This is a genomic window from Arthrobacter sp. lap29 (assembly GCF_032458965.1).
GTDB classification, from domain to species: domain Bacteria; phylum Actinomycetota; class Actinomycetes; order Actinomycetales; family Micrococcaceae; genus Specibacter; species Specibacter psychrochitiniphilus.
Map to the genome: position 1 here is coordinate 403,700 of NZ_JAUCEK010000001.1, position 115,343 is coordinate 519,042.

The 115,343-nt window shown below is 60.8% G+C and carries 104 protein-coding genes and 5 tRNA genes (2 of these 109 running past the window's edge); 71 read left to right on the forward strand and 38 right to left on the reverse strand.

Features of this window, described 5'->3' with window-relative positions; genetic code table 11:
* From atpB to RY113_RS01845, 11 genes are all read left to right on the forward strand, one after another.
* On the forward strand, positions 1-80 hold the final stretch of the coding sequence (gene atpB, locus RY113_RS01795) for a F0F1 ATP synthase subunit A (protein ID WP_170120969.1). 733 nt of this gene lie to the left of the window's left edge; 80 of the gene's 813 nt are visible here — the last part of the coding sequence; its start codon lies off the left edge, out of view; its stop codon occupies positions 78-80.
* A gap of 95 nt (positions 81-175) precedes the next feature.
* The gene (locus RY113_RS01800; RefSeq protein ID WP_233911837.1) at positions 176-385 is read left to right on the forward strand and encodes an ATP synthase F0 subunit C; all 210 of its coding nucleotides are present in this window, start codon (positions 176-178) and stop codon (positions 383-385) included.
* A gap of 76 nt (positions 386-461) precedes the next feature.
* Positions 462-1,013, forward strand: coding sequence for a F0F1 ATP synthase subunit B (locus tag RY113_RS01805; protein WP_110106635.1), 552 nt, complete (start codon positions 462-464; stop codon positions 1,011-1,013).
* Complete coding sequence (locus tag RY113_RS01810; RefSeq protein ID WP_110106636.1) at positions 1,013-1,828, forward strand: F0F1 ATP synthase subunit delta; 816 nt, start codon at positions 1,013-1,015, stop codon at positions 1,826-1,828. Before RY113_RS01805 ends, RY113_RS01810 begins: the two co-directional genes overlap by 1 nt.
* Before the next feature lie 114 nt (positions 1,829-1,942).
* Positions 1,943-3,580, forward strand: a complete 1,638-nt coding sequence (gene atpA, locus RY113_RS01815) for a F0F1 ATP synthase subunit alpha (protein ID WP_315913104.1) — start codon at positions 1,943-1,945, stop codon at positions 3,578-3,580.
* Between the two features lie 70 nt (positions 3,581-3,650).
* Positions 3,651-4,544, forward strand: coding sequence for a F0F1 ATP synthase subunit gamma (locus RY113_RS01820; RefSeq protein ID WP_110106638.1), 894 nt, complete (start codon positions 3,651-3,653; stop codon positions 4,542-4,544).
* A gap of 51 nt (positions 4,545-4,595) precedes the next feature.
* Positions 4,596-6,053: a F0F1 ATP synthase subunit beta gene (gene atpD, locus RY113_RS01825; RefSeq protein ID WP_110106639.1), complete on the forward strand. Its 1,458-nt coding sequence runs from the start codon at positions 4,596-4,598 to the stop codon at positions 6,051-6,053.
* Between the two features lie 2 nt (positions 6,054-6,055).
* On the forward strand, positions 6,056-6,346 hold the full coding sequence (locus tag RY113_RS01830; protein WP_110106640.1) for a F0F1 ATP synthase subunit epsilon: 291 nt from the start codon (positions 6,056-6,058) through the stop codon (positions 6,344-6,346).
* A gap of 25 nt (positions 6,347-6,371) precedes the next feature.
* A complete protein-coding gene (locus tag RY113_RS01835) occupies positions 6,372-6,788 on the forward strand; it encodes a DUF2550 domain-containing protein (RefSeq protein WP_315913355.1) in 417 nt (138 codons plus the stop codon).
* A gap of 87 nt (positions 6,789-6,875) precedes the next feature.
* Positions 6,876-8,261 (forward strand): alpha/beta hydrolase-fold protein, encoded by a 1,386-nt coding sequence (locus RY113_RS01840; protein WP_315913105.1) that lies wholly within the window; start codon positions 6,876-6,878, stop codon positions 8,259-8,261.
* A gap of 41 nt (positions 8,262-8,302) precedes the next feature.
* Entirely contained in the window at positions 8,303-10,888 is a 2,586-nt protein-coding gene (locus RY113_RS01845) for a DUF2156 domain-containing protein (protein WP_315913106.1), read from the forward strand.
* 114 nt (positions 10,889-11,002) lie between these two features.
* Here RY113_RS01845 and RY113_RS01850 read toward each other — a convergent pair whose 3' ends face one another.
* The 3 genes from RY113_RS01850 to nucS form a co-directional block, all read right to left on the reverse strand.
* The gene (locus RY113_RS01850; RefSeq protein ID WP_110106644.1) at positions 11,003-11,206 is read right to left on the reverse strand and encodes a cold-shock protein; all 204 of its coding nucleotides are present in this window, start codon (positions 11,204-11,206) and stop codon (positions 11,003-11,005) included.
* 144 nt (positions 11,207-11,350) lie between these two features.
* Positions 11,351-12,595 carry an N-acetylglucosamine-6-phosphate deacetylase gene (locus tag RY113_RS01855; protein WP_315913107.1) on the reverse strand — a complete coding sequence of 415 codons (1,245 nt, stop codon included), beginning with the start codon at positions 12,593-12,595 and terminating at the stop codon, positions 11,351-11,353.
* 36 nt (positions 12,596-12,631) lie between these two features.
* Positions 12,632-13,327 (reverse strand): endonuclease NucS, encoded by a 696-nt coding sequence (gene nucS / locus RY113_RS01860; RefSeq protein ID WP_315913108.1) that lies wholly within the window; start codon positions 13,325-13,327, stop codon positions 12,632-12,634.
* A gap of 69 nt (positions 13,328-13,396) precedes the next feature.
* On the opposite strand from nucS, the gene RY113_RS01865 reads away from it, so the two are divergent.
* On the forward strand, positions 13,397-13,765 hold the full coding sequence (locus RY113_RS01865; protein WP_110106646.1) for an ATP/GTP-binding protein: 369 nt from the start codon (positions 13,397-13,399) through the stop codon (positions 13,763-13,765).
* Positions 13,766-13,775: 10 nt separating this feature from the next.
* Positions 13,776-14,567, forward strand: coding sequence for an alpha/beta hydrolase (locus tag RY113_RS01870; RefSeq protein WP_315913109.1), 792 nt, complete (start codon positions 13,776-13,778; stop codon positions 14,565-14,567).
* Between the two features lie 107 nt (positions 14,568-14,674).
* Here the strand turns inward: RY113_RS01870 and RY113_RS01875 are convergent, their stop codons facing one another.
* Entirely contained in the window at positions 14,675-15,910 is a 1,236-nt protein-coding gene (locus tag RY113_RS01875; protein WP_396334196.1) for an AI-2E family transporter, read from the reverse strand.
* A gap of 318 nt (positions 15,911-16,228) precedes the next feature.
* On the opposite strand from RY113_RS01875, the gene RY113_RS01880 reads away from it, so the two are divergent.
* From RY113_RS01880 to RY113_RS01910, 7 genes are all read left to right on the forward strand, one after another.
* The gene (locus RY113_RS01880) at positions 16,229-18,490 is read left to right on the forward strand and encodes a hypothetical protein (RefSeq protein WP_315913110.1); all 2,262 of its coding nucleotides are present in this window, start codon (positions 16,229-16,231) and stop codon (positions 18,488-18,490) included.
* Positions 18,491-18,604: 114 nt separating this feature from the next.
* The gene (locus tag RY113_RS01885; protein WP_315913111.1) at positions 18,605-19,549 is read left to right on the forward strand and encodes a tetratricopeptide repeat protein; all 945 of its coding nucleotides are present in this window, start codon (positions 18,605-18,607) and stop codon (positions 19,547-19,549) included.
* Between the two features lie 140 nt (positions 19,550-19,689).
* Positions 19,690-20,475, forward strand: coding sequence for an ABC transporter ATP-binding protein (locus tag RY113_RS01890; protein ID WP_315913112.1), 786 nt, complete (start codon positions 19,690-19,692; stop codon positions 20,473-20,475).
* Entirely contained in the window at positions 20,457-22,040 is a 1,584-nt protein-coding gene (locus RY113_RS01895) for a transporter (RefSeq protein ID WP_315913113.1), read from the forward strand. The genes RY113_RS01890 and RY113_RS01895 overlap by 19 nt, the downstream gene beginning before the upstream one ends.
* Before the next feature lie 161 nt (positions 22,041-22,201).
* Entirely contained in the window at positions 22,202-22,984 is a 783-nt protein-coding gene (gene nagB, locus RY113_RS01900; RefSeq protein WP_315913114.1) for a glucosamine-6-phosphate deaminase, read from the forward strand.
* A gap of 195 nt (positions 22,985-23,179) precedes the next feature.
* Positions 23,180-23,506 (forward strand): DUF3039 domain-containing protein, encoded by a 327-nt coding sequence (locus tag RY113_RS01905; protein WP_110106653.1) that lies wholly within the window; start codon positions 23,180-23,182, stop codon positions 23,504-23,506.
* Between the two features lie 106 nt (positions 23,507-23,612).
* Complete coding sequence (locus RY113_RS01910; RefSeq protein ID WP_315913115.1) at positions 23,613-25,379, forward strand: DEAD/DEAH box helicase; 1,767 nt, start codon at positions 23,613-23,615, stop codon at positions 25,377-25,379.
* A gap of 21 nt (positions 25,380-25,400) precedes the next feature.
* On the opposite strand, the gene RY113_RS01915 is transcribed toward RY113_RS01910, so the two are convergent.
* Together RY113_RS01915 and RY113_RS01920 are read right to left on the reverse strand one after the other, a co-directional pair.
* The gene (locus RY113_RS01915; protein WP_315913116.1) at positions 25,401-26,018 is read right to left on the reverse strand and encodes an isochorismatase family protein; all 618 of its coding nucleotides are present in this window, start codon (positions 26,016-26,018) and stop codon (positions 25,401-25,403) included.
* A 10-nt stretch (positions 26,019-26,028) separates the two neighbouring features.
* Positions 26,029-27,342 (reverse strand): nicotinate phosphoribosyltransferase, encoded by a 1,314-nt coding sequence (locus tag RY113_RS01920; protein ID WP_315913360.1) that lies wholly within the window; start codon positions 27,340-27,342, stop codon positions 26,029-26,031.
* A 76-nt stretch (positions 27,343-27,418) separates the two neighbouring features.
* Between RY113_RS01920 and clpS the strand changes: the two genes are divergently transcribed.
* The 6 genes from clpS (at position 27,419) to rdgB (ending at position 31,639) form a co-directional block, all read left to right on the forward strand.
* Positions 27,419-27,724 carry an ATP-dependent Clp protease adapter ClpS gene (gene clpS, locus RY113_RS01925; RefSeq protein ID WP_110106656.1) on the forward strand — a complete coding sequence of 102 codons (306 nt, stop codon included), beginning with the start codon at positions 27,419-27,421 and terminating at the stop codon, positions 27,722-27,724.
* The gene (locus RY113_RS01930) at positions 27,717-28,283 is read left to right on the forward strand and encodes a DUF2017 domain-containing protein (protein ID WP_110106657.1); all 567 of its coding nucleotides are present in this window, start codon (positions 27,717-27,719) and stop codon (positions 28,281-28,283) included. The genes clpS and RY113_RS01930 overlap by 8 nt, the downstream gene beginning before the upstream one ends.
* A gap of 61 nt (positions 28,284-28,344) precedes the next feature.
* Positions 28,345-29,367: a glutamate racemase gene (gene murI / locus RY113_RS01935; RefSeq protein WP_315913117.1), complete on the forward strand. Its 1,023-nt coding sequence runs from the start codon at positions 28,345-28,347 to the stop codon at positions 29,365-29,367.
* A gap of 2 nt (positions 29,368-29,369) precedes the next feature.
* On the forward strand, positions 29,370-30,167 hold the full coding sequence (locus RY113_RS01940) for an MBL fold metallo-hydrolase (protein WP_110106658.1): 798 nt from the start codon (positions 29,370-29,372) through the stop codon (positions 30,165-30,167).
* A gap of 111 nt (positions 30,168-30,278) precedes the next feature.
* Entirely contained in the window at positions 30,279-31,019 is a 741-nt protein-coding gene (gene rph, locus RY113_RS01945) for a ribonuclease PH (protein WP_110106659.1), read from the forward strand.
* On the forward strand, positions 31,019-31,639 hold the full coding sequence (rdgB, locus tag RY113_RS01950) for an RdgB/HAM1 family non-canonical purine NTP pyrophosphatase (RefSeq protein WP_315913118.1): 621 nt from the start codon (positions 31,019-31,021) through the stop codon (positions 31,637-31,639). The genes rph and rdgB overlap by 1 nt, the downstream gene beginning before the upstream one ends.
* A 131-nt stretch (positions 31,640-31,770) precedes the next feature.
* On the opposite strand, the gene RY113_RS01955 is transcribed toward rdgB, so the two are convergent.
* Positions 31,771-32,475 carry a DedA family protein gene (locus RY113_RS01955; protein WP_245932231.1) on the reverse strand — a complete coding sequence of 235 codons (705 nt, stop codon included), beginning with the start codon at positions 32,473-32,475 and terminating at the stop codon, positions 31,771-31,773.
* A gap of 171 nt (positions 32,476-32,646) precedes the next feature.
* Here RY113_RS01955 and RY113_RS01960 point away from each other — a divergent pair, with 171 nt between their 5' ends.
* The 5 genes from RY113_RS01960 to RY113_RS01980 all read left to right on the forward strand — a co-directional run bounded on the left by RY113_RS01960 (position 32,647) and on the right by RY113_RS01980 (position 36,052).
* Entirely contained in the window at positions 32,647-33,078 is a 432-nt protein-coding gene (locus tag RY113_RS01960; RefSeq protein ID WP_179442450.1) for a GntR family transcriptional regulator, read from the forward strand.
* Positions 33,075-34,028 (forward strand): ABC transporter ATP-binding protein, encoded by a 954-nt coding sequence (locus RY113_RS01965; protein ID WP_110106661.1) that lies wholly within the window; start codon positions 33,075-33,077, stop codon positions 34,026-34,028. The genes RY113_RS01960 and RY113_RS01965 overlap by 4 nt, the downstream gene beginning before the upstream one ends.
* Complete coding sequence (locus RY113_RS01970; RefSeq protein WP_315913119.1) at positions 34,025-34,714, forward strand: hypothetical protein; 690 nt, start codon at positions 34,025-34,027, stop codon at positions 34,712-34,714. The genes RY113_RS01965 and RY113_RS01970 overlap by 4 nt, the downstream gene beginning before the upstream one ends.
* A 137-nt stretch (positions 34,715-34,851) precedes the next feature.
* A complete protein-coding gene (locus RY113_RS01975; RefSeq protein ID WP_110106662.1) occupies positions 34,852-35,850 on the forward strand; it encodes an exonuclease domain-containing protein in 999 nt (332 codons plus the stop codon).
* A 76-nt stretch (positions 35,851-35,926) separates the two neighbouring features.
* Positions 35,927-36,052 (forward strand): hypothetical protein, encoded by a 126-nt coding sequence (locus RY113_RS01980; protein ID WP_315913120.1) that lies wholly within the window; start codon positions 35,927-35,929, stop codon positions 36,050-36,052.
* Positions 36,053-36,065: 13 nt separating this feature from the next.
* On the opposite strand, the gene RY113_RS01985 is transcribed toward RY113_RS01980, so the two are convergent.
* Positions 36,066-37,151, reverse strand: a complete 1,086-nt coding sequence (locus RY113_RS01985; RefSeq protein WP_315913121.1) for an ADP-ribosylglycohydrolase family protein — start codon at positions 37,149-37,151, stop codon at positions 36,066-36,068.
* A gap of 142 nt (positions 37,152-37,293) precedes the next feature.
* Here RY113_RS01985 and RY113_RS01990 point away from each other — a divergent pair, with 142 nt between their 5' ends.
* The 7 genes from RY113_RS01990 to RY113_RS02020 all read left to right on the forward strand — a co-directional run bounded on the left by RY113_RS01990 (position 37,294) and on the right by RY113_RS02020 (position 45,330).
* The gene (locus RY113_RS01990) at positions 37,294-37,650 is read left to right on the forward strand and encodes a YidH family protein (protein ID WP_110106665.1); all 357 of its coding nucleotides are present in this window, start codon (positions 37,294-37,296) and stop codon (positions 37,648-37,650) included.
* Between the two features lies 1 nt (position 37,651).
* Positions 37,652-38,068 (forward strand): DUF202 domain-containing protein, encoded by a 417-nt coding sequence (locus RY113_RS01995; RefSeq protein ID WP_315913122.1) that lies wholly within the window; start codon positions 37,652-37,654, stop codon positions 38,066-38,068.
* Between the two features lie 128 nt (positions 38,069-38,196).
* Positions 38,197-39,120 (forward strand): aquaporin, encoded by a 924-nt coding sequence (locus tag RY113_RS02000; RefSeq protein WP_315913123.1) that lies wholly within the window; start codon positions 38,197-38,199, stop codon positions 39,118-39,120.
* Between the two features lie 100 nt (positions 39,121-39,220).
* A complete protein-coding gene (locus tag RY113_RS02005; protein WP_315913124.1) occupies positions 39,221-39,583 on the forward strand; it encodes an SdpI family protein in 363 nt (120 codons plus the stop codon).
* Between the two features lie 105 nt (positions 39,584-39,688).
* Positions 39,689-40,852, forward strand: coding sequence for an exonuclease SbcCD subunit D C-terminal domain-containing protein (locus tag RY113_RS02010; RefSeq protein WP_315913125.1), 1,164 nt, complete (start codon positions 39,689-39,691; stop codon positions 40,850-40,852).
* Complete coding sequence (locus RY113_RS02015) at positions 40,849-43,923, forward strand: SMC family ATPase (RefSeq protein ID WP_315913126.1); 3,075 nt, start codon at positions 40,849-40,851, stop codon at positions 43,921-43,923. Before RY113_RS02010 ends, RY113_RS02015 begins: the two co-directional genes overlap by 4 nt.
* 99 nt (positions 43,924-44,022) lie before the next feature.
* On the forward strand, positions 44,023-45,330 hold the full coding sequence (locus RY113_RS02020) for an MFS transporter (RefSeq protein ID WP_315913127.1): 1,308 nt from the start codon (positions 44,023-44,025) through the stop codon (positions 45,328-45,330).
* A 3-nt stretch (positions 45,331-45,333) separates the two neighbouring features.
* On the opposite strand, the gene RY113_RS02025 is transcribed toward RY113_RS02020, so the two are convergent.
* Together RY113_RS02025 and RY113_RS02030 are read right to left on the reverse strand one after the other, a co-directional pair.
* Complete coding sequence (locus tag RY113_RS02025; protein WP_245932222.1) at positions 45,334-46,170, reverse strand: alpha/beta fold hydrolase; 837 nt, start codon at positions 46,168-46,170, stop codon at positions 45,334-45,336.
* Positions 46,171-46,291: 121 nt separating this feature from the next.
* On the reverse strand, positions 46,292-47,689 hold the full coding sequence (locus tag RY113_RS02030; protein ID WP_315913128.1) for an amino acid permease: 1,398 nt from the start codon (positions 47,687-47,689) through the stop codon (positions 46,292-46,294).
* Positions 47,690-48,031: 342 nt separating this feature from the next.
* On the opposite strand from RY113_RS02030, the gene RY113_RS02035 reads away from it, so the two are divergent.
* From RY113_RS02035 to RY113_RS02055, 5 genes are all read left to right on the forward strand, one after another.
* A complete protein-coding gene (locus RY113_RS02035; RefSeq protein ID WP_110106672.1) occupies positions 48,032-48,805 on the forward strand; it encodes an NrtR DNA-binding winged helix domain-containing protein in 774 nt (257 codons plus the stop codon).
* 120 nt (positions 48,806-48,925) lie between these two features.
* Positions 48,926-50,269 carry a quinolinate synthase NadA gene (gene nadA, locus RY113_RS02040; protein WP_110106673.1) on the forward strand — a complete coding sequence of 448 codons (1,344 nt, stop codon included), beginning with the start codon at positions 48,926-48,928 and terminating at the stop codon, positions 50,267-50,269.
* Complete coding sequence (gene nadB / locus RY113_RS02045; RefSeq protein ID WP_315913129.1) at positions 50,266-52,086, forward strand: L-aspartate oxidase; 1,821 nt, start codon at positions 50,266-50,268, stop codon at positions 52,084-52,086. Before nadA ends, nadB begins: the two co-directional genes overlap by 4 nt.
* Entirely contained in the window at positions 52,083-53,003 is a 921-nt protein-coding gene (gene nadC, locus RY113_RS02050) for a carboxylating nicotinate-nucleotide diphosphorylase (protein WP_315913130.1), read from the forward strand. The genes nadB and nadC overlap by 4 nt, the downstream gene beginning before the upstream one ends.
* Positions 53,000-54,163: a cysteine desulfurase family protein gene (locus RY113_RS02055; RefSeq protein ID WP_315913131.1), complete on the forward strand. Its 1,164-nt coding sequence runs from the start codon at positions 53,000-53,002 to the stop codon at positions 54,161-54,163. Before nadC ends, RY113_RS02055 begins: the two co-directional genes overlap by 4 nt.
* Before the next feature lie 10 nt (positions 54,164-54,173).
* Here the strand turns inward: RY113_RS02055 and RY113_RS02060 are convergent, their stop codons facing one another.
* From RY113_RS02060 to RY113_RS02090, 7 genes are all read right to left on the reverse strand, one after another.
* A complete protein-coding gene (locus RY113_RS02060; RefSeq protein WP_110106677.1) occupies positions 54,174-54,962 on the reverse strand; it encodes a polyphosphate polymerase domain-containing protein in 789 nt (262 codons plus the stop codon).
* The gene (locus RY113_RS02065; RefSeq protein WP_315913132.1) at positions 54,959-55,672 is read right to left on the reverse strand and encodes a DUF4956 domain-containing protein; all 714 of its coding nucleotides are present in this window, start codon (positions 55,670-55,672) and stop codon (positions 54,959-54,961) included. The genes RY113_RS02060 and RY113_RS02065 overlap by 4 nt, the downstream gene beginning before the upstream one ends.
* Before the next feature lie 101 nt (positions 55,673-55,773).
* Positions 55,774-56,436, reverse strand: coding sequence for a response regulator transcription factor (locus RY113_RS02070; RefSeq protein ID WP_110106679.1), 663 nt, complete (start codon positions 56,434-56,436; stop codon positions 55,774-55,776).
* On the reverse strand, positions 56,437-58,002 hold the full coding sequence (locus RY113_RS02075) for a cell wall metabolism sensor histidine kinase WalK (RefSeq protein WP_211315132.1): 1,566 nt from the start codon (positions 58,000-58,002) through the stop codon (positions 56,437-56,439).
* Positions 57,983-58,447: a hypothetical protein gene (locus tag RY113_RS02080; protein ID WP_315913133.1), complete on the reverse strand. Its 465-nt coding sequence runs from the start codon at positions 58,445-58,447 to the stop codon at positions 57,983-57,985. Before RY113_RS02080 ends, RY113_RS02075 begins: the two co-directional genes overlap by 20 nt.
* Positions 58,448-58,592: 145 nt before the next feature.
* A complete protein-coding gene (locus RY113_RS02085; RefSeq protein WP_315913134.1) occupies positions 58,593-59,099 on the reverse strand; it encodes a GtrA family protein in 507 nt (168 codons plus the stop codon).
* Between the two features lie 103 nt (positions 59,100-59,202).
* The gene (locus RY113_RS02090; protein ID WP_110106683.1) at positions 59,203-60,066 is read right to left on the reverse strand and encodes a fumarylacetoacetate hydrolase family protein; all 864 of its coding nucleotides are present in this window, start codon (positions 60,064-60,066) and stop codon (positions 59,203-59,205) included.
* A 61-nt stretch (positions 60,067-60,127) separates the two neighbouring features.
* On the opposite strand from RY113_RS02090, the gene RY113_RS02095 reads away from it, so the two are divergent.
* On the forward strand, positions 60,128-61,654 hold the full coding sequence (locus RY113_RS02095; protein WP_315913135.1) for a M20/M25/M40 family metallo-hydrolase: 1,527 nt from the start codon (positions 60,128-60,130) through the stop codon (positions 61,652-61,654).
* Here the strand turns inward: RY113_RS02095 and RY113_RS02100 are convergent.
* Positions 61,651-62,103 carry a MarR family winged helix-turn-helix transcriptional regulator gene (locus tag RY113_RS02100; protein ID WP_110106685.1) on the reverse strand — a complete coding sequence of 151 codons (453 nt, stop codon included), beginning with the start codon at positions 62,101-62,103 and terminating at the stop codon, positions 61,651-61,653. The two genes, RY113_RS02095 and RY113_RS02100, sit on opposite strands and share 4 nt — an antisense overlap.
* 2 nt (positions 62,104-62,105) lie before the next feature.
* A complete protein-coding gene (locus tag RY113_RS02105) occupies positions 62,106-63,233 on the reverse strand; it encodes an LLM class flavin-dependent oxidoreductase (protein ID WP_315913136.1) in 1,128 nt (375 codons plus the stop codon).
* A 229-nt stretch (positions 63,234-63,462) separates the two neighbouring features.
* Between RY113_RS02105 and RY113_RS02110 the strand changes: the two genes are divergently transcribed.
* Positions 63,463-64,938: an MFS transporter gene (locus RY113_RS02110; RefSeq protein WP_315913137.1), complete on the forward strand. Its 1,476-nt coding sequence runs from the start codon at positions 63,463-63,465 to the stop codon at positions 64,936-64,938.
* Positions 64,939-65,062: 124 nt separating this feature from the next.
* Positions 65,063-66,016: a hypothetical protein gene (locus RY113_RS02115; protein ID WP_315913138.1), complete on the forward strand. Its 954-nt coding sequence runs from the start codon at positions 65,063-65,065 to the stop codon at positions 66,014-66,016.
* A 120-nt stretch (positions 66,017-66,136) separates the two neighbouring features.
* Here the strand turns inward: RY113_RS02115 and RY113_RS02120 are convergent, their stop codons facing one another.
* The 3 genes from RY113_RS02120 to RY113_RS02130 form a co-directional block, all read right to left on the reverse strand.
* Positions 66,137-69,415 carry an efflux RND transporter permease subunit gene (locus RY113_RS02120; protein ID WP_315913139.1) on the reverse strand — a complete coding sequence of 1,093 codons (3,279 nt, stop codon included), beginning with the start codon at positions 69,413-69,415 and terminating at the stop codon, positions 66,137-66,139.
* A gap of 67 nt (positions 69,416-69,482) precedes the next feature.
* Complete coding sequence (locus tag RY113_RS02125; protein WP_315913140.1) at positions 69,483-70,970, reverse strand: malate:quinone oxidoreductase; 1,488 nt, start codon at positions 70,968-70,970, stop codon at positions 69,483-69,485.
* 160 nt (positions 70,971-71,130) lie between these two features.
* Positions 71,131-72,798 (reverse strand): ABC transporter substrate-binding protein, encoded by a 1,668-nt coding sequence (locus tag RY113_RS02130; protein ID WP_315913141.1) that lies wholly within the window; start codon positions 72,796-72,798, stop codon positions 71,131-71,133.
* Positions 72,799-72,977: 179 nt separating this feature from the next.
* Here RY113_RS02130 and RY113_RS02135 point away from each other — a divergent pair.
* Positions 72,978-73,059: transfer RNA gene (locus RY113_RS02135), tRNA-Leu, on the forward strand.
* Between the two features lie 80 nt (positions 73,060-73,139).
* Here the strand turns inward: RY113_RS02135 and bcp are convergent.
* The 3 genes from bcp to RY113_RS02150 all read right to left on the reverse strand — a co-directional run bounded on the left by bcp (position 73,140) and on the right by RY113_RS02150 (position 74,089).
* On the reverse strand, positions 73,140-73,616 hold the full coding sequence (bcp, locus tag RY113_RS02140) for a thioredoxin-dependent thiol peroxidase (protein ID WP_110106690.1): 477 nt from the start codon (positions 73,614-73,616) through the stop codon (positions 73,140-73,142).
* Between the two features lie 257 nt (positions 73,617-73,873).
* Positions 73,874-73,946: transfer RNA gene (locus RY113_RS02145), tRNA-Lys, on the reverse strand.
* 70 nt (positions 73,947-74,016) lie between these two features.
* Positions 74,017-74,089, reverse strand: a tRNA-Lys gene (locus RY113_RS02150).
* Positions 74,090-74,439: 350 nt separating this feature from the next.
* Here RY113_RS02150 and ilvD point away from each other — a divergent pair.
* From ilvD to metG, 6 genes are all read left to right on the forward strand, one after another.
* Positions 74,440-76,188 carry a dihydroxy-acid dehydratase gene (gene ilvD, locus RY113_RS02155; RefSeq protein WP_315913142.1) on the forward strand — a complete coding sequence of 583 codons (1,749 nt, stop codon included), beginning with the start codon at positions 74,440-74,442 and terminating at the stop codon, positions 76,186-76,188.
* A gap of 392 nt (positions 76,189-76,580) precedes the next feature.
* Positions 76,581-78,470 carry an acetolactate synthase large subunit gene (locus RY113_RS02160; RefSeq protein ID WP_315913143.1) on the forward strand — a complete coding sequence of 630 codons (1,890 nt, stop codon included), beginning with the start codon at positions 76,581-76,583 and terminating at the stop codon, positions 78,468-78,470.
* 3 nt (positions 78,471-78,473) lie between these two features.
* A complete protein-coding gene (gene ilvN, locus RY113_RS02165) occupies positions 78,474-78,986 on the forward strand; it encodes an acetolactate synthase small subunit (RefSeq protein ID WP_110106693.1) in 513 nt (170 codons plus the stop codon).
* An 88-nt stretch (positions 78,987-79,074) separates the two neighbouring features.
* Positions 79,075-80,103, forward strand: a complete 1,029-nt coding sequence (gene ilvC / locus RY113_RS02170) for a ketol-acid reductoisomerase (protein WP_110106694.1) — start codon at positions 79,075-79,077, stop codon at positions 80,101-80,103.
* A 286-nt stretch (positions 80,104-80,389) separates the two neighbouring features.
* Positions 80,390-81,985 carry a phosphoglycerate dehydrogenase gene (serA, locus tag RY113_RS02175; protein WP_315913144.1) on the forward strand — a complete coding sequence of 532 codons (1,596 nt, stop codon included), beginning with the start codon at positions 80,390-80,392 and terminating at the stop codon, positions 81,983-81,985.
* A 218-nt stretch (positions 81,986-82,203) separates the two neighbouring features.
* On the forward strand, positions 82,204-83,784 hold the full coding sequence (gene metG, locus RY113_RS02180) for a methionine--tRNA ligase (protein ID WP_315913145.1): 1,581 nt from the start codon (positions 82,204-82,206) through the stop codon (positions 83,782-83,784).
* Positions 83,785-83,881: 97 nt separating this feature from the next.
* Here metG and RY113_RS02185 read toward each other — a convergent pair whose 3' ends face one another.
* The 3 genes from RY113_RS02185 to RY113_RS02195 form a co-directional block, all read right to left on the reverse strand.
* Positions 83,882-84,886, reverse strand: a complete 1,005-nt coding sequence (locus tag RY113_RS02185) for a type IV toxin-antitoxin system AbiEi family antitoxin domain-containing protein (protein ID WP_315913146.1) — start codon at positions 84,884-84,886, stop codon at positions 83,882-83,884.
* Positions 84,887-85,083: 197 nt separating this feature from the next.
* Positions 85,084-87,561 carry an ABC transporter permease gene (locus tag RY113_RS02190; RefSeq protein ID WP_315913147.1) on the reverse strand — a complete coding sequence of 826 codons (2,478 nt, stop codon included), beginning with the start codon at positions 87,559-87,561 and terminating at the stop codon, positions 85,084-85,086.
* A gap of 3 nt (positions 87,562-87,564) precedes the next feature.
* On the reverse strand, positions 87,565-88,317 hold the full coding sequence (locus tag RY113_RS02195; RefSeq protein WP_315913148.1) for an ABC transporter ATP-binding protein: 753 nt from the start codon (positions 88,315-88,317) through the stop codon (positions 87,565-87,567).
* A 248-nt stretch (positions 88,318-88,565) separates the two neighbouring features.
* Here RY113_RS02195 and RY113_RS02200 point away from each other — a divergent pair, with 248 nt between their 5' ends.
* A complete protein-coding gene (locus tag RY113_RS02200) occupies positions 88,566-89,099 on the forward strand; it encodes a hypothetical protein (RefSeq protein WP_315913149.1) in 534 nt (177 codons plus the stop codon).
* Positions 89,100-89,137: 38 nt separating this feature from the next.
* Here the strand turns inward: RY113_RS02200 and RY113_RS02205 are convergent, their stop codons facing one another.
* The 3 genes from RY113_RS02205 to RY113_RS02215 all read right to left on the reverse strand — a co-directional run bounded on the left by RY113_RS02205 (position 89,138) and on the right by RY113_RS02215 (position 91,416).
* Positions 89,138-89,314: a hypothetical protein gene (locus tag RY113_RS02205; RefSeq protein ID WP_170120973.1), complete on the reverse strand. Its 177-nt coding sequence runs from the start codon at positions 89,312-89,314 to the stop codon at positions 89,138-89,140.
* A 168-nt stretch (positions 89,315-89,482) separates the two neighbouring features.
* Positions 89,483-90,187 carry a response regulator transcription factor gene (locus RY113_RS02210; RefSeq protein WP_315913150.1) on the reverse strand — a complete coding sequence of 235 codons (705 nt, stop codon included), beginning with the start codon at positions 90,185-90,187 and terminating at the stop codon, positions 89,483-89,485.
* 5 nt (positions 90,188-90,192) lie between these two features.
* Entirely contained in the window at positions 90,193-91,416 is a 1,224-nt protein-coding gene (locus RY113_RS02215) for a sensor histidine kinase (protein ID WP_396334197.1), read from the reverse strand.
* A gap of 126 nt (positions 91,417-91,542) precedes the next feature.
* Between RY113_RS02215 and RY113_RS02220 the strand changes: the two genes are divergently transcribed.
* Together RY113_RS02220 and RY113_RS02225 are read left to right on the forward strand one after the other, a co-directional pair.
* Positions 91,543-92,610, forward strand: a complete 1,068-nt coding sequence (locus tag RY113_RS02220; protein WP_110106703.1) for a 3-isopropylmalate dehydrogenase — start codon at positions 91,543-91,545, stop codon at positions 92,608-92,610.
* A gap of 193 nt (positions 92,611-92,803) precedes the next feature.
* Positions 92,804-93,916, forward strand: coding sequence for a branched-chain amino acid aminotransferase (locus tag RY113_RS02225; protein ID WP_315913151.1), 1,113 nt, complete (start codon positions 92,804-92,806; stop codon positions 93,914-93,916).
* Positions 93,917-94,028: 112 nt separating this feature from the next.
* On the opposite strand, the gene RY113_RS02230 is transcribed toward RY113_RS02225, so the two are convergent.
* Positions 94,029-95,123, reverse strand: coding sequence for a mechanosensitive ion channel family protein (locus RY113_RS02230; protein ID WP_110106705.1), 1,095 nt, complete (start codon positions 95,121-95,123; stop codon positions 94,029-94,031).
* 236 nt (positions 95,124-95,359) lie between these two features.
* Here RY113_RS02230 and RY113_RS02235 point away from each other — a divergent pair, with 236 nt between their 5' ends.
* The 6 genes from RY113_RS02235 to RY113_RS02260 all read left to right on the forward strand — a co-directional run bounded on the left by RY113_RS02235 (position 95,360) and on the right by RY113_RS02260 (position 100,921).
* Positions 95,360-96,193: a formate/nitrite transporter family protein gene (locus RY113_RS02235; protein ID WP_315913152.1), complete on the forward strand. Its 834-nt coding sequence runs from the start codon at positions 95,360-95,362 to the stop codon at positions 96,191-96,193.
* 44 nt (positions 96,194-96,237) lie between these two features.
* Entirely contained in the window at positions 96,238-97,014 is a 777-nt protein-coding gene (locus tag RY113_RS02240) for a fumarylacetoacetate hydrolase family protein (protein WP_110106707.1), read from the forward strand.
* A gap of 42 nt (positions 97,015-97,056) precedes the next feature.
* On the forward strand, positions 97,057-97,233 hold the full coding sequence (locus tag RY113_RS02245) for a hypothetical protein (RefSeq protein WP_315913153.1): 177 nt from the start codon (positions 97,057-97,059) through the stop codon (positions 97,231-97,233).
* Positions 97,234-97,310: 77 nt separating this feature from the next.
* The gene (locus RY113_RS02250; protein WP_315913154.1) at positions 97,311-98,603 is read left to right on the forward strand and encodes a histidine kinase; all 1,293 of its coding nucleotides are present in this window, start codon (positions 97,311-97,313) and stop codon (positions 98,601-98,603) included.
* A complete protein-coding gene (locus RY113_RS02255; RefSeq protein ID WP_315913155.1) occupies positions 98,600-99,256 on the forward strand; it encodes a response regulator transcription factor in 657 nt (218 codons plus the stop codon). Before RY113_RS02250 ends, RY113_RS02255 begins: the two co-directional genes overlap by 4 nt.
* A 300-nt stretch (positions 99,257-99,556) precedes the next feature.
* The gene (locus RY113_RS02260) at positions 99,557-100,921 is read left to right on the forward strand and encodes an amino acid permease (RefSeq protein ID WP_315913365.1); all 1,365 of its coding nucleotides are present in this window, start codon (positions 99,557-99,559) and stop codon (positions 100,919-100,921) included.
* 34 nt (positions 100,922-100,955) lie between these two features.
* On the opposite strand, the gene RY113_RS02265 is transcribed toward RY113_RS02260, so the two are convergent.
* Together RY113_RS02265 and RY113_RS02270 are read right to left on the reverse strand one after the other, a co-directional pair.
* A complete protein-coding gene (locus tag RY113_RS02265) occupies positions 100,956-101,441 on the reverse strand; it encodes an SRPBCC domain-containing protein (protein WP_315913156.1) in 486 nt (161 codons plus the stop codon).
* Complete coding sequence (locus RY113_RS02270) at positions 101,438-101,803, reverse strand: helix-turn-helix domain-containing protein (RefSeq protein WP_315913367.1); 366 nt, start codon at positions 101,801-101,803, stop codon at positions 101,438-101,440. Before RY113_RS02270 ends, RY113_RS02265 begins: the two co-directional genes overlap by 4 nt.
* 138 nt (positions 101,804-101,941) lie before the next feature.
* Here RY113_RS02270 and gltX point away from each other — a divergent pair, with 138 nt between their 5' ends.
* From gltX to RY113_RS02290, 4 genes are all read left to right on the forward strand, one after another.
* Positions 101,942-103,441, forward strand: a complete 1,500-nt coding sequence (gene gltX, locus RY113_RS02275; RefSeq protein WP_315913157.1) for a glutamate--tRNA ligase — start codon at positions 101,942-101,944, stop codon at positions 103,439-103,441.
* A gap of 5 nt (positions 103,442-103,446) precedes the next feature.
* On the forward strand, positions 103,447-104,250 hold the full coding sequence (locus RY113_RS02280) for an HAD family hydrolase (RefSeq protein WP_315913158.1): 804 nt from the start codon (positions 103,447-103,449) through the stop codon (positions 104,248-104,250).
* Positions 104,251-104,379: 129 nt separating this feature from the next.
* Positions 104,380-104,451 (forward strand) — tRNA-Gln (locus RY113_RS02285).
* A 90-nt stretch (positions 104,452-104,541) separates the two neighbouring features.
* Positions 104,542-104,614: transfer RNA gene (locus RY113_RS02290), tRNA-Glu, on the forward strand.
* A 79-nt stretch (positions 104,615-104,693) separates the two neighbouring features.
* Here the strand turns inward: RY113_RS02290 and RY113_RS02295 are convergent.
* Complete coding sequence (locus RY113_RS02295) at positions 104,694-105,425, reverse strand: potassium channel family protein (protein ID WP_315913159.1); 732 nt, start codon at positions 105,423-105,425, stop codon at positions 104,694-104,696.
* A gap of 134 nt (positions 105,426-105,559) precedes the next feature.
* Between RY113_RS02295 and RY113_RS02300 the strand changes: the two genes are divergently transcribed.
* Both RY113_RS02300 and RY113_RS02305 read left to right on the forward strand, forming a co-directional pair.
* Positions 105,560-107,410: a dynamin family protein gene (locus tag RY113_RS02300; protein WP_315913160.1), complete on the forward strand. Its 1,851-nt coding sequence runs from the start codon at positions 105,560-105,562 to the stop codon at positions 107,408-107,410.
* A complete protein-coding gene (locus RY113_RS02305) occupies positions 107,407-109,017 on the forward strand; it encodes a GTPase (protein ID WP_315913161.1) in 1,611 nt (536 codons plus the stop codon). Before RY113_RS02300 ends, RY113_RS02305 begins: the two co-directional genes overlap by 4 nt.
* A gap of 47 nt (positions 109,018-109,064) precedes the next feature.
* On the opposite strand, the gene RY113_RS02310 is transcribed toward RY113_RS02305, so the two are convergent.
* Complete coding sequence (locus RY113_RS02310) at positions 109,065-109,598, reverse strand: DUF1697 domain-containing protein (protein ID WP_110106716.1); 534 nt, start codon at positions 109,596-109,598, stop codon at positions 109,065-109,067.
* 156 nt (positions 109,599-109,754) lie between these two features.
* Positions 109,755-110,474 carry an IclR family transcriptional regulator gene (locus tag RY113_RS02315; RefSeq protein WP_110106717.1) on the reverse strand — a complete coding sequence of 240 codons (720 nt, stop codon included), beginning with the start codon at positions 110,472-110,474 and terminating at the stop codon, positions 109,755-109,757.
* A gap of 224 nt (positions 110,475-110,698) precedes the next feature.
* Here RY113_RS02315 and leuC point away from each other — a divergent pair, with 224 nt between their 5' ends.
* Positions 110,699-112,165, forward strand: coding sequence for a 3-isopropylmalate dehydratase large subunit (leuC, locus tag RY113_RS02320; RefSeq protein ID WP_315913369.1), 1,467 nt, complete (start codon positions 110,699-110,701; stop codon positions 112,163-112,165).
* Positions 112,166-112,175: 10 nt separating this feature from the next.
* Positions 112,176-112,775, forward strand: coding sequence for a 3-isopropylmalate dehydratase small subunit (leuD, locus tag RY113_RS02325; RefSeq protein WP_179442442.1), 600 nt, complete (start codon positions 112,176-112,178; stop codon positions 112,773-112,775).
* A 106-nt stretch (positions 112,776-112,881) separates the two neighbouring features.
* Here the strand turns inward: leuD and RY113_RS02330 are convergent, their stop codons facing one another.
* The gene (locus tag RY113_RS02330; RefSeq protein ID WP_315913162.1) at positions 112,882-113,844 is read right to left on the reverse strand and encodes a hypothetical protein; all 963 of its coding nucleotides are present in this window, start codon (positions 113,842-113,844) and stop codon (positions 112,882-112,884) included.
* A 414-nt stretch (positions 113,845-114,258) separates the two neighbouring features.
* On the opposite strand from RY113_RS02330, the gene murA reads away from it, so the two are divergent.
* Positions 114,259-115,343, forward strand: the 5' portion of a protein-coding gene (gene murA, locus RY113_RS02335) for a UDP-N-acetylglucosamine 1-carboxyvinyltransferase (RefSeq protein WP_110107400.1). The gene runs 253 nt beyond the window's last position; the window shows 1,085 of its 1,338 coding nt (coding positions 1-1,085); it begins with the start codon at positions 114,259-114,261; its stop codon lies beyond the right edge, outside the window.

The following is a 115,343-nucleotide window of genomic DNA, read 5'->3' on the forward strand; positions in this document are numbered from 1 at the left end:
TCATGGTCCTGCAGGCCTTTGTTTTCACCCTGCTGACCGCGATCTACATCCAGGGCAGCCTGGAAGCAGATGCGCACTAAAGTTTCCCCCTAGCATCACCCCTATTTTTTCTCGAATACAAGAATCACCTCACAACCTGCCGGCACAACGCCGGTATCTTGAAAGGAACAAAACAATGCACGGCTCCCTTAATATGATTGGCTACGGCCTGGCGGCTATTGGTTCGGCTATTGGCGTGGGCATGATCTTCGCCGCTTACATCAACGGTGTGGCCCGTCAGCCGGAAGCTCAGCGCATCCTGCAGCCCATCGCCCTGCTTGGCTTCGCCCTTGCAGAAGCACTGGCTATTCTTGGCCTGGTATTCGCCTTCGTCGTTGGCGTCTAGTCCAAAGACTCCTTGTTCCCTCTTGTTAGGGGACGAACTGTTCATGGACGAATATCAGATTAAGGATAAGTGAGAAATGGTTACCGCAGCAGTAATTCTCGCTAGCGAGGGTGCAAACCCGCTCCTGCCTAACTGGTGGGAAGTTCTAGTCACCGCTGTAGCTTTCGCTGTCCTGCTCTTTGTGGTGAAGAAATACATCGCCCCGATCTTCGAGAAGTCATACACGGACCGTGTAGAGGCTATTGAAGGCGGAATTGAGAAGGCAGAAGAAGCGCAAGCTGAAGCTAACGCCCTCTTGGAGCAGTACAAGGCCCAGCTCATGGAAGCCCGCACGGAAGCCAATGGCATCCGTGAAAGCGCCCGTGCAGAAGGTGCCCAGATTCTGGCCGATCTGAAGGCGAAGGCTGCAGAGGAATCTGCACGCATCACCGCCCAAGCTCAGGTTGCGATCGAGTCCGAGCGCGTGGCCGCAGTGAACTCCCTCCGCAGCGAGGTTGGCACTTTGGCTACCGCGCTGGCAGGCAAAATCGTAGGCGAAGCCCTCGATGATGATGCACGTTCCAACCGGGTTGTTGAGCGCTTCCTGGCAGATCTGGAAAACCAGTCGAACGCGGGTGCAACGAAGTAATGGCAGGTGTATCGAGCAAGTCATTGGCAGCGGCTCTTGAGTCGCTGGAACCCAAGCTGGCCACTGCGTCCATCGCATTGGCGCAAGATCTCTTTGCAATCTTGGGACTTCTGGACAGCAACGCCGGCCTGCGCCGCGCCTTGACCGATCCCACTCGCGAGAGTGCGGACAAGGCTGCACTGGCCACCAAGCTCATTGCGGGAAAGGTCAGCGCAGAAGCTCAGCTTGTTTTCTTGGAGCTGGTTGCCGCACGTTGGAGCTCGGCTCGTGACCTGGGCGATGCACTGGAAACCTTGGCAGCAACGTCAGCGATCGCGGTTGCTGAAGGTCAAGGTGGCGGCTCCGCCAGCTTGAATGCTCTTGAAGAGGAACTCTTCACGTTCATTCGAGTTGTTGGGTCCAGTCATGATCTGCAGCGCGCATTTGATGATGCACAGGCAACGGGGAGCGCCAAGAGCGTTTTGGCGCAGAAGGTTGTTCCCCACGCCAGTGCTGTCTCAGCGTTGCTGATCCGCCAAGCTGTTGCAGCCCCCCGCGGGCTCAAGCCCACGGCCTTGGTACAGCGGTTCGTGGAATTGGTGGCCAAACGCCAGCAGCGTTGGATTGCCTACGTCAGTGTCACTCGTGACCTGAGCGCAGAGCAGACCGCACGCTTGCAGGCCGGCTTGAACAAACTCTATGGTCGCGATTTGAAGCTCAATGTCAATATCGACCCGACATTAGTCGGCGGAATCAAGGTTGTTGTGGGGGCCGAGGTTGTTGACGCAACCGCAGCGACCCGCCTGGCCGAGCTTCGCCGCCGGTTGGCAGTTTAGAAATCCTTCACAGGGTTTCAACAGCCAGTCCACAACTGACTGAATCAAAAATTTAGGTTTCCGGCACACATTTATTTAGCTGGCAACCACAACTTAGGAGAGCAGGGACTGCAGATGGCCGACTTGACCATCAATGCCGACGACGTCCGCAATGCCTTGAATGAGTTCGCAGCGTCCTATGAACCGGGCAACGCAGAGCGCGTCGAGGTTGGCCGCGTCACCACCGCAAGTGACGGCATTGCCAAGGTAGAGGGACTTCCCTCTGTCATGGCCAACGAGCTTCTTCGATTCGAAGACGGCACACTGGGCTTGGCCCAGAACTTGGACACTCGCGAGATCGGTGTTGTTGTCCTTGGCGACTTCGCCGGCATCGCCGAGGGCCAGCAGGTTCACCGCACCGGGGAGATCCTCTCCGTGCCGGTGGGCGATAAATTCCTGGGCCGTGTGGTTGACCCCTTGGGTCAGCCCATGGATGACCTGGGTGAGATTGAAGCCGAAGGCCGACGCGCCTTGGAACTTCAGGCACCCGGTGTCACCCAGCGCCAGTCGGTTACCGAACCGCTGCAGACCGGTATGAAGGCCATTGACGCCATGATCCCGATCGGCCGTGGCCAGCGTCAGCTGATCATTGGTGACCGCCAGACGGGCAAGACGGCCTTGGCCGTTGACACCATCATCAACCAGAAGGCCAACTGGGCTTCTAACGATGTCAAGAAGCAGGTTCGCTGCGTTTATGTAGCAATCGGCCAGAAGGCGTCCACCATTGCAGCTGTCCGCCAGACCTTGGCTGACAACGGTGCCTTGGAATACACCACCATCATTGCCTCCCCGGCATCTGACCCGGCTGGTTTCAAGTACTTGGCTCCTTACACCGGTTCGGCCATTGGCCAGCACTGGATGTACTCGGGCAAGCACGTTCTGATCGTCTTCGATGATCTCTCCAAGCAGGCCGAAGCTTACCGCGCTGTCTCACTGTTGCTGCGCCGCCCGCCGGGCCGCGAGGCATACCCGGGTGACGTGTTCTACCTGCACTCCCGCTTGCTGGAACGTTGTGCCAAGCTCTCAGACGAGCTCGGTGCAGGTTCAATGACCGGCTTGCCGATCATTGAAACCAAGGCCAATGACGTCTCGGCCTACATTCCGACCAACGTTATTTCCATCACTGACGGCCAGATCTTCTTGCAGTCTGACCTCTTCAACGCCAACCAGCGCCCCGCAGTGGACGTAGGTGTCTCTGTGTCCCGCGTTGGTGGTGCTGCACAGGTCAAGGCCATGAAGAAGGTTTCAGGTACGTTGAAGCTTGAACTGGCTCAGTACCGCGACATGCAGGCATTTGCCATGTTCGCCTCCGATTTGGATGCCGCTTCCAAGCAGCAGCTGACTCGTGGTGCACGCTTGATGGAACTGCTCAAGCAGGGCCAGTACGCACCGTTCCCGGTGGAAAACCAGGTTGTTTCAATCTGGATGGGCACCAACGGCTACCTGGACAACGTCCCGGTAGAAGATGTACGCCGCTTTGAGACCGAATTCCTTGAGCACCTGCGTCTGCGCACGTCAGTTCTGACCACGTTGGCTCAGACCAACTTGCTGGAGCCTTCGACTGTTGACGCACTCAAGTCCAACATCGTTGACTTCAAGAAGGGCTTCTTTGGGGATGGTGACGACCATTTGGTCGGCGCCGGACGCGAAGAGTTCGGTGCGCTTGCCGCCGAGGATGTCGACCAGGAAAAGATCGTTAAGCAGAAACGCTGACACCATCCTTTGAATAGCTTGCCGGCCCCGCGGGGCCGGCAAGCTAAACAAGGATAAGGAAAGGACAAACATGGGAGCCCAGATCCGGGTCTACCGCCAGAAGATCGCCTCGACCACGTCGATGCAAAAGATCTTCAAGGCGATGGAACTGATCGCTACGTCCCGCATTGGAAAGGCACGCTTGCGTGTTTCGGCTTCATTGCCGTATTCCAATGCGATCACCCGTGCCGTTTCTGCCGTTGCGTCCCAGTCCGAGGTCGACCACCCGCTGACAACCGAGCCGGATTCAATCCGTCGGGCTGCAGTGTTGGTCATGACTTCCGACCGTGGTCTTGCCGGTTCCTACTCCGCCAGCGTTTTAAAGCAGGCAGAGCACCTTATCGAATTGCTGCACGAAGAAGGAAAAGACGTCACGACCTACCTGGTCGGCCGTAAGGCACAGGCGTACTTTGACTTCCGTGGCCGCGATTACGCGAAGGTATGGACCGGTGGAACCGATGCGCCGGAATTTGAAACTGCACGTGAACTTCGCGAGGCTTTACTTGCGGATTTTGCCACTGACTTTGAAGAGGGTGGCGTGGATGAAATCCATGTCGTTTACACCCAGTTCAAGTCAATGGTTGTTCAGGAGCCGACCGTAATTCGTCTGTTGCCGCTGGAAGTTGTTGAGGAAGAAGTTCAGTCCTCAACCGACCTGTTGCCGCTGTACGAGTTCGAGCCGCAGCCCGAGGACGTCCTTGACGCCCTGCTGCCGCGGTACATTGAGTCACGCATCTTCTCAGCACTTTTGCAGGCGGCAGCTTCCGAGCTTGCAGCACGTCAGCGGGCCATGAAGTCTGCGGGCGATAATGCCAACGATCTGATCAAGAAGTACACGCGTCTTCGTAACAACGCCCGGCAGGCTGAAGTTACGCAGGAGCTCTCCGAGATTGTTGCGGGCGCCGACGCGCTCAACGCGTCTTAGCAGCCCAATTCATACTTATTCAATGCCATCTACACAAGTGAAGTGAGAGAGATGACTGCCCAACTCAACGAGCAGGGAACCGCAGCGAAGGCCGGTGCCACAGGCCGCATTGCGCGCGTTATCGGCCCGGTTGTCGACGTCGAATTCCCGGCTGACGGCATTCCCGCTATTTACAACGCACTCACCACCGAGATTACTCTCAACGGTGAGACAAAGACCATTACCTTCGAGACCAGCCAGCACCTAGGAGACGGCGTTATTCGCGCCATCTCCTTGCAGGCCACCGACGGACTTGTCCGCGGCAGTGTCGTGAAGGACCTTGGTAGCCCCATCACCGTGCCTGTTGGCGACGGCGTCAAGGGTCACATCTTCAACGTCCTGGGCGAACCCCTGGACGTAACGGATGCAGAGCTCGATTACACCGAGCGCTGGTCCATCCACCGCAAGCCCCCGGCATTTGCCACTCTCGAAGGCTCCACGGAGATGCTCGAGACTGGTATTAAGTCAATTGACCTTCTGACCCCCTACATCAAGGGTGGAAAGATCGGCCTCTTCGGTGGTGCCGGTGTTGGTAAGACGGTTCTGATCCAGGAAATGATCACCCGTGTTGCTCGTAACTTCGGTGGTACCTCGGTATTCGCCGGTGTTGGTGAGCGAACACGAGAAGGTAACGACCTTTGGGTGGAAATGGAAGAGTCAGGTGTTCTCAAGGACACTGCTCTAGTTTTCGGCCAGATGGATGAGCCGCCGGGAACGCGTTTGCGCGTAGCCCTGTCAGCTTTGACCATGGCCGAGTACTTCCGCGATGTGCAGAACCAGGACGTGTTGCTCTTCATTGACAACATCTTCCGTTTCACACAGGCCGGTTCCGAGGTTTCCACACTGCTGGGGCGGATGCCTTCAGCCGTGGGTTACCAGCCCAACCTGGCTGATGAGATGGGTCTCCTGCAGGAGCGCATCACCTCAACCAAGGGTCACTCGATCACGTCCATGCAGGCCGTTTACGTACCTGCTGATGACTACACCGACCCGGCCCCGGCCGCGACCTTCGCCCACTTGGATGCGACCACGGAACTTTCCCGTGAAATCGCTTCACGTGGCCTGTACCCGGCCATCGATCCGCTGACTTCAACCTCGCGTATCCTTGACCCGCAGTACGTGGGTAAGGCTCACTACGACACCGCAGTGCGTGTCAAGCAGATCCTTCAGAAGAACAAGGAACTGCAGGACATCATCGCGATCCTCGGCATTGACGAGCTCGGCGAAGAGGACAAGATCGTTGTGGCTCGCGCCCGCCGTATCCAGCAGTTCCTCTCGCAGAACACCTACACGGCCAAGCAGTTCACCGGCGTCGAAGGCTCCACGGTTTCCATCGCGGACACCATTGAAGGCTTCACTGCTATCTGCGACGGCGACGTGGACCACATTGCCGAGCAGGCGTTCTTCAACATCGGCGGTATGGATGATGTTGAGCGTCAGTGGGCCAAGATCCAGGAATCGACGAAGTAATCATGGCTAACCTCGAAGTTGAAATCGTAGCTGCGGACCATTTTGTCTGGTCCGGTGCAGCGACCCTCGTCAAGGGGTTCACCAGCGAAGGCGAGATCGGCATTTTGCCCGGTCACACCCCGATGCTCGCGGTTTTGGCGCCGGGCTTGCTGGAGATCGCTCCTGTGGACGGATCCCGCTTCCTTGTTGAAGTGGACGGCGGCTTCTTCTCGGTTGATAGCAACCGGGTTGTCATCGTTGCTGACAATGCGCAGTTGAAAGACAGCGCAACGTCAGGCGCAGGGATTCGCTAGCAATCAATTGATGAACGAACTCGGTATGCCGTTCATCGTGCTGGCAGGATTGCTCCTGCTAGTTGTTCTATCATTGTGCCTCTTTGGGGTGCGTCGCTTGGTTTTGCGACGCACCCTGGGCACCTTTGACACCTCCATGTGCCTGCGTTCAAATCGCTGGGCCATGGGGGTTTGTCGTTATCAGGAGTCAAATCTTCAGTGGCTGAGGACATTGTCTTTGAGCCCGATCCCAGTAAAAACCCTGCAACGGAACAAGATTGTGTTGGTGGGCCGCCGCGATCCTAGCGAAGCTGAGCTGACCCGGGTTCCCCCCTCCACCGTGATTGTGGTGCTGGACTATGACGGCGCAGAGATCCTGCTCGCCATGAAATTCGGTGCTTACACCGGCCTCTCCTCATGGCTTGAAGCTGGTCCACAGCCCGGCATGAACACCTGGCGCTAACTCCCAGCGCTCTCCCATACTTTGGCGCTAACATCACTGTGCTCCTGCATTTGGCGGGCGTAAGTCTCAATAGAGTGCGGCGGCAGCATGCAAACAGTTCAAAATCTTAGCCTCATTAGCGGACCCATCCCCGTGCTGTTCGGCGTTCTCGGGGTAGCCGCCGTGCTTTTTCTGCTCTTTCGCCGATCGTGGCGCTGGTGGCTGTTTGCCCTGGCCGCCGCAGCAGTGGCCCTGCTGGTGGGCTTCGGTAGCTCGTGGCTGGTGATTTACGTCCTCTACTGGTGGCCGGAGGATCTGCCCACTGCTGTTGCCCTGTATGTTGCGCTCATGGTGTGGGCCCTGCTCATGGGAAGCGCGACGGCGTATGCCAGCTTTCGCCGTCGCCGGCCAGTGAGTGCGCCTGCCGAGCGTGTGCCTGCCGAGCGTGGGGGAACGAGCCGACAATTACGGCGAGCCGTTTCCCCTATGCGTGGCACTTTTGCCGTGCTGGCTGTTGCCGTGGTGGCTGCGGTGGTGGGCGTTGGCATCAACGCCGATTTTGGCCAGTATCCAACCCTTGGCAGCCTCATGAAGTCAGAGACTGAAATCTCCACGGCCGTGCTGCCCAAGCCGCACCAGGGCCAGGAGTCTCGTTTCATGAAGAGCGCCGTGTCAACGCGGTGGACGCCCCCTGCAGCGATGCCCGTGCGAGGCACCGTGCGTTTGGAGCCCATACCCGGGACTATTTCGGGCTTCAAGGCCCGCAAGGCCGTGGTGTATCTGCCTCCGGCCTACTCTGAGGCACAACGGCCGGTATTGCCCGTACTGGTTATGGTGAGCGGCCAGCCGGGGTCACCGGAATCGTGGCTGAGCTCCACGGGCTTAGTCAACCAACTTGACGCCTATGCCGCCTCTCATGGTGGGCTGGCACCGATTGTGGTGATTCCGGATCCCAATGGCAGCACACAGGGAAATACAATGTGCATGGATTCGAAGCTGGGACAGGCTGATAGCTACATGTCCATGGATGTGCCGACGTGGATCAGATCCCATCTTGAGGTAGATACCAACCCTGCCCATTGGGCGGTGGGCGGGTTCTCCTATGGAGCCACCTGCTCCTTGCAGATGGTCACCAGGCATCCGCAGATATACCAAACGTTCATGGCGATTTCCCCTGAACGGGAACCGGCCCTTGCCGTGAACCGGTCATTGACGGTGGATCGAGCTTTCAACGGTGACACGGCTGCTTTTGATGCGCTCTTGCCACTGACGCTTATGGCACACAACACGTACCCGCAGATTCATGGCTGGTTTGCGGTAGGAAACGCTGATACCACGTATTCTGCCAATGTGAAGGTACTCGAAGCGGCAGCCAGCAAGGCCGGCATGAGCGTAAAAAGCGCATCCTACCCGGGAGGGCATTCCTGGGCTGTAGCCGATGCCGCCCTGCCTCAGGGGTTGGCGTTCGTCTTTGCCCGGGTTGGTCTTCCATGACCTTGGTGGGGGCGACCACGAAGTCTGGGTGGGCCAGCCGCATGACGCCTGCGGTGCTGGGATGGGTGCGGCGGGCACCATTGAGCACGGCCTTGATGGCAACCATCATGGTGGGGCACGTGGCCTCGGGCGCCTTCCTAGCCAGGTTGCCAGGGCTCATGGCACGTAATTGGGGCTTTCAGCCGGCTGATCTCAGTGATGGTCGCTGGTGGAATATTTTCAGCACGCTCTTTCTCAGTTCCAGCACCGCCGCCATGGTGTTGGGAATCGCCGTAGTGGCCGTGGTGGTGGGGATTTCCGAATTCACTGTGGGTACCCTGCGCACGGCCGCACTTTTCTGCGCAATCCAAGTGGCCGCCGTCGTACTTTATACGGTGATCATTGGGCTGGGCAGCACGCTCGGTATAGATTCCCTGGAGGGAGTGGATCAGGCAACACTGCTGGGTCCGTTTGCCGCCTCCGCCGGGACGCTGATGGCGGCAAGTCAGGGAATCTCACTGTTGTGGAGGCGCCGTGTGCGGGTCTCGATCCTGGCCACGGCGCTCATGCTCAGCGTGTATGTGGGGCATGCCCAGCACCTCTTCATCCTTGTGGCGGCCCTGATTGGGCTCGCCGCCGGAAAGGTGTTCTTCAAGGCCGCCGGCCGTGGAGGGACCAGGCGGTCAACAAGTCATGAAATACGCACCATCTTGGCCCTGGTGGTGGCCGTCTTTGCGGTAGGGCCGCTGGCCGCCGCACTGGCACACGTGGCGGTGGGGCCCCTGGCGATGCTGCGCACCTGGATCACCAACCAAGAACCCACACTTTCGCAATGGCAGGGCAGTTGTCATGTGGCTAATGCCGCCTGTCAGGGGATGGTCAAGGACCTTGGACTTTTTGGCTCCGGCGGTCATTTACTGGCACTGATGCCGATGCTGTTGCTGCTGGTTTGTGCGGAAGGACTGCGCCGGGGCAGCCGCCTGGCCTTGTGGGTGGCCGTCTATTTCCACCTGGTTATTGGACTGGTTTCAGCTGTCTACTTCCAGGTCTTTGCCGGGGTGGGCCTGTCATTGCGGCGCGGCCACCGCAGCCTGAGCATCAACGAATCAGTGTGGGAGTTACTGCCAGTCGTTCTCATGCCCCTATTGATCGCCGTATTCTTGATCATCTTTCGCCGGCATTTCCGCGTTGAAACAGATCCAGTGCTGCGGCGCCGGGCACTGATTTACTTGCCGTTGCTGTTGCTTGCCGTGGTGACGCTCTACACGGTGGCGTGGTTGGCCGAGGGGAATCTGGAGGACGGTGTGGGACTGCCCGCCCTGGTAGCGGCCATTCCACGGATCGTGCTGCCCTATCCCTTTCCTTTTAGCTATGCCGCGAATATTTATCCGCACGGGTTCTTTTCCCAACTCCTGTTCAGCTTTGGTGGGCTGGTGTTGTGGCTGGCCAGCACCGTGAGCATTCTGGCACTGTTTCTGAGCAGGCGTCTGCACAGCGGAGGTGTAGACGATATTGCGGCGGCGAAGGCCTTAGTGCGCAAGGGAGGAGATTCCCTGTCATGGATGAGCCTGTGGGCCAAAAACCAATACTGGTTCAACAGCGCCGGGACAGTGGCCGTGGCGTACCAGGCGCACCGAGGGGTTGCGCTTACAGTAGGCGGGCCCATTGGGGAACCTGCGGACTATGAGTCTGCCGTGGATCAATTCCTTGATTTTTGTGCCGAGGAATCTCTCACCCCCTGCTTTTATTCCGTCAATGAAGCTCCCGCCGCCATGCTGGAGCAGCGTGGCTTTCGAGGAATTGTTGTGGCTGCTGAAACGCTCCTTGACGTTCGCAGCATGGACTTCAAGGGCAAGGACTGGCAAAACGTCCGCACTGCGCTGAACAAGGCGGCAAAACTGGAAATCACTGCGCAATGGTGCCATTACGGGGAACTGACCACAGGGCAGCGCACACAGATCCACGAGATTTCCGAGGACTGGGTCTCCGGCCAGGCGTTGCCCGAGCTTGGCTTCACCCTGGGAGGACTGGAGGAACTTAAGGATGAATCCGTCCAGCTGGCCTTGGCCATTGACGCCACCGGGCGGATTCACGCCGTCACAAGCTGGCTTCCAGTCTTTTCCCACGGCGAGGTAGTCAGTTGGACCCTTGACTTCATGCGCCGCAACAGCGGCTCCTTCAATGGCGTGATGGAATACCTCATCGCTCAGGCTGTGCAGCATTTTGCGCTCACGGTCGATTACATTTCCCTCTCGGGTTCGCCCCTGGCTGGTTCGCCACGCTCAGGTTCGCCGCGCTCTGGGGCGGCCCATGTGGGTTCGGCCCTGGCGATGCCGGCCGGGCCTGGCGATGCCGTTGCCTCAACGGCTGCGCCATCACCTGCTGTGCCTTCACCTGCTGGAACCGTTGCTGACGGGCAGGAAAACACCCTGGCGCGCATGCTGGAACTGCTGGCCCGCACCCTGGAACCGGTCTACGGGTTCTCTTCCCTGGCCAATTTCAAACAACGTTTCAAACCACGGCACAGGTCCTTGTACTTGATGTATCAGGACCCGCTCTCGCTGCCTGCCATTGGCTGGGCCGTGGGCGAGGCTTACCTGCCCAATGTTTCAGTGCGGTCGTTGACCAAGCTCTTGCGCCGGCAATAATAGCGCTGGCAATAGCGGCCAGCAATAACGGCCCCCGGCGCTATTGCCGGGGGCCGCTAAAGTTCTGGTACGTGCCGTTCTAGTGCGTGCCGTTCTAGCGCGAGCTAGAACACATCAGAGCGTGGTGACGCCGGTGGCCTGGGGACCTTTGCTGCCTTGACCAATTTCGAACTCCACCCGGGCATTTTCATCCAAGGTCTTGAAACCGCCACTTTGAATTTCTGAGTAATGGACAAACACATCGCCCTCGGCGTTGTCCGGGGTGATGAAGCCGAAGCCCTTTTCAGCGTTGAACCACTTGACGGTTCCCTGTGCCATTGATTTCTCCTTGTGATGAACGTTCATGCTGTACCGCTATATGTACCGCATAAGGCGCCGAGGCAGTTGCTCCCGAGCCTCGTTTAGCATGACATGCGTCACATTCAAGGTCAATGAATGCTACTAAAGAGTCGCGATTGTTAACTAGCGCAGCCAGAGACCTGCACGCATGACGCGCTGCAGCTCCAGATCGGCATTGACAATGAGCACATCGGCCCGTAGCCCGCGGCGCAACGACCCCACTTCATCCGTGAGCCCCAACACCGCGGCAGGGACCGAGGTGGCTGACTTCAGTGCATCCGCAAATTTCACTCCGGCTGCTGTGGTGCGGCGCAGCACATCCAACAAGGTGGCGGTGCCTCCGGCAATGGAGCCGGTTGCATCCAGTGTGGCTACACCATTGGTGACAGTGACAGGGGAAGGGCCCAGCATGTACTGGCCGTCAGCGAGCCCCGCAGCGGCCATGGAATCGGTGACCAACAGGATGTTCTCCGCGCCCACAATCTCAAACACCATCTTGACCGTTTCTGGGTCCAGGTGGGTGTTATCGCTAACAAGTTCGACGGCAGCATTCCCAGCTTTGGCGGCCCGCAGGCACGCGGCAACAGGACCGGGGGAGCGGTGGTGCATGGGAGGCATGCCGTTGAAAAGGTGGGTGACAGTGGGTCGTCCGGAGACGCCGTCGAACCCGGTGGAATCCAGGCCCTCCCGGGCCTGCTCCAGAGAGTTCGCAGCCGTCACGGTGTCGGAGTCCGTGTGGCCTACAGATGGGGTGATGCCGTGGCTGGTGAGCAGGTCAACCAGTTCCGGGGCGCCGGGCAATTCAGGGGCGTACGTCATGGTGGTGATGGTGCCGCGGCCAGCTTCAATGAGGGAAGTCATGAGCTCTAGGTCCGGGTCCAGGAGGAACGCCGGATTCTGGGCGCCACAGCGTGCGTGGGAGAGGAAGGGCCCTTCCAAGTGGATACCGGCCAGGAGGCCCTCGGCCGTCATATCAGCATAAATGCCGATGCCTTTGATGAGGTCTTCAGGGGATGCTGTGACCATGCTGGCCAGCAGCGTGGTGGTGCCGGCGCGGTGGAGGAAATCTACGGCAACCCGGGCGGAGGCTTCGTTTCCGCTGGGGAAGTCTCCTCCGTTGCCGCCATGATTGTGCACATCAACCAGGCCAGGGATCAGGCGCTGCCCAGCGGGTAAGGAAATAATGTTGGCAGCATCCATATCACCCGCGCCAAAACCGGGTTCATCGAAGTGGTCGGCACGGCCGGCGTACAAAATCCTGTCTCCTTCGATGGCGAGCAGTCCGCCCTCAATGACACCGTGGTCAGTGACAACGGCACCTTGAATCAGGTATTTGGTGGACGCGGGCGCGGAGCGTGGATCAGTCATGGCTTCAAGTCTAGTCAGGAAGGGGGGAAAACTTCTCTAAAATAGGCGTGAGGCGCTGTCATCCACGCCGCGCATGGCGTCGTAATCGAGAGTTTTGCACTCAATGCCTCGGTCTGTGGCGAGTGTTTTAGCCTGCGGCTTGATTTGCTGGGCAGCAAAGATGCCCCGCACGGGGGCTAACAAGGGATCACGGTTGAGCAGTTCCAGGTAGCGTGTCAACTGCTCCACCCCGTCAATGTCACCGCGCCGCTTAAGTTCAATGGCTACCGTGGCCCCGGCCGAATCGCGGGCTAAAATATCCACCGGCCCGATGGCCGTGAAGTACTCCCGGCGGATCAGCGTGAAGCCTGCGCCGAGCAAATGAATTTGCTCGGCCAACAGCCGTTGCAGGTCCGCTTCCACGCCGTCCTTGATGAGGCCCGGGTCGGTACCAAGATCGTGGCTGGAATCATGGAGCTCTTCGTAGATGTTGATGATGAGCTGTTCATCAGCTTTGGTGGATTTCACAATCCACTGGGAGATGACACCGTCTTCAAGTTCGGCATCCTCCGGTCCCACAATCCGCAGAGTTGCCGGCGGGCTCATCCAGTTCAGCGGCTTGTAAGAGCCGCCGTCTGAGTGCACCAGCACGGAACCGTCAGCCTTAACCAACAGGAGCCTTACGGCGAGGGGAAGATGGGCTTTGAGGCGTCCGACGTAATCGACGGAGCACTTGGCAATCACTAAACGCACGCCTGTCATTCTAGCGGTTGCCGGACCGTGATGGGCCCCAGGCCCGCTGAGGTGCGGCACAATGGAAGCATGCCCCGCTCGAACCACCCACGCCGCCGCACCTCCGCCGTCCGCGGCTCCAGCCAGTCTCGGGGACGCGGAGCCCAAGGTACCGGGCAGTCGGCGGGCGATGATGACGGCTTTGACCTGAACCGGGCCCGCCTGGGTATCGCCACAACGGAGTCAGCCTCGGACGGTCTCTGGACGGTTCGCACCATCACTGCCGGTAACGCTCAGAAGTCCTACACTTGCCCTGGCTGCCACCATCCCGTGAGCCCCGGCACTGCGCATCTTGTGGTGTGGCAGGAAGATGCCCTTTTTGGCGTTGAGGCAGGCTTGCGCGATCGCAGGCACTGGCACACCAACTGCTGGCGCGGGCGGAATTACAAATACCGGTAGGCTCAGGGGCATGGTTTTTGATCCCGCTTCCCTTGATTTTATTGATTCCGGAGTAGTTGCCCCGGTCCGTGCCTCCACGATCTTGCCGGCCGTGCGCGAGAACATTGAACTGACCACGGCTGACGGACTGACTCTGGTGGGTGAATTGGCCTTGCCGGCCGACGGCGTCGTCCGGGCCACCTTGATCACGCTGCACCCGCTGCCTACACATGGCGGCTTCATGGACTCGCACGTGTACAAGAAGGCCTCCTACCGGTTACCGGCGCTGGCGGGGATTGCTGTGTTGCGGTTCAACACCCGCGGCACCGCCTCTGCGCGAGGCACGAGTGAGGGGAGCTTTGACGAGGGTCTTGGCGAACGCCTCGATGTTGAGGCTGCGGTCCAGTTCGCTGTAGACCGCGGCCTGCCCAACCGCTGGCTGCTGGGCTGGTCCTTCGGCACCGAGCTGGTGCTCAAATACGGTGCGGTAGCCCCAGTGGCGCAGCAGGTGGAGGGGGCTGTGCTGCTCTCGCCGCCACTTCACCGGGCCGCTGATTCGGATTTGCTTGCATGGGCCGCGTACGGCAAGCCACTGACCGTGCTTGTGCCGGAATTCGATGACTACCTGCAGCCGGAAGCTGCCACGGTCCGGTTCGCCTTAGTACCCCAGGCCAAGCTCATAGCTGTTGACGGTGCCAAGCACTTGTGGGTGGGGGAGAAGTACGCTGCCCGAGCCTTGAATGAAATTGCTTCGAGCGTCTTGGGCACTGACGTGGAGTTGTCCACACAATGGCACGGACCCGTGGCGGCGCTTCCCGTCTAATATGCGCCTGGGTTTTGGCGCTTGAATTCAAGAAGGAGGGGCGGATTCCCGCCCCTCCTTCTTGCTTCTGTAAGATCAAAAAAACGATCTCTGCCCAGAGGTGAACTTTAGTTCTCGTCCTGCCGGGCTATGAAGACTTCTCTCACCAGCAGCATCACCGCAGCGGCCGTGGGGATCGCAATCAGTGCGCCCAGAACACCGAGGAGTGTGCCACCGGCAATCACCGAAATAACGGCAACGGCGCCGGGAACCGCCACGGCCTTTTGCATGATGCGCGGTGAGATGAAGTACGCCTCAAACTGCAGGTAAGCAAAGTAGCAAATGGCGTAAATGACGGCAGTCTGCCAACCCGCTGTCAGGCTGACGGCGATCACCACAATCGCCGCGATCATGCCTCCCACCAGTGGAATGAATGCCAGCAGCGCCACAACAAAGGCCAGCAGGACGCTGAAGGGGATGCCGAGAATGCTCATGACGATGAAGGCAAAGGTGGCGTTGAGTACGGCCACGCACACCTGACCTATGACGTAATTGCCCACGCCGCGAGTGATTTCCTCGCTCAACTCTTCAACACGGGAGCGCTGTGAACGGGGTGCAAGGCGGTAGCCCCACTTCTTGATGGCAGGCAATGAGGCTAGAAAATACAGGCTCAGGACCAGCACAATAAGGGTGCCAAAAAGTGCATTAGCAATAGTGGTGCCAACACCTAGTACTCCGCCAAAAATACCGCCCACAGCTTGTGCGTCCTGGAAAAACTTGGCTACTTGCTCGTTGATCGTGTCAAGGACGTGGTACTGGACATCAAGTTGTTTGAAAAAATCCGAGTTGAGGAAGTCCTTGATCCATACCGGAGCCTTATTAATGAGCTGGGTAGTCTGCTCAACAATGGTAGGAATCAATGTGGCGAAGAACAACGCCACCACACTAAGCAGAGCAAGCAGAACCACAACTATTCCCAGAGGGCGCGGGACCTTGCGCTGCTCGAGCCAGCGGACCACTGGGTCCAACCCCAAAGAGATGAACAAAGCTGTCACAATCCACAACAGTAGGGATTGCGTGTTCGCCAGGATAGAGCTCAGAAACAAGGCAATGCCAACGCCCACGGTTCCCATAAAGCCAAAGTAAATAGGATGGCGGACCAAGCTGCCCCCGCTGGAACCTTCGTTGTTGCTCATGGGCGCGCCCGGTCCGCTCGGAGCCATCGGCAGGTCAAAGCGCACGCGAGGCTGTGCACCCGGAACCGGCTGCCGGATTTTGTCCGCCACCCAGCTGCGCCAACCCCGTTGAGCTGGTTTTGCTTCGAGGGATATTGAGGCGGCCGATACCGCAACGGGGGCGGCCAACGTGGGGTTTGCTTCACCCTGCTCTTGGCGTGTTTCATTCCCGCCCTGAAGCGGAGCCGGAGTGGTTTCTTCCGGGAGCGGCTGTTCGCCGCTTGGATCTGGGGAAGAGTTCACTGTTTCTGCCTTAATGTCTGATGGATGGTGGCAAATTCTTCCACTTCCTTTAGTGAATAGAGGTTACCAGCGCTTGAGTGTTCAAAACGTGCGCCACGGGGATGCCAACGTGATAAAAGTCAAAGGAGAATGCCCATTAGATAACGGTTCAGTTACCCTTGATCTAACGATCACAGCAGTGTTCCGTCGATGTTAGGTAAGTTCTTGCGTTCAAAAATTGCGATTGTCTTGGCCATCCTGGGCCTCTTGGTGTTGGGTGCAGGCATTGGCCAGCGCACCATCTGGCTCCCTCCGGCCACGCTTACAGCCACAGCGCCGGCGCCCTCCGCGTCTGCACCACTGACTGTTATTGGTCCGCAACTGCTCAATACTCGTGATGGCCAGTTCACCATGACCGTCAAGAGCGATGGGCCTCTGCAGCTTGCTGTGGCACGCCAGGACGATATCCTCGGCTGGGTAGGGAATGGCGCATATACCGAGATTGGTGGGGCCGATGCTGACTTTACTCAGCTGGCGGCCACCAGCCACAAGGGTGAGGCCACCGTGCCTAACCCTGCAGGCTCCGATATGTGGGTCAGCGAGGAAAAAGCCGATGGCGAACTCAGTTACACCTGGCAGGCTCCCGGCCGCGGGGACTGGGCCTTGCTCCTCTCTGTTGATGGCAAGGCCGCAGCGCCTACCGACATTTCCATCACGGTGGACAACGAAGCTGGCACCCCTTGGGCCGTCCCGCTGATGATCATTGGCTCAGCTCTGTTGGCTCTGGCCGCACTGATGTTCCTTATTGCACCAAACAAGCCCAAGGCAGAAGTTGCGGCAGGCCGCCGTACTGCTGGCCGCGTCCCGTCCGATCCGGCCACCGGCGCACTGGAAGTGGACAAGATTGTAGCGTCCCGTTCAGCTGCCAAGCAGGCGGACGGTCCCGGCGCCCCTGCCACGATTGACGAGGCCCGCAAGGCAGAAGCCGACAAGGCAGGCCCAGGCGATGATTCCACTGATCGCCCGGACAGAAGCTCAAGGCAGGACAAAGCTGCCCCCGTTCACGCAGTTGTTTCCGGCGACGCTACCTCCGCCCTGCCGCTGATGCTGTCTAAGACTGAGCCCCCCGCTGCGTCCAAGCCCAGCGACGCTCCGGTGGATCCGGTGGCCTTTGAAACTGAGACCAGCTCAGATTCCGGCACCTCGGACCAGGCTGATCGGGACCAACCTGATAATGACCCCTCTGATCAGGACAAGCCTGATAACAACAAGCCTGATGACAACACGCCCGATAACAACAATGGCGGAAATAATATTGCTGGGGAGAACATTGCCGGGAAGAACAAGCCTGCTAAGAGTAAACCTGCCAAGGACACGCCCGGTAAGGACCAGCAGACGGAGTTCAGGGCGCATGAAGGAACCGTTGGACTGATGAAGAAGCGCGCTAATTTCACCACCCGTTGGGGCGCGGCCTTGGCCGCAGTTCTAGTGGCTGGCAGCCTCAGCCCTGCTGTGGCTGCCGATCCCACCACACCGGCAACGAGTCCCTCAGCCACAGCTGCTGCCACAGAATCTGCGCCCGCCACGGCAACAGCCGTGCCGTCCACGCCAGGTTTCCCCGCACTGCTCGATAGCCAAGTGCAGCGTATTTCCTCGGCGGTTGCTGCTGCTGTGGCGGCTGGTGATAATGCAAAAAATGCTCAGGAACTTGAAGTTCGGGTTTCGGGAATGGCCTTGGAAGCCCGCACAGCCAACTACAAAATTCGGGCCAAGGTATCCAAGCAGGCGGCCATGGAACCGGTGAATGCCTCAACACTGCTGGCCAAGGTCGTCACCACAACGGAGACTTGGCCCCGTTCCAGCATGTTGGTTACACAAGGTGAAAACAATGCCCTGCCTCAGCTATTGACGCTGGTGCAGGCAAGCCCGCGGGAAAACTACAAGCTGATTCAGGCAACGCCTTTGCTGCCCGGTCAAACTTTCCCCAAGGTTGATAAGGAAGGCACCAAGGAATTGCCTCTTGATGCTGCTGATGGTCTGGCGATGAGCCCTGCTGACGCCATTGCGGCCCTGAGTGACCGCCTCACAAAGGCCGATAGCAAATTCAAAACCTCCTTCAATGACAGCGTCTACATTCAGAGCGTCCTTGATACCCAAGCCACCATCCTCAAGGAAGCCAAAGACGCCAGCTACGTGTTCAGCCACAAGGCAGACACCGGCCAGGTAGTAAACCTGCGCACGGCTGACGGCGGCGCCATGGTGGTAGTTGGATATAACTTCGGAATCGACGCTACGAGCAAGGAAAACGCCAACCTGACCGTGGGCGATGACGCGGCAGTATTCACGGGAGGCAAGGAAACCACCAAGGGCTTCACCCTCAATTACGCTGAGCCCGTGGTCATGCACATTCCGCCCGCAGGCTCGGATGGAAAAATCACCATCTTATCCGCTACCCGCAACCTGGTAGGCGGCAACTTCAAGAAGTAATTTCGCCTTGCACAGGGGACCCGGACGCTATCAGGAGTCTGAGTCCCCTTTGCCAGGTTTCACCCGCGGCGAGATTTAGCTAAGGCCGCCGCCTTGCCCAGTTAGAGTGAGTTCATGAGTCAAAACAGCCCCATGTCACCCAACGGCCTGTCCGGAGTTAACCTCCGTGGCGCCGTCGATCTTTCCGCCCTGAAAAACCGTGCCGCGGCCCCCGCGCCTGGCGCTTCCGCCAACGCCTCGCCCTATGCGGTGGACGTGAACGAGGCAAGTTTCCAAGAGTTTGTTCAGCTTTCGCAGCAGGTTCCCGTTGTGGCGGCGATGGGTTCTGGCCGCTCGCAGCAATCGGCCAACGTGACCGCCATGCTGGAAAAGGTTGTTAACGAATTCGGTGGCCAGTTGGCGCTCGGCCGGATCGATGTTGATAGCAGCCCGCAAATTGCTCAAGCTTTTGGCGTGACAGCGGTTCCCACAGTGGTGGCACTGATCAAGGGCCAGCCTGTGCCCATGTTTGAGGGTGAGCTTCCCGAGGAACAGGTCAAGGAGTTCTTCAATGAGCTCCTGAAGGTCGCAGCCAGCAACGGTGTTACCGGCAATCTCGGTGGTGCGCAGGACCCGGCGGCCGTGCCCGAGCCGCAACTGCCACCACTGCATCAGGCCGCCCGCGACGCCATTGAAGCAGGGGATTTGGAAACGGCGCAGAGTAGCTACGAGAAAGTCTTAGCTGAAAAGCCCAACGATTCCGACGCTAAGATCGGTTTGGCCCAGGTGCAGCTGATGCGCCGGACCGCTGGTATCGACGTGGTGGCGGCCGAGGAGCTGCGCACCCGGGCAGCCAGCGATCAAGACGATCTTGAAGCCGCCTTGGCCGTTGCGGATCTGGACGCGACAGGTGGTCATGTTGAGGACGCATTGGCACGGCTGGTGAAGTTCATTGCCACGCATTTTGGCCCCGAACGCGAACCTGCCAGGATCCGCCTCTTGGAGCTGTATGACGTCGTGGGCATCAGCGATCCGCGCGTTTCTGCTTCGCGGCAAGCACTGGCCCGGGCCTTGTTCTAAAGCTGCGTTCTCGAGCCGCGAAGCCGGCGGGTGGCTGCCGTGTCATTCTTGTGGGGCCAATTGCCGGAGTGACACGGAAGTGCCAAAATCATCCTTTGGGATAAGTCACATGCAACCTCAGGATTGCTAGTGTCGTCTTCATGAACACCTCGATTGCGCCCTCAGAGACCCGGCCACCTGCCCTGTCAATTCGCGGACTGGCGAAGCGTTTCGGCGAGAAGGTGGCCGTTGACAACATCAACTTGGATGTTCCTGCCGGATCCTTCTACGGTTTGGTGGGGCCCAACGGCGCCGGAAAAACAACCACGCTATCCATGTCCACGGGGCTGCTGCGCCCGGACTTTGGTCAGGTAAGCGTCCATGGTCTGGACGTTTGGGCACAACCGTTGGAAGCCAAGAAGCTCATGGGTCTGCTGCCTGACGGTGTGCGCCTCTTCGACCGGCTCAGCGGTGAGCAGTTGGTCACTTACGCCGGTCTCCTGCGGGGCATGGACAAAGACACCGTGGCGTTGCGTGTGAAAGACCTCCTTGCCGCCTTGGACCTGACCCGGGACGCCGGGACGCTGGTGGTGGACTACTCCGCCGGCATGAGGAAGAAGATCGCCCTTGCCGCGGCACTGATTCACGCCCCGAGGCTGCTGGTCCTTGACGAACCCTTTGAATCGGTGGATCCTGTCTCCGCCGCCAATATCCGTGACATCCTTCATGACTACGTAAATTCCGGCGGCACCGTGATTGTCTCCAGTCACGTCATGGACCTGGTCCAACGCATGTGTGACCACGTGGCCGTGATTGCCGGCGGCAAAGTCCTGGCTGCTGGCACGGTGGATGAGGTCAGGGGCGAAATGAGCCTGGAAGAGAAGTTCGTGGAACTTGTTGGCGGCCGTAACCAGACTGCGGGGTTGTCATGGTTGCGCACCTCTTAAGACTAAAAGTTGCGCTGTTGCGCAACTCCATGAAGCGCACGCCCTGGCAACTGGTAGGGCTCATCATTGGGGCCCTGTACGGGCTGGGCATCTTGGTCATGGTGCTGGTGGGCCTGGCCGTGCTGGGTGCCACCGATTCGGCGCTGGTAGGCACCGTCCTTGTCCTTGCCGGTGCGGCACTGTTCCTTGGCTGGCTTATTGTTCCGGTGGTTGCCGCCGGACTGGATATGACACTGGACCCTGCCCGCTTCACCACCTACGCCATCCCCATGAAGAGCATGCTGACCGGCCTGGCGCTCTCAGGTTTCATCGGTATTCCAGGTGCCATCACCTTGTTGGCCGCCGTGGGCACCGCCGCGGCCTGGTGGCGCCACCCGGTGGCAGCTGTTGCCGCCCTCATCTGCGGAGCCCTAGCCGCGCTGACCTGCATTGTTGCCTCACGTGCCATCACGGCAGCGAGCACCAGTCTGGCATCCTCCCGCCGTTTTAAGGACGTCAGCGGCATTGTGGTTCTGGTCCCGCTGATGCTTATGGGCCCCATCATTGCCGGCATCTCCAGTGGAATCACTGACTTTGCCGATTTCCTGCCCCAGCTGGCAAACACTGTGTCCTGGACTCCTTTGGGCGCCATCTGGGCGGTGCCAGCCGCCATTGCCAGCGGCGCCTATGGTGCTGCCGCCGTGAAATTCCTGATTGCGCTGGCAACCATTGCGGCACTGACCTGGGTGTGGAAGGTGTGCCTGGTCCGGGCTCTTGTGACCCCCGCGTTCTCCGGAACAGCCAGGCGCAACCCGGGCAAGTTGGGCTTCTTTGCCATGTTCGCGCAAACCCCCACTGGCGCCATAGCTGCCCGCTGCCTCACCTATTGGTTCCGGGATCCGCGCTATAGTGCGGGGCTGCTCATCTCCCCGCTTATCCCCGTTGTCCTGGTATTTGGCGGTTCTCAGACGGGGGGGATGGATGCAGTGGGACCCATCCTGAGCTATTCCGGCGCCATTGCAGCTTTCATGATTGCGTGGAGCATTTCCTCCGATATTTCCTATGACAGCACCGCGTTCGCTCTGCACTTGGCCTCCGGTGTTTGTGGAAAGGCAGATAGGACCGGACGTGTTCTGGCTGCTGCCGTCCTGGCACTGCCACTGGGATTGCTCTTTGCTATTGCCGGAAGTGTTGTCTCCGGAACCTGGGCGCAGTTCCCACCGGCCGTGGGCCTGATAATGGGTGCTACCGGCGCAGGACTGGGCCTGGCCAGTGTGCTCTCATCCCGCTTCACCATGATGGCTCCCTTGCCGGGGGAGAGCCCCATGAAATCCAAGCCGGGCAATAGCTTTGCCACCGTGTTGGTTCAGTTGGGCGGCTTTGTCGGTGCGGGGGTACTAGCTGCCCCCGTAGCAGTGCTGGTCATCATTGGTGCCGTCACCGGCCAGCCACTGTTTGGCTGGTTGGCCTTGCTGGTTGGTCTGCTGCTCGGCGCCCTGTACGTGGTCTTGGGGATCCGCATTGGCGGGGCGCAATATGAGCGCCGTGGACCGGAATTGTTGCAGTCCGTTTCTGTAGATCGCTGAGACTGGATATGGTTAGAGCTACAAAGCAGACCCAAGGCAAAAGCGCCCTGTCAGCCACCGCTTGCGGAGTGCGCTGGCGGGGCGTCTGTGCACTTGCGCCCGTCTGCGACAAGCCGTTAGTCACCGCTTTCTGAGGGTGGCAGTGAAAGGAAGCGTGTTTCATGGAGGTCATCATCCTCCCCAGCAGCAAGGAAATTGGGGCGCTTGCCGCCGACTCGATCGAGGCCTTGGTGCGTAACAAGCCCAACGCCGTGATTGGCCTGGCCACGGGTTCCTCCCCGCTGCCCATCTACGATGAGCTGGCCCGCCGCCACGCTGACGAGGGGCTGAACTTTTCCGCGGTCAGCGGCTTTGCTCTGGATGAATACGTGGGCCTGCCCGCGGGCCACTTCGAGTCCTACCGCGAGGTCATTCGCCGCGAGTTCACGAACCGCGTTGATGTGGCAGCAGAGAACGTGCACGGCCCGGATGGCTCCACCGAGGATCTGTTGGGTGCCTGCCAAGCGTACGAGGATGCGATTTCTGCCGCGGGCGGCATTGACCTGCAGATCTTGGGCGTCGGCACCAACGGGCACATCGGCTTCAACGAGCCAGGCTCCTCGCTGGCCTCACGCACACGCATCAAGACCTTGGCCGAGCAGACACGCCAGGACAACGCGCGCTTCTTTGATCATCTTGACCAAGTTCCGCACCACGTGGTGACCCAGGGTCTGGGCACCATCATGGATGCCCGCCACTTGGTTCTGGTGGCCTTCGGAGCAGGCAAGGCCGACGCCGTACGCGACTTCGTTGAGGGCCCCGTGTCCGCAGCGTGCCCGGCCTCGATCCTGCAGTTCCACCCCCGGGCCACCGTCATCATTGACGAGGCTGCAGCATCGAAGTTGGCAGGTGCTCCAAGCTACCGCCACGCCTATGACAACAAGCCCGCCTGGCAGGGTCTGTAAAAAGTAGGGCCACTGACGCCACTTCTGCGGTTGCGGGAGCTCACCTGAACGAAAAGGTGGGCTCCCGCAGCCGTCCCCTCCCAACGCTCCCGCAGTTTCGGCGCGTTTTCCAGGGACGCTCCCTCTCCTTCAGACGGAGTGTGATGTGGGAGCCACTACGGTGAGTCGCGGACGTGAAGACGGTAGACTGAATTTATGAGTTTGCCTCCAGACCCCTTTGAAAACGATCCGAACTACGGACCCGGCCAGACCGGTGGTTCCACTGCCGTGATTGAGCGCCAGGAACTGAAGCAGGAAGTCGAGCCCGGAGACAGCGAACGGTTCTCGCATTATGTCCGCAAGGAAAAGATCATGGAATCGGCCATGACCGGAGATCCCGTTGTGGCGCTCTGCGGCAAGGTCTGGACTCCGGGGAGGGACCCCCAGAAGTTCCCCGTCTGCCCCGAGTGCAAAGAGGTCTATGACGGACTGCGCCCCGAGGGTGGCGGCAAGGGCAAAGGCCCGAAGAAGCCCAAGAATTAGTTCGGGGCTGTAATTCTTTTTTGGGAACGGTTTAAAACCGTTCAATCGCCGTGCCCGGAAGTGGGAACGGAAGCGTGGAAGAAGTGACAAGGATGGCGGATAATTCGTGACGGAGACATTGTTTGGTGGCCCGTCGCTGCCTCCGGCCTATCCTGAGCGCGCCGCATGGGGTACAGCACAAAAGCTGCGTGCATGGCAGTCAGAAGCCATGGAAAAGTACTTCAACGAGAGCCCGCGGGACTTCCTGGCCGTTGCTACCCCGGGTGCCGGAAAGACCACGTTTGCCCTGCATATTGCTACACAGCTAATAAGCCGCGGGCAGATCAACAGGGTCACGATCGTCACACCCACCGACCACTTGAAAAAACAGTGGGCAGACGCCGCGGCGAAGGTGGGCATCGCGATTGACCCAAACTTTAAAAATGCTGATGGCCGCCACGGCAAGGGCTTCATTGGTGTAGCCGTCACGTACGCCCAAGTTGCCAGCAAGCCCATGTTGCACCGGGCCAAAACTGAGGCCGCGCGCACCCTGGTCATCATGGATGAGATCCACCACGGAGGCGACGCCTTGTCCTGGGGTGATGGCATCCGGGAAGCGTTTGACCCCGCCACACGCCGTTTGGCCTTGACGGGTACCCCGTTCCGCTCGGATACAGCGGCCATCCCGTTCGTGGAATACGCCGAGGATAGGGACGGCATTCGCCGGTCAAAGGCTGATTACACCTATGGCTACGGTGAAGCGCTCAAGGACCATGTGGTGCGCCCCGTCATGTTCATGGCGTATTCGGGGCAAATGCGCTGGCGCACCAGTGCTGGTGAGGAAATGGCTGCAACGCTGGGCGAGGCTGTGACCAAGGATGTCACCTCGCAGGCATGGCGCACGGCGCTGAACCCCGAGGGGCAGTGGATCCCTGCCGTCCTGGCCGCCGCGGACAAGCGCCTCACCGAGGTGCGCAGGGCAGTGCCTGACGCCGGTGCCATGGTGATTGCCACAGATCACGAGGACGCCCGCGCCTACGCCGCAGAGTTGAAGAAGATCACGGGAGAGTCACCTACCGTCATTTTGTCCGATGACGCCAAGGCTTCCGCCAAGATTGATTCTTTCTCGGCAGGGGACAAGCGCTGGATGGTGGCCGTGCGCATGGTCTCCGAAGGTGTTGACGTGCCGCGTCTTGCTGTTGGTGTGTACGCGACCTCGACGGCGACTCCGCTGTTCTTCGCTCAGGCCGTGGGCCGTTTTGTGCGGGCCCGCAAAAGGGGAGAAACGGCGTCGATCTTCCTGCCTTCAGTGCCCAACCTGATGGCACTGGCCAACCAGCTTGAGCTGGAGCGCGATCACGCCTTGGACCGTCCGGATAAGGATCCGGATGGCTTTATTGAAGAAGATTCCGAGATGGAGGAGGCCAACCGCGAGGAAAAGGCCTCCGACACCCTGGAGAAATTCAAATTTGAGGCGCTGGAATCACAGGCGTCCTTTGACCGGGTGTTGTTCGACGGCGGCGAGTTCGGTACCGGCGGCGCGATTGGCAGTGAAGACGAGCTCGACTTCCTGGGCATCCCAGGACTTCTCGACGCCGACCAAATGGGTTTGTTACTGCGTCAACGCCAGGCCGACCAACAGAGCCGCAAGCGCAAGAAATCTCCGCCCGAACCCGAGGCGCCGCCGTTGGTGGACCACCGGCTGTTGATGGATCTGCGAGGCGAGCTGGCCAAGAACGTCTCCGCGTGGAGTTCCCGATCAGGGATGCCCCACGGCATGGTGCACAGCGAATTGCGCCGCATCTGTGGCGGCCCGGCCGTGGCACAGGCTGATGAAACGCAGTTGCAGACCCGGTTGAAGAAGCTCCAAGACTGGTTTATTGGGCGGAAATAACCCGGCTCCTGCGCCCGCCCGCTACTTGACCTCTACTCCCGCGTCTTTGAGTTCCTCGAGAGCTTCCTCACTGGCGTCTTCGTCTACACCTGCAACATAGTCCCGCAACACAGTGGTGTTGTACCCGGCGTTGATGGCATCTAGGGCAGTGGCGCGCACGCAGTGGTCCGTGGCGATCCCCACAATCACAACATCTTCGACGTCGTTCTCGCGCAGCCAATCATCTAGGCTAATGGGGGCCTCGCCGTCCTCTGCCACAGATTCGTGGGCCTCACGTTCACCCACGGCAACCTCATCCTCAGGTGCCAGCAGGCCGTCGAAGCCAGAGTAGGCCGCATCAAACTTTCCCTTGCGAAAGTATGCGTCAATGTCTTCAGTATCCAGGTTCCGGTGCAGGGCTGCGCCCTTGCTGCCGGCCACACAGTGCATAGGCCAGCTGTTGAGAAAGTCCGGGGTCTCGGAGAAGTGGGCACCCGGGTCAATATGCCAATCCTGTGTGGCAACAACAAAGTCCAGGTCTTGGGCGTTTTCTAGGAATTCACTGATTTCGCTTGCAAGGTTGGCGCCGCCGGCGACGGCGAGTGAGCCGCCTTCGCAGAAATCATTCTGCACGTCAACAATGATCAGGGCCTTGGCCATGGGATGCTCCTTAGTTCTCTGCCGCAGGGACAGGTGCTGCTGTTTCGTATTCGGTAGGGATCACAGGCTCCCCGCGTTGGAGCCGGCGGGCGGCTCCGGGCAATTCGGCCATGGATGCGGCGTGCCGGGCGGTGGCTCGCACCACACCATCAGAACCGATCCACCCTGGTTCCAGCACGCCCTCGGTCATGAACCGTGCCAGCAGCGGGCGGTCATTGGCGTCAGCATCCGGGCGGTGACCAATCCCCACCACTTCGGCAGTAGCCACACCCTCGTTGTTCAGGCGGCGCGTGGCGTACTTGCGCCCACCCACACTGGTTTTGTTCTTGGAAGCCTTGGCAACAGCCACAAACTCACCGTTGTCACCTTCACGGGACACCAATTTATACACCATCGACGCCGTGGGCGCACCTGAGCCGGTCACGAGGGAGGTCCCCACGCCGTAAGCGTCCACGGGGGCTGCGGCCAGCGCTGCGATGGCGAACTCGTCCAGATCGCTGGTCACCGTGATGCGCGTGTTCGTGTTCCCCAGCGAATCCAGCAACGCCCGGACATCCCGTGCCTGGGCGAGCAAGTCACCGGAATCCAGCCGCACGCCGCCCAAGGCGGGTCCCGCAATGGCGACGGCCTTACGGACGGCGGCTTCGACGTCGTACGTGTCAACCAGCAGTGTGGTGCCGTTGCCCATGGAACCGAGCTGAGCACGGAAGGCATCCTCTTCGGAATCGTGCAGTAGCGTGAAGGAGTGGGCGGCGGTGCCCAGCGTCAGTACGCCGTAGCGCAGGCCGGCTTCTAAGTTGGACGTGCCGTAGAACCCGGCAATCACGGCGGCACGGGAGGCGGCCACGGCGGACTCCTCATGCGTGCGCCGGGATCCCATCTCAATGCAGGGGCGTGCTCCGGCAGCACCGGTCATGCGGGAGGCGGCGGAGGCAATAGCGGAGTCGTGGTTCAGGATCGAGAGCACGTACGTTTCCAGAATGCAGGCCTCGGCAAACGTCGATTCGACGGTCAAAATGGGTGAATTGGGGAAATAAAGTTCGCCCTCTGCATAACCGTAAATGTCTCCGGAGAACTTGAAATCGGAGAGCCAGGCCAAGGTTTCGTCATTGACAACGTTGTTCTGGGCCAGAAAATTCAGCTCGTCAGGGCCAAAACGGAACTGCTCCAAACCTTCGAGCAGACGGCCCGTTCCGCCAACAACCCCATAGCGGCGGCCGTCCGGCAGGCGTCTGGCAAAGGCCTCAAAGACGCTGCGGCGATGTGCGGCACCCGAGTGCAGAGCAGCCTGGAGCATGGTCAGCTCATAGTGATCTGTAAACAGTGAAGTGCGGGGCTGTCCCCAGCTTATTGGCGTAGTCACGGAATTCACTTTAGTGGGGCAACACTAGAATGGACATATGAGTGTCAGCACAGCCCCGGAAACAGACCGGGAAGCATCAACGCGCGAACTCATCTCCCCGGACATCCCCTGGGAATTGATCGTGTGGAATGACCCGGTCAATTTGATGAGTTACGTTAGCTACGTTTTCCAAAGTTATTTTGGCTATTCAGAGGCAAAGGCGGCGAAATTAATGCTCCAAGTCCACACTGAGGGCAAATCCGCGGTGGCCCATGGTGCCAAGGAAAAGATGGAAGCCCACGCCGTAGCCATGCACGGGTTCGGCCTGTGGGCAACTGTTGTGAAGGGCGGCCCCCGTGGCTAAAGCTTTTTCCGCCGGCCGCCGCGGCATCACCGGATTCCTTGAACCCGCTGAGCGTGACCTCCTGCGCAAGCTCTTCTCCGACATCATCACCATGCTTGAACCGGCCACCCCCGCCCACGAGGATCCACTGGCGGCGCTGATCGGCCTGGACATGGATGTCCGTGTCCCCACGGACCCCGCTCTCTTGAGGCTCCTGCCGGACGCGCTCACGGGCGACGCCGACTCCGCCCTGGAGTTCCGCCAGCTCACCGAACGCTCCCTGCGCGAAAGTAAGATCGGCGCGTTGCGGGCAGCCTCCTTGGGTCTGGACAGCGAGAAGCTGGTCTTAGATAGTGAGGGTGCCAAATTATGGGCCATGGCGTTGAATGATGTCCGTCTGGTGCTGGCCGAAAGGCTAGCTATCCGCACTGCCGAAGACGCCGAACGGATCCATGAGGTGCAGGACTGGGGCGATGCAGATGATGTAGAAAGTTACCTCTCGCTGGTCTATAACTTTGTCTCCTGGCTACAGGAAAGCCTGGTGCAGGCCATGCTCGTGGAACTGCAACGAACAAAATAGGTGGCCACCGGCGTCAAATATTATCTGTAGCCGGGCCGCAGGAACTATTGTTGAAACGATCATGAGCGCAAATCCAGCACGCACCACCGAAACACAGCCAGCCGGCCGCCCACCCTTGACGGACCGCCCCATCGGGATCTTTGATTCCGGCGTGGGCGGCCTGACCGTGGCCCGTGCCGTCATCGATCAGCTGCCAAATGAGTCGATCCTGTACGTGGGTGACACAGCCAACGGCCCCTACGGTCCGCTGCCCATAGCCGAAGTCCGGGCCAACGCCTTGGGCGTCATGGATGAGCTGGTTGATTCGGGCGTGAAACTGCTGGTGATCGCCTGCAACTCAGCATCGGCGGCGGTTCTGCGTGACGCCCGTGAACGTTACACGGCACGGTACGGCATCCCCGTCATTGAGGTCATTCAGCCAGCCGTGAGGCGGGCCGTGGCGGCCACCCGGACTGGAAACGTGGGCGTCATTGGCACGGTGGCAACTGTGGGATCCAGGGCATACGAGGATACGTTCGCGGCCGCCCCGGACCTGAGAATTACCTCCGTGGCGTGCCCTGATTTTGTCCGGTTCGTGGAATCGGGGATCACGGCCGGGCCAGAGTTACTAACCACGGCGGAACAGTATTTGGCGCCCTTGAAAAAAGCCGCCGTGGACACGCTGGTCCTGGGCTGCACGCACTATCCCTTGCTGACGGGCGTAATTTCCTACGTCATGGGGGACACAGTGACACTGGTATCCAGTGCCGAGGAAACAGCCAAAGATGTGTACCGGGCCCTTGTCAGCCACGATCTGGAACGTGTCTCAGTGGCTGCTCCTACCCACCAATTCCTCTCAACCGGTGACGCCGCCAGCTTCGGCGTGCTGGCCAGGCGCTTTCTGGGTCCGGAGGTGCGCGGAGTGGAACAGGTGAGCCATGTTGCTGCGCATTACCCCACAGGATCTTTAGCCCGCATCACCCCGGACATGCTCGCTGCCGCCGCACAGAAACCAGGCGGTGGCGCAGTCACACAGCAATCCAATTTTGTTTTGCAGGCTTCCATAGGCAGACTTGCTGTTCCGGGAAGTATTGCGGGGGAGTAGCCATGAAGTTGACCATTGTTGGATGCAGCGGGTCCTTTCCCGGCCCGGCCTCGCCCGCGTCCTGCTACCTGCTGACAGCGCACGACGGCGTTCGGCCCTGGCGTGTGCTCCTTGACTTGGGCAGCGGAGCCTTGGGATCCGTGCAACGGTACATGGACCTAGAGGACATTGATGCCATCTTCCTGAGCCACCTGCACCCAGATCACTGCATGGACTTGTGCGGGCTGCACGTGGCCGTCCGGTGGAGTCCATACGGCTGGCACCGTGGACCGATTCCCGTATGGGGCCCGGCAGCCACAGCAGACAGGCTTGCCACCGCCTACGGACTGGACCTGGATCCAGGCATGCGCGAAGAATTTGACTTCATCAACTGGCAAGAACGTGAACCCGTGAGCGTAGGCCCATTCAAGGTCACCCCCTATTCAGTGAACCATCCCACTCCGGAGGCCTACGCGCTGCGCGTGGAAGTCACTGAATACGATGGCACCGGCATGGACCGAACCTCCGTTTTGACATACTCCGGTGACACCGACAGCTGTCAAGGGTTGGAAGACGCCGCCCAAGACGCCGACTTCTTCCTCTGCGAGGCGGCCTTCGAAGAGGGCCGGGATGATCACATCAAAGACGTGCACCTCACAGGAAAACGTGCCGGAGCAGCTGCTGCCCGGGCTAACGTGAAGCGGCTGCTGCTCACTCACATCCCCGTGTGGACGGACACCAACAAGGTGGTGGCCGAAGCCCGTGAAGTGTATTCCGGTGACGTGGCCGGTGCCGTGGCGGGTGTGCACTACACGATCTAGGAGACCGGAGACCGTTGTTAAGATTGGAGGCCTGTGCACCTGCCTCAAATCTTAACAACGGACTCCGAAGACCGCGGCAGCCCGTGCACGCGAGGCTATAGGCTGGTATGCATGACAACAAATGAAACACTGCGCGCCGACGGCCGCAGCAATGACCAGCTCCGCGACATCACCATCACCCGCGGCTGGTCCAAGCAGGCCGAAGGTTCGGCCCTCATTGAATTCGGCAACACCCGGGTCCTGTGCACCGCGTCTCTGACCCCCGGTGTGCCGCGCTGGCTCAAGGGGGAAGGTACCGGCTGGGTCACGGCCGAATACGCCATGCTGCCGCGCGCCACCAACACCCGCAACTCCCGTGAATCAGTCAAGGGCAAAATTGGCGGGCGCACCCACGAGATCTCCCGCTTGATTGGCCGCTCCTTGCGCTCCATCATCGATACCAAGGCCCTGGGTGAAAACACCATAGTCCTGGACTGTGACGTTCTGCAGGCCGACGGCGGCACCCGCACCGCCGCGATCACCGGCGCCTACGTGGCCCTCGCCGACGCGATTGCCTACGCCAAGGAAAACAAGCTGATTGCCAAGAACGCAAACCCGCTGATTGACACCGTCTCCGCCATCTCCGTAGGCATCATCGACGGCGTTCCCATGCTGGATCTGCCCTACGTTGAGGACGTCCGCGCAGAGACGGACATGAATGTTGTTGTCACCGGCTCGGGTAAGTTCGTTGAGGTTCAAGGCACCGCGGAAGGCGCCCCGTTTGACCGCGATGAGCTCAATCAGCTCCTGGATTTGGCCCTGCTGGGCACCACGGAACTGTCCCGTATCCAGCGCGAAACCCTCGCCAACTAATGGCGCCCAAGCTCATCCTCGCCACCCACAACCAGGGTAAGTTGCGTGAGCTCCGGGAGCTGCTGCGGGGCCAGATCCCGGGCCTGGACGTTGATACTGACGTGCTCGACGCCGGAGCCATCCACGCCCCGGATGTTGTGGAAACAGGGGTCACCTTCGCAGATAACGCACGTCTTAAGGCTCATGCCGTGGCGCAATTCAGTGGCGTCTTGGCCATTGCTGATGACTCCGGACTGGCCGTGGATGTCCTGGGCGGGGCCCCGGGGATCTTCTCGGCCCGCTGGGCAGGGACGCATGGAGATGACACGGCGAACCTGAATCTGCTGCTCGCTCAGCTTTCCGACATCAGTGCCGAACACCGCAGCGCACGTTTTGTTTGCGCCGCGGCACTAGCCAGTGCAGACGGGTCCTTGGATGTTGTGGAAGAGGGAACTCTTGAGGGAACTTTGCTCAGTGTTCCCCGCGGCGAGGGCGGTTTTGGATACGATCCCATCTTGGCGCCCTCAGGGCTGGAGGTCTCCTGCGCCGAGCTAAGCAGCGCGGAAAAGAACGCCATCAGCCACCGCGGCAATGCCTTCCGCGCACTGCTGCCGCACATAGTGACGGCACTCTCCCACTGAATCTCGCCGCCACGGCGACTGCAGGCGCTGAGAATTCAGGCGCTGCGAATGCAAGTGGTGGGAAATAGAGGTGGAAAAACGAAGGCGACCCCGGGCTGATGCCCGGGGTCGCCTTCGTGGTGGTGGAAGAACTACGCCTGTGAAGCCCTCTTCTTATTGCGCTTGATCATGGCCTTAATGAATTCAATGCCGATGGGAATGACCGAGAGGGCCACGATGCCGATGAAAATTATGTCCAGGTTTTTTTGGACCCAGGGGAAATTGTCACCCAAGACGTAGCCGAGGTAGGTGACGCCGCCAGCCCAAGCAACGGCACCAATGGCGTTGAAGATCAGGAACTTGCGCATATCCATCTTGGCCACGCCCACAATGACGGGGACAAAGGTGCGGACAATGGGGACGAAGCGGGCCAGAATCAGGGCCTTGCCGCCGTGCTTTTCAAAGAAGGCGTGAGCACTCTCAACGTGCTGCCTCTTGAACAGTTTGGATTCTGGTTTGTTAAAGATGGCGGGGCCGGCCTTGTAACCGATGTAGTAGCCCAGCTGGTTTCCAAGGAAACCTGAAACAATCAGCATTCCCATGAGCACCCAAATGTTGACGGGCATACCGCCGGTGCTCACCAGCAGGCCTGCCGTAAAGAGCAGAGAATCGCCGGGTAGGAAGAAACCCACCAGCAGGCCAGTCTCGGCAAAGATGATGGCGCAGGCAATGATGACCACCCAAAAACCAAGTGCCGGGTGGTCCAACATGTTCATGGGGTCCAGCCAGTCGGGCAGGATGCCGAGGGACGGCACGGCCCCGTGTCCCACGAGCGCGGGCAGGGCGGAGGCACTCAATGCAGTAAGTATCACGATCCAAGATTACGTTACTTCCCTGTGCGATATCTCCACCCTTGGGACGATCTTTGGGGTTGACAGTCACCACTATGGTCGTATGGTTAGTTACATGAGTAATGAACCAACGAGGTTAGCGGTGGTCCTCGGGAACTGGGCGAAGGTGGTGGCTGCGTGATTGATGACAGCAAGCCGATCTTTGTACAGATCGCGGAATTGATTGAGAACAACATTGTTGAGGGCGTGCTCGCTGAAGAAGCCCAAGTGCCCTCCACCAATGAGTTCGCTGCCTTTCACCGGATCAACCCGGCCACCGCCGCGAAAGGTGTGAACCGGCTAGTTGATGACGGAATTCTTTATAAGAAGCGAGGCATTGGCATGTTTGTTGCTACCGGCGCGCGGGAGATCCTCATGAGCCGTCGCCGGGAAGTCTTTTACGAACAATTCCTCCAGCCGTTGGCCAGAGAGGCTCGCAAGCTGGGGATCGACGGCGTACAACTAGCGGCGATGCTTGCCAGGGAACAGATGCTGGCCAGGGAACCAGAGCTGGCCCCGCATGAACCGGCTCGGGGCAGCACAGCACAGTTAAAGGAAGGCGCATTGTGAGTACAACAGTTGTCAGCATGGAAAACGTGTCCAAGGCCTACAAGGACGTCATGGCCCTTGACGGAGTCAGTCTCAGACTCGAACAGGACAAAATTTACGGCCTGCTGGGACGCAACGGCGCAGGCAAGACCACGCTCATGTCTGTGTTGACGGCACAGGGATTCGCCAGCTCGGGGGAGTTTAGCGTCTTCGGGGAACAACCCCATGAAAACGAAAAGGTGCTGAGCCGGATCTGTTTCATCAGGGAATCGCAGAAGTATCCCGATGACTTCAAGCCCTTCCACGCGTTCAAGGCCGCAGCCATCTTCTACAAGGACTGGGATAACGCTCTGGCCCTGCAATTGGCCAAGGACTTCCAATTGCCCATGAAGCGGCGGATCAAGAAGCTCTCGCGCGGTCAGCTCTCAGCCGTGGGCGTCATTATCGGCTTGGCCTCGCGGGCCGAACTGACTTTTTTTGATGAGCCTTACCTGGGGTTGGACGCCGTGGCCCGCCAGCTCTTCTACGACAGCCTGCTGGCCGACTACTCCGAGTTTCCACGCACCATTGTTTTGTCCTCCCATCTCATTGATGAGGTGGCCAATCTGCTCGAACACGTGATCGTGATCGACAAGGGCAAAATCATCGTGGACGACGATGCCGAGAACCTCCGCGGCTCGGCCTTTAGTGTCGCCGGTCCGGCAGCCCGCGTTGAATCTTTCGCAGCAGCCCGGGCGGTGCTCCACCGCGAAGGGATCGGGGCGCTGCTTTCGCTGACGGTCGAGGGTGTGCTGAGCCAGGCCGAACGCCGGGAAGCGGCAGAACTTGGTTTGGAAGTTGGGCCCGTCTCGCTGCAGCAGCTCGTCATCAAAAAAACGCTCGATGCCGGCATTGCCGGCGTCCCCGATGGGGCAAGGGAAGAAACAGCCAAGGCAGCAAGGAAGAGCAGCCGGATGGGAGCATCACAATGAACCATGCAGTGGGAGTTGCCCGCATGCAGCTCATTAGCAAGTGGACCTTCTTGGGCATTCCAGCGCTCATTATTGGGGTCTCCTTCGCCTTCAGCCTTCTCATCTGGGCCATGATCCCGGATTCGGTGGGGACCAAATACTCAGGTGCCGGCCAGGCAGTCATGTGGTATTTCTTTGGTCTGGGCATCCAGTCATTGACCTACACATTCCCGTTTTCCCAGGGCCTGAGCATCAGCCGGCGCAACTTCTTCTTTGGCACCGTGGGATTGTTCGCCGTTATTGCCGCCAGCATTTCGGTGCTCTACGTGCTTTTGGGGTTCGTGGAGGCAGCCACCAATGGTTGGGGATTGCAGGGGCAGATGTTCAGCCTCGGCTGGGTCTCCGAGCAGCCCTGGGGTGGGCAGCTGTTCTTCTACTTCGTGGTGATGATGTTCCTTTTCCTGGCAGGGTTCTGGGGTGCGACTGTGTATAAGAGGTGGCAGACAACCGGGCTGCTGGTGATGTTCATTTCTCTGGGAATCCTGCTGGTGGGTTCCGTGGCGTTGATCACCTGGCAGGGCTGGTGGGCCGCCGTCGGCAGCTGGATTGTGGCCCTGACCCCCGTCACGTTGGGTCTTCTGGCCCTGGGGCTCGCGGCACTGCTCGGTGTTGGCGCCTACCTGACGTTGCGCCGGGCAACACCCTGAACCTTCAGGGCAAGTACGACGCCGGTGGGCCAGGTTCTGAGCGAATCTGGCCCACCGGCGCTGCACTTTGTGCGAACAAAGGGTGGGCCCGCTCATCTTCTGCTGGCGGTGTCAGTGGGGAAGGGTAGCCTTGAGAGGTGGCTCTGGACTTTACTGCAATTGATTTTGAAACCGCCAACGGATTTAGGGGATCGCCCTGCTCCGTTGGTCTAACAAAGGTCCGTGGCGGGGTGATAGTTGAGGAAGGCTACTGGCTCATGCGCCCACCGGAGGGCCACGACCACTTTGATTCCCGCAACATCACTATTCACGGCATCACCCCTGACGATGTGGCCACGGCCCCGCGTTTTGCCGAGGTGTTTCCGGCGATTGGCGCTTTCATTGGTGCGGATCCGCTGGTGGCGCACAATGCGGCCTTTGACCTGGGCGTGATCCGTTCCGCAGCAGAAGTCTCGAAAATCCCCGCACCTGCGTTCGACTATGCCTGTACCGTGATCCTTTCGCGCAAAAACTATTCACTGCCGTCGTATTCGTTGCCGTTTGTGGCCGAGGCTGCCGGTGTACCACTGCAAAACCACCACGACGCCACCGAGGACGCCCGCGCCTGCGCCGGGATCATGGTGGACATTGCCGGCAAACACGGCGTGGATTCCGTGCGCGGGGTATTTGAATCGATGACGTTGGCCATGCCGCACGTTGACGCCTATAACCCCTCCACAGATGAGCTCTCCAAAGCCACCCGCTCGGCGCTGGAGAGGATGGTGCAGATGCAGGCTGGGATCGCCGCTGGAACGGCTCGTGGCGGGCGCTCCAGCTGGTCCACTGAGGGTCCAAACCCGGAACCGAACACCCACGCTGACATCGCCCACCCGCTCTTTGGACAAACCGTGGTCTTCACGGGCGATCTGAGCCTGGGCCGTCCTGAAGCAAAAATCAGGGCAGCGGCTCACGGAGCCCAGTGCGCCAGCAATGTAACCCTAAAAACCACTGTGCTGGTGGTGGGCAGCGGCTTCACGGCAGTAGATTTACGCAGCGGACGGCTGACCTCCAAAGCCAAACGTGTCCTAGATCTGCAGCGCCGCGGACAAGGCATTGAGGTGCTCTCCGAGGGCGAATTCATGCAAATGGTTGGCTGAACCGCCCGCACTCCATTTTGGTCATGCTGGGCAACAATCTTTCGAAACCTCACAGGCACGGTTCTACTCTGAATTTATGAGCCAACGTGCCGATATCCCTGCAGTTACCGCCGCCGCCGACTTTGAGCGGTGGCCATTATTGCTGCCGGGTCCGCCCAAACGCTTTGCACAGGGCATTGGTGCGGTACTGTCCCTGGGCTGAACGGGTAGTTGAACTACTCTCCGGTGGTGAGCTTGATGAAGTTGGCTCCCAGACGCCGGATCAGGGAGGGTGCCTCGCACAGTTTCAACCACGACGGCGGCAGGGCAACTTCCCCGTAGAACGCACCTAGGATGTTCCCGGTGATGGCCGCAGTGGAGTCACTGTCTCCGCTGTGGTTGGTGGCAAGGCGGATGGCATCCAAGAAATGCCCCGCGGGCGAAAGTGCACCAGGCGCCGTAACCAGCACGGCGTAGACAGCAACAGCAAGTGCCTCCTCAGCTACCCAACCCAACCCCAGCGCGTCGGTGAGGGAATCGCCGCTGAGGGGTTCGCCGTCGTGCGTGGACAAGGTCAGGGCCGCCTCAAGGCGTGCCAACAGCTGGGCATCTGCACCAGGCTCGGCAACAGCCCGCTCCCTGGCGGATTCGGCACCGGCACGCAGCGAGAGCCCGCCCATGACCAACTGGTGGATGAGCCAGCTAAACGCCCCGGAGGACTGGCGCGCCGAGGGATGCCCGTGGGTCAAAGACGCCGCATCGGAGCTGATCTTGTACACCGTTTCCGCCTCGATGTTAGGCAGCAATCCGTAGGGCGCCGAACGCATCACGGTCCCGCAACCCTTGGAATCGGGGTTGACGGGGCGGAAAATGGTGCCCATTTCCCCGCCCGCCAAACCACTCACGCACGCATTGCCGGGGTGGCGTTGGTGGTGGAGCACGCTCTGAGAATCAATCCAGCGGGGGGCCTGCTCCGGGGTGTGGCTGGGCACCTGCATATTCTGGGTCTTGAGCCAGCGCAGATACGCGAGCCATTGGCAGGCGTTGATATCGGCACCCACACCGCTATTGGCCCACTCCAGCACATCCAACAGGCCATCAAGGGTGTAAAGACTCATCTGAGTATCGTCGGAAAAGTGCGGTGTGCCGGACGCCTGGGACAAGTCCACCAGCAGCGCCGGACCATACTTCGCCTCAATGGCGGCGAGGGAATCGAACTCCACAAGGTAGCCGAAGGCATCACCTAAGGCGCCTCCCATGAGCGTGCCCTGGACGCGGCTGGCGAAGTCGGCGGGGGGAGCGGGCTGAACTGGAATGGTCATGAGACCAATTTACCGTTTCCGGCAGCGGATGCGGGCCAAGACAGCGGTGCGGCTGTGAGGAGGCATACGGGGGCCGAAGTAGACTCAAAGGCGGTGCTTCTTGTGCGCCCACCACAAACTGCCCGAACTTTTGAGGAGACCCATGCGCGAGCCCGCCTGGCGACGGACCGGAAAAACACCTGACTACCGCTTTTCACTAGCCAATGAGCGTACCTTTCTGGCGTGGGTGCGGACCGCGCTGGCCCTCTTGGCAGGTGCAATAGCAATTGATCAGCTGGCCCCGGAAATTGCGCCGCCATTGATTCGTATCATCTTGTGCATGGTCCTTGCCGTGATTGGTGCCGTGCTGGCCATTGTCAGTTACCGGCGCTGGGCTCATCAGGAACAGGCCATGCGTAATGATGAGGAACTGCCGCACTCGTGGCTCATGCTGGGGATGACTGTCATTGTCTCGCTCGCCGCCATTGTTTTTGCCATCTTGATCCTGGTCCAGCCCTAACATGGCCTCCTCTGTGGCACCTGTCCGGGACCCCGGCCTGCAGCCTGAACGCACGGCCCTGTCCTGGCGCCGGACCATCATGAGCGCCGTGGTGGCCGATCTTCTCATTTGGCGCGGCTGGTTGCAGACGTTGACTGGCTTCGGTGGGGGCCCGGACACCGGACTTGGGCTTGGCGGAGCGTTGGGCGGATATTCAGCCCATGTGGTGGGAATGGGAGTCTGCGCGGCCGTGGCCGCCCTGACAACTATCGTTTTGGTGGTGTGCGCCGCGGCCCGGATCCGGCTCCTGCACTCCGGTGTTGCACCCTTGGAGTCAGAGGGGCATATTGCCGTTCCGGCTCTTATAGTACGTACAGCTTCGGCCGCTATAGTTACTCTGGCTGCCACCACGGTGTGTGCGCTGGCACTAGGCATGTGAGCTTGGCGAGTGCCCTGTTTGCTCTTATGCCTAGCTTTCCTGTCAACTTTCTTGCCGGGCCCGCTGCTGCATCACCGTGTGAGCGCTAGCCCCCTGTTTTTGTTTCCCATTCGAAGGATTTTGCCCTCATGACTTCATCCGGAACAGCCAATGCCCCGGTGCATGCCTACCCGCTCAGTACCCGCGTAGCACTTGAGGGGCTGGGCAGCTTTTTCATTGTCTTTGCCGGGCTTGGCACCGCCTTGTTCAGCTCCGGCGGGTCCGGTGCCACGGTGGGCTTCGCTTATGGCCTGGCCATGGTGGCCGCCATCATCTCCTTCGGTCACGTCACCAACGGTTACTTCAACCCCGCCTTCTCGTTGGGTATGGCAGTTGCCGGCCGGTTGAAGTTTTCCGCCGCTCTTTTGTACATTGTGGCCCAGACTATTGGCGGCATTTTGGCCGCGGCAGTTTGGCTTGCCATGATGCGGGTGATGCCCGCCGGTGCCACCCCTGCTATGCCCGAGCTCTTCGGCGCATTGGCCAATGGCTTTGACGCCCACTCGCCTTCGCAAGTGCCCATGATCGGTGTCCTTATCATCGAAATGGTGGCGGTTGCCGTCTTGACGGCCATGCTCTTGGGCGCCACCTCGCCCCGGAACAAAACCACCATGGGCCCGGTTGCCATTGGTCTGGCTTTTGCGGTTGCCGTGGCCATCACCATGCCGCTGAGCAATGGTTCACTGAACCCGGCCCGCGCCACTTCAGTGGTATTCCTGGCTGACTCGTGGGCGCTGGGTCAGCTGTGGCTGTTCTGGGTTGCACCTCTGGTTGGTGCGGCCCTGGCTGCAGTCATTTACCGCTACTTTGCCCCGGTCAGGACGGTTGACGTGCCGGTGAGGGACGCCTCCTCCTCCGCACTGCTCTCCTCTGGTGCTGTGCTCACCCAGGCGCACTCCGAGAGTACCGTTGAGGGCGCCACTGAGGGCGTCACGCTGGTAAAGGGCCGCACGATTGCAGGGGTCGAAGAGAGCGACGACGCCCAAGCGTTCTTCGACGCACCCCAGAAGTAACCTCACAGCAGTGCCGAGCTGACCCCGGTATGGGGGCGAGAAACCGCCCCTGCTACCGGGGTCAGCTGTGTTTGCGCCGGAGCCGGGTTAAGGTTAAAGCATGCTGATCTTCTCCCTTGTGTTCCTTGCCCTGTGTTCGGTGGGCCTGGCTGCATTGACTCAAGCGTGCGCCACCGGAAAGATCAAAGTGAATCCGTTCGTGGGGATTCGCACCGCTAAGACCATGGTCAATGCCCAAACGTGGCGGGCCGGACACGGCGCGGCAGTCCAGCCTATGTGGGTCTCCGGGATTGCCGCAGCCGCTATTTCACTGGCCGGGCTGTTGTTTCTAGATGCCTCTGAAACCCAAATGATCATGGTCCTGCTGGCTTGTGCACTGCTGCTCTCTGCTGCGATCTATGGGGCAAAGTTGGCCAATACAGCCGCCGTTGAAGCCCTGACCGTGGAAAAAACCCGCCGCTGAGCCTGCCCGTGCCGGTGCGTGAACTGGTGCTGACCCCGCCGTTGGGTGGGTTGTGCTGGCTTACGCGGGTCATTGAATGTCTGTGCCCTCCGATACCTTTGAAGCATGAAGCTTCTGCACACCTCAGATTGGCATTTGGGCAGGTCGTTCCACGGCGTTGGAACCCTGAACGCACAGCGGCGCTTTGCCGACCAACTCCTTGACACCGTCCTGACGGAAAAAGTGGACGTGGTCCTGGTGGCCGGTGACGTGTACGACCGCGCACTGCCCAGCGTTGACGTGGTGAACCTCTTCGATGACATCTTGGCCAGACTGAACAAGGCAGGGGTGCAGGTGGTTATCACCAGCGGCAACCACGACTCCGCCACCCGTCTGGGATTTGGTGGCAGGCTCCTGGAATCCGCCGGTGTGCACTTGCGCACGCGGATTGCGGACCTTGCAGTGCCCATCCTGTTTCCTCTGGAACCCCAGGGCGAGGGGCTGGTGGCAATTTACGGTATCCCGTTTCTGGAGCCCCGCCTCGTGGCCGAGGAACTGGGTGTAGAGACCGGCACCCACTTCAGTGTGACGGAGGCGGCCGTGCATCGAATTGCCGAAGACCTAGCTACCCGGCCCGCCGGCACCGCGTCCATTGTGCTGGCCCACACCTTTGCCAGCGGCGGCATCACCTCAGCAAGTGAACGTGATCTAGCCATTGGCGGTGTTGGGGCGGTGCCGCTGGACCTCTTTAAGCCGTTCAGCTACACCGCTTTGGGTCACCTGCACGGACGCCAGAAACTGAGCACAACAGTCCGCTACTCGGGCTCCCCCTTACCGTATTCCTTCTCCGAGGCGGCCCATGTCAAGGGCGGCTGGCTGGTGGAGATCACGGCGGACGGGCTGGGTGAGGTGCGCCAGGTTGACTGGGCTCCGGAAAAGTCGTTGAGCCTGGTCAAAGGCAAGCTCGAGGATTTGCTGAACAATCCCGACTGGGAATTTGCGCAGGATAACTACTGCCAGATCACGCTGACGGACAATGACCGTCCGGAACTGGCCATGGACCGGCTGCGCGTCCGTTTCCCGCACACCCTGGTGCTCATGTTCGAGCCGGAGACCGCACGGGAAGGGGACGCCCAAAGCTATGGTGCCCGCATCGCCAAGGCCGCCGACGATCTGGAGCTGTGCTGCGGATTTCTGGACCATGTGCGTCATCGCGCCGCGAACAACGACGAACAGCAGCTTTTGCGTGCAGCCTTGACTGCCGTCCGTGAACAGGAGAGCGCCCAGTGAGAATTCACCGCCTTGAAATTCAGGCTTTCGGCCCCTTCGCGGGCCGAGAAATCATTGACTTTGACCAGTTGGGAGCGCAGGGCCTGTTCCTACTCAATGGCTCCACAGGTGCCGGGAAAACAAGCATTCTGGACTCCATTGCGTACGCCCTGTATGGGACGGTACCCGGGGCCCGGTCCAATTCCGCCAATCAGCTGCGTAGTCACCACGCAGCCGAAGGAGTGGGCCCGGAAGTACTGTGCGAGTTCACGGCCGGTGGGCGCCGCTTGGAGGTTAGGCGCAGCCCTGAATGGATGCGCCCCGTTAAACGCGGAAGCGGCACCACGCGTGAACAGGCAAGCACCCAGCTGCGTGAAAAGAACGCCGACGGCTGGGAAGTGAAATCAACCCGCAACGATGAAGCCGCCGGCGAGATTCAGCAGCTTCTGGGCATGAACATGGCCCAATTCACCAAGGTAGTGCTGCTGGCCCAGGGCGAATTTGCAGCCTTCTTGCGGGCCACCGCCGCGGACCGCCAAGCCTTGCTGCAACGGTTGTTCGGCACCGATGTGTATGAGGGCGTTGAAAACCGTCTGGCCGCAGAATCCCGCACAGCCCAGGGCGCCGTCGCCACCGGTATGGCGGAGCTGCTGGCTAAGGAGGAATTGGCACGCAGCCAAAGCAGGTCGGTGCTGGCCGCCTACGCCGCGCAACTAGCGCAGGCTAAGGAGGGAGGGCAAGCACCGGAGACTGCCGAACCGGTAGAACTTCACGGGATGGAGCTTTTTGCCAGCCTCGGGGAGCAGCTTGAACGCGCGTTGACCCTGGCCCAGGCGCATGCCCAAACGTCACAAGAGGAGTCAGAGGCACTCGTAACGTCCGTTGCGGAGGAGCAGAACCGGCGTACACGCCACCAGCAACTGGTTCAAGCCGTGGCCGAACAAGAGCGGCTAGCAGGCTTAGCCGATGAGGAAGCGCAGTGGCGCCACAGCTTGGAGTTGCACCATCAGGGACAGGTTTTGGCGGCCGTGGTGACTGCTGCGGCCAAGAGTGCTCGGGAAAGCACTCAGGCACAGGAGGCGGCAGCGAGAGCCGCCACAGTATTTGACAGCAACCCGGTGGCGGCGGCGCTCTTAGGCCAGCCGGGTGCAACAGCAAGTATTGAGGATTTACAGACGCTGGATAAAGAACTCATCAGGCAGTTGGCCGCCGTGGACCGGGCCCTACCTGATGAAACTCGGCACGCGGGGAAAAGTGCGGCCCTGGCCAAAAATGAGAAAGCCCTCGCTGATGCTCTGACGCAGCGCCAGCAACAGGATGCCGCGGCCACAGCGGCCAGAGCCCGTCTCACGGAGGTACAGGACCGGGCGGAGACGCTGCGCGCCGGGGCCGTCGATGTTGAGCACGCAGAACAAGCCGCCACGGCAGCTAAAACATTGGTGGGCACCATTGAGGAATACCAGGCACACTGCGTGGAGCTCGTGCAACTAGAAGACGCGGAACGTGAGGCGCGGGATAAGAGCCTGAATTGCCGGCAGAGCTGGCTAGAAGCCATTGAAAGCCGGCTCAGCCAGGCAGCCGGGGAACTGGCGGCCACGCTCGTGGAGGGGGAACCCTGCCAGGTCTGCGGCAGCACGGTGCATCCGGCGCCCTCACCACTTGCCGCTGCCGGGGCGGACCTCCTGAAGGCCGAGAGGGCAGCCAAGAAGCTCTCTGATACTGCCGAGGCGGCAGCTAAAGACGCCGGTACCCGGCTGGCCCAGGCCAGGAGCGCGCTCGCAGTCCTGGCCGAGCGTGGAGGCGAGGGTGAATTGGCCAAAGCACAGGACGCCGTGGTGCAAAGGCGCCAAGCACATCAGGAGGCCAAAGCGGGTGCCGCAGAACGTGATGCCCTCCACCAAGAAGCCGGGGAGTTGCAGGAGCGCCTGGAACAAGCCCGGGAAGGTGTTGTTGCGGCGGCCGGGCAGGCGGCGTCTTTGAGTGCAGCGCAAGCGGCCCTGGCAGAGGAAATTGCTGATCTGGGCCAGCAGCTGGAGCTGGCCCAGGACGGGTACACCTCGCTGGCGCAACGGCGGGTTGCGGTGCTTGCGGCCCAGCAGCCGGGGGAGGAGCTCCTCGTGGCACTGCGTAAAAAGGCCGCTGCCATGACAACGGCGCAGGATGCGGGCGCCGCGTTGGAGAAGGACCTCGAAGGTTCCGTTTTTGCCGATGCCAGCGGCGTGCAGGCAGCCTTGCTGGCACCGGGGACCGCGGCCGCGCTGGATGAAAAAATCAAGGACCACGCCAAGGCCGTGGCGGTAAACACTGACCGCCTCGCGACTGCTCAGATGCTTGCCGCCCGTGCGGAGACGGTGGTGGTGCTGGGGGACAATGAGCTTGCCGCGTTGGCGCAACAGAGCCGGGTGGCTGTACAGCTGGCAAAAACGGCGGAATTGGCTGCGGGTATGGCACGCTCAGCCGCTACCGAAGTGCGCCTCACACAAGCGGACTTCATGGCGTTGGAAGAGGGTGTTGCGCCGCTGCGGGAGAAGGCGAAAATGCTCTTGGGTCTGGCTGAGGCAGTGCGTGGACAAGGCGAGAACAAGTACAAGATGACGCTCAGCAGCTATGTTCTCACGGCCAGGTTGGAACAAGTCGCCCAGGCCGCTTCGGTGCGCCTGGCCACCATGAGCGACGCCCGCTATACGCTGCGGCACAGTGATGCCAAGAAGGGAAACCAAAAGTCCGGGCTGGGCTTGGAAGTAGTGGATGAATGGACAGGGATCAGCCGAGACACCGCCACCTTATCCGGTGGCGAATCCTTCATGGCGTCACTGTCGCTGGCCCTGGGTCTCTCGGATGTGGTGCAGTACGAATCCGGCGGACTGGATATAGAGACCTTATTTGTTGATGAGGGCTTCGGCAGCCTCGATGAGCAGTCCTTGGAGCAGGTCATGGATGCGCTCGAAGGACTGCGAGACGGCGGGCGCATGGTGGGGCTGGTCAGTCACGTTGCTGAAATGAAGCAGCGCATCCCCGTGCACCTGCATGTCCACAAGGGCCGCCATGGCTCCACCGTGGAGCTGAAAATGGCGGGAGCGCAAGCCTCGTGAACGGATAGACTGGAGCAGCCCTTGTGCCAGCAAAGCCCATAGCTGAGACGGCACCGGCCACCACCACAAATGATTTTTCGAAAGTAGCTAACCATCTCTTTGCCATTGCCGACCCCCGCTGCCCCTGCCCAGAAGGGCGGGCGCTATTCGGTGCTGCCCAGACTTGCGGGCACCAGCTACATTCCGCTGGGTCTTTTTGCCCGGGTGCCGTTGGCGATGCTGACCATCGGTGTGCTGACCATGGTCACGCAGGTCAGCGGGTCTTACGCCATCGGCGGTTTTGCTGCAGGCTGTATTGGCATTGGTGCCGCGGTGGGTTCGCCCGTGGTGGGGTATTTGGCGGACCGGCTGGGCCAAAAACGTATACTGCTGGTGGCCGCCGTGGTCAACGCGCTGCTTGTGGCGGCTGTGGTGATCCTGGCCTACACGGTCCTGCCTACCGACGGCGCCCAGATTACCGATGGCGGCACCCTGGCAGTCTTTGCTGCCGCGCTTGTCTCCGGCGCCACCTCACCGCAGGTGGGGCCGCTGTCCCGGGTGCGGTGGATGGCTCTGAGTAAGAAACTACCCGCCAACCAGCGTGGTCTAGCCGTGGATACGGCGCTGTCCCTGGAGGGCACGGCAGATGAGATTACTTTTGTGTTGGGCCCGGCTCTGGTAGGTCTGCTCGCCTCGCTGGTGGCACCTTGGTTGCCGCTGGCATTGGCCGCCATTATGACAGTGGTTCTGGTGACCCTTTTTGCCTTACACCACACCGTGGAATCCGTGGGGGCGCGCACTGCCGCCAGCAGCACCGTGGGCAATGCTGGCTATGTGGCGAAAGAGAAACCCAACTGGCTCCTAGTTGCTGTCCCCGTGGCAGGGATGCTCGCCATGGGAACCTTCTTCGGATCGGCTCAAACTTCTTTGACTGCTTTTACCGGCGTTCACGGCTCGGTGGACCAGGCGGGGCTGATGTACGCCATCATGGGCTCCAGTTCTGCTGTGACGGCGTTGTCGGTGGCCTACTGGTCCACGAAATTCACGTACGCGTGGCGCTGGGTACTGATGGCCACGTTGATGGCGGGCGGGGCTTTCCTTTTCCTAGTTCCCCAATCTCTGGGCCAGATGGTGTGGGTGCTGCTGCTCATGGGCCTCCCCGTGGGCCCTGTCATGGTGTCCATCTTCAGCGTGGGCAGCATGGTGGCGCCGCAGCAATGGATGGGCACCGTCATGACGGCGCTCTCTAGCGGCATTGTTGCCGGGACCGCACTGGGATCAGCACTGTCAGGTTCATTGGCCCAGAATCAGGGGTATTCGGCGGCGTTTCTAGTCCCGATCATGGCAGCCACGGCGCTGGTTGTGCTGGGCCTGCTCTCCGTGATGGTGCTGCGCAAACGCCAGCAGGCACAGCACTCAAACACCTAGCACCTAGCTCAAGAAGCTCAAGGCGGCATCCTTGAACTCGCGTGAGGTCACCGTGTTGTTATGGGTTCGTCCCTGGATCACCAACTGGTTGCTTCCGGGGCTCAGCTCCGCCAACCGGGTCATGCTGCGGGCACGTTCATCGAGACTGCCGGCCACCAAAAGGATGGGCATGGAAGGTACGGCGTCGGTGGGATCAAACGGCTCCATTTTCACCGCCTGAATCAGGGACAGGAGCGCAAAAATATCGTTGGAGGGAATCACCTGCGCCATGTTCAGCAGCCAGGCCGTTGAAGCATCGGCAATGGGCGTGCCGTCATTGAGGAAGTCTTGTGCTGCCCGTAAATCAAAATCGGCCAAGGGATCCTCCGGGTTAGGGCCGCCCAACACCATCTTGCGCACCAGTTCGGACTGAGTTGCACCAAACTCCCACGCTAAGCGGGACCCCAGTGAGTACCCAATGAGATCGACCCCGCTGGTGGGGTCTGCATCGACTCGGGGACGCACACCTTGATCAATGAGGACTTGGAGCAGATCGGCGCGGATCTTCCCTGGTGTGTAGGAGTCCAGATCATAGGGTGCGGTGCTGCCGCCATGGCCTGGCAGGTCAACGCTAATCACCCGGCGCCCGGCCTGATTGAGGGCGGTGACCCAGCCTGTCTTGACCCAGTTCAATTCAACGGATGAAGCAAAACCGTGGATCAGCAGCACGGGAGGCAGGGGAACAGGCTCCGTAGCTTCAAAGCTAACAACGTGGAGTCCGGCTTGGACGCCTTCAATGCTGTGCGGAGAAGTTATTGCAGCGTGCTTGCCGGGTGAGGGCATCTTGCCTGGTGAGGACATGGGGTGAGCCTTTCCCGCAGCGGTCCGTGCCGCCGTCGTACGTCAACAATAGCGAAAACGTAGCGTGCCTGCCCTAGGTTCGCCTTTGAGTACAGTGGCGCAGGCGCCGCGTGGACCCGATCTAAGGCTGTGCGGCTGCCCGTGCCTTTTGGCGGCGGTGCGAGAAATGGCTGAGCAAAGCGATAACAACCACCAGACTGAAGGTGCTCAGGAGTTGCTTTGCACTGGTGGGATCGCTGAATCCGACGGCAAAGATGGCCGCCAGCAGCACCAGCCCGGCAATTGAAAGGTACGGGAATCCGGGCATGCGCAGTGGCAAGGGCGTTCCGTCACGGTCTGCCCGGCGGCGCAGGATGAATTGTGAAAGCAGCGCCGAACCCCAAATGATCAGGCAGGTGGATCCCACCAAGTTCAACAATGCCTTCAGGACGGTGTCGGGGTACAGGATTTCCAGGACAACTGTCACGAAGCCGAACGCCACGGACATCGCCACTGCCGGAACGGGGACTCTACGAGTGTTGGTGCGCGCAAAAAGCCGGGGTGCCTCACCGCGCTCGGCGAGTGAGTAAATCATGCGCGATGCCCCGTACAGGTTGGCGTTAAGGGCTGAGAGCAGTGCAGCCACGGCCACCAAAGTGATGACTGTGCCAGCCCATTGAAGTCCGGCAACGTTCAGCACGCCGGCAAAGGGAGAAAGCAATGCTTTGGAGGTCCACGGCAGAACGGCAATGATGACGAACACGGAGCCTACATAAAACACCAAGATACGCCACACAACAGTGCGCACCGCCACTCCAACGCTGCGTTCCGGGTTGGGCGTCTCGGCGGCGGCAACAGCCACAATTTCGGTGCCGCCGAACGCGAAGGCCACAACAAACAGTGCTGTTGCGATGCCCGCCATGCCGTTCGGTGCGAATCCGCCGTTGTTGACGAAGTTGCCCAGGCCAGGGGATGTGGTGCCGGGGATCAGGCCCAGCAGCAAGGCGATGCCAAAGAGCAGGAAAAGCACAATCGCGGAAACCTTGAGCAGGGCAAACCAGAATTCAAACTCGCCGTAGTTTTTGACACTTGTCAGATTGACGGCTGTGAAGACCACCATGAAGATCAGTGTCAAGGCCCAGACCGGCAAAACCGGCCAAATCGTGACGAGTAGCGCGGCTGCCCCGAGCGCTTCGGCGGCAATCACTACCACCAGCTGCAGCCACCACAGCCAGCCGACCGTTGCCCCAGCAATCTTGCCCATAGCCTTTTCCGCGTAGACGGAAAAGGCGCCGGAGTTGGGGTTGGCTGCGGCCATCTCACCCAAGGCCCACATGACCAAAATGATCAAGGTGCCGGCCACCAGATAGGAAATCAGCACGGCCGGTCCAGCCTTCATGATCCCCTCGCCGGAGCCTAGGAAAAGTCCGGCGCCAATTGCACTGCCAAGACCCATCATGGTCAGTTGGCGTTGTTTGAGTGAGTTGCCCAGGCCTGTTGTGACAGGCGCAACCGTGGCAACTTCCGTTTGGGGGTTCATGAAAGGGATGGCCTTCGTTAGTGGAGCTGGCCACATTTGGCCGACGATGAAAGAATTTTGATCCTTGTCAAGGGTAATTCACCTTTGGCTAACGGAATAAATTAGGTGGTGCCGGTCCGGGTGCCGGTCCGGGTGCAGGTCCGGGTGCCGGTCCGGGTGCCGGTCCGGGTGCCGGTCCGGTTGCTGTTTGCGGGGATAGTCCAAGTTTGACGGGTTCCGGAGCCGCTATGGACGGGTCCTCTGGCGTAAAAGATTTGTTTCTAAGACACCTGTGGCCGTAGAATCAGTTGTAGTCAATATGACTCTAACTGGTTTGTTGGGTCGGGAAATGAGGTGAGCGGCATGGAACGAGTGCCCTTAGTGGCTGCAGCTAATGTCAGCGAACGCCTGGCGCAGCCCCCTGCACTGGCCATCTCGACCGTCATTTTTGCTCTCCGCCCCAGTGTTTCTTCAGGACGGCCCACGCTGTGGCTGCCGCTGGTCAAACGCATTCGCGAACCTTTTAAAGGGCTGTGGGCGTTGCCGGGCGGACCCCTGACACAGGCCGAATCGCTGCTGGATGCGGCGGCTCGGAACCTGCAGGACACCACCGGCCTTGCACCTAGCTACCTTGAGCAGCTCTACGCTTTCGGCGGCTTGCACCGTTCGCCCAGTCAGCGCGTGGTCTCGATTGTGTACTGGGCTCTGGTGCAGTCCACCGAGGCCGAACAGGCAGAAGAATCGGAGAACGTTCAGTGGTTCCGGGCCGACGGATTGCAAGAACTGGCCTTTGACCACAATGAGATCGTCAAATACGCACTGTGGCGCTTGCGCAACAAGATGGAATACGGTCCCATTGCGTACCATCTACTCGGCGAAAAGTTCACCTTGGCTCAGGTCCGTGAGGTCTACGAAGCCGTGCTGAACCGCAGCGTTGACCCGGCCAACTTCCGCCGCCAGCTCAAGCAGACAGCAGGCATTGAACCCACCGACGAGTTTTTACAAGGCGGCAAGCACCGCCCGCCCCGGCTCTACCGCTACAGCGGCACCAACAATCACCTGGTGAAAACCCATCTCTTGGAGCAACCCCTCCTGGAAAGAGCAGGCCCGCCAGGGCACCCGCCGCCCACCCTCTAGCCTCAAGGTCAACCCTCCCGCACCACCAGCAGGCACGGCCCAGAATCAAGTACCAGAATCAACCACCAGACTCAGCCCCACGCACGCAATCCTCACTGCCTCAACCCTTTGGAGCACGCCATGTCATCCGTGAACACCACCATCCAGCTCATAACCCGAGAGCAGGCCGAAGCTGCCCAGTCCCACATCCCAGGCCAGCCGGGCCGGGCGCAGGAAAGCTGTGACGAGGATCTGGCCCAGGGCCCTTGGGAGTTCGATCTCGCCGAGGCACTCGCCGGTACACCGGGCTATGGCCCCGGCGCCTCCAATGAGGACACGGCCCCGGCCTCCACTCCCGTGCAGGGGCAGCTGCCGCAGGAGTACAAGGACGCCTCTGACGCCGAGCTTGAGGGGCGAATCCGTGCCGCGAAAGCGGTACTTGGGGAACGCGTGGTGGTGCTGGGGCATTTCTACCAGCGTGATGAAGTGGTGGCGTTTGCGGACTTCGTGGGGGACTCCTTCCAACTCGCCAACGCCGCGAAGAACCGCAGCGAAGCCGAAGCCATTGTATTTTGCGGCGTGCACTTCATGGCCGAGACGGCAGATATGCTCTCCGGCAGCCACCAGAGCGTGATTCTGCCGAACCTGGCAGCTGGCTGTTCCATGGCAGATATGGCGGATCTACCTTCCGTTGAGGCATGCTGGGCGGAATTGGAGGCGCTCTACGGTACAGAGCCCGACGCCGAGGGCCGGGTTCCGGTTATCCCCGTCACCTACATGAACTCCTCGGCAGCGCTCAAAGCGTTCTGCGGGGAGCGCGGCGGGATTGTGTGTACCTCCTCGAACGCCTCCACCGTGCTGGACTGGGCCTTTGAGCGCGGCCAGCGCGTACTGTTCTTCCCCGATCAGCACCTGGGCCGCAACACCGCCAAGGCCATGGGCATCCCGTTGGAGGCGATGCCGTTGTGGAATCCGCGGCTGCCCTTGGGAGGCAACAGCCAGCAGGTCATGGAGGCCGCGAAAGTAGTGCTGTGGCAGGGATTTTGTTCCGTGCACAAGCGCTTCACGGTGGCCCAGATTGAGAAGGCACGCGCGGACTTCCCCGGCCTGCGCGTGATTGTGCACCCCGAATGCCCCATGGAGGTGGTGGATGCCGCCGACGAGGCAGGATCCACAGACTACATTCTCAAAGCCATCCAGGGCGCCCCGGACGGCACCACTTTTGCCATTGGCACCGAGATCAACATGGTCAACCGGCTCGCGGCACAGTACCCGCAGCACACCATCTTCTGCCTGGACCCGGTGATCTGCCCCTGCTCCACCATGTACCGCATCCACCCCGGCTACCTGGCCTGGGTGCTGGAAGGCTTGGTGGCCGGTGAGGTGCGCAACCAAATCACCGTCCCGGAAACCACGGCCGTCAACGCCCGGATTGCGCTTGAGCGGATGCTCGCCGCCAAACCACGCAGCGCAGCACGCGCATGAGCGCCCGCCACCTGGTGGTTGTTGGCAGCGGGGTGGCCGGCCTCTACGCCACCTTGCTCGCGGCCCAGGCCGGGGTTCAGGTCACGCTGCTGACCAAGGGTGCGCTCGCGCAGAGCAACACCCATCAGGCGCAGGGCGGGATCTGCGCCGTATTGCCAGACGGCGCTGCCGCCCCGGGCGACACCGTCGAGGCGCACATTGCCGACACCCTCAAGGCCGGTGCCGGAGAGTGCGACCCCGAGGCCGTACGTATTCTATGCACGGAGGCGGCGGGTGACATTGCCGCGATCGAGCATTTTGGTGTTCGTTTTGACCGTGACGCCAGCGGTCGCAGGGCGCTGGGCCTAGAAGGTGCCCACTCCGCGGCCCGTATCCTGCACGCGGGAGGTGATGCCACGGGCGCCGCCATCGCCAACGGGCTGATCAAGGCCGTCCGGGCTGCCGCAGCACGCGGCGCCGTAACGCTTGTGGAACACGCCTTCGTGCATGATCTGCTGGTTCTGGAGGGCGCCGCCTTGGAGCGCAGTGTCCTGGAGCGCAGTGTCAAGGGTGTGCGTTACCACCGCGAGCTCCCACAGGGTGAGCCCGGCATGATTGATTTGAGATCCGACGCCGTGCTGCTCGCCACCGGGGGAGCCGGGCAGCTTTTCGCAGCGACCACCAATCCCGCCGTGGCCACGGCCGACGGCGTTGCCCTCGCCTGGCGTGCCGGGGCCGTGGTGGCTGATCTGGAATATTTCCAGTTCCATCCCACGGCACTTGCCGTGGGGGAGAATTTCCTGATCTCCGAGGCCGTCAGAGGTGCAGGGGCCGTTCTGCGAGATGCTGCGGGTGAGGCGTTCATGCTTCGATACCACCCCGACGGCGATCTTGCGCCCCGGGATGTGGTGTCCCGCAGCATTGCCGCCCACCTGCGCGACGGCAGGGACGGCCAATCCGTCTACCTCGATGCAACAGGCATTGAGCAGGCGCAGGGGGCGGGTTATCTAAGCCGCCGCTTCCCCACCATTGCTGCCAAGACACAGGCGCTGGGCTTCGACTGGACACGGGAGTGGCTGCCCATCACCCCGGCCGCGCACTACTGGATGGGCGGCATCGCCACCAATCAAGATGGCGAAACTTCCTTGCACGGACTCTATGCGGCCGGAGAAGCAGCCTGCACCGGAGTGCACGGAGCCAACCGGCTTGCCTCAAACTCACTTCTGGAAGGCTTGGTGTTTGGCCGCCGAGCTGTGGATGCCTTCCTGCGTGAAATGGCTGCTGGCACGGGAAATGTTGGCGCCCAAAGCAGTCATGCCCAGAGCAGTCACGCCCAGAGCAGTCACGTCCAGTACAGTCACGCCCAGTACAGTCATGCCCAGATGCAGCTTGGCGGGGCAACGCCATTATCCGTCCACGCGGATGCGCTTACTTTTAGCAAGGACACCTTGCAGGCCCTGATGAGTGCTCATGCCGGGGTGTTTCGGGATGCGCAGGGCCTGCGCCATGCCGCAGAGGTCCTGGCAGGGTGGCGCGCGCAGCGAGAGATGCCCGCCCGGACCGCGGTCCCTAGCCGTGAAGAAGCCGAGGCGTTGAACCTGCTCACCGTGGCGCAGCTCTTGGTTCATGCGGCACTGAGCCGGGAGAACTCCGTGGGTGCCCACTTCCGTGCTGATTTCACGGACCCTCCGATCAGGACCCGCACCGCCTCCTCCCGCACCGCCTCCTCCCGCACCGCCTCCTCCTCCCATGCTGCGGCGAGGGATTTCCAGCACCGGGCTGCCACCGTCTCCCACATGAACCCCGTCAAATTCCAGCGTGAAAGCGAAACAGTATGAACGCCGTCGTACCTGCCGTAGAGGCCACAGACTTGCACACCACTGCGTGGCTTCCCCCGCTGCCAGGTAACGCCGTGGCGGAGATTCTCCTGAGGGCGTTCGCCGAAGACGCCCCGTATGGGGACATTACCTCGGCCACGCTGCTTCCGGCCGAGGCGAGGGCCACGGCCTGGCTGGTGGCGCGCGAACCCGGCATCTTCTCCGGAGGTGAGGTGTTCACGGCCGCCATGCTTCTGCAAGACCCGGGTGCGCACGTGGAACAGCTCACTGCCGACGGCGCACGATTCGCCGCAGGGGAGCGGCTCATGTCCGTGACAGGGCTGGCGCGCGCGGTGCTGACGGCGGAGCGGATTGCGCTGAATTTGACCCAGCGCATGAGCGCCATTGCCACCCAGACCGCGGAGTACGCTGCCCTCATTGAAGGCACCAAGGCGCGTGTCACCGATACTCGAAAGACCACCCCTGGACTGCGCATCCTGGAACGCTACGCGGTGCGCTGCGGCGGCGGGCACAACCACCGGTTCTCGCTCTCAGACGCCGTGCTGGCCAAGGACAACCACCTGGCCGTGCTGACCGGCGGGGACACCACCAAATTGACGGCGGCGCTCGCAGCCGTCCGTGCCCAGCTACCGCACACCGTGCATTTTGAGGTTGAGGTGGATGCGTTGGAGCAAGTTGAGCCCGTGCTGGCTGCTGGCGTGGACACCATCATGCTGGATAACTTCAGCAATGCAGAACTCGTGGAGGGTGTGGCGTTGGTGGCCGGCCGCGCCTTGGTGGAGGCCAGCGGCAACGTGAATCTTTCAACCATCGCCGGCATTGCCCGCACGGGTGTGGACATCATTTCCGTCGGCGCCCTGACCCACAGCGTGCGCGCCCTGGATCTGGGCCTGGATATTGCGGTGGAACTACAGTGATCTTCCTCGACGCGGCTGCCACTACCCCCGTCCGGCGGGAGGTCATCGAAGCCATGTTCCCGTTCCTGACCAACCAGTTCGGCAACCCCTCCAGCCACCACGAGCTGGGGGAGTTGGCAGCCTCCGCGTTGGCTAACGCTAGAGAGCAATGTGCGACGGCGTTGGGTTGCCACCCCGAGGAGCTCACCTTTACCTCCGGGGGAACCGAGGCAGACAATCTTGCCTTGAAGGGCATCGCGTTGGCCCGCCGTGCAGCCAACCCCCAATTGAACCGGGTGCTCATCAGCGCCGTGGAACACCCGGCCATTGTGGAATCGGCCGAGTTCTTGCGCCGCGTGCACGGTTTTGTAGTGGAAGTGGTGCCGGTGGATTCCAGTGCTCTGGTGGATCCTGGCGTGTTTGCCGCACTGCTGGATTCCGGCAGTGCGGGCGGGGTGGCTGTTGCCTCCATCATGTACGCCAACAATGAGGTGGGGACGGTTCAAGACCTTCCGGCGTTGGCCGCTGTGGCCGCCGCCGCAGGGGTGCCACTGCATAGCGACGCCGTCCAGGCGGCGGGCTGGCTGCCGTTACAGGTGGGCGCCTTGGGTGTCACAGCCATGAGCTTATCGGGGCACAAGATCGGTGCGCCCAAGGGGGTAGGTCTGCTCTATATCAAGGGCGGCACCCGCTATGAGCCGCTCATCCATGGCGGCGGTCAGGAACGCGGGGGACGTTCCGGGACAGAGAACGTGGCTTTTGCCGTTGCCCTGGCCACGGCGTTGACACTGGCGGAACAGGGGCGGGAGGCCGCGGCCATACGTGTCACTGCTCTGCGGGAGGAGTTCATCGAGCAAGTTCTGGGCGAGCTGCCCAGTGGGGAACTGACGGGGCATCCAACTAGGCGGCTGCCCCATGTGGCTTCCTTCTGTTTTGCTGGCACCAGTGGGGAATCGGTGCTGCTGGAGTTGGAGAGGCGCGGGATTGTGTGCTCATCGGGCTCGGCCTGTGCGGCAGGCTCCGATGAGCCGTCGGCCGTACTGAGCGCCATGGGGTTCGAGCGGGGTGTGGCCCAGACGGCCCTACGCTTTAGTTTTCCTGCTGACGTGCAGTCTGGTGAATTGGCGACGGCGGCCACCGAACTGGTGGCCGCCGTGGCGCGGGTATTACGGCTGAGCTAACTTCGGTTCGCTAGTTGGCGAAGGCCGGGGCCCTGTCCCAGTCGAAGCGATTGCGCAATATCCGATTCCAGCGGTTGGCCGGAAGATTGGGGTGGAGCAAGGCGATGCCCACACAGTACTTGCTCATGCTCAGGTCCCGGATGCCCATCTCGGCCAGGACCCGATCAGCAACCCCGCGCCCGTCGGCTGACTTTGTTTCAACCACCACCAGGTCAGGCCCGGCCACTTCCTGGTCCTGGTCTTTGCACACCAACTGCACATCGCAGGTGAGCCTTTCGCGGCTGTGCGGGTTGACGAGCGTGCCTCGACGGTAGTCCACGGTCATGACCGGGTTCAGAGCGGGCATGGGGATCCCGTATTCAGTCTCGAGCAGCTCGGCCAAGAATGCCTCGTCGTCGTGGTTCATGGTGGTGCGCTCATCCAACGGGTGGGGGATCCGGTACTTGTCCGTTTCCCCGCGCAGACCCTTCAACTTGGCCTCAAACATGCACAATCCGGAATCCAGGTAGGTGCGGGTGCGGACCTTGAAACGGCGCCGCCGGCCCTGGCGGTGGGCCCGGAACTGGTCCAGATCTGGGGTGTCGAAGTAGGTGGAGCTGTAGCCGAAGATGCGGCGCTGGCCGATTTCCATGATGGCGAAATCGTCGTCCAAGGCCGCCATGAGGGTGGCCAGTTCGTTGCTGGTCAGCAGGAACTTTTTATCTACGCGGCGCTGCAGCGCAGCTTCCTCATTCACCTCCGCGAGGCTGATGGGACGGCGCTGGCCGGCACCGGCCTCGAGGACTTCTGCGCAGGTCATGAATGTGACTGCGCATGGAGCGGCGCTGCTGCTGAGGTGGCATCGCTCGCATCAAAGAGCACAGCCTCAAGGTCCGCCGTGCTCAAGGCCGGCTGTGTGCCCGCCATCGGATTGGATTCGGTGCTCCCGGTGGATGCTGAAGACTTGGCGGCCAGGGCAGCGGGGGTGGGGGTCTTGTAGCGGACGTCGGCCACGGTCATGTCACGCACAACGTCCAAGGAGATCACTTCGATGCGGGTGACGGGCCCGCCCAGCAATGACTCGAGTGCGTCACGCAGTTCCACCTCATTGGCGTAGGCGCGGTCCAAGGTGATGCTCTGGCGGCGGGTGCGCGGTGCGATCCGGGGATGATCGGCGAGGTAGAGCACAGCCACCAGTGCCGCGGAGAGAACGGGGGAGAGCCAAGCCGGGTCCGGGTGCAGGCCGTTCATCAAACCCAGGACCAGTGCGGCGAAGTAGTAGCCGATCTCGCCCTGGGTCAGGGTATCCGAGCGGAGCCGGATGATGGAGAGTACGCCAAACAATCCCAAGCCCAGGCCCATGCCGGCCCCACTGCCGGACAAGAGCATGGTCACCAGCATGATGCCCACGTTCAGGCATACGTAGGCGATGGCCAGGTCGCGGCGCTGGTAGCGGGGGAAGTAGACGGCGTAGACCAGAACGGTGATACAGACAAGGTTTGCTGCCAGTGCAATCCACAGATTGAACATGAGGGCTCCTAAACGAGTGATTGATTTCCTAATCACTACTGTTCAGTACGCGTATGAGAGAAAAAGGAGACGGAAATGAGAGACCTCTCATGAACTCCGCATCAGTCCAGTTTGAGCCTGTACCCCATGCCGCGGACCGTCTCAATGCGCTCGGCGCCGAACTTTTTACGCAGGTACCTGATGTAGACATCCACAATGTTGGAGCCGGGGTCAAAGTCAAAGCCCCACACCTGGGAGAGCAGCTGTTCGCGGGAAAGCACCTGGTCCCGGTGCCGGAACAAGGTCTCGGCCAGGGCGAATTCGCGGGCGCTGAGATCCTTGGCAACACCGTCAACTAGGGCGCGGCGGGTACGCAGGTCCAGGATCATGGTCCCTGCCGTCAAGACGGTTGCCTCTTCCATGACATGCCCGCGCAGGCGCAACCGGACCCGGGCCAGCAATTCCTCAAAAGCAAACGGCTTGGGCAGGTAGTCATCCGCCCCGCCGCCCAGACCGGCCACCTTGTCCTCCACGCTACTGCGGGCTGAGAGAATCAGCACGGGGATGTCCACCAGGTCTTGACGCAGCCTGTGCAGCACCGATAGCCCGTCCATGACCGGCAGGCCAATATCTAAGATCAGCAGGTCATAGGCGTAGGAGCGGGCCTCTTCATAGGCTGACTGTCCGTCAGTAACAACATGTGTGACATAGCCCTCGGCGTTCAACCCCTTTTGTACAAAGGTTGCGATGCGGGCTTCATCTTCTGCGATCAGGATGCGTTTCATTTAGTGCTCTCCGGTTTCATTAAAAATGTGTGCAAGTTCTCCAACGCGTGCTGTGCCCGGTTTCAGTGGCTCATCGCTTTCTTCCTGCGGAAGCTGGATGGGCAGTGTGAGGGTGAAGGTGGCTCCCGCGCCCGGTGCGCTAAGGACGGAAACCGTACCGCCATGGGCATCGGCAATGGATTTGACGATGGCCAGGCCCAGCCCCGCACCAGCGCTTTGACGGCGGCCAGAACCACGGTGGAAACGGTCAAAGATGCCCTCTTGTTCCTCCACGGCTATCCCCGATCCGGTATCCCGCACCCACAACAACAGGGTGCCGTTGCGGTGGACGGAATCAAGTTCTAGCTGGTGGGCAGGGTCCAGTCTGGAGCCAAAAGCAATGGTGCCGGTGTGCGGGGTGTGGGCCACGGCGTTGGCTGCCAACTGCATGAGGGCCTGGGTTAGACGCTGGCCGTCGGCGACCACTTGGCCCTCAGCGAGTTCATCGATGGCCCAGTGCTGTGGGCCGAGTATGCGGGCCTTGCTCAGCGCATCCACTACCAAGTCCATGAGCTCAACGTTTTGCGGCATGAGGAAATCGGGCTGTTGGGACTTCGCTAACAACAACAGGTCATTGACAATCCGGCTCATACGGTCAAGCTCATCGGTGACCAGGGCTACGGTGTCGGCGCGCTCAGCCGGGTCCTCACTCATCATCTCAAGGTGACCCCTGATCACGGTGATGGGCGTGCGCAACTCGTGTCCGGCGTCGTCCACGAATTGACGCTGTGTGGCAAAGGCCATCTCGAGACGGTCCAGCATGCGGTTGAACGTGCTGGCGAGGGCGGCAACATCATCACGGCCGTTCACCTCAATCCGGCCCTGCAGGTCAGTCTCACTGATGGTCTCGGCGGTCTCACGAACTTGCCGCAGGGGTGCCAACACGCGCCCGGCAATGAGCCAGCTGGTAATGCCGGCGCCAATGACAGCCAGAACGCCGGAGAGGGCGAAAATTCTCAGTGAACTAAAAAGCGGCGCGGCAAGTTCATTGCGGAATTGCACACTGATCACGGCCCCAAGCTGCGGATCGCCCTCCACCTGCACCGGTAGCACAGCGTAGGCTACTTCTCCGGCAGCTGACTTGTACCGCCCGTAAACAGGTTCATCATGGCCTCCCACGAGAGCTAAGAACACCGGGTCCCTGTCCAGACGCACGGGAGGGTCCCCGGCCATGCGCCGGTGCGGTGCATTCCCCAGCAGGCTAAAGGCAGTCTCGGCGTTATTGGGCACGGTGTCTTGTAAGTACCGGGTCAGCAGATCATCGGAGGTGAACTCGGAGTCGGCTGCCGAAGACGCTGCAAAGGTGCGCAAACTCGTGGCCGCATGAGTGAGCCGGCCATCCAGCAGCGCATCTATACGGGCATTGAGGATCTGTGCCGAGAGCACAATGGACGCCGCGAACGCGAGGGTCAGCAGCAGCACCATGGCGCCAATAATCCGCGCCCTGGCGCTCGGAGTACGAGGTTCACGAGCCGTTGGGTGCTGGCGGGGAGCTCGCCCGCCTCGATTAGTCATCATAATAGTCATCCCAGTAGTCTTCCCAATCGTCATCGCAATCCTCGTCCCCTGCCAGCGGTGCGCAGACGGGAACTTCGATGGCCCCATTCGATGGTGGGAGGGGCCTTGCGGGCACCGGGTTCGGCGGTGGAACGATTATGGGTAAGGGTGCGGCCGGGAGCTCCGGTGGAAGATTGCCCTCTGTCGGGGTGCTGGAAGGGGACGTGCTCGCGGGCGGATTGCTGGCAGAGGGCTCACTCGTGATCTTCCCTGTGGGCGGGGTCCACGCGGGGGTGACCACGATGCTTTCGCCCAGCTCGGGTTCGGAACTTGAAACTAGCAGTGTGGTGGCCAGCGTGGTTCCACCCACCAGCACGGCCAGGAAGGTGATGAGGATGAACCGTGGAATCTGCATGCCCCAATCCTTTCGCATGACGGTGCCAGCCACATGAGGCGGGGATGAGAGTTCTCTCATCCAAACATGTTCCCTGCCCGTGGGGCGAATTAGAGCAAACTGTTAGCGGGCGTTAGAGGGGTTTTTGGGTTCACCGTGGAGTGGACCAGGCTGCAAAGTCACCAACCCGGTTCCCGCGGCGGCCTTTCCAAGGTTCTAATGGACCTTACGCAGGGTTGCCGTGGCGGACCCTGCGGAAAATCCAGTAGCGCAGCAGCAGAAACCGGCTGACGGCTGAGGCCACATTGCCCAGAACAATTACGGCAAGTACCACCACGAGGGAGGCCTGTGGGGCTATCTCATGGAGCGCCCACAGGCTGCCACTGGTCATGGTCAAGGCCAGCAGCATGACCCAGATTCCTCGGCGCTGGTCCCGCCACCACAAGTGGCGCCCGCTCACGCCAAAGCTCATGTGCCGGTTAAGTTCCGTGTTCAGGAATGAGCACAACACCAAGGAAATGACGTTGGCCCACTGGTTTCCCATGGTGGGGCGCAGGATGGCAAAAATCGTCATGGAGATGACGGTGCAAATGAGGGCAACAACAGCAAAGCCACGCAGTTGCTGGGATAGGGCAGGATGGTGCTGCCACCAGCTTTTGAGCACACCAGAAACCCCGCGGCCTGTGATGACAGGCTCGGCGGGGAGTGGCTCCGGAGTTGTTGTAGTTGCCATAACTAACTAAATTCTGCCAGCTGACTGTGTGAACTCCCAATCAGCACCAAGAACGTTGCCTGTGAGTTTCAGCCGTGAGTTTCACTGGTGGGCCAGAGGCCGGTCAGGGCCCAGCCACCACGGGGTTGCGCAGCTCGCCAATCCCACCCACACAGCAAACAACCTCGTCACCTGGGCTGATCTGCCGGCACTCGGCCGGGAATCCGGTGAGGATCACATCACCGGGCTGCAAGGTCATGAAGCTACTTAGATACACCAGGATCTCATCCACACCCCAGCCCAGATCGTCACTCGAGGCGGGGGCCAGCTGGGTTCCGTTGTGCACAATGCTGATGGGCACGCCGTCGTCCGCCAGGCCCACCACAATCCAGGGGCCAAGCGGGGTGAAGGTGTCCGGGCTCTTGGCGCTGATCCACAGTTCATCGGATTTTTGTGCGTCACGAGCGGAGACATCATTGCCAATGGTGAAGCCAAGGATGGCGCTGCGGGCACTCTCCAGCGACAGGTTCTTGGCGGGCCGGCCAATGACAATTGTCAGCTCGGCCTCAGGATCAACGTAACCTACCGTAGGGCTCAGCTTGATTGCCTCGCCTGGGCCAATCACGGAGCTGGCCGCCTTGTGGAACGCCTGCGGATCAAGGGCACGGCCGGGGGCGCCGGTGTTGTGCGCCATGCCAAAAACATTCACCGGGGCGCAAGGAGCCAGGAACGTGAATTCGTCCTCAGTGAGCGTTGCGCCCAGGGTCCAGCCCTCACGGGCGGCACTGTTCTGGTTGGCGGCGGAGGTGGGGAACGGGGTCTCCACGACGTGCCAGATCTGCCCTTCCGGGCTGGTGAAATCAGCCGCATCATTGCGGATAAAAAATTGCTCGGGCAGTGGGGGCGGTGCGGCACTGCGCCGCCCTGGGTTCTGCGCTGCGGCCTCAAGGGGGCGGACACGGGCAAGGCGGTAGGGCACTAAAGTCATGAGGACATCCTACCTCCGGCGGGCGGGTGTGCTCACAGTCACGTGGCATAGACTCCCTGACATGGCTAAGGGAAACACAAAAATGCTGAACCGTGCTTTGACTGCCGCATTCACGGTTGGGGCTGCCGGTGCAGCAGCCGTCATCGGTGCCCGCGCACTCCGGGCAGGGCCGGGAACGCCGCCGGGTGACTTTGGCGCAGCAGAGCCAACCGGAGATATTGGTGCGCACTACGCCCAAGGTGCCGCAGATCAGCTCAGCGAATTGATCCGCTTCCGCACCGTCTTCTCCACTGCCCGCGATCAGATTGAGTTGGACCAGTTCACTGGTTTCATCGCGGCGTTGGAACGGCTATTTCCCAGAGTGCACTCATCCTTGACCCGGGAGTTTGTGAACGGCCAAGGACTCCTGTTCCGCTGGGCAGGACGCGGGGGGGATGCGCCGGCGCGTCCCACAGTCTTGATGGCCCACTATGACGTGGTTCCCGTGGATTCCCGTGATGCCTGGACGCACCCTGGATTCTCAGGACTTCAGACGGACGGCTATGTGTGGGGTCGCGGGGCCCTGGATGACAAGGGGGCGCTGGTGGTGATCATGAACGCCGTCGAATCCTTGTTGGAGGAGGGGTTTGTGCCCACTGACGATCTCTACCTCTCCTTTGGCAACAACGAGGAAACCGCTGGCGACAGTGCCCAGGCGGCAGTGGCGCTGCTTTCCGCCCGGGGTGTTGCGCCGTGGCTGGTCCTTGATGAAGGCGGCGCGGTAGCTCTCGATGCGTTCCCTGGCTTGAAGGTCCCTGCGGCTGTCATTGGTGTGGCTGAGAAGGGCATTTTGGATCTGGAACTGCTCACCAGGGGCGCTGGCGGGCATGCCTCGACACCGCCGAAAATGGGCGCCACAGTTCGTTTAGCCCAAGCCATTGTGGCCTTGGAAGAGTCCCCCTTTCCTTGCTCCATGCCGGCGCCCATCGTTGAAATGATGCGGCGCATAGGACTTGAGAGCAGCTTTGCAATGCGGCTTGTGACAGAGAATATGTGGATGTTCAAGTCCCTGCTGACCCAGGTATTTGGGGTAGTGGGTGATGAGACCCGGGCGTTGACCCGCACCACTGTGGCCGTGACCATGCTGGAGGGCAGCAAGGCTGCCAACGTGTTGGCCTCAACTGCGCGCGCCAACGCCAACATTCGCATTGCCGTGGGGGAGAGTGTTGAGTCAGTTGTGGCACATATCCGCGCCATCATCGACGATCCACAGGTGGAGCTCAGAGTGATTTCCGGGCATGACCCCTCACCCATCTCTTCCTTCACCAACGAACAATTCGCCCTGCTCAGTGCTGCGGTAACACGTTCCTATCCGGAGGCTGTGGTGACACCGTACATTCAGACCGGTGCCACCGATTCACGCCACTTCACCACCATTTCGCCAGCCGTCTACAGGTTTTCACCGCTCCTGATGGACGCTGGCGACCGTGCCTCCCTCCACGCCGTCAATGAACGGGTCCGCATCAGTTCGTTGGGCGCGGGAGTTATCTTCTACCGGGAGCTGTTGCAGGGCCGCGAGCTAGCTCTGCGAGAACGCGAACGCAGCTAGCGGCTGGCCACCGACTCCCTGATTTTGTTCGTCAGCTCAAGCAGCGTGCGCATTTCATCGTCGGAGAGCGCCACTTCCATCAGCTCCATGATGTTCTTGACATGCGCTCGCCCTACCTCTTTTTGAAGCGCGGCGCCTTCCTCGGTGAGCCCAATCAGCACCCCGCGCCTATCGCCCTCCGCCGTCTTGCGGTGGATCAGCCCGCGCGCCTCGAGCCGGTCCACCATGCGGGAAATGCTCGGCTGGGTCAGCAAGACATGCTCGTTGAGCTCGTTGAGCCGCAGCCAGCCGCTGGGGCAGCGCGTTAAGTTATACAAAATGTCGTATTCCCGGCTGCCCAGTTCTTTGAAACTGGGCTCCTTGTGTAATTCGCGCATAACGGCCACTTGCGTTCGCAGCAGTGACTCCCAGGATTCCGTAGCGAGGCGGCGGTGTGCGGCGGCTGACATCTTTAGTTCACTCCGCCAGGATTGATCGATGTTGTTGAAGGCGCGACGCCGGAACTTACCGCCGCGCCCTGGCGCCGGGCTTCGAAGGTGGGTGCGTCGGGGACGGACGCGGGCCGGTTGGTTGCAAATTCTTCACGGAGGGTGGGGAGTACCTCAGCACCGAAGAGATCTAGCTGCTCCAAGACGGTCTTCAATGGCAGCCCGGCGTGATCCACCAAGAACAGCTGGCGCTGGTAGTGCCCAAAGTAGTCACGGAACGTCAACGTCTTGTCAATTAACTCCTGTGGGCTGCCCACCGTCAACGGGGTCTGGGAGGTGAAGTCTTCCAGGGACGGGCCATGGCCATAGACCGGGGCGTTATCAAAGTACGGGCGGAATTCATTCACGGCGTCTTGCGAATTTTTGCGGATAAAGAACTGCCCACCCAAGCCAACAATTGCTTGTTCAGGTGTGCCGTGGCCGTAGTGAGCGTAGCGTTCGCGGTACAGGCCAATTAGCTGCTGGTAGTGCTCCTTGGGCCAGAAGATGTTGTTGGCGAAAAAGCCATCACCGTAGTACGCAGCAATTTCGGCAACCTGGGGTGTGCGGATGGCGCCGTGCCACACAAAGGGGGCAACGCCGTCGAGCGGGCGGGGGGTGGAGGTGAAGCCGCGCAGGGGTGTGCGGAACTTGCCCTCCCAGTTCACCACTTCCTCATCCCAGAGGCGGCGCAGCAGCGAATAGTTTTCCACCGTCAGTTCCACTGAATCCTGATTGTTCTTGCCAAACCACGGGTACACAGCGCCCATGTTGCCCCGTCCCAACACCAGATCCACGCGGCCGTCGGCCAGATGCTGCAAGGTGGCGAAATCCTCGGCAATCTTCACGGGATCGTTGGTAGTGATCAACGTGGTGCTGGTGGAGAGGATGATCTTCTTCGTCTGGGCGGCAATATAGCCCAAGATGGTGGTGGGGGAGCTGGGGTAGAACGGCGGATTGTGGTGCTCGCCGGTGGCAAAGACGTCCATGCCGATGTCCTCAGCGTGTTTGGCGATGGTGGTAATGGCTTTGAGGCGCTCGTGCTCGGTGGGGGTTCGCCCGGTGGTGGGATCCATGGTGATGTCGCCAACACTGAAAATTCCGAACTGCATGGTGTGCTCCTTGACTCCCGGGCGCAGGGGGCTCCGGGAGATATATGCGTTTGTATCTAATATAGGGCTAACCCGCTAGCAGTCCAAAATGTTCCCTGTGCCTCCGCACGCCAGCGCACGCCACGCGCGGCTGACATAAAGGATGTTTCTGGGCACGGGGTTACTCGCGGGTACTAGTATGCCCACAAGACGTACAGTGCCATTCACCGGAAAAATTTGGAGGCAAGCCATGGCTGTATTCCAGCGCGGCACGCCCGGGCGGGGCCTGCGCCTGGCACCCACCGCCACAGCAGTTGTGGGATTCTTGGTGCTGGTTGAACTCACCAGTGGCATCCTTCAGGGGTACTACACGCCGCTGCTGACAGACATTGCCCGCCACCTTGGCATCCACGACGCCGACGTCAACTGGTTCGAAGCCGCACAGCTCATGGTCGCCGCCCTGGTGGTTCCGGTCTTGGCCAAGCTGGGGGACATGATGGGCCACCGCAAAGTGCTGTTGATTTCCACGGCATTGACGGCGGCCGCGTCCTGGGGTGTGGCCTTCGCCCCCAGCTTTTGGTTCTTTCTGGCGGCATGGGCATTGCAGGGATTCTACGTTGTCTGGCTGCCGCTGGAAATTGCGCTCATCTACAGCCGCTCCCACCACCAGCTAGACGGTGCCGCGCTGACACGAAAAGCGGCGGGGATCCTCGTGGCGGGTCTGGAATTGGGCGTGATTGTTGGCGCCTTGGCCGGTGGATTTATTGGTGGCGCCCTGCCGGATATGCTCTGGCTGACCCTTATGATTCCTGCCATCGCGGTCACCTTGTGCTTCTTTGTGATCCTGTTCGGTGTTCCCGAATCCGAGAGCCGCACGGGTGGCAGGCTGGACCTCATGGGCTTGACCCTGCTCTCCACCGGCCTGCTGCTGATCACCGCCGGCCTGACCTTCATGCGCATCAACGGCCCCGGCACCTGGTGGGCGTGGGCCGCCGTGGTGCTTGGAATTGCCGCCATGATTCCGTTCACACGCTACGAACTTGGCCACAAGGACCCGCTGATCGACATCCGCCTCCTGAGGAAGCCCAGTATGTGGCCGGTCCAATTGACCGCGTTCCTGTTCGGCGTCTCGGTATTGGGTGCGCAAGCGCCTCTGTCCACCTTCGCCCGCACCGCCCCAGCCGAGGTTGGCTACGGTCTCGGTGCCAGCGCTTCCGTGGTGTCGGTTCTGATCGGCGTGTACGTGCTGGGCATGCTGGCCGGTGCCCTCCTTTACCCCGTTGTCACTAGATGGACCACTCCACGAATCACCTTGATGGGCGCAGCATTCATGGTTGCCCTGGGATACCTGATGTTCCTGCCTTTTCACGATTCCACGGTGCAGGTGCTCACCAACATGGCGATCGCCGGCATTGGCAGCGGGGCTCTGGTGGCTGCCCTGCCTTCCGCCGCCGCGGCTGCTGCTCCGCTGACACAAACCGGAATGGCGACAGGGCTGACCAACGCCACAAAGACCTTGGGCGGAGCTTTCGCATCCTGTGTCTTTGGCATTGCACTTGCCGGACAGGCACTGGGTTCGCTGACTGCCGGTGCTGGCTCCACAGCTGCCCCGTTGGAGGGCTACTTGTTGGTGTGGACCATTTGCGGGGTAACGGCACTTGTTGCCGCGATCGCCTTGTACTTTGTGCCGAAGCTGGCTTTTGGCCCCACCCTCCCGGTGGACTAAGCTCCACAGCTTTCGCGAGGTTCCGCGTGGGTTATGTTACCGAGATTCAGTCCCGACACGCGGGCGGGCAGCGGCCGTCCGGTACCCTTTCTAAGGCGCACAAGAAATCTGGAAAGGCACATACATGAGCAACTACAACGGGGCGCCTCCGCCTCCTGCAAACGCACCGATTCCGGGTGGGCCAATGCCCCAGCAAGGGCCAGGGAACCGCAAGACTCTCTTTATAGTTGTGGGCGCAGCGGTTGTGGCGGTGGTGCTTGTGGTTGTGGTGGTGTTGGTCTGGGTCCTCCCTTCTTTCACTCAGTCCGGTAATGAGGGGGAATCAGCACCCACCGTGGCCGCGAGCCAGAGCGCATCGGCTAACGCCGGAAGCGGGGATGCTCCCTCCGAAGCCGCGACGCCCACCGGTCCCGGGGCAGGGAATGAGCCCAGTGATGGCGCCGTCACCATGCCAGAGGGTGCCGTTGCGTTGCCACAAGGCTGGGATGCGCTGGAGGGACCCACCGAGATTCCGGCGGAGGGAGATCCGCTGTTCTCCAAGTTCGTGACGGGAGAATCTTCCTTCCAGTACCTCAAGGCCTGGGATTATGACACCACGTTTGGCAAGACCACCGATCCCGAATCAGGCACAGAGATGCAGCAGGTGGCCCAGGGCACCAAGGACTTGGACGCTGACGGCATTTCCACTGCCTTTGCCTTCTTCGCGGAAAGTGATGAGGGCAAGCACGGAAGCGATCCGGCCACGGTGAAGGCTGCTATCAAGGCCACACAGAGCAAATTGGCTGGTGCTTCAACAACCGAGCTGACCCAGCAATTGGTGGGACACAAGTGCGCCTCTGACTTCACCTCCAGCACTCCGGCGATCCAAGATTTTCGCCGCGGCCAGGCCGTTGTCATCTCGTTCAGCTGCAAGAGCGCCAACGGTGAGGACATTCAAGCGATCAACCTTTTTTCTGTTACGCCGTGGGGAACGCCGCAGCGAGTGGGCGTCAGCGGCCACAAGAGTTACTGGGACGCCAACCCGGGCGTGTTTGAAAAGCTGGGCAATTCCTACCGCATCAACAGGTGGAAGCTCTAACAAACGAAAAAAATAACATCTCACGCCAAGGCGTAGGGAATAGTTGAGGGACGTTGAATTTTCAACGTCCCTCAACCATTTGGCGTTAACCCAGGTGCTGATGCCCTTGGAGCTGGACGGTTAGTCTGCGGCGCGGCGGCCGCGGACCTTCGGGATGGCCCCGGTAGTCCAGTCCTGGAAGCCAGCTCCCGCGTGAGCACCAGTATCGGTACTGCCCTGAGCGCCCGCGTGAGCACCCGCATGGCTGGCCGGTACGTGCACCACCTTGAGCGCCTTGATGAGATCGTGGCGTTCTTTGCGTCCTTCAACGAGTCGGTACAGCACCGGCACCAGGATCAGGGTCAGGACCGTGGAGGAGATCAACCCACCCACCACCACAACGGCCAGAGGCTGTGAGATGAAGCCCCCGCTTCCGGTCAGGCCCAACGCCATGGGGGTCAGCGCAAAGATGGTGGCCAGCGCGGTCATCAAAATGGGCCGCAAACGCTGCCGTGCACCATGTTCAATGGCGTCGGCCACGTTCATGGCGGGTCTGTCTCCGGCAGGTTGGCGGTACTGGTTGATGAGGTCAATCAGCACAATGGCGTTTGTCACCACAATCCCCACCAGCATCAACATGCCGATCAGTGACGGCAGGCCCAGCGGGATGCCCGTGATGAGCAGCAGACCAATGGCTCCGGTTGCCGCAAACGGGATGGACACCAACAGGATCAGCGGCTGAATCAACGATTTGAACGTGGCCACCATGATCACATAGACAATGGCGATGGCGGCCAGCATGGCCAGCCCCAATTGCTGGAAGGATTCGGTCTGCTGCGTGGCCGCGCCGCCAATGGTAGCGATGGTGCCAGCGGGCAGCTGCATCGAGTCGAGCTTCTTTTGTACCTCGGCGCTGAGCGAGCCCAGAGCGTTGCCCTCAGGCGTCACTGAAACTGTGGCGGTGCGCTGGCCGTTGGAGGATGTCACCGTGAGCGGGGCCTGGACCTCTTCAACAGTGGCCACCTGCGAGAGGGGTACGGGCCCTGTTTTGGTGGGGATTTGCGCGGCTGCTAGGGCCTTCACGGAATCAAATTGGGTGCCCAGACCAATCTGGACCTTGTAATCGGTGGTGTCAATGCGCACCGTGCCGCCGGGGATGGGGCTGACGGTGGCGGCCAACAAGCCCGTGATTTGTTGCTCATCCAGGCCGGCCGCAACGGCCTTCGCCCGGTTCACGCTGACCTGGACAACCGGTTGGGTGCCGCTGAGGTTGCTTTCCACCGACTGCGCGCCCGCCAACCCGGTCATGGCCTTGACCAGAGTTTCACTGGCCTGTTGAAGTTCCTCGCCCGTGGTGGCCTTGACAGTGATATCAACGGAGGAAGACATGCCAAAGCCGCCGCCCTGGGACCCCAAGCTGATGACGCCTGCATCCTTGATATCTTCGACGGCGGTACGTACGGTGTCCTGGAGCTTCACCTGGTCCGCATCGGGATCCGTGATGACCTGGAATGAGGCGCTGGAAGCACCGGAGGAGAGAAGCGCCGAGAAGCCGCCGGAGGCGTTGCCCACCGTGACCTGAACATCGGTGACGCCGTCAATGCCGCTCACCACGCTTTCAACTTTCTTGGCAGCTTCGTTGCTGGCTTGCAGGCTTGTACCCGGGGGCAGATCCTGCTGGATGGTGATGCTGTTCTGTCCGGTATCACCTAACAAGTTGGTAGGGAGCAGCGGTGTCATAGCCAGGGTTGCGGCCAGCACAATGCCACCGGCAATGAGCGTCACAACAGGATGTTTTTGGGTCTTGGCCAGGATGGGCAGGTAGCCGCGCTGCAACCAGGACGAACGTTCCTTCTCTTCCACAGCGCTCAGCAGCGCTTTCCCACGCAAGGGGGTGCCGGCGTCGTGCTCCGAGGCCGTGCCTGAACTGGTGTGCTCCACCGCGGGCGTGGACTTCAAGAACCAGTACGCCAGAACGGGAACAATGGTCAGCGAGACCAGCAGGGAGGCCAGCAGCGCAAAGGTGACAGTCAGTGCGAAGGGGCGGAAGAGCTCCCCGGCCAGCGAGCCCACAAACGCGATGGGCAAGAACACGGCCACGGTGGTCAGGGTGGAGGCCGTAATGGCTGCCGCAACCTCCTTGATGGCGGCCAGGATGGCGGTCTTCTTGTCCTCGCCGTAGCTTAGATGCCGCTTGATGTTCTCGATGACCACAATGGAGTCATCCACCACCCGGCCAATCGCGATGGTGAGCGCGCCCAGGGTCAGGATGTTCAGCGAGTAGCCGGTGGCCCAGAGGCCAATGAACGTCACCAGCAGGGACAGCGGAATGGAGATCGCGGTGACCAGGGTGGAGCGCACTGACATGAGGAAGATCAGGATCACGATGACGGCGAAGCCAAGACCCAACAGGCCTTCCGTGGCGAGATCGTCAATGGACTTCACAATGAACGGGGCCTGGTCCAGGACGGTGGTGAACTTGGTGTTGTTGCCCATTGATGCCGCCAGTTGTGGCAACATGGTTGCCACCTCTTCGGACACCGAAACCGTGTCTGCCTCAGGCTTTTTCGTAATGGATAGGGCCAGTGTGGCTTTGCCGTTGGTGCGGGTGATGGAGGTGGTGGGGTCATCCGCCAGCGTCACAGTAGCCACGGAGGCGATGGTGGGGATTCCCTCCGCTGCACCGGCCAGGGGCAAGGCCTTGACCGCGTCGAGTGAATCCACGGGGCTGCCGGCCTGGATGGACAAGGTGGTGCCACCGGTGTCCAGGGAGCCGACAGGGACCAAAGTGCCGTTGTTGCTCAGAGCTTGGGAGATGTCACCGGGGTTTACGCCCGCGGCAGCCATTTTGGCGGGATCGGGCAGGATTTGGATGTGCTGGGAATTGGCGCCGCTGACATCGGCGCTGCGGACGCCGTCGATCTTCATGAGCTGCGGCACGGCAATGCGTGCCAGATCCGTGTTCAGTGCAGCGAGGTCTTGATCCGAAGATACTGCCAGGAAGACGATCGGAAAATCGGAGATGCTCCCGGCGATCGGCTGCGGTTGCACACCGTCAGGCAGGCGCTGGCTGACATTGGAGATGGCACGGTCAATTTGGTTCCGGGCCCGGTCCAGGTTGGTGCCATAAGCGAAGGAGAGGCTAATGGTAGAGACGCCGCTGCGGGAGGTGGAGGTGCTGGATTCCAGCCCCTCCACCGCATTCAGCGCAGCTTCAAGAGGAGCGCTGACTTGTTTGTCCACCACGGCTGGAGAGGCGCCGGGCATGGCCGAGACCACAGTGATTTGCGGGAACTCGATACTTGGGATGAGCTCTTGTTTCAGCGATCCCAAGGTGATGACCCCGAACACCATGGCAAAAATTGTGATCAGCGCGATCAGGGCCCGGTTGCCCAACGACATTGTGGCCAATTTGAACATTAACAATCTCCCACTGCTTCTTGCCGGCTGATCCGGGCCCCAATCAAAAGAGCTGAAGGCCCCCTCGTTACTTCAACTGCAAAGAAGCTGCCGTGGCAGCCAGGCTCTTTTCAAAGAGTTCGGCATTTTCATTGAGCTTTGTGCCATAGGTGGGCATCATGGTGCGCAATGAATCCTGCCAGTGAAATTTGTACTGGCGTGGGAAGCAGCGCTGCAACAGTTCCAGCATAATCGGCACGGCCGTGGATGCTCCGGGCGATGCACCGAGCAGGGCTGACAAGGTGCCGTCGGCTGCCGTGATGACTTCAGTGCCGAACTGGAGCACTCCGCCCTTCTTGGCATCCTTCTTGATGATCTGAACCCGCTGGCCTGCCGTGATCAGCTCCCAGTCCTTCCCGTCCGCTTCGGGGAAGTACTCGTGGAGTGCATCCACCTTGCCGGAATGGGTTTTTGTGACCTCGGTGACCAAGTACTTGACCAAGTCCAGATTGTCCTTGCCCACGGCGAGCATGGGGATGATGTTATTGGGGCGGATGGAGCCGGGCAGGTCCATGTAGCTGCCGGTCTTGAGGTACTTGGTGGAGAATCCGCCGTAGGGGCCGAACAGCAAGGAACGCTGGCCGTCAACGTAGCGGGTGTCCAGGTGCGGCACGGACATGGGCGGGGCGCCCACGGATGCTTGGCCGTAGACCTTGGCGCTGTGCTTGGCAGCGAGTTTTTGATCCGTGCAGCGGAAGAACTGGCCGGAGACGGGGAACCCGCCGAAGCCCTTACCCTCGGGAATGCCTGATTTCTGCAGCAGGTGCAGGGCGCCGCCACCGGAGCCGATGAAGACGAACTTGGCCTTCACCTTGCCGTGTTCGCCTGAGGTGGGGTGCTTGAGCCCAACATCCCAGCCGCCGTCAGTGGTGCGGGCCAAATCGGTCACGGTGGTGCCGTAGTTAATCTCCACACCGTTCTTGTCCATGTAGCCCATGAGCTCGCGGGTCAGAGCGCCAAAGTCCACATCCGTGCCTTCCGCGGCTCGGGTGGCGCTGACAACCTGTTGGGGATCACGGCCCTTCATGACCAGAGGCGCCCACTGGGCGATCTTCGCGGGGTCCTCGGAGTACTCCATGGAGGCAAACACGGGGTTTGCCGACAGCGACTCATGGCGGGCCTTGAGGAACTTGCGGTGCGCCTCACCAATCACAAAGCTCATATGCGGCACGGTGTTGATGAAGCCCTTGGGAGAGCCGATCAATGATTCGTCCACCAGGTGCGCCCAAAACTGGCGTGAGAGTTGAAATTGTTCGTTAATGCTGATGGCCTTGGCCGGGTTTACTGAACCGTCTGCGGCCGCCGGTGAGTAGTTAAGCTCACACAGTGCCGAGTGTCCGGTGCCCGCGTTGTTCCAGGGGCTGGAGGACTCCAAACCGGGAGTATCGAGCTGTTCAAAGAGCACAATCTTCCAGTTAGGTTCCAGCTGCTTGAGCATAGTGCCCAGCGTTGCGCTCATGATGCCGCCTCCAATGAGGACAACGTCAGCGTCTTTGGTGTTCGAAATGAAGGTCACAGTCAACTCCAGTAGAGGCTCTTCCTAGCGCTAGAAGCGTATCGCGGCAAGGACTCTAAGCATAAATCAGCACCGTGTTCCCCGCAGGGCGTGCCTTCGTTCCCGCCTGAAGTGCCGCGGCAGACTGGTTCAGAATGCCTGCGTGCCGCACCGGGCTGGTTCAGCCTGGCGCAGGGGGAGCCAGCTGCACGGCATTGAAGACCTCATTGAGCACCGGGCTCAACGGATAGGACAGCACCCGGTCAGAGAGGGCAATGGCGGAGATGGGGAAGACGATGGGCACAGCCGGGACGGTGGCTGCAATTTGTTTGCTGATGGACTCATAAGCGGCAACACGGTCCGCTCCGTTGGGCATGCTGCGTGCCCGGGTGATTTTGGACACCAGCTGCGGATCCACCAGTCCCAGTTCGGCGCCCGGGGAGCCGAAGATGGGGCCCACAAAGTTGTCCGGGTCCGCATAGCTGCCGTTCCATCCCATGAGGCTGAGGGCATGATTGCCGTCTCCCGTGACGGCGGCCAGATAGCCTTCGTTCCACGGGATCGGGACGGGTTTGATGTTGAAGCCAACTTTTGTCAGTTCAACAGCAATTTGGGCGTAGACCTTTTCAGGGGTGGGCAAATAAGTGCGTGCGGCGTTGGTGGGATAGTAAAACCTGAGCTCTTCACCCTTGTAACTGGAGCCTGCCAGGAGCGTTTTTGCCTTCTGTGGATCGTAGCCAATGCCTTCCACGGCATTATTGAAGCCGCTGAGCTTGGGGGGGATGAACTGCGCGGTAGTGGCCGTTCCGCCAATGAAGAAGTTATTGGCAAGCGTTGCCTTGTCAATGGCTGATGCGATGGCCTCGCGCACCTTCAGATCCGCCAGTACAGGGACTCTCTGGTTGATACCCAGATACATGACAGAGAAGGGATCCCGTTGCAGGACCTGCTTTCCGCTCTTGATGAGCTTGTCAAAATTACTGGGCGTGACCGGGTCAAAGCCATCGATGGAGCCCTCGTCCAAGGCCGCCAGCCTGGTTTCGGGCTGTTCGAAGGTTTTGAAGTTCAAGACGGTGATCTGACCCTTTTCACCCCAATAGTTTTTGTTGGCGTTCATGGTCACAGACCCTGCGGAGGCCTGCCCAAAGGTGAACGGTCCGGTGCCCACAGGATGCAATCCATAGCGGGATACCTTGTTCCCGGCGAAGGAGCGGTCCAGCACATTGGCGGTAAAGGACTTCAACGCCGTGGGGGAGGAGATGGCAAAGGCTGGCACGGTCAGTGCCTGCAGGAATCCGGTGAGCCGCGTCTTCAACCCCAGGGTGAGCGTCAGCGGGTCATCAACCGTACAGCCTTCATAGAGGGAGTTTTCCGGATCGTCGCTGAAGGCACGGAACACTTGTTTGAAGGTGGACGTGGAGCCGTCTGCGCGGATTGCCGGAGGCAGGGAGTACCAGCGCTCAAAGTTGGCGCACACGGCCGCTGCGTTAAACGGGGTCCCGTCATGGAAAGAAACACCCTTGCGCAGGGTGAAGGTGTAGTGCAGCCCGTCCGCATCCTCCACCCATTTCGTGGCGAGGCTTGGTGCCGGTGCCCCTGTGACCGGATTGATGGTCACCAGCCCCTCCATGATCTGGCGTGTTACCCGGTACGACTCCGTGTCCGCAACCAGCGCCGGATCAAAACCCAGCGGGTCAGATCCCGTACCGAAATTGAACACGGTGGGCGTCACGGCGTGGGTGGGTGCCGCCGTGGTACTGGGGGATTGGGGCGCAGGAGCAGTGCAGGAAGTTGCGCCCAGAAGAACGATGGCGGCCAGGGCTGTTGCTCGCAGGATACTCAGGGGCACTGGGTCACCTTGCGCACTGGGTTGGCAGGGCATGGCACGTTCGGGTTCTCCTTGCAGCACGGACTCTCCATCAGCCACTTATCATAGTGGCTGATTCTGGTGGCTTCCTCAGGGTTTGGACCGCTGTGGTTAAAACTACCCGGAGGAGACGGTAGTATTGTTCATGCTTCAATGCACATGCGCGAGTGGTGGAATTGGTAGACACGCAGGTTTTAGGTACCTGTGCCTTCGGGCGTAGGGGTTCAAGTCCCCTCTTGCGCACTAGAAAAAGGCCCCTTATTCGAGGATTCCTCGGTAAGGGGCCTTTCTCATGCTTGGGTCAGGCGGCTAGCCGGCAGCTGTTAGGCGGCGTCGATTTTCAAGTCACGGCGCAACTTGGCCACGTGGCCGGTGGCGCGCACGTTGTACTGGGCCACCTCAACGCTGCCGCTCTCATCGAGAACAATGGTGGAACGGATCAAACCTTCGTAGGTCTTCCCATAATTCTTCTTCTCACCCCAGGCCGCGTAGGCGAGAGCAACGCTATGGTCCGAGTCGCTAAGGAGCGGGTAATTCAATTCATCCCGAGCCTTGAATTTTTCCAGCTTGGAGACGGGGTCGGGGGAGATGCCCAACACCTTATAGCCACCGCCCTGCAAGGAAGCAAGGCTGTCACGGAAATCGCAAGCCTGTTTGGTGCAACCTGGAGTCATGGCTGCCGGGTAGAAGAATAAAACCACTTTCTGGCCGGCGAAGTCTGCCAGCGAGGTAGTGCCGCCGTCCGCGTTGGGCAAGTTGAATGCGGGGGCCGGATCGCCGGGGACAAGACGTTCAGTCATGGGTGCTCCTGAAAGGTGGAAGGTGAAAATCTTGTTTTCAGCCTAGGTGAGGTGTGCTGCGGGGCACGAATCCGGCCCTGTCAGCACTTTGGCCGCCGGTGCACCAGATGGGTTAGCGGGCCTCATGGGTCAGCCGGCCTGATGTGGTAGCGGGTTAGGGGCCAAATTGGCGCCGTGCGCTGCTGACAACTTCAAAAAGGGCAACAAAAAACCGCTCCAACCCCGGCGCTTGCCAGTGTTGGAGCGGTTTTACCCTGTGCACCCCTCCGGACTTGAACCGGAAACCCATTGATTAAGAGTCAATTGCTCTGCCAATTGAGCTAGGGGTGCGTATTTTTTTACTGCAGTAAAAAACCGTTCCAGCACTAGTTGTTACCAATGCCGGAACGGCCTTACTCTGTGCACCCCTCCGGACTTGAACCGGAAACCCATTGATTAAGAGTCAATTGCTCTGCCAATTGAGCTAGGGGTGCATCTTCGCTGCAGTGGCACTCAGCAGATTGTGTCTGCTGTGTTCTTTGCAACGACATGAAACTATACGGCTTTTTTGTGCGGGTGTGAAATCGATTAGTCGGATTTTGCCTCTTTTGCGGCAGGGATCACATTCTGAGGTCCTGAGATCCTTGTTATTCCGGGGAATTTGCTCAAATAAATTCTCTGCAAAATGCCGCTGGGTACATGCAAGCCCGGCTAGCCCCCACCAGCACGAGCCCCCAAGTCGCCTCCAGTACCGCCGCCTCCAGTACCGCCACCCGCCGGCAAACCACCGCCGGCAAACCACCTAAAGTGGCGCACTTCACGCTTGCGCCATAGACTGGCGCCCATGAGCGTAGAGACGAATTCTGTTGAGCCGGAAGACACAGTTGTACGCACCGCCGATGGGCGCCCGGACATTAAACCCCGAAGCCGGGTAGTCACCGATGGCATCCATGCGGCCCCCGCCCGTGGCATGTTCCGGGCAGTGGGTATGGGAGATGATGACTTCCGCAAGCCCCAGATCGGTGTAGCGAGTTCGTGGAATGAAATCACCCCGTGCAACCTTTCTTTAAACCGTCTGGCCCAAGGCGCCAAGGAAGGAGTCTTCGCTGCAGACGGTTTTCCCATGCAATTCGGCACTATTTCCGTCTCCGACGGCATTTCCATGGGGCACGAGGGTATGCACTTCTCCCTCGTGTCACGCGAAGTCATTGCGGACTCCGTGGAAACAGTCATGATGGCCGAGAGGTTGGACGGCTCCGTTCTCCTTGCCGGCTGTGACAAGTCCTTGCCCGGAATGCTCATGGCTGCCGCACGGCTCAACCTTGCCAGCGTGTTCCTTTACGCCGGCTCCATCATGCCCGGCTTCGCCAAATTAGAGGATGGCACGGAGAAGGAAGTCACCTTGATTGACGCCTTCGAGGCGGTGGGGGCCTGCGCCGCCGGCAAGATGAGCATGAAAGATCTGGATTCCATTGAGCGCGCCATTTGTCCCGGTGAAGGTGCCTGCGGCGGCATGTACACGGCCAATACCATGGCCTGTATTGGCGAGGCCCTGGGTATGTCTCTTCCCGGTTCGGCTGCACCGCCCAGCGCTGACCGGCGCCGTGACATGTACGCGCGCAAGTCCGGCGAAGCCGTGGTGCATCTGCTGGAAAAGGGCATCCGTGCCCGCGACATTATGACGAAGAAGGCTTTTGAGAATGCCATTGCCGTCACCATGGCCTTTGGAGGTTCCACTAATGCCGTTCTGCACCTGCTGGCCATTGCCCGTGAAGCTAACGTGGATCTGAGCCTTGCTGACTTCAATCGCATTGGCGATAAGGTCCCGCACCTAGGCGATCTGAAACCCTTTGGCCGCTACGTGATGTTCGACGTCGACAAGATCGGTGGAGTGCCTGTCATTATGAAGGCATTGCTCGACGCCGGGCTCCTCCATGGCGATTGCCTCACCGTCACAGGCAAAACAGTGGCCGAGAACTTGGCCGAGATTAACCCGCCGGACCCCGATGGCAAGGTTCTGCGTGCCATCTCGAATCCCATCCATAAAACGGGTGGCATCACTGTGCTCCACGGATCGCTGGCTCCGGACGGGGCAGTGGTCAAGAGTGCAGGCTTTGATCTGGACGTCTTTGAAGGTAGCGCCCGTGTTTTTGAGCGTGAGCAGGGCGCCCTGGAGGCGCTTGGCCGTGGTGAGATTCAAGCCGGTGATGTTGTGGTGATCCGTTATGAGGGTCCCAAGGGTGGTCCCGGCATGCGCGAGATGCTCGCCATCACCGGTGCCATTAAGGGCGCTGGGCTCGGCAAGGATGTGCTGCTATTGACCGATGGCCGCTTTTCCGGTGGCACCACCGGGCTGTGTATTGGTCATGTGGCTCCCGAAGCCGTGGACGGCGGGCCCATCGCCTTTGTCAGGAATGGGGACGCCATTCGCGTTGACATAGCGGCGCGCACCTTTGACCTCTTGGTGGAGCCAGCGGAGTTGGAGGCACGCAAGGTGGGGTGGGAGCCGCTTCCGGGCAAGTTCACAACAGGTGTTTTGGCCAAGTATGCCAAGTTAGTCAACAGTGCCTCCACAGGGGCCTATTGCAGCTAGCCGCCCTCTGGCGGTTTGTGGGAAGCGGGGTAGATGGCACCACCATGCCCACAGGGTGGACACTGGGTCCACATAGTGAGATGCTAGAGTTGGCCGTTTGACACTCAAGAGCGTAAAACGGGAGACTAAACACATGCAACGAAAGCTCCTAGCCGTCATTAGCTAGCACGTGATGTGAAGCGACCACACCCTTGGTCGCTGACTTGTGGCTTTTACGAATGAGAAAACGTCACAACACGTGCAAACCCCTCGATGAGAGCCTTATGGGCAAGAGGGGTTTTTTTGTTTCCACCACCAGCGGCAACTTGTAACACTGCGTACACCATCCAGAAGTGGACGCAACTGCAGATGAAATACCCGAGAGCCAAGAGTTTCCCCGAAGGAAAGAACCGATGAGCAAAGGAACGCCCGCCAGCCCAGCGCTGATGGCAGCAAAGTCCCCCGGGCACGGTGCGCAAACAAGCAGCCACTCAGGCGTGGTCAGCACCGCAAACCAAGCCTCCGCCGTCCTGGGTCCCAACAATGTTGTGGCGCCTGTCCAGATGAGCGGCTCCGAGGCACTTGTCCGTTCACTTGAAGAATTGGGTGTCAAGGACATTTTTGGTCTGCCTGGCGGCGCCATTCTTCCCACCTATGATCCGCTGATGGCATCAGATCTGAATCACATTCTGGTCCGTCACGAACAGGGTGCCGGGCACGCTGCCCAGGGCTACGCCATGGTGACCGGTGAGGTGGGCGTTTGCATCGCTACCTCCGGTCCGGGCGCTACCAACCTCGTCACCGCCATTATGGATTCCCACATGGACTCGGTTCCCCTGGTGGCCATCACCGGTCAGGTCTCCAGTTCTGTCATCGGCACCGACGCTTTCCAAGAAGCCGACATTGTTGGCATCACCATGCCGATCACCAAGCACTCGTACTTGGTGACCGACCCCAATGACATTCCCCGCGTGCTGGCCGAGGCTTTCCACCTTGCCTCAACCGGGCGCCCCGGTCCCGTCCTCGTGGACGTTGCCAAGGACGCCCAGGTTGGCCAAATGACCTTCTCCTGGCCCCCCGTCATTGACCTGCCCGGCTACCGCCCTGTTTTCCGCGGCCATTCCAAGCAGCTGCGAGAGGCTGCCCGCCTGATCCGCGAAGCCAAGAAGCCTGTCCTCTACGTAGGCGGTGGCGTGGTCAAGGCCAACGCTTCCGCGGAACTGCTGGTTTTGGCCGAACTCACGGGCGCCCCCGTGGTCACCACCTTGATGGCACGCGGCGCGTTCCCCGATTCACATGATCTGCACGTAGGCATGCCCGGCATGCACGGCACGGTCTCCGCCGTGACAGCCTTGCAGCAATCCGATCTGCTCATCACGTTGGGTGCCCGGTTCGATGACCGAGTCACAGGGGTACTGAGCAGTTTCGCTCCCCATGCCAAGGTCATCCACGCTGATATTGACCCCGCGGAAATTTCCAAGAACCGCACCGCCGATGTCCCTATTGTGGGCTCCTTGAAGGAGATCATCCCGGACCTCGTGACGGCCGTCAAAGCCGAGTTTGAGAGCGGCGGAACCCCGAACCTCAGCGACTGGTGGGCGTTCCTGGGCAATTTGCGGGACACCTACCCGTTGGGTTGGACTGAACCCGAAGACGGGCTCATGTCCCCACAGCGAGTCATCTCACGCATTGGTGCACTGACGGGCCCTGAAGGCGTCTACGCTGCAGGCGTTGGTCAGCACCAAATGTGGGCTGCGCAGTTCATCAAGTACGAGCGCCCCCGCGCCTGGCTGAACTCCGGCGGCGCCGGGACCATGGGCTACTCGGTGCCTGCGGCCATGGGGGCCAAGGTGGGCAACCCGGACCGTGTGGTCTGGGCCATTGACGGTGACGGCTGTTTCCAGATGACCAACCAGGAACTGGCCACCTGCCGGATCAACAACATTCCCATCAAGGTTGCCATCATTAACAACTCGTCCTTGGGCATGGTGCGCCAGTGGCAGACGCTGTTTTACAACAGCCGCTACTCCAACACCGACCTCAACACGGGCCATGACAGTATCCGTGTGCCGGACTTTGTGAAGATGGCCGATGCCTATGATTGTGTTGGCCTGCGCTGTGAACGCGTTGAGGACATTGACGCCACCATTGAGGCAGCCTTGGCCATCAATGACCGCCCGGTCATCATTGATTTCGTGGTGAGCCCGGACGCCATGGTGTGGCCGATGGTGCCCTCAGGGGTCAGCAACGACCAGATTCAAGTTGCCCGCAACATGACCCCCGTGTGGGACGAGGAGGACTAAGGCATGACTAGACATACTCTTTCCGTACTGGTTGAAGATAAGCCCGGTGTATTGACCCGGGTGGCCAGCATGTTTGCCCGCCGCGCCTTCAATATCAACTCACTTGCTGTTGGCCCCACCGAGATTGTGGGTATTTCCCGCATGACGGTAGTGGTTGATGCAGACGGGGACTTGATTGAACAAGTCACCAAACAACTGAACAAGCTGGTCAACGTCATCAAGATCGTTGAACTCGTTCCAGAGAATTCCGTGCAGCGGGACCACATCCTGGTCAAGGTGCGTGCGGACGCCGCGACGAGACTGCAAGTAACCCAAGCTGCAGATCTCTTCCGTGCCTCAGTGGTTGATGTGTCTACAGACTCGCTGACCATTGAAGCCACTGGCTACGCTGACAAGCTGGCCGCCTTGCTCGCAGTCTTGGAACCCTTCGGGATCCGGGAAATCGTGCAATCAGGCACCTTGGCCGTTGGGCGGGGAAGCCGTTCCATGAGCGATCGGGCGCTGCGCGCTTCCTAGCGCACGGCCCACCAGGACCTGCAGGGCAGGTCCTGGATGAAATACTTTTGATAAAGCACCACACACCATTTATTCAAGGAGTTACACAGTGACCGAAATGTTTTACGACGACGACGCAGACCTGTCAATCATCCAGGGTCGCAAGGTCGCCGTTATCGGCTACGGCAGCCAAGGGCACGCACACGCACTGAGCCTGCGCGACTCCGGCGTTGACGTTCGCGTCGGCCTGAAGGCGGGCTCGAAGTCCATCGCCAAGGCAGAGGCAGAGGGCCTGCGCGTCCTCAGCGTTGCTGAGGCAACGGCTGAAGCTGACCTGATCATGATCCTGACCCCGGACCAGGTCCAGCGCTTCGTTTACGCAGAGGACATTGCCCCGAACCTGAAGGCTGGCGACGCCCTGTTCTTCGGCCACGGCTTCAACATCCGCTTTGGCTACATCACGCCCCCGGCTGACGTTGACGTTGCTCTGGTTGCTCCGAAGGCACCGGGTCACACCGTACGCCGCGAATTCGAAGCGGGCCGCGGCATCCCCGACCTGATCGCTGTTGAGCAGGACTTCACCGGCGGCGCCCGCGCCCTGGCTCTCTCCTACGCCAAGGGCATCGGCGGAACCCGAGCAGGGGTCATCGAGACCACCTTCACCGAAGAGACCGAAACGGACCTGTTCGGTGAACAGGCCGTTCTCTGCGGCGGCGCCTCACAGCTGGTTCAGTACGGCTTTGAAGTTCTGACCGAAGCTGGCTACAAGCCCGAAATCGCCTACTTCGAGGTCCTGCACGAGCTCAAGCTCATTGTTGACCTCATGTGGGAAGGTGGCATTGCCAAGCAGCGCTGGAGCGTTTCCGACACCGCAGAATACGGCGACTACGTCTCCGGCCCGCGCGTCATCACCCCCGAGGTGAAGGAAAACATGAAGGCTGTTCTGGCCGATATCCAGAGCGGTGCGTTCGCCACTCGCTTCATCGAGGACCAGGATGCCGGCGCTCCCGAGTTCCTGGCACTGCGCAAGAAGGGCGAAGAGCACCCCATCGAGTCCACAGGCCGCGAACTGCGCAAGCTGTTCTCCTGGATCTCCACCAACAGCGACGACTACACCGACGGTTCAGTCTCCCGCTAGTCCCCATTCCCTCCCAACTGTTGGTTCGCTAGCGAACCAACAGTTGGGTCCCTCGGGAATGTGGGCCCAAGCGTGTGGGCCCAGGGCTTTACGTCCGGCTGCTGGACAAATGCGACTTAGATCATGTGATTTATATCGCTTACGTCGAACTTCCCGCCATATATTACGGCACCGAAGCCGGTCTCCCATAAACTGGAGACCGGCTTTTGTCGTTGCTAGGGCACCACAAAAACCATTCACCAAAATCCCCACAAGAACACTAAACGACAAGCTAAAGAGGTCACAGGTGAGCGCCACCAAACCAGTAGTACTCCTCGCGGAGGAACTTTCGCCCGCAACGATCGAGGCGTTGGGCCCCGATTTTGAGATCCGCCAGACGGACGGAGCTGACCGTGCCGCTCTGCTGTCCGCCATTGTTGACGTCGATGCGATCCTGGTCCGCTCCGCAACGCAGGTGGATGCCGAAGCCATTGCTGCTGCCAAGAACTTGAAGGTCATTGCCCGTGCCGGCGTGGGGCTGGACAACGTTGACATCAAGGCCGCAACGCAGGCCGGTGTCATGGTGGTCAACGCCCCGACGTCGAACATTGTTTCTGCCGCCGAGCTGACCATTGGCCACATCCTCTCCCTGGCCCGCCACATCCCGGCCGCCAGCACCGCATTGAAAAACGGTGAATGGAAGCGCTCCAAGTACACCGGCACGGAACTGCTGGAAAAGAAGCTGGGCATCATCGGGCTGGGTCGGATTGGCGCCCTGATCACCGAACGAGCCAAGGCCTTCGGCATGGAAATCATTGCCTACGACCCCTACGTCACCTCTGCCCGTGCCGCGAGCTTGGGCGTGCAACTTGTCTCTCTCGATGAGCTGCTGGAACAGGGCGACTTCATCACGATCCACATGCCGCGCACCCCGGAAACCCTGGGCATGATCGGTACCGAGGCCTTCGCGAAAATGAAGAAGACCGCTTACGTCATCAACGTGGCCCGTGGCGGTCTCATCGATGAGGCGGCGCTGAACATTGCCTTGCGTGAGGGTGAAATTGCCGGTGCCGGCATTGATGTGTTCGTGAAGGAACCAGCCACCGACGTTGACTTCCTGGGCCTGGATAACGTTATCGCCACCCCGCACCTGGGTGCTTCCACCGATGAAGCGCAGGAGAAGGCCGGAGTTTCCGTAGCCAAGTCCGTGCGCCTGGCCCTGGCCGGCGAATTGGTGCCCGACGCCGTAAACGTGGCCGGTGGCGTCATTGCCGCCGAGGTCCGCCCCGGCATCCCGCTGATCGAGAAGCTGGGCCGCATCTTCACCGCGCTGACCCACGCCTCGGTGACCCAGATCGACGTTGAAGTGGCCGGCGAAATTGCCGCCCTGGACGTGAAGGCACTGGAACTTTCAGCGCTGAAGGGCGTCTTCAAGGACGTTGTTTCCGAGCAGGTCTCCTACGTCAACGCACCGGTGCTGGCGCAGCAGCGGGGCATCAAGACTAACTTGATCACCACGCTGGAATCAGCCGATTACCGCAACGTGCTGACCATCCGCGGCGCCTTGTCAGACGATTCTCAGATCTCCGTCTCAGGTACTTTGACCGGCCCGAAGCAGATCCAGAAGATTGTGGCCGTCAATGGCTACGAGCTGGAAATCCCCATGAGCGATCACCTCTTGGTGATCTCTTACGCTGACCGTCCCGGTGTAGTCGGTACCCTCGGCCGTATCCTTGGCGAGAATAATGTCAACATCGCCGGCATGCAGGTTGCCCGCCACACCGAAGGCGGCCAAGCCCTGGCCCTCATCACGGTGGACAGCACTGTGCCGCAGGCGCTGCTGGATTTGATCAAGACCGAAATTGGCGCCACCATGGCCCGTGAGGTCGATCTGGAAGACTAATCCCCACGCCCTCCCAAGGGACCCCAGTGCCGAAAGTTGAAGTCGCGATTCCCGGAGCAGGGATGGATTTCCAAGGTCGCCCTGCGACCGCAGAAATCTTACTGCCGCGAGGGGATCGCGACTTCGGCGTTTAACCGCAGCGTAGGTGCCGCCGTCGTGCGTCAACGGCAGAGGGGACACGAATCAACAATTCCCAGATTTCACGGTAAATTTATGGGGTGAGCACTACTGACTCGGCCAAGACGCCTTACTACCTGACCACCGCCATTACGTACCCCAACGGCGATCCGCACATTGGGCACGCCTACGAGTACATCGCAGCTGACGCCATGGCACGCTTCAAGCGCCTTGACGGGTATGACGTGAAGTTCGTGACGGGTACGGATGAGCATGGCATGAAGATCGCGCAGACGGCCGAGAAGGAAGGCCTGAGTCCCAAGGAACTCGTGGACCGCAATGTCACCATCTTCAAGGACACGCACCAGGCGCTGGGCATCAGCTATGACCGTTTCATCCGCACCACGGACGCCGATCACTACGCTGCATCACAGGCCATCTGGAAGAAAATGGAAGATGCCGGGGATATCTACCTGGGCAAATATGAGGGCTGGTATTCGGTCCGTGACGAGGCCTACTACGGCGAAGACGAGACGGAACTGCGCGAGGACGGCAAGCGTTACTCCAAGGTCACCGATACGGAACTGACCTGGACCGAAGAGGAAAGCTACTTCTTCCGCCTCTCCAACTACCAGGACAAGCTGCTGGCCCTCTACGCCGACCAGCCGGAATTTGGTGCCCCACGCACCCGTTTCAACGAAGTGATCAGCTTCGTCAAGGGCGGGTTGGAAGATCTCTCCGTCAGCCGCACCACCTTCGACTGGGGCGTTCCCGTTCCGGGCAATAACAAGCACGTCATGTACGTGTGGGTTGACGCGCTGACCAACTACATCACGGCCGTTGGTTACCCGGATGTGGACTCCGAAGCCTTCAAGAAGTACTGGCCCGCCGATGTCCACATCATTGGCAAGGACATCTCCCGCTTCCACGCCGTGTACTGGCCGGCGTTCCTCATGTCTGCCGGGCTGGAACTGCCCAAGCGCGTCATGATCCACGGTTTCCTGCATAACAACGGCGTGAAGATGTCCAAGTCCTTGGGCAACGTGGTGGCTCCGGCCGATTGGGTTGCCCAATACGGTCTGGACCAGGTGCGTTTCTTCTTGCTGCGCGAGGTGCCCTTTGGCGCGGACGGCTCCTACAACCATGACGCCGTGGTGGGCCGGATGAACTCCGACCTCGCCAACAACTTAGGCAATCTGGCCCAGCGTTCTCTGTCCATGGTGGCGAAGAACTGCGCCGGTGTGGTGCCGGCTCATGGCGAGTTCACCGAAGCCGATGAGAGCATTCTGGCCGCGGCCCGTGCCCTTTTAGAACATTCCCGCGCCACCTACCAGGTCCAGGATTTCCACGGCTCGCTGGAAAAGATCTGGCACGTTCTGGGAGACACCAACGCCTACTTCGCCGACCAGGCCCCCTGGGTGCTGCGCAAGACTGACGTCCCCCGTATGGAAACCGTGCTGTATGTGACCCTCGAGGTGCTGCGCATGGTCTCGATCCTCATCCAGCCCGTCATGCCGGATGCCTCGGCGAAGCTGCTGACCGTTTTGGGCCAGGGAGGCTCGGCGGACGACGCCGTTCGCCAGTTCGCTGCCATTGCCACACCTCTGGTTCCCGGTACGGTCCTGCCCGCTCCGGCGCCGATCTTTCCCAAGTACGAGGAACCCGCGCCCGTCGAGGCATAGGGTGCACGCATCTGGAGAATGGGACGGCGTTCGCGGATAAAGATGGTGTTAGCCCGCCGTCCTTATCCGCGAAAGCCGTCCCTTTTCGCCGATCGGGCTACTGCCGCCGAAGTCCCGCCTCGTGTAGCACGCGAATGAACCGCTCCTGGTTCATGATGTCCTTCCAATCCCACCGGACAAACCTGACACCTTGTGCTCGAATTTGATCCTCGCGCCACTTTTCCTTTATGACCCGCTGCTGGGTAGTCAGTCCGCCACCCCAGTCAGCGCGCAGGTATTTACCCATGCCATCGAACTCGCCGGCAAGATTGAGTTCCTTGAACCAGAAGTCCGTGTACGCGTTGCTGCCGTCTCGCAGTATGAAGTGTTTTTGTAGCTCGGGTTCGGGGAATCCGAGCAGGTGCATCTTGGCGCGGCTGATCGATTCGCCCGCCGACTCCGACAAGGGAGACGCGAAATTGATGACAGCTAGAGCCCGCTTCTGCGCTGCCTTCGTTGGTAGTTCACCGGCGGCGGCAATGAGGTCTTCGCGCCGCAGCGCTGGCCCCTGCGGGTAAGTGCTCTGCCAGAGCGGCGTGCGTAGTGTCGGCTCCGCATCACGAGCGGTGAAGTGGTTGTAGGCTCGTTGGCGGTTGGAGGTGCGCAGGCTGGAGTCACAGATTGCAACCGCATAGGGAAAATCAATGCTGAGGATCAACTGCAAGACGGTGTCCACTTTCCCGGTCAGCAGGAACGAGCCGCACCGTTGTACCCGTTCCGTCATGGAACCGCGGTGGCGGTCCACCCCGTTTTCGTTCCGTCCGCCTCGCATTGCCTCAGTCATGACATGCAGACGTTCCGGTACGCCGACCATCCACAATCCCCAGAGGAGTGCTGCCGTTGCGTGGCAGAAAACGGGTTGCTGTGGGGTTGCTACCTGAAAAGCTGAGGCAGTCAGGCCGTACCGCTGCATTGGGCTGAGCTCGCGGAATTCGGTGCTGTTCACGTAAACGCCACGGTGCACCCGCGTCAGCTGGCCCTTGTTACACAGGTCCACCAGCTCCCGGCGGTCTCGGCCTGACTTTTCAAAGTCGGCGGGAATTATCAGTCGTGGCGTGCTCATGAATCAAGCGTCTCATCACGCAGTGTGCCGAAGCAGAGGCAGCCGGCCCGCCTGTGGATAACTCGTTGCGTTGCCCATGTACCTCAAATCGTGAAAAGGACGGCGCTTGCGGATAAGGACGGTCGTCTACGACCGTCCTTATCCGCAAGCGCCGTCCTTTATTCAAAGGTGGCCGCAACATACGCCGATTACCCGCCTCAGTCCATCGCTAAACCCTCAACGGGGGAGAGCTTCGCGGCCCGTCGGGCAGGGACCACGGAGGCCAAGAGCCCGGCAACTACCGCCACCAGCACCACTGCCAGGATTTGGTCCCACGGAATGACCGCCGTGACATCGGCAAAGGATCCCAGCGCTGCCTGCGCACCGGCCCAGCCGTACACGGCACCGAGGACAGAGCCAATGATCGCGGCAACGCCTGCAATGAGCACCGCTTCTAGAGCCAGCATGCCGCGCAACTGCCCACGTGTCAGGCCAAGCGCCCGCAGCAGGGAGTTCTCCCGGGTCCGTTCCAGCACGGACAAGGACAGGGTGTTGGCTACACCGATCAGGGCAATGAAAACGGCCACGGCCAGCAGTGCCGTGACCACAAGGAGCATCATGTCGATGACCTGGTTGAACGTGGCCTTTTCCAGCACGTCCCCACTGACCTGATATTCGTTGACGCCCAGCGCCGTAGCCAGCGAGGTCCGCAAATCCATCAGGGCGTTGGCCTCCAACGATTCATCCACGGAGATCCACAACGGTGCTGCCGCCTTCCGTTGCAGCGGGTCATCCGCTGCAACGGGCGGGAACGCGTCGAGGGAGACCACCGCCATGAGCTCGTACGTTGTGGACGGGGTGGCGGCGATGTTGGTGGTCTGGGTTCCGGAATTCAACGTGGCAGTGGTGGCCTTGACATCTTTGGGCAGCACCACCGAGGTCCGTGTGGGACGGTTAGCGGAATTTGCCAGCAGAGCCGCCGCATCGGCGTCGTGAATCCCGTAAGCCGGAATCTGCAGGTCCCCGGCAGTCACCGTGCCCACCAATTCCAGCCGGGCGATCTGTTTGACGCCGGGCAGGGCTGCGGCGGCGGAGAGCTGATCCGCGGTGATGGCCGGCTCGCCGGGGTAGGCCTGCACCGACAGGTCCACGGGGTAACGGCTGTCCAGCTGGGAGTCGAAGGCCTGCCGGGCCGTGGCTGCTCCTGTCATCATCATGGTCACGAGCGTGACGCCAATGAGCAGGGCGGACGCCGTGGCCGTGGTCCGGCGCGGGTTGCGCACGGCGTTGGCAGCAGCCATCTTGCCTGGCACCCCGGCAGGCACGGCGAGGGTGCCAGCCAGCGCAACGAGCTTGGGCACGAACAGCGTGGCCGCCATGATGACACCCACAAAGGATGCCGCTCCGGCAGGCAAAGCTATCAGCAGGTTGGTGGAAATGCCGCCGTACACAAGGCCCGCGCCACCGGCCAGCAGGAGCACCACACCAATAACCAGGCGCACGCGGCCGCCGGTGTTGTGCACGCTCGCATCGTCAACGGGACGCAGTGCGGCCAGCGGGGCCACGGCAGTTGCGGCCCGGGCCGGGACCAGGGCGGCGAGCACCGTCAACAATGTGCCCACAACCAGTCCGGCAACAATGGCCGACGGCGGCACCGCCAAAGTGGCGAAGGCAAAGTCGGGATTTTGGCCCAGTAGGGTCAAAACGAGCGCCATGGTGCCGGTGGCGACGAGCACGCCTAGGACCGAGGCAATAAACCCAACAGCTATGGCTTCGACCATGACGGAGTTACGCACCTGGGCACGGCTGGCGCCAATACAACGCAGCAAGGCCAGTTCGCGGGTCCGCTGGGCCACCAGTACGGAGAAAGTGTTTGAAACAACCAGTGCTGCCACCAGCAGGGCAACGGCGGCGAACGCGAGCAGCACGATGGTCAACTGGTCCTGGCCGCCGGTCAACAGAGAGACCTGCTGCGTAGTCTGCTCATCCGGCGTCAGGATTGTGTCCGCCGGCTGATCCAACGTGGTGGCCAGGGCTGCCTTGGCATCTGCAACAGACACGCCCGGTTTGAGCAGCACCGAGATGCCGGTAAAGCCGGAATCGGGGTAACTGAGTTTCTCCACAGCGGCTGTTGTGCCCACGAACTGTGCGGTGCCAGATGACATTGGGTCGAACGAGGCAGCCATGATGCCGGAGACTGTGGCGTGCAGTGAGGCAGGCTCCTTGCCGCCAGCATCCGCTGACATGGTGACCTTGCTGCCCAGGGAAAGTGAGTTGCGCTCGGCCGTGACGCGGTCAACCACCACGTCAGCATCCTTGGTAGGCCACGCACCCGAGAGCAGTTTCACTGGTTCCAGGGCCGGATCCATGGGCACATCACGTAGTTGTGCGCCGACGGAGGCCTTGCCCAGATTCGTCTGCAGGAACAATGGACGCTGACCATAGGAGGCGCCAACAACAGGTGAGCTCGTCACGGCGGCCAGTTCCGCCGTCGTCAATGGGGTTTGGGTGGGAGGGGAGATGACAAGGTCCGCCGAGGCGTAGGACTGGCCCAGGGATGCCTTCAGTGAGGCTTTCGTGGAGGCGTTGACCATGAGGGTGGCGGAGAGGAAGGCGACTGCCAGCAGCACGGCCAGGGTGATGGCGATGAAGCGGCGCGAATGGGATTTGAGTTGGCTCAGGGAAACTTGCAGCATGAGTTAGGCCCCCAGTGATGCCAGCGAGGCCAGCACCGAATCAGCGGTGGGGTTTTCCAGTTCGCCCACCAGCTCGCCGTCGTTCATCAAGACAACACGGTCGGCGTAGGAGGCGGCCACGGGGTCGTGCGTGACCATGATGATGGACTGGCCCATCTCACGAGAGGAGCGGCGCAGCATGCCCAAGACCTCGGCGCCAGAGCGCGAATCGAGGTTGCCGGTGGGTTCGTCGCCGAAGATGACTTCGGGGCGGGTGAGTAGGGCACGAGCCACGGCCACGCGCTGCTGCTGGCCGCCGGAGAGCTCGTGCGGCTTGTGCTTGAGGCGGTCAGTGAGGCCCAACGTGGAGGTGATGAACGTGAACCATTCATTATCTACGGTGCCGCCGGCCAGCGCCACGGGAAGGGTGATATTGGCTTCGGCACTCAACGTCGGGACCAAGTTGAAAGCCTGGAACACGAAGCCGATCCGGTCACGGCGCAGTTGTGTCAACGCCTTGTCGTTGAGGGCGGTCAGTTCCGTCTCGCCCAGGTGGATGGTGCCGGAGGTGACTGAATCCAGCCCGGCAAGGCAATGCATCAGTGTAGATTTACCGGAGCCGGAGGGGCCCATGATGGCGGTGAATTGGCCGGCCGGGAACTTCAGGTCAACACCCTTCAGGGCCGTCACCTCGGTCTCGCCCTTGCCGTAGGTCTTGTGCAAGCCGCGGGCCTGAACCGCCAGCGTGCGCTGTGAATTCTCAGGAGTGATGGTCATGGAACCAGCCTATTTTGCTTGGCGGGCGCAGGGATCGGAGCCGGGGTGGATATCGCCGTGATGTTCGACGCCGGCCCCTCCTACCGTGGGTGGAGGTGCCTTGCGCTGTGGCGGGGCAGAGTCAGTGGACACTCGGGGCAGGGCGGAACTGTAGGCTCCATTACCATGGGGCCTGAACGTCAAAAAGTTCTACTACGGTGAGGACCGATTCGAGGTTAAGAGGCATACGCAGAAAGGTTGGCGCAGACATGAGGGAATGGCTCTGGCAGCACAAAATGATTGCCATTCCGCTGATGATCGTACTGATGGCTATGGTGTCAGTGCTCGTTTACGCGGCCAGCGGGAACGCCTGGACCTATGGGATCTTTTCTACCCTGTTCAATCTTTTATGGTGGGGCGGACTGTCTTACCTGTTCGCCCGGGAATCACGGAAACGCAAAGCCGCCTTGGAGGAGCGAGGAATCTTCCTCTACCTAAGATATCCGGGGTCCCGTCCAGGATCATTGCATGACATCTGGGCCGGTGGAACGGTGTCCTGCGAGCCACACCGAATCCTATTTCAAGAAGTCATGTCCGGCACAGAGGTCTCCTTGGGTCAGCCGGCAGTATTGGAAGTCATTAAAGTTTCTGACTCTCCGAAGCCTCTGGCAGGCAGCAATGCACGTCACTTGCCCCCTGGCTTGAAGGTGCTGACATTGATCTTGCCACACGGCAGTGTGGAGGTCGCCGCTGACCAGGCGGCCCTAGAAAAACTGCAACAACAGGTGTTGCATGATGGCTAGGCAGACATTGTGCTGCCACATTCTGGATGAGCGGGGACTCACTTCACGCACCGTGGCAACTTCTTCACTGTCGAAAATGTTGAATGTCTGCCCCGGGAGCGGAACAAGTTGATGAGACCTGTCAGCGTGGAGTTGCCGCCGGCGGCGGCATGTGACTCCAAGGCGTTGCGGATCTCGAACAGTTCAAGGACATTGTCGAACAGGAAAAGATCCACGAGCAACGCGAAGCTCTTCAGGATTTCGGCCGGCTCCAGCGAGGAGACGGAGGTTCCCGAGCCAGCCCGCCACACCTACCCGACGGGCCGCAGCCGTTGTGCTCGGCGGGATAGCGTTCGGCAAGACCGCGCCAAAGGTGGGAGAGGGCTGGTGGTGGGGGAGCGGGGCTACCTTGGGGAGACGATGCCCGTCTCGTACGCGATGAGTACCACCTGGACACGGTCGCGCGCGTTCAACTTCGCCAGGATGTGCCCCACGTGCGTCTTCACGGTGGCCTCGGACACGAACAGTTGAGCGGCAATTTCCGGGTTGGAGAGGCCGTTGGCGATCAGCACAAACACCTCGTGCTCACGCGCCGTTAGGGAGGAAACGGCCATGGTGTTGGCGTCGTTGGCTGGGCTGGGGGCAGAAAGCATGGGCGCCACATGGTCCAGCAGGCGGCGCGTGGTGGAGGGAGCAATGACGGCGTCGCCGGCAAAAACGGTACGAATAGCCCCGAGTAGTTCCTCCGGCGGGGCATCCTTGAGCAGGAATCCGCTGGCTCCGGCCTGGATGGCGGCAAGGGCGTACTCGTCCAAATCAAAGGTTGTCAGCACCACGATTTTCAGCTCCGAGAGCCAGGAACCGGCGGGCGCCGTCTTGGTCCGTTCCATGAGCCGGCGCGTGGTTTCCAGCCCGTCCATGCCGGGCATGCGCACGTCCATGAGCACCACGTCGGCCGCCGTGGCCGCGAGCCCCTGCAGTGCCTCGATGCCGTTGCCGGCCTGCAGCACCACCTCAAGGTCGGGCTGGGAATTGATCAGCATGCCAAAGCCGGAGCGGACCAATTGCTGGTCGTCAACAAGGGCCACGCGAATGGGGGAGGGGGTCATGAAAGTCAGTTCTCCGTGTAGGGGATGGATGCTGTGATGCCAAAGCCGCCGCCCGGCAGTGGGCCGGTGTGCAGGGTGCCGTCATACAGCTTGACCCGCTCGGCCATGCCGCGCAAGCCGTTGCCGCCGTCGGGCCCGGACAGTGCGCCGGATCCCTTCTCCGAGTATGACGCCGATGCGTCCCTCCCGTTGTCCCGCACCGACACGTCCAGACCGCGCGCGGTCCAGTCAAGGGTGACGCTGGCCTCCGCGTTGGGACCGGCGTGCTTCATGGTGTTGGTCAGGCCTTCCTGCACTACGCGGTAGGCGGTGAGTTCTGCGCCCGGGGGCAGAAGCCGGCGGGCGCCGCCCTTCACCTCAACCGTGACTGGCAGGCCAGCGGCACGGATGCCCAGCAGTAGTTCGTCCAAGTCCATGAGGCCGGGCAGCGGTCGGGTCGATGCCTCGGCGTCGCCGCGCAGCACCCCCAGTAGGCGGCGCATTTCTTGCAGCGAGCTACGTCCGGTCTGGGCAATCGTGGCCAGGGTTTCGGGTGCGATCTCCGGGTTGGCCACGGCGGCGTAGCGGGCGCCGTCGGCCTGGGTGATGATGACGGAGAGGGAGTGCGCCACAATGTCATGCATTTCTCGGGCAATGTGGGCCCGCTCGTCACTGGCCGCGAGCTCGCGTTCGTGCTGTGCCTCAATCTCCAGCCGGTGTGCGCGGTCTGAGAGGGCCTGTTGCCGCAGCCGCTTGGTGCGGGTCAAATCCCCGGCTGTCCAACTGAACAGCACCAGCACCCAGACGGCTATCACAGTCACCACGCCGTACGGCAGGTCAGCCACGGAGCGGGAGGTGAGGTCATAGAAAAAGCGGCTGACGAGCATGATCGAGCCAATCATGGCCAGACCCAGCCCGCCCAGGCTGGCCCAGCGCGGGCCAAACGCCGCCAGCGCGTACACGATCACCGGCACGGCAATGTCTGCCGGCATGGGCTGGACGAACAGCGCCCACTGCAGGATCGCCACTGCCGCGATGATGCACCCGGCCATGACGGTTCGGGTGCGCCGCCACGCGAGCGGAAAGACAAGTGCCGTGGCGAAGAGGACGGTCAACCATGAGGAGGCGTAGTTGCCGTCGTACACGGAGGTCACCATGCTGAAGGGGGCCAGTGCCAGCCACAGTACGGCCATGAGGATAAAGTCCACGGCAAAGCGGTGACGTAGGAACCAGTCGTAGATGGAATGCATGAACACATCCATAATTCTAGAGCGCAGCCCACACGAGGACATCCTGCCGTGGGTGGAGATCTGCTGGCTCATCCAAATGCTGAGACACTTTGCCCATCATGTGGATACTTTGACTAGGCTGAATTCATGAGCGCATCGACTGAGACTGCTGTTATTGACATTGCTGTAATTGCTGGCGACGGCATTGGCCCCGAGGTGACGGCAGAGGCTGTGAAGGTCCTGAAAAAGGTCACCTCCGCCGAGGGCCTTGAGCTGGCACTGACAGATTACAAGCTCGGCGCCGAGCACTGGCTGGCCACCGGCGAGACCCTGCCCGAGAAAACCATCCAGGCCCTGCGCGGCCATGATGCCATCCTCTTCGGCGCTGTTGGCGCTGCCCCCGGGGACACGTCCATCCCCTCAGGGCTGATCGAGCGCGAGATGCTGCTGAAGCTGCGCTTCGCCCTGGATCATTACGTGAACTTGCGTCCCTCATTCCTGTACGACGGCGTGGCCTCACCGCTGGCGAACCCCGGTGCCATCGACTTCGTGGTGGTCCGTGAAGGCACCGAAGGTCCCTACGTGGGCAACGGCGGCGTGCTGCGCAAGGGAACACCTCACGAGGTTGCCACCGAGGTCTCCGTCAACACCGCCTTCGGTGTGGAGCGTCTGGTCCGGGACGGTTTCCGCCGCGCCAACGAACGCCCCCGTAAGAAGCTCACCTACGTGCACAAGCACAACGTGTTGGTCTATGCCGGGCACCTGTGGAAGCGCACCGTTGAAGCTGTTGCTGCCGAATTCCCGTTGGTCAGTGTGGACTACCTGCACGTGGATGCGGCCATGATCTTTTTGGTCACCGATCCGGCCCGCTTCGATGTCATCGTCACTGATAACCTCTTTGGAGACATCGTCACGGACCTGGCAGCCGCGGTCACCGGCGGAATCGGCCTTGCCGCCTCCGGGAACATCAACATGGACCGCACCGCGCCGTCCATGTTTGAACCGGTCCATGGTTCGGCCCCGGACATTGCCGGCCAGCAGAAAGCGGATCCCACCGCGGCTATCCTCTCAGCTGCCCTGCTGCTGCACCATCTGGGACACAACGGTGCTGCGGCCAAGATCGAAGCGGCCGTGAAAGCCGATGTGTCAACCCGCAACCCGGCCTCACCCAGGTCCACCAGCACCATCGGTGACGCCATTGCGGCGGCACTGTAACGCCGTCGTACGTGGTGGGGTGAGAGTATCTAGTTCGGCGCGAGAACGCAGCTGTGCAGGGGTACGCTTAACCAATAGAGTGAGTGCATATTAACCGAAGGGTTCTGCGCACCGCTGACGGTGCGCAGAACGGCACTAAACTCCTGTCTGACACCGGAATCGGCGAGGGCGGGCACAACCTTGTGGAGGAAGCATGACCGAGACAGCCAGTGAGCTGACCTTTTCCCAGCAGCTCAACGAGAACCCGAAGAGCGCAGCCGTGCGTGAGACGATTTTGGCGAACCCCGGATTCGGCGACTACTTCACGGATCACACAGCTGTGGTGGATTACAAGGTTGATGCACAGGGTGCGGGCGGCTGGTCCAACGCACGCATTGAGCCGTATGGTCCCATCGCCATGGACCCGGCCGCCGCTGTGCTGCACTATGGCCAGGAAATCTTCGAAGGCATGAAGGCTTACCGTCACGCCGACGGGTCCATCTGGACGTTCCGTGCTGAGGCCAACGCAGCCCGGTTGAACGCCTCAGCCCGCCGGTTGGCGCTACCTGAGCTACCACCGGAAACGTTTCTGGAGTCCTTGCGCCAGCTGGTCTCGGTGGACCAGGACTGGGTACCCTCCGGCGACGGCGACGCGCTGTACTTGCGCCCGTTCATGATCGCCACCGAGGCGTTCTTGGGTGTGCGCCCGTCCCGTGAGGTCTCCTACCGCGTCATCGCTTCACCGGCTGGGAACTACTTTGGCGGAGAGTTGAAGCCTGTCTCCATCTGGCTCACCACCACCTTTGCCCGCGCCGGCGAAGGCGGCACCGGTGAGGCCAAGTGCGGTGGCAATTATGCTGCCTCGCTGGCCGCACAGATGGAAGCCGAAGCCAACGGCTGCAAGCAGGTGCTGTTCCTGGACCCGCACAATGACAATGCTGTTGAGGAATTGGGCGGCATGAACATCTTCTTCGTGTTCAAGGACGGCACCCTGGTCACCCCCGAGCTCAACGGGCATATCCTGCACGGGATCACCCGCTCCTCCGTCATGCAGCTGGCTGCGGACCGCGGCTTGAAGGTCCAAGAACGCAAGATCACCATCGATGAATGGCGTGCCGGCGTTGCCGCCGGGGACATCACTGAGGTGTTCGCCTGCGGCACAGCAGCTGTCATCACCCCCATCGGTGAGCTCAAGACGGCCGAAGGCACCATCGCCTCACCAGCCCACGGCATTGGTGAGGTCACAGCAGCCATCCGCGAGCAACTGCTGGGCATCCAGACCGGCACGGTCGAGGACCTTCACGGTTGGCTGACGCGCCTGGCTTAGGAGTTTTTGCAAGACTTTCGGTTTTCGCGCCCGCCTCCCAGATCCGCGCCCGTTCTAACGGGCGCGGATCTGGGAGGCGGGCGCGGTTTTGTTTGAGCTGTTCTGCTTATAACTAAGCGTGTGAGGAGCTCAACTCAAGAGTGGGCGCGGGAGCCTCGTCAGCTCCATTTCCGTCTGCTGTGCCCTTCTCCCACCGCTGACGCGGGATTGAGGCAGCATGCAGGTCCTGGATATGGGTCAGCAGGGATTCACGGACCAGGCAGCGCAGATCCCAGAGATCGCCGCTATCCCTGGCACTGACCACGATGCGCAGACGCACCAGTGCGTTGACGGCGTCGGTCACTTCCAGCTTGCCGGTGCGCCCGTCCCACAGGGGCGTGGCCGCCAGTGTCTGGATCAGGTGCTGGCGGAGCTGGTCTACGGGAGCCAGCCAGTCGACGTCGAACTCTACACTGCCCATGATTTTGGGACTATTCCGGGTCCAATTTTCAAAAGGTGTGCTGGTGAAATGGGTGGAAGGCAGAATCAACATCCGCTCATCCCACACGCGCACCACCACATAGGTCAAGGTGATTTCCTCCACCCGTCCCCACAGTCCTTCCACCACCACCACATCGTCAATGCGTATTGCATCGGTAAACGCCAGCTGGACACCGGCAAAAACGTTGGAGAGGGAACTCTGCACGGCCAGGCCGGCAACAATGGAGATCAGCCCGGCGGAGGCTAGGAGACCGGTGCCCAGCGTGCGTACCTCGGGAATGGTCAGCAGCAGTCCCGCCACGGCCAGCGTGATCAGCAAGGCCGTAATAATGCGCCTGCCCAAGGTGACTTGCGTGGTGAGCCGGCGCAGCTTGCGGTTATCCACGCTCTGGGCCGTGAAGTTACGCAGCAGCAGCCGTTCGCCGATGCCCAGGGTGACAATCGCCAGCCAGCACAAAGCGACGATAAACGCGGCCATCGTGACAAAATCCACGGCGGGGAACCAGCCCCTGCCTGATGCGGTGAGCGAGAGTGCAACGCGGACCCCAACAAGGGTAAGGACGCCAAAAACGGGAAGCCTGGCTTTTGCCGAGCGCCGAGGAAAACCAGGAACTTTTCGAAAGGCGTAGTTGGCGCAGAGCCTGATGACCAAGGTCAGCAGTGCTGCCACTGCCACGGCAGCCAAGACCGCCAGAAGGGGCAAAATGTACTTATCGAATGAATCCATCTTCTGATGGTGTCAGAGCCTACCGGGGGTTTGTCCACCTGAGGCCGTGCACATTCACGTCATTTTCACGCCTTTGCGCGTCCCGGGAAGTGAAAGTTTCTGCCGATTCTTGGGGTCAAACGTGCCAGCGCTGGCCTACTATTCTCACAGGGAGTTGCCAGTGCGGGGCGGCAGGCGCGTGGGCAAACACGTGGGCCGGCCAGTAAATAGGGGAGATAAAAGATGGACGAGGATTCATGACGGACGAGGCACGCAGGCGGGAGCTGGGCGAGAACGACGCGGCGGTGGAGGAGGAGATTGAAACCGCCTTCGACGCCATCGTGGATGAGGGTGCGCAGCGGTTGCACCGTACATGGCCCAATGTCTTAGTTACTGGTTTCTTTGGCGGCATCGAGGTGGGCCTCGGTGTCATGGGCTACCTAGCCGTGGAGCACGCCACAGGCAGCAAGCTACTGGGTGGGCTGGCTTTTGGCATTGGATTTGTCGCCCTACTCTTGGCCAAGAGTGAACTGTTCACCGAAGGTTTTCTGGTCCCCATTGCCGCGGTCGTGGCCAAGGAGGCCAGGCTGGGGCAGCTGTTCAAATTGTGGGGCGGGACGCTGGTCGGCAACTTAGCGGGCGGGTGGCTGTTCATGTGGATCGTGGTGCAGGCGTTCCCGCAATGGCGGGAGATGTTGATTGAATCTGGAGCTCAGTTTGCGCTGGCACCCTTCTCGGTGCAGACGGCCGCTTTGGCAGTCTTAGGTGGCAGTACCATCACGCTCATGACGCGTATGCAGCATGGGACCGAATCGGTACCGGGGAAGATTGTTGCCGCCATGGGAGGCGGCTTTTTGCTGGCTGGGTTGCCCCTGTTCCACTCGGTGCTGGATTCGCTGCTGATTTTTGGGGCCATCCATGCGGGAGCAAGTTATGGCTACCTCGAATGGCTGAGCTGGTTCTGGTATGCGGTGGTGTTCAACGTTTTGGGTGGGGTGGTGCTTGTAACAGCTCTTCGCTTAGTGCGTTCACTGGAGCTCATCAAGGAAAGACGCAATGACGGCGGTGGACGCAAGAGACAGGCAAGTTAGCGCGGGAACCACGTTAGCCAGCATTTCCCGATAGACTTTTACACATGCGTATAGCCCGTTTTGTAGTAGACAATGACCCCATGTACGGCATCGTGGAAGGGGCCGCAGGCAGTGAAGTCGTCACCGTCATCAAGGGCGACCCCTTCTTCAATGGTGTGGAAAAAACTACCATCCACTACCCGCTGGATGACGTGCGCCTGGTGGCCCCGATCATTCCGCGCTCCAAAATCATTGGTGTGGGCCGCAACTTCGCCGAGCACGCCCGCGAACTTGGCAACGAGGTCCCCGAAAGCCCGCTGCTGTTCCTGAAGCCCAACACTTCCGTAATAGGGCCCAACGAGCCGATTGTGCTGCCGGAATTCTCCGAAGAGGTCTCCTACGAGGCTGAACTGTGTGTGGTCATTGGCCGCATCTGCAAGGACGTCCCGGAGGAGCGCGTAGACGAGGTCATCTTCGGCTACACCTGCGGCAACGATCTCACGGCACGCGATGTCCAGGCAGGAGACGGCCAGTGGGCACGCGCCAAGGGCTTTGACACCTCCGCCCCCTTGGGTCCGTGGATCGAAACCGAGCTGGACCCTGAGGACATCTCCATCAAGGGCTGGCTCAACGGCGAACTCCGCCAGGACGGCAGCAGCAACCAAATGGTGCGCAGTGTCCGCGAAATCGTCTCGATCGTCTCCCACGCATTCACCCTGCTCCCGGGTGACGTCATCATGACAGGTACCCCGGCCGGCGTCGATCTCTTGCAGGCCGGCGACCGCTACGACGTTGAAATTGAAGGCATCGGGCGCCTCTCCAACCCGGTGGTGCGCCGCTAGTTTCATGCCTTTTTTGGCGAACGTACGACGACGGGACTTGGCGTGAGCGGCCAGCGCGCCTTTGGGCGCGGGGTTGCCCAAACGATGAACGCGGCTGCGCGGGAGCGATTGAAGAACCCGCCACCCAAGCCGGTGGCGGGTTGGCTCTTTGCCGTAGTGCTCGCGGCCGCCAGCTTCGTGCTGAAGTTGCGCCGGTTGCTGAAGCAGCGCCGGAAGTAGCGGACTGTCCGGCTTTGCCGCCAGGTGACAACTTTAGTTGGATGTGCCGCCTGCCCAGTGAATCTTAGGCTCAAAGCATGAAGATAAAATTGCTTGCCCCCGAAAGCCCGTGGCGCACGGTGGCCCTTGTCGTGGCGGTCGTCGTGGCCGATGTGCTGATGTCCGTTCTCTCGATCGGACTGGGAATTGACGACGGGACAGTGCCCGACCCTGAAAATGCCGGACTTGAGTGGGCACGCTTTGGATTTGCCCCTCTGCTGGCCCCGTTGGGTGCCGTGGCCCTGATTTGGCGGCACCGCTTTCCGCGATCGGTGGCCGCAACGGCGGCTGTGTTGGGCGTGCTCTCGTTCAGTGGCGTGGCATTTTTCGTTGCCCTGTTTCTGTTGGCCCAACGGCGCCTTGACTGGTGGGTGGCAGCAGTCATTGCCCTGGCGATCGGCACTGAGGCACTGCTGGGGATAGACACGGCTCACTGGCACTATATTCTCCTGTTGTTGGTGTTTGTCTACGGCGCCATTGCCGTGTGGGGCGCCTATCGCGGCCAGCGGCGCCGGCTCCGTGAATCCCAGCTGACTGAGTTGACGAACCAGGCCGCACGGGCCCAAGCCGAACGTGTCACCGATGCCGAACGTACCCGGCTCGCCGAACGCCACAGGATCGCCCGCGAAATGCACGACACTCTGGCCCACCGGATGTCATTGGTAGCGGTCCAGGCAGCGGCCATGCAGGTTGACGCCCCGGATCCAGAAACCGCCAGTTCGGCTAGGCTTATCCGCGAAACCGCCCACGCCGCGTTGGGTGAGCTGCGGGACGTTCTGGGTGTGCTGCGCGAAGACGGCACCAACGCAGATGAACGAAGCTATGCTGCTAACGCACCTTCAGGTGTTGGCGCACCTTCTGACGTCACCGCCCCTTCAGGTGTTGCAGCCCCTTCTGGGATTGCCCAAATTGCCGGCTTGGTGGCGCAGTGGCGCCTGGCCGGGATTCTGGTTGACTATTCGCAGTTGCCGGAAGATCCCGTAGTGATTCCCGACGCCGTGAGCCGTGCGGCATTCCGGGTGGTTCAGGAAGGCCTCACGAATGTGGCTCGCCATGCCCCCGGTTCCCGTGCACATGTGAATCTTGAATTACCCGCGGCCACAACCGGCCCGGCTGAACTCCATGTCACGGTGGCCAATGGTGCTGGTGGACCCGGCGAGCCGGGTCCCGGTGCCGGCCTAGGACTCGTAGGTCTGTCAGAACGTGTGCAGATTTTGGGCGGCACCGTGGAACACGGGCACAACGCCCAGGGCTTTGAACTGGTTGCCTGCATCCCCTTCACCCCGGTGCTGCACAACCACAGCGCAGACTGCGAAGGGGCGAGCGCGTGAGCGAAATCATTCGCGTGATAGTAGCCGACGACGAGGCCCTTGTCAGGGCGGCACTGGTGAAGATGGTCAACTCTCGCCCTGACATGGAGGTGGTGGGGGAGGCTGCCAGCGGCCCGCAAGCGGTGAGATGTGCACAGACGCAACGGTGCGAGGTGGTCCTGATGGACGTGCGCATGCCCGGCGGCGACGGCATCGCGGCGACGGGACAATTGCGCGCCCTGGCTGAGCCGCCGCAGGTGTTGGTGCTGACCACCTTTGATCTGGATGACTACGTGTTCGCGGCACTCGAGGCGGGTTCGGCTGGATTCCTGCTCAAGGACACAGACCCGGAGAGGTTATTTCACGCCATCCGTGCCGTGGCTGCGGGGGAGGGGATGCTGGCACCCACCGTAACGAGGCGGCTCATTGAGCGGACGCGGGAACGGGCGGAGGCTGCGAGGTCGAACGTGGCCGTGGCGCGGCTGGAACTGCTGACGGCCCGAGAAGTAGAGGTCCTTGATGTGCTGGCGCAGGGGATGAGTAATGACGGAATTGCTAAGGCGCTTTTCCTCAGTGAGGGCACTGTCAAAACGCATGTCTCGCGGATTTTAGCCAAGTTGGGGCTGGAGAACAGGGTGCAGGCGGCGCTGGTTTTTAGGGATTCACGCCACTGATGGCGTGATGGGGGAGCTCAACGCGCAGTGATCGCTGAGCGCAGTGATCGGTGAGCTCACCGCAGGGCACTGCCGACCCAAGGCCCCAAGGTTGGCGTAGTAGAATCGTCAAGTCTTTCGCGCCCCAGTTTGTGCGGCCCCGCAGAAACACGGGCATTACAGGGGTGGCGAGTCAGGACGTTAACCGACCCAAGGATTTTTTGCGTGTCACACAACGTCACAGACACAGTCTCACCTTCGCCCGAAAACGACGCAGCGCCAGCCCCTGACCGCGTTTCAGCTGAGGGCTACCAACAGACGTTGTCCCGGCGGCACGTGACCATGATCGCCATGGGTGGGGCTATCGGCGTCGGACTTTTCATGGGAGCGGGCGGGCGGCTGGCCAGTACCGGACCGGCCCTGATCTTCTCCTACGTCATTGCCGGGGCCATCGCCTACCTGCTCATGCGGGCACTGGGTGAACTGATCATGTACCGCCAAACCTCCGGCTCCTTTGTGTCCTATGCGGGCGAGCTGTTTGGCAAAAAGGGTGCCTACCTTTCCGGCTGGATGTATTTCATCAACTGGGCCATGACGGGGATCGCCGAACTCATTGCCATAGGCCTGTACTTCACTTACTTCTTCCCCGGCGTGCCCGTGGAGATCAGTGCGGTGTGTGCGTTGGTGTTGCTGGTTGCTGTGAACCTGCTCAGTGTGAAGGCGTTTGGCGAGTTTGAATTTTGGGCGGCCTGCCTGAAGGTGGGCGCCATTGTGATCTTCCTGGTGGTGGGTACCATCATGGTGGTCATGAACGCGCAGGTGGGTCAATCACACGCCGCTGTGAGCAACTTATTCCATGGTGGAAGCATGTTCCCCAAGGGCGGGCTGGTCATGATCCTGGCCCTGAACGCCGTGATCTTCGCCTACAACGCAATTGAATTAGTGGGCATTACCGCCGGTGAGATGAAGAATCCAGAACGCGAGGTACCCAAGGCGATTCGCGCCGTGGTGCTGCGTATTGTGGTGTTTTACGTTGGCTCGGTTTCGCTGTTGGCCATGCTCATGCCTTCTAATCAGTACAAGTCCGGGGAGAGTCCGTTCGTCACGGTATTCGCCACGATGGGTCTGGATTGGGTGGGCTCCGTCATGAACTTTGTCGTGATCACGGCGGCGCTTTCCTCCTGCAATTCGGGGCTGTATTCCATTGGCCGGATCTTCCGAACCATGGCCAACAATGGGCACGCACCCGCCTGGCTGACCAAGATGTCCTCGCGGCACGTGCCGTATGCAGCCATTTTGAGCATTGCCGGCGTGTACCTGGTGGGCGTACTGGCAAACATTTGGCTGGGCGGATCCCACGCCTTTGATCTGGCCCTGAACACCGCCTCCATTGGTGTGATCTTCACTTGGGGCTCCATCTTCGCCTGCCAGATCATGCTGCGCCGAAAGAAGGGCAAGGTGTCCTCGCTGCCCATGCCCGGCGCACCGTGGACAAGCTGGATCGGCCTGGTGGCACTGATGGTCATCACGGTGCTCATCGGCTTCGACACCATGAGCAATCCCGACGGAAGCCAGTATCTGCTGGGCCTGTGGACCCTTTGCACTGTGCCCGTGCTGGCGCTGGTGCTCTGGTTCGGGTGGCAGTTTGTGAAGAAGAACGAGCCTAAGAACGCCCTCTTCACCTAGGGGACGGGATCATTTTGCGTTTGGGGTGCGGAGGCTAGCCGGCGAGGATGGCGTCGATTTGGCCCATCGCTTGGCTTATGCCCTCCTCCATACCCATGGCCAGCATCTTTTCCATCTGCTCGGCGCTTTCGAACGTTGTGGTGACGCTCATACGGGTCCCGCCGCCGGTGTTGTCGATGGCGACTGCCATGTGGGCCGAACCCATCTCGATCACGGGGGAGCCGTGCTCGTCGGCGAATCCGTCGTCGAGTTCAAGGCTGCTCGGCCCGGCCACTGCCGTGAACTTCCACCAGCCCCGGGCCTTGGTGCCGTCAGGGCCTGTCATGAAGTAGTCGGCCTTGCCGCCGGGATGGAATTCGTACCGCTCAAAAGTTGCCGGCCAGGTGGGCGGCCCCCACCAGCGCTCCAGCTGGCGCGGGTCCTCCCAGATCTGCCAGACGCGTTCGACGGCGGCACTAAACTCAGCCGTGATGCGCAGCGAAAGGTTCTCGGTGCTCTTAGTGGTATTGGTGACGGTCATGGGACTGCCTTTCCGTAGCTGTCATCGTGGGGGTCTTCGGCCAAGATTGTGGCGATTCGGTCTACTCGCGCTCGCCAGATCGCCTCGTAGTTCTCCAACAAACGTTGAGCCTTCTGCAGCCCGTTGCGATCGGCGCGCACTATCTGCTCCCGGCCGCGTTTCTCTTTGGTTACCAGGGAAGCGCGTTCCAACACGGCCACATGTTTCTGGACCGCTGCGAAACTCATGTCATAGTGCTGCCCAAGCCCGGAGACGGACAGCCCGTCCAAGCTGACCCGTCTGAGCATGTCGCGGCGGGTGGAATCGGCAAATGCCTGGAACAGGCGGTCCAGTTCAAGTTCTCTTAGCTCATCTACAACCATTTGGTTGTAGATTAGACCGGAACGGAATGCCGCGTCAAGGGGTGGGTCGTACGGGGGCGGCGCCCGCGTGCCGCCGTGGTGCGTGAAATTGGGGTTCAGTTCGACACCGGCCACAGGGCGTCTAAACTAGAAACCATCATGACTAACGCCTCCGCAATCCCCACTGTCACCGCCGAAACTCCTGTCCGGGTACGCTTTTGCCCCTCGCCCACCGGAACGCCCCACGTGGGGCTGATCCGTACGGCCCTGTTCAACTGGGCCTACGCCCGTCATACCGGCGGGAAGATGATTTTCCGCATCGAAGATACCGACGCCAAGCGTGACAGTGAGGAAAGCTACCTCCAGCTCCTCGACGCGCTGAAATGGCTGGGTATCACCTGGGATGAGGGTGTAGAGGTGGGTGGGCCGCACGCGCCGTACCGCCAGTCGCAGCGTGGGGACATCTACAAGGATGTCATTGCCAAGCTGGTTGCAGGCGGGCACGCCTATGAGTCTTATTCCACACCCGAGGAAGTCGAGGATCGTCACAAAGCTGCCGGCCGAGACGTTAAGCTTGGATACGACAACTTTGACCGTGACCTCACAGCTGAGCAGATTGCTGCTTTTAAGCAAGAGGGTCGCCAGCCGGCGCTGCGCCTGCGCATGCCGGATGCTGACATCACGTTCACCGATTTGGTCCGGGGCGAGATCACCTTTAAGGCAGGATCAGTCCCGGACTACGCCATTGTCCGCCCCAATGGGGCACCGTTGTACACGCTGGTGAATCCTGTTGATGATGCCCTCATGGGCGTCACCCACGTGCTGCGCGGCGAGGATCTACTCTCCTCCACACCCCGCCAGGTTGCCCTCTATGAGGCGCTGTACGCGATTGGTGTTGCCGAGTACATGCCGTTGTTCGGCCACCTGCCCTACGTCATGGGCGCCGGCAATAAGAAGCTTTCCAAGCGCGACCCCGAGTCGAGCCTGTTCCTGCACCGCGACCGCGGCTTCATCCCCGAGGGCCTGCTGAACTACCTCTCGCTGCTGGGCTGGTCGCTCTCTGCTGACGAGGACATCTTCACCGTGGCCCAGCTTGTGGAAAACTTCGATGTCCACGACGTCCTGGCCAACCCGGCCCGCTTCGACATCAAGAAGGCCGAGGCCATCAACGGCACGCACGTCCGCCTGCTTGAGGCCGGCGACTTCCGCAACCGGCTGGTCCCGTACCTGCAGGCCGCCGGGCTGGTGGGCGAGACGCTGACGCCGCGCGAGAACATCATCCTTTCCGAAGCTGCTCCGCTAGTTCAGGAGCGCATCACCTTGTTGGGCGAGGCGCCGGAGATGATGGCGTTCCTTTTCAAGAAGGACGACGCCGTTGACGTCGCCGAGGATGCCCTCAAGGGGATGCCGGAGAACCTGGGTGAGGTTTTGGATGCTGCCCTGGCGGCACTGGAACCCTTGGAATCTTGGGACGCCGAGTCCATTCAGTCCGCTTTGAAGTCGGCGCTGGTGGAGGGCTTGGGCATCAAGCCGCGGTTCGCCTTTGGGCCCGTACGGACCGCGATGTCCGGGCGTAAGGTTTCCCCGCCGCTCTTTGAATCCATGGTGATCCTGGGCAAGGAATCCTCATTGACCCGCCTGCGCGCGTTCAGGGGATAAGTTCCTTGACGCACAGCGCACCACAAAACACCCTTGACTCCGTAGCTTTTGCAGCGCGGGTCAAGGGTGTTTTGTTTGACATTGACGAGACCCTTGTTGACCTCGTGGCAGCCATGTCAGAGGCCATGATCGCCGCGTCCGAGCATTTGCTGCCGCACTTTGGGCCGGAGGAATGGTCCCGTTTTGCCGCCTCATATATGGCAGACGCGCACAACTACTATGATCGCTACGTTGCGGGCGAGTTCACCTTCGCTGAACAGCGCGGACTGCGGGCACAGGCTGTCTTTGAGGAACTGGGTTTCACAGGGTTTGACGCCGCCGTCCAGGCTCAGTGGATTGCCGATTTCGAAGAAGCCCAGCCACGCTCCATCCGCGCCTTTGCCGACGTCGTACCGTTGCTGGACGCGCTGGATGCCGCGGGGATCCCGTACGGTGCCGTCAGCAATAATGTCCATGATTACCAGCGAGCCAAGCTGGACCAAGCCGGGCTGGCGCGTATAGGGGTGCTGGTGGGTATTGACACCGTTTCGGTTGCAAAACCCGATCCCGCCATTTTTCGAGAAGGCTGCCGGCTCCTAGGGACCGCTCCTGAGCAGACACTTTATGTGGGGGACAACTTCATGGTGGACGGCGTGGGTTCCGTCAACGCGGGCCTGCACGGCATGTGGTTGAACAGGGAGGGCGCCGCCGTGCCCGGTCCTGCGAGCATTGGTGTTGATCCGGCGGTGCTGGCGCTGGTTCACAGCGTGGAAACACTGACTCAGATGGGCAGCCTTTTGGGGCTTTTTGAACCCGTATCAACGCTGTGATGCACGACTCAGCGAAAAGCTTCCTTTTTGTTTTGGTGTTCAGCAAACTCTCGGGTATAGTTTTATCCCGGCGCGAGGGCCGCTGAAGGAACGGGGAAACCCGGACATTCAAGGCAATCACCCAGCCATTGGGATATGGTGTAATTGGCAACACATCGGTTTCTGGTACCGACATTCTAGGTTCGAGTCCTGGTATCCCAGCGCTTGCAAAAGTCGCCTTAGATTTGGCGGGCAAGACGATCTTGAGGCAGTAGCTGAAAGGGTCGTTGAGCTAAAAAATGGATGTATTAGGGCCCCATCGTATAGCGGCCTAGTACGCTGCCCTCTCACGGCGGTAACGCGGGTTCGAATCCCGCTGGGGTCACAAGCAAGGCCGGGTATCCACTAGATACCCGGCCTTTTTGCTGTGCTCCGGGCCTCCAAACTGCCCGGCAGCTCAGTTATCAGTGGTGGCAAAAGTGCCTGGCATCTGAGTTATCAGTGGTGGCGAGCTCACGCCGTAACTGGCGTATCTCGTCCCTCAGCACTTTGATGTCCTCCACGCTCGCGGTCTGTGCACGGGTGTCATTGGTTGAGACCTTTTCAACTAGCCATGAGGCAAGTGTGGCTGTGATGGTGCCCAACAAGGCAATGCCACCAATCATCAATCCGACGGCGATGAACCGACCCGTTGCACTTACAGGGGAAAGATCGCCATAGCCCACCGTGGTGATGGTGACAATGGCCCACCAGGCACCATCACCAAAAGAATTGATGGACGCCTGCGGTGCGCTCTTCTCGGCGTCGTACATGGCAAGTGCGCCAATATAGACGAGTAGTCCAGAGGCGGCAATGACATATGTGACAACGCGACCCCGAAGGGCGTTGCCCGCCACTCTCTGCAACACACTGATCAAGGTGACAAGGCGTAGCAGGCGAAGGGGCCGGAGCATTGGCAGCAGCACAATTGCCAGTTCAAGAAGATGCCGGAAAAACCAGCTCAAGCGTTGAGGTGCCAGCCACAGCGAAACTACATAGTCGATGACGAATAAGCCCCACGTGATGTAAATGAACCAGCCGGCAACAGTTGTTGCCGGACCGGCAGCAAGGACCTGCACGGAATAGGCAGTCAAGAAAAGGATGGAAATAATGATGAGTGGCCATTCAGCGGCCCGCTGCCAACGCTCCAAAGTCATTCCGCGAGCTTATAGTCTGAAGCCGCCACTCATTGTCAGGTGGGAGTGGCGCAGTTGGTAGCCGCTACAACACCCACCACAACAATTTCGAACCGGAACCCCTCCAATGGGCCCAATGGATGTACCGAACTGGCATGATGAAGCTTGTGAACCCCACTGATTCGAGTGACCCCCGTGGCATCAGCGGCGCCCCCGCCCCGGCCCACACCCCCACCGCGGGAACGAGCGGCAACCAGGACGCCCCAGCACAACAGGTGGCTGCCATCGGCCTTCTCGAAGAGGTCCGCACCGAGCTGGCCGGTCTGGAATTGCCTCTGGCCCTACCCAACTCCGATGAGGCGCGTGCCACGGCTGTCAACGCTCTCGGTCAGCTCGAGGACTACATCCTGCCGCGATGGCGCAGCCTCGACGCTCCGCTGTTGGCCGTGGTTGGCGGCTCCACCGGCGCCGGCAAATCAACGCTTGTGAACGCATTGGTGGGCCACCCTGTCACCCGTTCCGGGGCCATCCGTCCCACCACTCGACAGCCCATCCTGCTCCACCATCCTCACGATGCGGACTGGTTCACCTCCACCCGGGTGCTGCCTTCGCTGAGCCGCGTTCAGGGCGAGCTCATCAAGGAGAACACGCCTGCCTCGCGCGCCGGAGTGGCCCCGGATGCGCGCGCCATGACGTCTCTGGTGCTGGTGGCGGATCCTGCAATACCGCAGGGCGTGGCCCTCTTGGACGCCCCGGATGTGGACTCCATTTCCGATGACAACCGCCAGCTCGCCGGGCAGCTCCTGGCCGCTGCGGATCTCTGGCTTTTTGTCACCACGGCCAATCGCTATGCCGATGCTGTGCCGTGGAAACTCCTCCTGGACGCTGCCTCACGCGATATCACCGTGGCCGTCATCTTGGACCGGGTCCCGGCCGGTGCCGAGCAGGAAGTTGCCGCAGACCTGCACGCCATGCTGAACCGTGAGGGGTTGGCCGGCGCACAGTTATTTGTGGTCCCAGAGACAGAACTCAATGAGCTTGGCATGCTCCCGCCACCAGCTGTTGCGCCCATCAACGCCTGGCTGGCCAACATCAGCGAAGATGCTGCTGGCCGCGCAGAGATTGTCCGCCGCACCCTCAACGGCACCGTCCGCTCCCTCTCCGGGCGGCTTACCGCGCTTTCCCAGGCTGTTCAAGACCAGCACGACGCCGGTGCGCAGCTTCGCGACGACGTCCAGGCTGCTTTTGCGGACGCCGGGACCAGGATCAGCCAGTCCACCTCAGATGGCACCCTTCTCCGGGGCGAGGTGCTGGCCCGCTGGCAGGACTTTGTTGGCACCGGCGAGTTCTTTAGGGCTCTTGAAAGTAACATTGGCCGTCTCCGTGACCGGATTGGCGCCTTCTTTAAGGGCCAGCCGCCACCTGCTATCAAAGTTGAGTCCGCCATTGAAACGGGGCTGCAGGCAGTCATCCTCGATCAGGCTGCCCGTGCTGCGGAGGACGCGGATCAGCGCTGGCGGGCGGATCCTGCAGGACGCCAGCTCCTTGGACTTGAGGATCTCTCAGGCGTTACCGCGGAATTCCCAGCAGAAGTGGCCGCTGAAATCAGGGCCTGGCAGGGCGAGGTACTAGAACTCATTCGCTCCGAGGGCGCCGCCAAGCGTTCGCAGGCCCGCTGGCTCTCCTTCGGGGTCAACGGATTGGGAGTGGTCCTGATGATCGTTGTCTTTTCCTTCACCGGGGGACTCACGGGAGCCGAGGTGGGGATCGCAGGAGGCACCGCCGTCGTGGGTCAGAAACTGCTCGAAGCGATTTTTGGCGAGGATGCTGTGCGCCGTCTGGCCAAGGACGCCAAAACCGCCCTCGACACCCGGTGCGCCCGCCTCTTGGACGGCCAGCAACAGCGATTTTTCGAGCGTCTGGCACCCACGCAAGCGGATGCCAGACGTCTTGGGGACCTCGCGGGGCAACTGGCAGAACTCGGTACGCAGGGAGGTGCTGCATGAGCCGCCACCGCGAAAGTCGCGCTGAATCCACACTGGACCGCCAGCTGATTGCCCTCAATCAAGCCCGCGAATTGGGTGAGGGCCGCCTTGACGACGCTACGCTGGATGCCGTTTACGGGGTCCTGGAACGGGCCTCCTCGCGGCGATCTTTGAGCGCCGATCACACGGTGGTGGGTTTCTTTGGGGCAACCGGAAGCGGGAAGTCCTCGCTGTTCAACGCCGTCTCTGGCGCGGATGCCGCCCGGGTTGCCGTGCGCCGCCCCACCACCAGTGAGCCGCTCGCCATGGTGTGGGGTCTGGACGGCAGTGCTCCGCTGCTCGATTGGCTGGAGGTGACTGACCGCCGTGAAGGCACCCCGGTCCCGGACCTGGTGGACAACTCCGGCGGGCTGGTCTTGTTGGACCTGCCGGATTTTGACTCGGTCCAGCTGGGCAATAGGGCCATTGTGGAACGGTTGGCTGGGCAGGTGGATGTTCTGGTGTGGGTATTGGACCCGCAAAAGTACGCCGATGCGGCCATCCACAACGATTTCATCCGAGCTTTCTCAACCCATGCAGACGTCACGCTGGTGGTGCTGAATCAAGTAGACAAACTGGGTTCAACGGAAGTTAAACCCGTGCTGGAATCCTTGGCCGCTATTTTGGACCGTGACGGGCTCCCCAATGTGAAAATCTTGGGTGTCTCCGCGACCACGGGACTAGGTGTGCCGCAGCTGCGTGGGCGGATTGCCTCCGTGGTCAAGGCTAAGGCAGCCAAATCTGCCCGGCTGGCAGCTGACGTGGCTGTGGCGGCGCAGCATCTGGCTGATGCGGGCGGAGTTGGTGATGCCGCGGGTGTGCACCAGCAGGATCGCAAAATGTTGGCTGCGGGGTTGGCCGGTGCGGTGCACGTGGAAACAGTAGTCGATGCCGTGAAGACGTCTTACCGTTTGGAGGCCACCAAGCGGACGGGCTGGCCTGTGACGCGGTGGGTAGCGCGCTTCCGTAAGGATCCACTGCGCCGCCTGAGCCTGCGGCGGGAAGGTTCTTCAGAGGTGAACCGTACCTCGCTGCCTCCGGCCGGGGCCGCCGAACAGGCCCGGCTTGACACCTCCGTGCGGGACTTTTCCGATGCGGTCAGTGCCGGGGCGCCCGGTCCGTGGCGGGCTTCTATCCGGGCCGCCGCACGTAGCAACCGCAAACAGCTTCCCGATGCACTGGATCAGGCAGTGGCCGGCACCGATTTGAAGGCGAACACCCGGGCGTGGTGGTGGCCGGTAGTCTCACTCATCCAATGGCTGGCATTGCTGGTGGCGGTGGGCGGATTGGGGTGGCTGGGCGCGCTGGCCGTGCTCGGCTACCTACAGTTGCCCGTCCCGGAAACCCCGCAGGTGCAGGGTTGGCCACTGCCTACCTTGATGCTGCTCGGGGGAGCGGTGCTGGGGATATTCCTGGCGGTCAGCAGCAAATTCATAGCACTGGCTGGGGCTAACGCTCGCGCAAACCAAGCCCGACGGCGGTTACGCGAGAGCGTTGCTGCCACAGGTGAGCTCCTGGTGGTAGCCCCGGCCGAGGCTGAAATTGCACTCTCACGGCAGTTCCAGGAAGCACTCGCGGAAGCCCGCTAAGTTGATTTCTGATCCCCGCGGCTAGATCTGTTGGGCCTCACGCAGGCTCAGCCGGCCAGGAAGTCCTGCGCCTTGAGCAATGTGCGCAAGTTGCGAGTGGTTGTTGTGCTCTTATAGCGAGCTTTCGCGGACAGTTTACTAAACGGGCTGTCCAGGGTACTTCCGGCAGTTGCCGGCCACGCGATGGCCTCGGGGCTGAGGCGCACAAATTCAGCCCCGGGGATTTCACTGGCGTGCCGGGCCAGTTCATCAAGTGCCGCGGGGTCTGAGCTGAGCGTGACATAGCTTGTGGTCTGCGCGTCATCGGCCGGGTAGGGGCAGGCATCGATGATGGATTCCAGGGTGGGCGCTTCGATGACCACAACCCAGGCGTCGTAACGGAACCGCTCGCGCAAGAGGGTCTCAACCATGGATTTCAGTTCATCTGCGGTGACTTCGGCGGAGCAAACAACGTTTCCCGAGGCCAGCAGAGTCCGCACCTTTGACAGGGGGAGGGTGGCCAGTGCTGCTCGGAGCTCGGCCATCTTCAAGTTGATGCCGCCCACATTGATCCCGCGCAGGAAGAGCGCATATTTGCTCATGCGCAAACTCTACCCGACGGCCAGGGATCCACTGAGGCGGCGCTGCGTTAACGTATAAACGGTGTGCCACTCCAAGAGTGGCACACCGTTTGAGCGTAATGGAACGCAGGCATCGAGGGAGGCCCGGCGCGGTTGGGGTGATGCTGCTAGAAGTTCTTAGGACGTGCTCTTGCGCAGGGCTTCGGTCAGGATCCGGGAAGCGTTGCACACAATTTCCGCGTGCAGGCGCCCTGGCTGACGGGTCAGGCGCTCAATGGGCCCTGAGATGGAGACGGCAGCGATCACCCGGCCGGACGGGCCACGCACCGGGGCCGAGACCGAGGCAACCCCAGGCTCACGTTCGCCAAGGGACTGACCCCACCCACGCCGTCGTACTCCAGCCAAAACGGTGGGTGTGAAGCGGGCGTTATGCAAGCCCTCCAGCAAACGCTCGTGGTCCTCCCACGCCAGCAAAACCTGCGCGGCGGAACCGGCCTTCATGGTCAGCTGCGTACCCACAGGAATGGTGTCGCGCAGGCCGATGGGCCGCTCGGCCGAAGCCACGCAGACACGGGAATCGCCCTGGCGGCGGAATATTTGTGCGCTCTCACCGGTGGAATCACGCAATTGCAGCAGCACCGGACCGGCGGCGGCAATCAGCCTGTCCTCGCCAGCGGCCGAGGCAAGCTCAACGAGCCTGCTGCCCAGCACAAACCTGCCCTGCATGTCACGGCTGACGAGCCTGTGATGTACCAAGGCTAGTGCCAACCTGTGCACGGTGGGCCGGGCTAGTCCGGTGGCCGCGACGAGCTGAGCCAAGGTGGTGGGGCCGGCTTCTAATGCATCAAGCACAAGAGCCGCTTTGTCGATGACGCCAACGCCACTAGAATTGTCCATGTACTGATATTACCGTCTCATTATGTGAGATGCCAATCGAAGGATTGGCATCCTCCCAGATGGGGCTGGAACAGTGGTCATATACAAACCAGCGAACACGCCTGACGTTCCCGTCACATTCTACGCGACGGGGTTTTGCGGCAGGGGTTCAACAAGTGAAGGGAGCTGCTGTGAGCGAGTCAATCACTCCCCGCACAGTGGACAATGCAGCAGTGGATAAGGCTATGAGCGCCCCGCGCAAGGAAGCGAAGACGCTGGCCGAAAAAGTGTGGCGCGATCATGTTGTCCGCCAGGGTGAAGGCGTGGGCGATGCTGCCCAGCCCGACCTTCTTTACATTGACCTTCACCTGATCCACGAGGTCACCTCCCCGCAGGCCTTTGAGGGTTTGCGGTTGGCTGGGCGTCCGCTGCGCCGCCCCGACCTGACGATCGCCACGGAGGATCACAACACTCCCACGTTGGCCATTGACCGTCCTATTGCTGATCTAACGAGCCGTACGCAGATCCAGACTTTGCGTAATAACTGCGCCGAGTTCGGGGTCCGTTTGCATTCGCTGGGTGATGCGGAGCAGGGCATTGTTCATGTGGTGGGCCCGCAGCTGGGTTTGACCCAGCCCGGTATGACAGTTGTCTGCGGAGATTCCCACACCTCTACTCATGGTGCTGTGGGTGCGTTGGCGTTCGGTATTGGGACTTCCGAGGTGGAGCACGTCATGGCTACCCAGACCTTGCCACTGAAGCCGTTCAAGACCATGGCCATCAATGTTGAAGGCACCCTGCGGCCAGGGGTCACTTCCAAGGACATCATCTTGGCCATCATCGCCAAGATTGGCACTGGCGGCGGTCAAGGTTATGTTCTGGAATACCGCGGCTCGGCCATTCGCGCCCTGTCAATGGATGCCCGTATGACGGTGTGTAACATGTCGATCGAGGCTGGCGCCCGTGCTGGCATGATCGCCCCGGATGAGGTCACTTTTGAGTATCTCAAGGGACGCGCTCACGCTCCCGAGGGTGCGGACTGGGATGCTGCGGTGGAGTACTGGTCATCTCTGAGGACAGAGGACGACGCCGAATTCGACGCCGAGGTTTTCCTGGACGCTGATACCTTGGAGCCGTTCGTGACGTGGGGAACCAACCCGGGCCAGGGCGTATCCCTGTCGCAGACTATCCCGTTCCCGTCTGTTTTTGGTGATGAGAATGCCAAGGCCGCTGCTGAGCGTGCACTGGCCTACATGGACTTGGAGCCCGGTACGCCCATGAAGGACATCCGTGTTGACACGGTGTTCTTGGGTTCCTGTACTAATTCCCGCATTGAGGACCTGCGCTCCGCGGCGGATATTATCCGCGGCCGCGAAAAGGACCCGAACATCCGCATGTTGGTGGTTCCCGGTTCTGCCCGGGTCCGTTTGGAAGCAGAAGCCGAGGGTCTGGATAAGGTGTTCATGGACTTTGGTGCAGAGTGGCGATTTGCTGGTTGCTCCATGTGCCTGGGCATGAACCCGGACCAGCTGGAACCGGGCGAGCGCTGCGCATCCACGTCCAACCGCAACTTTGAAGGCCGCCAAGGCAAGGGCGGGCGTACTCACCTGGTCTCTCCCGTGGTGGCAGCTGCTACCGCTATCCGCGGAACCCTCAGTTCGCCCTCGGACCTTGAACCAGCCACCCTCGAACCCGCCAACTCAGTAGCGTAAGGAGCTCACCATGGAAAAGTTTTCTACCCACACCGGCGTTGGTGTTCCGCTGCGCCAGAGCAACGTTGACACGGACCAGATCATCCCTGCCGTGTATTTGAAGCGGATTACCCGCACCGGTTTCGAGGACGCACTGTTCTCCAGCTGGCGCAAGGATCCGGAATTCATCCTGAACCAGGAACCATACACGGCCGGGTCTGTGCTGGTTGCCGGCGCTGATTTTGGCACGGGTTCCTCGCGTGAACACGCGGTGTGGGCGTTGAAGGACTACGGGTTCAAGGCCGTGCTGTCTTCTCGTTTTGCCGATATTTTCCGTGGCAACTCGGGCAAGCAGGGCCTGGTTGCTGCTGAGCTGGCCCAGGATGATATTGAGTTGATCTGGAAGGTGTTGGAGAACGCTCCGGGCACCGCGGTCACAGTGGACTTGGTGGCCAAGATGGTTACGGCAGGCACCGTGGTGGCCCCGTTCCAGATTGATGACTACACCCGCTGGCGCCTGCTCGAAGGCCTCGATGACATTGGCCTGACGCTGCGCAACGAACCCGACATCACCGCGTTCGAGGCCACGCGCCCCTCGATCAAACCCACAACCCTGCCGGTGAAGGTCTAACTTCAGCCACACGCTAGTGATAGCCGGCCCGTCCCTTCAGGGGTGGGCCGGCTTTTTGGTTTACGAACAATGCCGGCCTCGAACCGCTAAGGAATGGGGGGCAACTTCACTTGTTTGAAGGCAACCCCGCAGCGTGCAGCAGTGCCACCAGCCGGCGTGCATCACGCAAGTCATCCCAAACCCAACGCACCACTTTATAACCTCGCGCACGGAGCCGGTCCTCGCGTATCTTCTCCGCCACAACCACCTCCGACGGTGTTTTTCCCTTGAGGTATTTTTGCGCGGAGTACTTCTCATACCCATCAAATTCGCCCAGTACCTTGAATTCCTCCCAGTCAAAATCCGGCAGTCCAATGAAACCTCGGTCATCCCAAAATGCTTGTTGTAGGAAGGGGCTCGGGAAGCCGTTGAGGATCATGATGGCGCGGCTCCACGATTCGCCGGCAGACTCTGAGCTACCGTTGGCGAGCCTGACCACCCGTTCCACCCGTGTTCGTTGTACCGCGCTTTTCAGCAGGGCAGCGCTGGCAATGACATGGTTTTCAGTGAAGTTGAGCTGCGTGTGTGGTGGGGAGCCTGGCAATATGTGGTGGCTCAACACCTTGTCCATGACGGGTAATGCGTGGGTGAGTGGCAAGCGGATAGCAAGGTCTCTAGCTACCTGAGGTGGTGGTGTTACAAGCAGCCCAAACATCCTCCAAGGCGGAGAGTCTCCTTCTACAGCAAGAACACGGCGAACTCCGTGACTGCTCTGACCTCCCTTGGCGGTGGGAGGCAGAACACTCTGTACCTCTTGAGGGATGCGTAGAAGAGGGAGCCCCATGAACTGGGCAGCCGATTCTCTGGCAAATACCGGAGGATTTTGTGCCAGTTCGTGTACGGCTTGAATAGTGACCCGATACTTCTCCCACGGTTTGTAGCTGTTCCATAGATCAGCAGGCAGGTAGAGGCCACGCCGAACACGCACGAGTGCTCCGGACTTTGCCTGTACTGACAGCCTCTGGGCAGAATACTCGTCAATGTATTTGTTGTCCGGCCTAAGGAACTGTGGCACCTGAAACGTATCCATCAACCCAGCTTGCCTGCCATTCGCCAGCCCAGAGCTCGTGGTGCTGCAAAGTGTGAGCCACAAAGTGGTTAACCCTGGCTGTGCAGGAATATCCGCACAAGATTGTGGGCAAAGTGGCTCAGTTCAGCGGGCTAGAAGGGCAAAAATAGACAGGAACGGAACCAGCGGAGTCCGTTGTTAAGATTCGAGGCCTGTTGACGGGCCTCAAATCCTAACAACGGACTCCCCGCCTTTTCGGGGCGAGCTTAGAGGCCCGAGCCGCCACGTTTTACGCATCCTGCGCCGGAGAAACTATGCTTGACGCAGGCCCCGGACTATACCGGGGACCCCGGTGTGAACCGGGCAGCCCGGTGGGCCGGGACAACCCCGGTGGGAAACCGGGAGCAAAGTGTGGAACAAAGGAACTAGGTGACCATGAGCAGAATTCTGACAGTCCGTGGCGGTGTCCCGCTCAAGGGACGTGTACAGGTGCGCGGCGCCAAAAACCTGGTCCCCAAGGCGATGGTTGCCGCATTATTAGGCAATACGCCCTCGATTTTGCGTAACGTCCCTGAGATCAAGGATGTTGAAGTGGTGACATCACTGCTGCAACTGCACGGTGTCACAGTGGTCAAGGACCCCTTAACAGGCGATCTCACCCTGGACCCCGCCAATGCCAAGAAGGCCAATACGGCTGAGATCAACACCCATGCCGGTGACTCCCGCATCCCGATCCTGCTGTGCGGACCCTTGATTCATTCGATCGGGCACGCCTTCATTCCAGATCTTGGCGGGTGCAAGATTGGTGACCGCCCCATCGACTACCATCTGGAAGTGCTGCGCAAGTTCGGTGCCGTGGTGGAAAAGACCAGCGGCGGCATCTCCATTACCGCGCCGCTGGGCCTAAAGGGCACCAAGATTTCCCTGCCGTACCCCAGCGTTGGGGCCACCGAGCAGGTACTGCTCTCGGCAACACGCGCCGAGGGCATCACCGAATTGACCGGTGCCGCCACCGAGCCGGAGATCATTGACCTGATCGCCATCTTGCAGAAGATGGGTGCCATCATCTCCGTGCAGACTGACCGCACCATCCGCATCGAGGGTGTGCAGGAACTGACAGGTTATGATCACACCGCCCTGCCCGACCGCAACGAGTCCGCGTCCTGGGCCTCAGCGGCCTTGGTGACCGGAGGCGATATTTATGTTGAAGGCGCCAGCCAACGCGACATGATGACGTTCGTGAACACCTTCCGCAAGATTGGCGGCGGCATGGACATTCACGACGACGGCATCCGGTTCTACCATCCCGGCGGCGCCTTGAAGCCACTCATCTTGGAAACGGACGTGCACCCCGGCTTCATGACGGACTGGCAGCAGCCCCTGGTGGTTGCCCTGACCCAAGCCGAAGGCGTCTCTATTGTCCACGAGACTGTCTATGAAAACCGCTTCGGTTTCACAGAGGCACTGACCCGCATGGGCGCCAACATCCAGCTCCATCGCGAGTGCCTTGGCAGCATCCC

Bases quoted from the DNA above. Each gene is read 5' to 3' on its own strand.
- RY113_RS02270 (WP_315913367.1), bottom strand. From the start codon at position 101,803: ATGGTTGTAGATGAGCTAAGAGAACTTGAACTGGACCGCCTGTTCCAG.
- bcp (WP_110106690.1), bottom strand. From the start codon at position 73,616: ATGACTGAACGTCTTGTCCCCGGCGATCCGGCCCCCGCATTCAACTTG.
- RY113_RS02110 (WP_315913137.1), top strand. From the start codon at position 63,463: ATGGCTGTATTCCAGCGCGGCACGCCCGGGCGGGGCCTGCGCCTGGCA.
- RY113_RS01970 (WP_315913119.1), top strand. From the start codon at position 34,025: ATGAACCATGCAGTGGGAGTTGCCCGCATGCAGCTCATTAGCAAGTGG.
- RY113_RS02210 (WP_315913150.1), bottom strand. From the start codon at position 90,187: ATGACCCCCTCCCCCATTCGCGTGGCCCTTGTTGACGACCAGCAATTG.
- RY113_RS02085 (WP_315913134.1), bottom strand. From the start codon at position 59,099: ATGGCAACTACAACAACTCCGGAGCCACTCCCCGCCGAGCCTGTCATC.
- RY113_RS02000 (WP_315913123.1), top strand. From the start codon at position 38,197: ATGACTTCATCCGGAACAGCCAATGCCCCGGTGCATGCCTACCCGCTC.
- RY113_RS02070 (WP_110106679.1), bottom strand. From the start codon at position 56,436: ATGAAACGCATCCTGATCGCAGAAGATGAAGCCCGCATCGCAACCTTT.
- clpS (WP_110106656.1), top strand. From the start codon at position 27,419: ATGAGTGTCAGCACAGCCCCGGAAACAGACCGGGAAGCATCAACGCGC.
- RY113_RS02005 (WP_315913124.1), top strand. From the start codon at position 39,221: ATGCTGATCTTCTCCCTTGTGTTCCTTGCCCTGTGTTCGGTGGGCCTG.
- RY113_RS02265 (WP_315913156.1), bottom strand. From the start codon at position 101,441: ATGACCGTCACCAATACCACTAAGAGCACCGAGAACCTTTCGCTGCGC.
- RY113_RS02060 (WP_110106677.1), bottom strand. From the start codon at position 54,962: ATGACCTGCGCAGAAGTCCTCGAGGCCGGTGCCGGCCAGCGCCGTCCC.
- RY113_RS02200 (WP_315913149.1), top strand. From the start codon at position 88,566: ATGAGGGAATGGCTCTGGCAGCACAAAATGATTGCCATTCCGCTGATG.
- RY113_RS02030 (WP_315913128.1), bottom strand. From the start codon at position 47,689: ATGAACCCCCAAACGGAAGTTGCCACGGTTGCGCCTGTCACAACAGGC.
- RY113_RS01985 (WP_315913121.1), bottom strand. From the start codon at position 37,151: ATGACCATTCCAGTTCAGCCCGCTCCCCCCGCCGACTTCGCCAGCCGC.
- RY113_RS02330 (WP_315913162.1), bottom strand. From the start codon at position 113,844: ATGGATACGTTTCAGGTGCCACAGTTCCTTAGGCCGGACAACAAATAC.
- RY113_RS01895 (WP_315913113.1), top strand. From the start codon at position 20,457: ATGGTTGCGCACCTCTTAAGACTAAAAGTTGCGCTGTTGCGCAACTCC.
- RY113_RS01840 (WP_315913105.1), top strand. From the start codon at position 6,876: ATGCAAACAGTTCAAAATCTTAGCCTCATTAGCGGACCCATCCCCGTG.
- nadC (WP_315913130.1), top strand. From the start codon at position 52,083: ATGAACGCCGTCGTACCTGCCGTAGAGGCCACAGACTTGCACACCACT.
- RY113_RS02220 (WP_110106703.1), top strand. From the start codon at position 91,543: ATGAGCGCATCGACTGAGACTGCTGTTATTGACATTGCTGTAATTGCT.
- RY113_RS02090 (WP_110106683.1), bottom strand. From the start codon at position 60,066: ATGACTTTAGTGCCCTACCGCCTTGCCCGTGTCCGCCCCCTTGAGGCC.
- RY113_RS02300 (WP_315913160.1), top strand. From the start codon at position 105,560: ATGATGAAGCTTGTGAACCCCACTGATTCGAGTGACCCCCGTGGCATC.
- RY113_RS02105 (WP_315913136.1), bottom strand. From the start codon at position 63,233: ATGCAGTTCGGAATTTTCAGTGTTGGCGACATCACCATGGATCCCACC.
- RY113_RS02115 (WP_315913138.1), top strand. From the start codon at position 65,063: ATGAGCAACTACAACGGGGCGCCTCCGCCTCCTGCAAACGCACCGATT.
- RY113_RS02035 (WP_110106672.1), top strand. From the start codon at position 48,032: ATGGAACGAGTGCCCTTAGTGGCTGCAGCTAATGTCAGCGAACGCCTG.
- RY113_RS02080 (WP_315913133.1), bottom strand. From the start codon at position 58,447: ATGAGAGAACTCTCATCCCCGCCTCATGTGGCTGGCACCGTCATGCGA.
- RY113_RS02230 (WP_110106705.1), bottom strand. From the start codon at position 95,123: ATGGATTCATTCGATAAGTACATTTTGCCCCTTCTGGCGGTCTTGGCT.
- RY113_RS01885 (WP_315913111.1), top strand. From the start codon at position 18,605: ATGAGTCAAAACAGCCCCATGTCACCCAACGGCCTGTCCGGAGTTAAC.
- RY113_RS02065 (WP_315913132.1), bottom strand. From the start codon at position 55,672: ATGTTCAATCTGTGGATTGCACTGGCAGCAAACCTTGTCTGTATCACC.
- RY113_RS02195 (WP_315913148.1), bottom strand. From the start codon at position 88,317: ATGACCATCACTCCTGAGAATTCACAGCGCACGCTGGCGGTTCAGGCC.
- RY113_RS01995 (WP_315913122.1), top strand. From the start codon at position 37,652: ATGGCCTCCTCTGTGGCACCTGTCCGGGACCCCGGCCTGCAGCCTGAA.
- RY113_RS02310 (WP_110106716.1), bottom strand. From the start codon at position 109,598: ATGAGCAAATATGCGCTCTTCCTGCGCGGGATCAATGTGGGCGGCATC.
- RY113_RS02240 (WP_110106707.1), top strand. From the start codon at position 96,238: ATGCGTATAGCCCGTTTTGTAGTAGACAATGACCCCATGTACGGCATC.
- ilvD (WP_315913142.1), top strand. From the start codon at position 74,440: ATGAGCGTAGAGACGAATTCTGTTGAGCCGGAAGACACAGTTGTACGC.
- RY113_RS01830 (WP_110106640.1), top strand. From the start codon at position 6,056: ATGGCTAACCTCGAAGTTGAAATCGTAGCTGCGGACCATTTTGTCTGG.
- ilvN (WP_110106693.1), top strand. From the start codon at position 78,474: ATGACTAGACATACTCTTTCCGTACTGGTTGAAGATAAGCCCGGTGTA.
- RY113_RS02225 (WP_315913151.1), top strand. From the start codon at position 92,804: ATGACCGAGACAGCCAGTGAGCTGACCTTTTCCCAGCAGCTCAACGAG.
- RY113_RS01800 (WP_233911837.1), top strand. From the start codon at position 176: ATGCACGGCTCCCTTAATATGATTGGCTACGGCCTGGCGGCTATTGGT.
- leuC (WP_315913369.1), top strand. From the start codon at position 110,699: ATGAGCGCCCCGCGCAAGGAAGCGAAGACGCTGGCCGAAAAAGTGTGG.
- atpD (WP_110106639.1), top strand. From the start codon at position 4,596: ATGACTGCCCAACTCAACGAGCAGGGAACCGCAGCGAAGGCCGGTGCC.
- nadA (WP_110106673.1), top strand. From the start codon at position 48,926: ATGTCATCCGTGAACACCACCATCCAGCTCATAACCCGAGAGCAGGCC.
- RY113_RS01835 (WP_315913355.1), top strand. From the start codon at position 6,372: ATGCCGTTCATCGTGCTGGCAGGATTGCTCCTGCTAGTTGTTCTATCA.
- RY113_RS01990 (WP_110106665.1), top strand. From the start codon at position 37,294: ATGCGCGAGCCCGCCTGGCGACGGACCGGAAAAACACCTGACTACCGC.
- RY113_RS01915 (WP_315913116.1), bottom strand. From the start codon at position 26,018: ATGGCCAAGGCCCTGATCATTGTTGACGTGCAGAATGATTTCTGCGAA.
- RY113_RS01865 (WP_110106646.1), top strand. From the start codon at position 13,397: ATGCCCCGCTCGAACCACCCACGCCGCCGCACCTCCGCCGTCCGCGGC.
- atpA (WP_315913104.1), top strand. From the start codon at position 1,943: ATGGCCGACTTGACCATCAATGCCGACGACGTCCGCAATGCCTTGAAT.
- RY113_RS01805 (WP_110106635.1), top strand. From the start codon at position 462: ATGGTTACCGCAGCAGTAATTCTCGCTAGCGAGGGTGCAAACCCGCTC.
- RY113_RS02075 (WP_211315132.1), bottom strand. From the start codon at position 58,002: ATGACTATTATGATGACTAATCGAGGCGGGCGAGCTCCCCGCCAGCAC.
- RY113_RS01940 (WP_110106658.1), top strand. From the start codon at position 29,370: ATGAAGTTGACCATTGTTGGATGCAGCGGGTCCTTTCCCGGCCCGGCC.
- leuD (WP_179442442.1), top strand. From the start codon at position 112,176: ATGGAAAAGTTTTCTACCCACACCGGCGTTGGTGTTCCGCTGCGCCAG.
- RY113_RS02185 (WP_315913146.1), bottom strand. From the start codon at position 84,886: ATGAGCACGCCACGACTGATAATTCCCGCCGACTTTGAAAAGTCAGGC.
- gltX (WP_315913157.1), top strand. From the start codon at position 101,942: ATGACTAACGCCTCCGCAATCCCCACTGTCACCGCCGAAACTCCTGTC.
- RY113_RS02305 (WP_315913161.1), top strand. From the start codon at position 107,407: ATGAGCCGCCACCGCGAAAGTCGCGCTGAATCCACACTGGACCGCCAG.
- RY113_RS02315 (WP_110106717.1), bottom strand. From the start codon at position 110,474: ATGGACAATTCTAGTGGCGTTGGCGTCATCGACAAAGCGGCTCTTGTG.
- rdgB (WP_315913118.1), top strand. From the start codon at position 31,019: ATGGCGCCCAAGCTCATCCTCGCCACCCACAACCAGGGTAAGTTGCGT.
- RY113_RS02095 (WP_315913135.1), top strand. From the start codon at position 60,128: ATGGCTAAGGGAAACACAAAAATGCTGAACCGTGCTTTGACTGCCGCA.
- RY113_RS02010 (WP_315913125.1), top strand. From the start codon at position 39,689: ATGAAGCTTCTGCACACCTCAGATTGGCATTTGGGCAGGTCGTTCCAC.
- murI (WP_315913117.1), top strand. From the start codon at position 28,345: ATGAGCGCAAATCCAGCACGCACCACCGAAACACAGCCAGCCGGCCGC.
- RY113_RS01810 (WP_110106636.1), top strand. From the start codon at position 1,013: ATGGCAGGTGTATCGAGCAAGTCATTGGCAGCGGCTCTTGAGTCGCTG.
- RY113_RS01890 (WP_315913112.1), top strand. From the start codon at position 19,690: ATGAACACCTCGATTGCGCCCTCAGAGACCCGGCCACCTGCCCTGTCA.
- RY113_RS02120 (WP_315913139.1), bottom strand. From the start codon at position 69,415: ATGTTCAAATTGGCCACAATGTCGTTGGGCAACCGGGCCCTGATCGCG.
- RY113_RS01855 (WP_315913107.1), bottom strand. From the start codon at position 12,595: ATGACTGATCCACGCTCCGCGCCCGCGTCCACCAAATACCTGATTCAA.
- RY113_RS02250 (WP_315913154.1), top strand. From the start codon at position 97,311: ATGAAGATAAAATTGCTTGCCCCCGAAAGCCCGTGGCGCACGGTGGCC.
- nagB (WP_315913114.1), top strand. From the start codon at position 22,202: ATGGAGGTCATCATCCTCCCCAGCAGCAAGGAAATTGGGGCGCTTGCC.
- RY113_RS02235 (WP_315913152.1), top strand. From the start codon at position 95,360: ATGACGGACGAGGCACGCAGGCGGGAGCTGGGCGAGAACGACGCGGCG.
- RY113_RS01845 (WP_315913106.1), top strand. From the start codon at position 8,303: ATGACGCCTGCGGTGCTGGGATGGGTGCGGCGGGCACCATTGAGCACG.
- RY113_RS01870 (WP_315913109.1), top strand. From the start codon at position 13,776: ATGGTTTTTGATCCCGCTTCCCTTGATTTTATTGATTCCGGAGTAGTT.
- rph (WP_110106659.1), top strand. From the start codon at position 30,279: ATGACAACAAATGAAACACTGCGCGCCGACGGCCGCAGCAATGACCAG.
- RY113_RS01850 (WP_110106644.1), bottom strand. From the start codon at position 11,206: ATGGCACAGGGAACCGTCAAGTGGTTCAACGCTGAAAAGGGCTTCGGC.
- RY113_RS02100 (WP_110106685.1), bottom strand. From the start codon at position 62,103: ATGTCAGCCGCCGCACACCGCCGCCTCGCTACGGAATCCTGGGAGTCA.
- RY113_RS02295 (WP_315913159.1), bottom strand. From the start codon at position 105,425: ATGACTTTGGAGCGTTGGCAGCGGGCCGCTGAATGGCCACTCATCATT.
- nadB (WP_315913129.1), top strand. From the start codon at position 50,266: ATGAGCGCCCGCCACCTGGTGGTTGTTGGCAGCGGGGTGGCCGGCCTC.
- RY113_RS01905 (WP_110106653.1), top strand. From the start codon at position 23,180: ATGAGTTTGCCTCCAGACCCCTTTGAAAACGATCCGAACTACGGACCC.
- RY113_RS01980 (WP_315913120.1), top strand. From the start codon at position 35,927: ATGAGCCAACGTGCCGATATCCCTGCAGTTACCGCCGCCGCCGACTTT.
- RY113_RS02215 (WP_396334197.1), bottom strand. From the start codon at position 91,416: ATGCATTCCATCTACGACTGGTTCCTACGTCACCGCTTTGCCGTGGAC.
- RY113_RS02160 (WP_315913143.1), top strand. From the start codon at position 76,581: ATGAGCAAAGGAACGCCCGCCAGCCCAGCGCTGATGGCAGCAAAGTCC.
- RY113_RS01820 (WP_110106638.1), top strand. From the start codon at position 3,651: ATGGGAGCCCAGATCCGGGTCTACCGCCAGAAGATCGCCTCGACCACG.
- RY113_RS02190 (WP_315913147.1), bottom strand. From the start codon at position 87,561: ATGCTGCAAGTTTCCCTGAGCCAACTCAAATCCCATTCGCGCCGCTTC.
- RY113_RS02025 (WP_245932222.1), bottom strand. From the start codon at position 46,170: ATGTCCTCACCAGGCAAGATGCCCTCACCCGGCAAGCACGCTGCAATA.